The following is a 113,248-nucleotide window of genomic DNA, read 5'->3' as shown; positions in this document are numbered from 1 at the left end:
TATGACTGGCACCCCGAACCCGGCAGCGAGGAAGCGCGGCTGTACCGGGATTTCCTGCGCCCGCGCGACTGGCTGGCCGAACAGGACTGAACCGCGCTGGCCGTAGGGTTGTATCCCGGCAGCGCACCCTCAAGAATACGTTTCAATTTTCCCCATAATCCCGGACTTACAGGTAAGGCAATGAAGAAATGGCAGTGCATTGTATGTGGTTTCATCTATGACGAGGCCGAGGGCCTGCCCGATGAGGGCATCGCACCCGGCACCCGCTGGGAGGATATCCCGGAGGACTGGGTCTGCCCCGACTGCGGCGTGGGCAAATCCGACTTCGAAATGATCGAGATGGATTGACCGGCGTCGGCAGGACAAAAAAAACCCCGCAGAAAAGGTGCGGGGTATAAAAACGCTTTTCAGCGTCGGAGGAGTCGATCCGGGACTATGCTGCTGATGGTCAACTGTGGCATGGGCCCGTGGAATCGGAACCGGCCTGTTCACTTTCGGGCGGCGCGACGCTTCAGGCTTTCCGTCGTGCGGACCTGCTCACCACGTCGGCGGCCGCCCAGCGGGTTCGGTGTGTTCGGGTTCAGACCCTGACCGGACCCATGCCACAGTTGACTGTGTCCCTCAGGCAGCTTATCGGCCGGTCCGAAGCGGACTTTAAATCCGGCGTCAGCTGCCTGCAGAACAACTACTGCATTCCCCGTGCCAGGTTATGCTGGATTCCTGTTAGCCTATGAATAACGGATGGTTATGAATGCCGCATCGAAGGTGCGGCGGTTCGAACCGGGTGCCCGGGAAGAAGGTTTGACGCCATGGCGACGGATTCACGCCGCCTGGGCGGCGGGATCCGGAGCTCAGAAGCCCTGCCCCTGCGTCTGCTGCGCCTGCAGCGACTCGATCAGCTGCTCGATGCCGCCGCGGCGGATCTCGGCCGCGAAGCTGGTGCGGTAACTGGCCAGCATGCTCACCCCGTCGATGGCGATGTCGTAGGCCTTCCAGGCCCCGTCACGATTGTGCAGGCTGAAATGGATGGGAATGGCGGGCCCGGCCGGCTGTTCGATCACCGTGCGTACCGTGACCCGGTCCTCGGCATCCTGACGCACCGGCAGGAAGCGCATGGCCTGGCCGTTGTACTCGGTCAGTGCCGTGGCATAGGTGCGCACCAGCAGGCCGCGGAAGGCCGCGCTGAAACGGGCCAGCTGGTCCTCGTCGACGCGCCGCGAGTACTTGCCCAGCACCCAGCGCGCCATGCGATCCATGTCCATGTGGTCGATCAGTACCTCATCGACCAGCGCGTGCAGGCGCTCGGTCTGGGTCTGCACCGCCGGCTCGGCCTGAAGCCGCGCCAGCACCTGCTCCGAGGCCTGGCGCACCACTTCCTCGGGAGACGTCGGGATGGAGGCCAGCCCGGCGCCGGCCCACAGCAGTCCACCGAGCAGCAGGGCGCAGAGGCGGCGTAATGGAGGGACTGGGTATGAAGTGGGTCGCATGGGCAGGTCTCCCGCGTGTTTTTGTTGTTCGTGGCTGACGCAATCACCGTGGCTATCGGCGTGTCCGCCCGCCGGCTTGAGGCCGGTCGGCGCGGCGCGGGATCAGCCCAGGGTGTCAGCGGGATCGGCGCGGCCGCCCCGGGCCTGGCGGCCCTGCAACCGCCGGATCACCGCGGCCTCGGTCAGCAGCTCGTCCAGGCCGCAGGCCGGCGCCGGCCTGCTCCCCAGCGGCAATGCCTCGAGCAGGGCATGGCGCTTCAGCACCCGAAAGTAGTCCTGCGCCGGCAGCAGCGGCGCGGCCAGCGCGAAGCCGCGCTTGAGACAGGCATGTGCGCCGTCCAGCCGGCGGCTGATCAGCAGCTGTCCCGTGACCAGTTCCAGCAGTGCCTGTTCCTGCGGCGCGCTGCATTCCGCCCCCAGCGAGGCATGATGCATGGCAAGATCCTGGCCGCACCACCCGCCTGCGATCAGTTCGATGAGCCGCGCGGTGAACGCCGGCTGTCCCGCCCTGAGCGCGGTCTGCCGCCGCCGCCTGGCCTGCTCCAGCAACGCGCGGGCCGGCGCCTGCACCAGCGGTTCGGCATACCAGTCCGCCAGCCGCAGCATCGAACTCGGCGGGCACTCCTGCAGCAGGGCTTCGAGATCAGGGGTCTGCATGACTTCAGACTAGCAGGATCTGCGGCGCCGGTGCATGGCCGGGGGCGAGCAGGTACACTTGCCGATTATCGACCTTGTGATCTGCCTGGGAGTTCCGATGTCCGAATTTCACACCGCCCGCGGCCCTTTCAGCCACACCCGAATGCGCCGCATGCGCCGCGACGATTTCTCGCGCCGCCTGATGCGCGAGCATCGATTGAGCGTGGATGACCTGATCTGGCCGGTGTTCGTTATCGAGGGCGAGAACCAGCGCGAGGCCGTGTCGTCCATGCCGGGGGTGGAACGCCTGAGTATCGACCAGCTGCTGGTCGAGGCCGAAACCGCTCACCGGCTCGGCATCCCCGCCATCGCCCTGTTCCCGGTCACGCCGGCCGAACGCAAGAGCGAGGATGCCGCCGAGGCATTCAATCCCGAGGGCCTGGCCCAGCGGGCGGTGCGGGCGCTCAAGGCCGCCCTGCCGACGCTGGGCGTCATCACCGATGTGGCACTGGACCCCTTCACCACCCACGGCCAGGACGGACTGCTCGACGCCTCCGGCTATGTGCTGAACGACGAGACAGTGGAGGTGCTGGTCCGCCAGGCCCTGTCGCACGCCGAGGCCGGCGCCGACGTGGTTGCGCCCTCGGACATGATGGACGGGCGCATCGGCCGGATCCGCGCGGCGCTGGAGGCCGACGGTCACATCCATACCCGCATCCTGGCCTACTCGGCCAAGTATGCCTCCAGCTTCTACGGCCCCTTCCGCGACGCGGTCGGTTCAGCGGCCAACCTGGGCGCCGGCAACAAGTACACCTACCAGATGGATCCGGCCAACGGCGACGAGGCCATGCATGAGGTGGCACTGGATCTGGCCGAGGGCGCGGACATGGTCATGGTCAAGCCGGGCATGCCCTATCTCGACATCGTGTACCGGGTAAAACGCGACTTCGGCGTGCCCACCTATGTCTATCAGGTCAGTGGCGAGTACGCCATGCTGGAGGCGGCTGCGGGCCACGGCTGGCTGGACGGCCGCGCAGTGATTCTGGAGTCGCTGCTGGGCATGAAGCGCGCCGGCGCCGATGGCATCCTCACCTATTTCGCCTGCCGGGTTGCGCACTGGTTGCGCGAAGCCGAACAGGGCTGAATTCCGTCATGAGCATGGCAGATACCGCAGCGCCGCCCGATCGCTACGCTGTGATGGGCAACCCCATCGACCACAGCAAATCGCCGCAGATCCATACACTGTTCGCACGCCAGACCCACCAGCACCTGGTCTACGAGGCCATCCGGGTCGAGCCGGGGCATCTGGCCACCGCCATCGCCCTGTTCCGCCAGGCTGGCGGCCAGGGGCTGAACATCACCGTGCCCTTCAAGCAGGATGCCTGGCGCCTGGCCGAGGTGCTCAATCCGCGGGCCGAGCGGGCAGGAGCGGTCAATACGCTGCTGTGGGGCAACGACGGTCGGCTGATCGGCGACAACACCGACGGCATCGGCCTGGTACGCGACCTGACCGAGAATCTGGAGCAGGTGCTCACCGATCGCCGGATCCTGCTGCTGGGTGCGGGCGGGGCCGCGCGCGGGGTGATCGGACCGCTGCTGGAGACCCATCCGGCGGGGCTGCGCATCGCCAATCGCACCGCGGAGAAGGCGCGCGAGTTGGCCGGGGTGTTTCAGGACGCGGGCAACGTCGAGGGCAGCGGTCTGGACGAACTGGCCGATAACCGCTTCGATCTGATCATCAATGCCACTGCGGCCGGTTTGGACAGCGAGGTGCCGGCGATTCCGACTTCCATCATCGGGGAGCACTGCTGCTGTTATGACCTGATGTACGCCAGCCAGCCGACGGCCTTCGTGCAATGGGCGCGCAACCACGGGGCCGCGCTGGCCATAGACGGTCTGGGCATGCTGGTGGAACAGGCGGCGGAGTCGTTCTATCTGTGGCGGGGACTGCGGCCGGACACACCGCCGGTAATCGCGGCGCTGCGCAGCGGACTCTGACACGGCAGCAAACATGGCGCCGGCCCCCGGCACGGCTTCGATTTGAACAGGGCTCCCAACCGGCCGCGCCTCCCTGCGCGACACAGCATTCCTGCCGGCCCGGAGTTCTGTGGGGACCGGGTCAGGCCGGTGGTGCTGCCCGGCGCACCCGACGCCCCAGCAGCAACAGGCCGCTGGCGAACAGCCACAGCGCCGGCGGCAACGGCACGGCGCTGACCTGCAGATCGTCCATCGCGAAATAGGCCGGCGTGTTCATGCCGTAGTCGCCCACATCCGAGGAACTCAGCGTGAACTCCAGACTGCTCACCGTGCCCAGTGCCCCCAAGTCCTGCCAGGTCCAGGCATCCAGGATGTAGTCCTGGCTGTTGTCGCTGAAGCGATAATCGGCCAGATACATGTCCAGGGTGCCGGTCACCGCATCAGTGCTGTCCTTGCCGGTGATCGTCATCCTGAACCAGTCTTCGTCGTCGCCGCTGGCTCCCCCGAACTGCTTGGCGAACTGATCGCCATTGAGCATCGACAGGGCGGCGTATGTGGTGTTGGTGAAGTAGGCGCCGGTCAGTTGTGACGGCTGGGCGAAACTGACCACGCTGGCCGCGCCCGTACTGGTGAAGGCGACACCGTAATTCGACGAATTGTACCCACCGCCCGTATAGGCGCTGTACTGATTCAGGTAGCCGGGCGTGCTCGTGTCGGTGGTGTTGGAGTAGGCCCAACCCTGCCAGGAGGTGCTACCCCCCCAGTCGGTGGCCTCGTTGTAATAGGTGGCCGGGCCGCTGGTGAAGCTGGTGGTATTGGGCGTGTACAGGGCGCCGGTCACGCCGGCGTGATAGGACTCGGGCGCCAGTGCCAGGTCATCGAAGCCGCTGACGGTGGCGGCGCCGGCAGCGCCGCTGGCCAGGAGCATGATTCCGGCCGTGAGTGCTGTTTTCTGTTCCAATTGCATGTTATCGACTCCTCTTGTGTTATCTTATTCTGTCCGGGCACGTGTGCGCCGGCGTCCGATGACGCCCAGCCCGGCCATTCCGCTCAGGAACAGCCATGCCGCGGCTGGCAGCGGGACCGGCGAGGTCGCGACGCCGGCATTGATCGTGCCGATGGCATCGAGGTCGAAGCCGGCGCTCTGGACGGTGGGATAGGGGTCGTACACCGGGCGCGGGCCGCCTGCAGCGGCCGGCGTGTCGTCCATGAAGCTACCGTCTCCGACGATGTCGACCAGCCGCACATACTGGATGTTGTTCAGATCCAGCATGCTGGCCGCCACCAGATCGCCCAGATCGAACGGCGTGCCGTAGCCCTGGCGGTACTTGCCGGCATAACCGTGGATATTGGTGGGATCGACCGCGCCGAAGCCGCCGACCGGCGACGCGGTCAGGGAGTAGCCGCTGAACCGGCTGAAGTTGATTCCGTCGGAGGACACCTCCACCGTGGCCAATTCCAGGAAGGTGTCACTGAAGCTGTTCTCGAACACGGCAAAGTCGGCGCCGGGGCCGTCGACGATGGGGGCGTCGAAGGTCAGGGTGATCGATCCGCCTCGTCCCAGCGAGACGATGTCGTAGGAATCTCCCACCGCCTTGCCCAGGGCCTTCTGCGGCGTCTGCCATTGCGCATCGACATTGCTGCCCGGCAGGTAGTCCTGCCACCCGCTGGCCCAGCCGGCAAAGATCGGATCGTTCATATGTATGGCGGTGCTGCCGCTCTGACCGGCGGCGGGCGCGAAGGGACCCGCAACCGCCACACCGGGCAGGCAGGCGGATAACATAACGGGAAGCAGTTTTTTCATTTCCTTCTCCTTTTTGCTTGTCGTTCAGTTGAGGGTGACTGCCAGCCCGGCATGGAAATTCCGCTCGGGCATGGGGTAGTAGTTCTCGCTGTAACCGACTGTGCTGTAGACCTCGTCGAACAGGTTGTTCGCGCCGGCAAACAGCCGAACCGCCCGATGCTCCCAACTCAGCTTCAGATCGGCGACCTGGTAGGCATCGAGCTTTGCATACAGGTCATTGTTCAGGTCGTTGCCATCGAAACGCGAGCCGGTGTAGCTGGAACTCAGCACCACTGAGACCTCCGGCACCGGCACCCATTCCAGCCCGACATTGGCCTGCAGCTGCGGGACATGCGGGATGGCGTTGCCGCTGTCCTCGAAACGCGCATCGGTATAGGACAGATTGCCCCAGAGATAGAGATCGGGAAGCGTGCGCAATTTCAGTTCCAGTTCGGCGCCGGTGCGCAGCGTGGTGTCCTGGTAGTTGCGATTGACCCGCGCGCCGGTGGACGGCTCCTCGCCGTAATAGATCTCGTCGTCGATGGCAATGTGAAACACCGACACCGCCGCCTCCAGCCAGCGCCGGCGATAGCGCAGGCCGGCCTCCGCCTGCCAGCCGGACTGGGGCGCGAGCTCGGGGGCGGACAGGGCCAGTTCGTCGATGTTGGGATTGCGGAAGCTGCGGGCATAGTTGAGATAGGCGGCAAGGCTGTCGGTGGGCAGCCAGCTCAGGCCGATCTCGCCGGCGTTATTGTGCCAGGTGGTGGTTTCATCCAGCGTGTTCTGCCACTGCGCACCCGCCGGAATGAAAAAGGGAAAGGTGCCGGTATAGAGCTGTACCAGCCTTTCATCCAGCCGCTCGACCCGGAAGCGATCGAGGCGATAGCCGGCACTGAGCAGCCAGGCATCGGCCGGCGCGGCGTCGATAATGATGTGGGCGGCCGCCTCCTCAATGTCTCCGGCGGTGCGCTTACTCTGGTCCGGTACATCGGTGCCGTTCTCGCGCCGGACATAGTCGCTGAAAAAGCCGGTCGCGCCCCAGGCGATGTCCAGCGGCAGCCCGGCCGCTGTGACGGCGACGGTATGCTCGAGGCCGACATGCTGTGAGCGTTCGGAAATCTCGCCCTGCTGATCCTCGATGCTGAGTAGCGGGGTGTAGCCCAGCACATAGGGGTTGTCCCGGTCGCGCACATTGGCGTGCAGGGTGAGGCGCCCGTAGCGGTTCAGGTCGGCGCCCAGCCGTGCCTGATAGCGATGATCGGTGGTTTCGCTGAAGTCGTTCGGCGAGTTGGAGCCTTCGCGGCCCTCCCGTGTCTGGAACGCCGTCTGGCTCACCGGCCCGGGAAAACCGAACCGGTCGTCGTGGTAGCTCGCGCGCAGATCAAGCTCCAGCGCCGGCAGTGGATACAGATTCAGCCGCAGCGCGGCATCGCGTTCGCGGCTGGCGCTGTTGACCCGGTGGCCGTCGCTGTCGGCATGCGCCAGGCTCAGGCGTGCGCGGGCATGGCGTCCGCCCACACTGATATCCGCCGTGGTCGCGTCACTGTCAAATGAACCCCGGGTATATTCAGCATGACCCTGCACTCCGGCCTGCGGCTGGCCGGTGATGATATTGACCACACCGCCGACCGCACCGTCGCCATAGCGCACCCCGTTGGCGCCGCGCAGGATTTCGATACGCTCGATCTGCGACAGCGGAATGCTCGACAGATCCGCACCCGACAGATCGGGCGCATTCAGACGGAAGCCGTCAACCTGGAAAATGACATTGCTGACACTGGTCTCGCCCATGCCGCGGATGTCGATATTGGAATACTTGTTGCCGCCGAAAAAGCTGCGCAGATTGACATTGGCCTCGCGCGACAGCAGTTCGGCCAGATCGGTGGTGGTGGCATTGTCAAGGTCGCGCGCCGTGATGACCGAAACGCTGCGCGGCGTGGCCAGTACAGGTGTATCCGGGGAGGCCGCAGTGACCACGATATCGTCCAGTTCGAACGGCTCGTCCGCGCTGACGGACAGCACCGTCAGGCCGAGACAGAACGCACCGAGTCGGGCCAGGACCGATGCATCATGGACGCTGCATAGTAGTGGAATTATCGACCGCCCGGCATGCCGGGGTCGTCCGGGATTACACATTTGGCCCTCCGCCAGTACACGCATACACGCGCCGCGGAGGACAAATCGGGAGAAAGGCGAAACGCCAGTGCGATTGGCGGGTAGCCTGCCCCTGGCGATACCCTCCGTAGCGCCGAGTGCCGCCGCCTCCGTCATGCGGATGCAGCGTAGTAGGCAGGCCGGTCTCCGGACTTATGGGTAGAGCCGTACGGCTCGACGCTTCGCCTTCCCATGCTTGCGCACAGTGGCCTGGATGAAGCGCCTTGACCCAATTACCGTTGCGGGGGCAGTGCCGGTTTCTCACCGGCTTCCCGTTTCACTGGCAACACTGAACAGCTTGCCAGCACCTGTCTACGGTGTGCACACCTTAGTCATGAATCTGCATGAAGTCAAATCGGGATGGCGTAAAGGACGGGGCAACGCGCATGCACACGCCGCGGTTGCGGCGGCACCGATGGCTGTCCACCCCGGCGCGGCCGGGGGGCTGTCAGGCGGCCTGTCGTTCGCCTGCGGTGCAGCGACGTTCGTTGCAGCGACGCTCGGCATGCGGCCAGGTCTTGCTGCGCCAGTTCAGCGCGCGGCGTTCGTTGTTGGCAATGCGCTTGCAGAACTCGCGCAACTCCAGCGGCTGACCGTTGAGCTTGATCTTGTTGCTGCGCCCCAGCAACCGGTTGGCCGCGGCCGGGGTGCGCACCTGCAGCACAGCATAGCGCTGCACTCCGCCGTGACGGCCGGGCTTGCGGATAATGCGCAGGCGGTGAGCATCCTCATGCCCCAGGCGCAGAGCATCGGCGAGCCGCGCCGTGGTGGCCGACTGGGGCAGATTACCGATGAATAGCATCATGGCTTTCTCCTGAAACCAGGGCCTGTGTTGTTCTTCGACATCCCTGGTAGAGAAAGATTCCTGTCGGGGCTCTGCGGCAGGGCCCATGCTGCCGCCCGCGGGCCTGATGTTGGCCAGGCATCACATTGATCGCCTTCCCGGTTTGATTGTAGGGCCTTTTTCCCGTCCCCGCCAGTCAGTCGCTGCCCGCCAGGTGGCGATCCTTGAGCCGGGCATAATGCCGCGCAGAGTATTCCAGAAACAGGGTTTCCTGTTCGGTCAGCTCCCGCACCGCTTTGGCCGGTCGGCCTACCCACAGCCAGCCCCCGTCCAGCACCTTGCCGGGTGGAACCAGGCTGCCTGCCCCCAGCATGGCCCCGGTCTGGACACGCGCCCCGTCCATGATCATGGAACCCATTCCAATCAGACAGTTATCTTCGATTGTACAGCCGTGCAGCACCACCATGTGGCCCACTGTGACGGCGTGACCGATCTCCAGTGGATGCCCGCCGGGCGCGAACTCGCTGTCGTGGGTGACATGAAGAACAGAGCCATCTTGAATATTGGTGCTGGCCCCTATTTTAATGTGATGAATATCGCCGCGGGCCACCACGTTGGGCCAGAGCGAACTGTCCGCCCCGATCTCCACCTGACCGATGACCAGCGCGGTGGGATCGACGTAGGCGGAGCCATCGATGACAGGGGTGTGGGTCTCGAATGTGCGGATGGGCATGGGTGGGGCAATCCTTCGTAGGCTGTGCTGGCAGACAGTCTATGCAAGCAGGGGGAGTAATGCGACACCCGGCCATCCCGGGGTACTTCGATGCCGGTGCGGTTGCATTGGAGTAGAATGCCGCCTCCATGCTGGAACTGAAGAATCTCGCCCTGCAGCGCGGCGACCGGATGCTGCTGCAGGATGTCTCGCTGCGCGTTCATCCCGGCCAGAAGGTCGGGATCACCGGCGCCAATGGCTGCGGCAAGACCAGTCTGTTCAATCTCATCCAGGGCGTGCTGCCGCCCGACGGCGGCGAACTCACACTGCCGCCCGACTGGGTGATCGCCGGTGTGGCGCAGGAAATGCCGTCCACCGATGCCAGCGCCATCGAGCATGTCCTGCAGGGCGACGCCCGCTGGTGGGAACTTCACCAGGCCATCGCCGCTGCCGAACGCGACCCTATTCCGGACCGGCTGCCCGCCCTGCATGCCGAGTTCGAGGCCATCGACGGCTACCGCGCCCGCCATCGCGCCGCCCGCCTGCTGCACGGCCTCGGCTTTGCCGATGCCAGTCATGATCGGCCGGTCACCGAGTTTTCCGGCGGCTGGCGCATGCGCCTGAATCTGGCCCGCGCGTTGATGAGCCCCTCCGATCTGCTGCTGCTGGACGAGCCGACCAACCACCTGGATCTGGATGCGGTCATGTGGCTGGAGGACTGGCTGCGCGCCTATCCCGGTACCCTGCTGCTGATCTCGCACGACCGCGACTTTCTCGATGCCATCGTCGATACCGTGGCTCACTTCGAACGGGGTTCGATCACCCTCTACAGCGGCAACTACAGCAGCTTCGAGCGCCAGCATGCCGAACAACTGGCGCAGCAGCAGAGCGCCTTTGAACGCCAGCAGCGCGAGGTCGCCCACATCGAGCGTTTCGTCGCGCGCTTCCGTGCCAAGGCCAGCAAGGCACGCCAGGCCCAGAGCCGCCTGAAAACGCTGGAGCGCATGCAGCTGATCGCCCCGGCGCATGTGGACTCGCCCTTCCGTTTCCGTTTTCCGGCGCCACGCAAGCTGCCCAACCCGCTGCTGCAGCTGAAGGACTGCAGCATCGGCTATGACCGCCGGCCACTGCTGGAACAGGTGAAACTGTCGCTCACCCCGGAGGCACGCATCGGCCTGCTCGGCCCGAACGGTGCCGGCAAATCCACCCTGATCAAGTGCCTGGTCGGTGAACTGCCGGTGCTTGCCGGGGAGGCGCTGCCGGCCAGGGACCTGGCGGTCGGTTATTTCGCTCAGCACCAGCTGGAGCAGCTGCGGCCTGACCGTTCCCCGCTGCAGCACCTGCAGGCACTCGATCCCCGGGCGCGGGAGCAGGAGCTGCGCGACTTCCTCGGCGGCTTCGGCTTTCACGGCGACCAGGCGCTGGCTGAGGTCGCCCCCTTCTCCGGCGGGGAGAAGGCACGCCTGGCACTGGCCTTGATCGTTTATCAGCGACCCAACCTTCTGTTACTGGATGAACCCACCAATCACCTGGATCTGGAAATGCGCCTGGCACTGGAACTGGCGCTGCAGGAATACACCGGCGGCCTGGTGGTGGTCTCGCACGACCGTCACCTGCTGCGCAGCATCGCCGACGAGTTGTGGCTGATCGACAGCGGCCGGCTATCCCGCTTCGACGGCGATCTGGAAGACTACCGGCGCTGGCTGCTGCAGCGCGAGGCGGGTACTGCAGAGGAAAAACCGGCGCAGGCGGGCAGCACCAGGCCCGCGGATCGCAAGCAGCAGCGCCGCGACCAGGCCGAGCAGCGGCGCCAGCTCGCCCCGCTGCGCAAGGAGCTCAAATCCCTGGAAACCCGGCTGGAACGACTGACCGACCGGCAACAGGAACTGGAACACCGCCTGGCAGACAGCACGCTGTACCAGGAGAACGCCAAACCCGAACTGCAACAGGTCCTGCAGGACAAGGCCGAGATCGACCGGGAACTGGAGACGGTGGAGACGCGCTGGCTGGAACTGTCCGAGCAGCTCGAGGCAGAACAATTGTAGGGTGCGGCTGGGCTTTTGCGTTTCACTCGACCCGCGCAACCTCGCTTGCACCTCGTTTGATCCGACCTACACTCGGGTCATGAACGACGAAACGACAGAGCGGAAGGAAAAGCGCCGCAGCCTCAGCATGCACGATGGCATCGCGCCCTGGTGCGACTGCTGCAGCTGCGAGGCCGAGCCCTACTGGCAGGCGGTGGCCGAGGAACTGGGCATCGACCTGGGCAGTGACTACGCGGATACGGACAATCACGACACGTAGGTCGGGTAAGCGCAGCGTAACCCGACGGGGGCGCGGCCCGAGTCGGATTACGCCCTGCGGGCTAATCCGACCTACTACGCTGCGAAGATGCGGTAGACACCCACACGTAGGCCGGGATAAGCACAGCGTTCCCGGCGATGCCGCCGGTGACCGTGTCCATCGCCGGAAACGGGGCACACGGCCCTTATTCCGGCCTACGCACCACCAGCGCGGCCTTGCCCAGCAGCAGCGCCGGAAAGGCGCCGTGCATCACCAGATCGAAGATATCGATCGGCCGGCTCAACTGCCCCTGAAACAGCATTCGCAGTTTCTCGACCAGGTGCGGCTCGGGCACGAAGGGCGCCAGACCGAGGGTGAGAGTGCCGATGATCAGGACAGCCCAGGGCAGGCGCTGCAGCCACTGCATCATGTTCACATCCCGTTCTTGAATTTGTCCGTGTCGGTTGCGCCGCTGGCGCGCACCTGACGCAGCGCCAGCGCGTATTCGCGCAGGATGCCCAGGCTCCACTCGAAGCGTTCGCGGAAGTATTGATCGGCATCCGGGTTGTTGTCGTCCGGGTTGTCGTTGAGCACGCTCTCCACATTGCGCACGATCACCTGCTCAGGAATGTAGCAGATGCGGTTGTTCTTGTAGCTGCTCATGCGCAGTTCGGCCACCGGATAGGCGCCGCCGTCGGCACTGGACACGGTGACGATCAGCGCCGGCTTGTGCCCGACCTCGAAGCGGCTGCACATGAGAAAGAAATTCTTCAGCCCGGCCGGGACCTGGCCATGCCACTCGGGCGAGACCACCACGAAACCATCGCTCGCGGACAGTTCGGCGCGGATGGGATTGAGGTGCGCCTCCCAGGCCGGATCCTTGTCCCAGATGCCCTGGTCCCACAGGGGCAGCGGATTGCCCGAGAGGCTGATCAAGGCGGTCTCCTCGCACAGCTGTTTTTCCTGAAGTGTGCGTTCAACATATCCGGCCACCTTCAGGCTCTGGGCCTCTTCCCGGTGGCTGCCACTGATGATGGTGAGCTTCATGTCTTCCCCTGTCCTCTGTTGTCCGCGCCAGTGTATCAAGGCTGGATACCATTCTGTAAATCCCTGAATGGAAATGGGTATTTGTCCGCGCCCGTGATCCGGCTCAAGGCCCCGGCCACAGCGGACGACACAGTTTCACGGGCCGGTTCGTGTCCGACCACCAGACAGAGAAGGATACACAGATGCAGTTTACCGAGGTGAACGCGGAGGATTTCACCCGCATCACCCTGGAGCGCCTGCCGCACCAGGAGATCGAGACCGCGCTGATTGCCATCGGCGGCAACGGGGTCGAGGGTACGCAGTTCAAGACCCGGGTGCTGAAGGCGGCCGGCTGGAAATACGAACGCCTGACCACCTATGCCGCCCATCCCGAGACCGCGGCCGAGGCCTTCAACCGGGTGCGCGGCATCCTGCAGCAGACCCAGGAGCCGGAGCAGATTCTGCAACAGCTGGCCTAGTCCATGGAACGGGATGAGGGACGCTGAGCCTCTCTATATTGCTGATACTTTCGTCATTGCGAGGCGCGTAGCGCCGTGGCAATCTCCAACCCAAAAATACTGCCTTACGAGATTGCCACGCTGCGCTCGCAATGACGTAATCGTCCTCACCCCTGCAGCACCCGCTGCGCCAGCGGCCGGTACTGCAGGGCGTAGAACATCTCCAGATAGCGGCGGGTCTCGTCACGCTCCAGATTGGTGACGAACTTCCAGAAGCCGTAGATGCGCGACAGGGTCATCATGCGCTCGGCATACAACCGCCAGGTGTAGCAGGCCTCCACCCGGTTGATTCCGCCCTCGGAGATGCCCTCCCAGTAACCGGCATCCTTCCCGCAACGGCGGAAGAACTGCAGCAACCGCTCGGCGGCGGCGTCGCCGTGGTTGGGATCGATATGAAAGCCGGACTCGCCGTCGATGATGATCTCCAGCGGACCACCGTAGCGGGTGGCGAAGGTGGGCAGGCCCGAGCTCATGGCCTCGATCACAGTCAGACCGAAGGCCTCGAACAGCGCCGGCTGCACGAATACGCCACGCCGGTCGGCGATCACCCGGTACAACTCGCCGGCCATGGGCTTGTTCAGGTGTGACCCGAGCCAGCGCACCTGGCCGTCCAGCCCGTATTCGTCCATCAGCTGGTGCATACGCGCGATCTGGGCCTGCTCCTCGCGGTCATTGGATCTGGCCGCATCGACGTGACCGGCCACCACCAGCAGGTTGGCGGTCTCGCGCAGCGGCGCGCATTCGGCGTACCACTGCACCAGGCCGGTAATGTTCTTGATGTGATCCAGCCGCGCCATGCTGAAGATCAGAGGCTTGTCGGGATCGCTGAACTCGCCGCGGGCGTTTTCTCCAGGCCCGCCGCAGATCAACTCTTCCAACGACGCCTGCAGATCATGCTTTCGCCGCTCACTTTTGTGATAGGGAAAGTAGGTGTCGACATCGGCCCCGGGCGACACGATATTGAACTTGGGATCGAACACGTTGATGCCGTTCACCACCCGGTACAGATCGGGCATGGTGAAGTTGCCGTAGCTCTCGTATTGGCCCACGCTCTTGCCGTCGCCGGCGATCTCCTGGTAGGTGGAGGTGATGATGAAGTCGGCCGAGTTCATGGCGATCAGATCGGCGGTGAACTGAGCGGCGAAGTGATATTCGGATTCGTTGTCATGCCAGTACAGATCGGAGTACAGGTACTTGGCCTTCTCCAGCGCGTGGGCGATGTTGCACTGAGTCACGTGCAGGCGTTGGGAGAGCAGGGTGGCGACCAGGTTGCCGTCGGAGTAGTTGCCGATGATCAGATCGGGACGCGAACCCAGTTCGGCCAGCAGTTCGCGTTCGGCGTCCTGGGCGAAGGTCTCCAGATAGGGCCAGACCTCGAAGCGCGAGATCCAGTGGGCAATGACCTCGCCCTGGGGATTGCGGAAGGGCACACGCAGGATATAGGCGTTCTGAGTGCCGACAATATGTTCCTTGCGTTCGTCGCAGGTCGTACCCTGGGCCTCGGGGATCAGCCGGCTGATGACCAGGATCTGCGGCTCGATGTCCAGACCCTGTTCCTGCAGGCGCTGGCGCATCTCGTGCTCCAGCGCCCGCACCTGATCCAGGATGTAGACCACCTGGCCGCCGGTATCCGGCTTGCCCAGCACGTTGGCCTGACCGAAGAAACCGTGCGGGGACAGGATCACCAGGCTGAAGATCATGGGGATCAGGCCCAGGAAACGCTCCAGGTTCTGCGGCTCCGGCGCCTCCAGGATGTCGGAAAGCAGGTGCAGGGTGTAGCGCATGCGGGTCACGGTGCGGCCCCAGCCGATCTCCAGGCCCAGCGCCTGCAGCTGATGGCCGACCTGGTCCCAGCCGGCTTCGGGCGGCTGCCCGGACAGGTACTCCTCGGCCCGGCGCAGGGCCTGCTGCAGTTCCTCCACATCGGTGATGCGTTCATTGACCATCAACTGAACGCCGTGGCACTGATGCATGCGCAGGAATTCCAGCAGCCGCTTGTCGCCGCGGCCCAGTTCCTGGAACAGCTGGCTGGACAGGCGCCGGTTGAGGAATTCCACCCCGCGACCGATGGAACGCGATTCCTTGAGCTTGGGAAATTCGCGGTTGAAGGGGCCGAGGTCGACCTCCAGCACGAAGTCCGACAGGGCTGCGCCGTCGCGCACCTGACGTTCCTTGAAGGCCAGAAACTCCTGGCCGCTGATCGTTTCGTAATCGCCGGCCTCAAGATGGAAGCGCAGATAGCTCCAGCGGGCAATGCTCGGGCGCACTGACAGATACACCCAGGGGTGCTCCACCACCGCTTCCTGCGCAACCCCGATCAGCTCGGCGATGGCGTTGTCGCAACTGGCGCTGTTCTCGGCCCGGTCACAGAAAACCTGATACTCGTCCCACAGGTCCGACTGCAGCAGGAAGGCGCGCTCCAGCGAGGCATAGTGACGCAGCAGCATGAACAGCTTGTCCCGGTGATGCCGCAGGTGCTCCTCGAGCGCTTGCATCAGGCCTCCTCGTATTCATCGTTGGGGATGTGGATCACGCCCAGAAAGTCGTAGTAGTTGATGCCTTCGAGGATACCCCAGGCGTGCTCTCCCTCGGCGAAGTAAACTCGCGGCCATCCGCGCAGCCGTTCGATCTCGTCACTGTGATTACCCACCACCACGCCCAGGGTGTTGCCGCTGAGCACATCGGCGTCGTTGCCACAGCTGCCGGCGATCAGGATCTTCTCCGGCGGGATGTTCCAGCGCACGCTGACATGGCGCAGGGCAGTGCCCTTGGAGGCACGTATGGGCAGCAGGTCGACGAACATGTTGCGCGAGAAGAGCACATTGGCGTGCAGATCCAGCTTGCGCAGATGGCGCACCACTTCGCGCCGGCTGGGGCCTTTCCTGCTGTCGATGAAATAGCTGATCTTGTAGGGGTGCTGTTCAGTCTTAGGCTGCAGTTTCATGCCCTTGAACTGCTTCATCGCATCCCTGAGCTTGTCCGGCTCCCAGCGGAAGTCGATGTGCCGTAGCCAGGCCTGATCGTGCACCATGCGGTGGCCGTAGTGGATCTCGGAGCCGACCGAGGTGATGAGCACATCCGGCATGGGCAGGGCCGAGGCCTTGATCAGCTTCATGGCGCTGTCCAGGGTACGGCCGGTGGCCACCCCGAAGCCGATGTGTTCGCCCGATTTCTCCAGGCGTGACACCAGTTCCTGCTGCGCCTCTTCGTCGCCCATCAGGACATTGTCCAGGGCGCAGACGATCAGCCGGTCGATGGTCGGCATGCGGCTGCTCGGCCCCCACGCATGCTGCGGCCGGTACTTGCCCTTCGAGGTGCGCCTGACGGCCTTGAGATACTTCTCCACATGGCTGTCCCAGGAGTAGTGCTTGTGCACGCCCTTGAGCCCGTTCTGCGACCACTGCCCCCACTGCTCGGGGTCGATCAGCATCTGCTCCAGCCGGCGCGCCATGCGCTTGGGTTTGAGCGGGTCGATCAGATAGCCGTTCCTGCAGTGGCGGATGATGTCGCGCGGTCCGCCGTCGTGGGTGGCCAGGATGGGCACACCGCTGGCGGCGGCCTCGATCAGGGTCAGGCCGAAGGGCTCGGTCAGCGCCGGGTTGACGAACACGCCCTTCAGCCGCGCGGCGAGGCGGTACAGGTCCGGCACGTCGGTATCATCGTGATGCTTGGGATAGGCGATGTGGCCGTACAGATCATGGCGATCGATGCACATGAGCAGGTTGGTCAGCACTGTCTTCGGGCCACGCTCCATGTGGCTGATGTCATCGCGGTTGCCGGCCACGATCACCAGATTGGCCAGGTCACGCAGGGTGGGGTGCATGGCGTAGGCCTCGACCAGGGTGAGGATGTTCTTGCGCTCGTCCGGGCGCGACAGCGCCAGGATCATGGGTTTTTTCGGATGGCGCAGGAAGCGCTGCAGTTCCTCCCAGATCGGCGGCCAGCGCTCGCGCTGCTTCGGCGGCCGGAATCGGGTCAGGTCGGTGCCCGGCGGGATCACCTCCATGCGCTTGGGCTGGTAGTTGTCGTAGCGCGCGTACTGCTGCTCGACCTCCTGGCGGGTGCTGGCCACCACCAGCTGGGCGTTCTCCAGCGCCATCTCCTCGGCCTCGATGCGCTGGGACAGGTTGTAGTGCTGTTCGATCTGCTCCTCGCGCACGCCCTGTTCCAGCAGCCGCTCGCGCTTGGGCCAGCCCAGCGAATGTCCGGTGTGCACCATGGGCACGCCGAGGAGCGCGGTCAGGCGCGAGGCGACGAAGCCGGCATCGGCGTAGTGACTGTGGACGAAATCCGGCAGCCGCCCGATCCTGCGCACATGCTGCAGCGCGGCGTCGGTGAAGCCGTCCAGATAGGGCCAGAGTACCTCCTTGCGCAGGTAGCGACGCGGGCCGCAAGGCAGGCGCACGATATAGGCCTTGTCGCCCAGCGGCTCCAGCGGCTGGGCATAGTCGTCGTCGACCTTGGGATCGATGACCTGGCGGGTGAGCAGATCCACGCGCCACACATCGGGGTGGCGGGCCAGGGCGCGGGCCAGTTCCACCACGTACAGGGTCTGGCCGCCGGTGTCGGAATCACGCCCCAGCTCCAGGTGCTCGCCCCGGATCAGGCCGTGGATGCTGATGAGGATGATGTAGCGACCCTTTTCGCTGCTGCTCCCTGTCGCCTTGCCCTGCATGCTCAGAGCCCCCATCGCTCGCGGTAATGTTGATACAGTGCCGGATCGGCCGCGGTCGCGCCACGCTGCTCAGTGACGCGCGCGGCGAAGGTCAGGGCCCGTTCCAGGATCTGCTCCAGCGTCCAGCCCCGCAACAGGCCGAGAATGGTCACCGCGCTGAAGGCATCACCCGCCCCGACCGTGTCGACCAGCCGCTCCAATTCCGGTGGCCGCCCCTCGAACTGCGCATCGCGGCTGAGCAGCAGCGCGCCGGCCGCTCCGCGGGTGAGAATCAGCAGTTCCAGGCCGTTCTGTTCCAGCAGGGCGCGTGCGGCCCCGGTCTCGTTGGTCGTGGCGGCGGGCGGCTCCAGCAGCCGGAGCTCTTCGTCATTGAGTTTGAACCAGCGCGCCTGCCGCAGCAGCGCCCGCACGCCGGCCTCGTCCCACCAGGGCGCGCGCAGATTGATGTCGACGAAGGCGGGATGACCCTGTGCCTGCAGCGACTCCATCGCCCGGCACGAGACCGGGTGGCGGCGCGCCAGGCTGCCGATGTAGAGCAGTGCGACATTGATCTCCAGCAGCAGTTCGCAGGCGGTGTCGGCGTCGATGTGGTCGTAGGCCTGGTCGGGAAGGATATCGAAACTGTGGCGGCTGCCGTCCTGGACGATCTCGACCCGGCCGGTGGGATGATCGGGATCGCGCTGCACGCCGCGGGTATCCATGCCCCAGGACTGCATCTGCGCCAGCAGCGCGTCGCCGTGCGCATCCTCGCCGACACGGCTGATCAGCAGCGGCTGCTGACCGAAGCCCTGCAGGTGCCAGGCGACATTGAAGGGCGCGCCGCCGAGCACCTCCGGACCACCGGCGAAGCAGTCGTAGAGCACTTCGCCGAAGATCACCGGGCGGTCGGGGGCGGTTCCGGACTGGGCATCAGGTGTCGTGGCCATGGTGGACGGCGGTCAATGAACACTCAAATCAGCCGTCATTGCGAGGCACGACGTGCCGCGGCAATCTCCGACCGGCTTCTGCCGCATTATGAGATTGTCACGCCCTGCCCGCAATGACAGGCACCAGGTAACAGGATGCCGTCAAAACCGCTCCGCGGCAACGCCGGGCGTCAGGCGATCCGACGCACCGTCACCGGCTTGTCCTGCATGGCGTTGAACTCGTCCTCGAAGAAGAACTTGTTCTCGCCGAAGGCGGGCTCGAGCTGATCCAGCCAGGTGGCCTCGGGATCGTATTTCGCGAAGAAGGGCTGCTGCACCCAGTCGGGGTTGCGGCCCTGGATGAACCGCAGCACGAACACCTTCTCGCCCTGGATCTCGGCAACGCCCTGGATCTCCACCTTGCCGGGGGCCGCGCTCATGCTCGGACCGCGCGCGGTGCGCCCCAGGCCGGAGACCCGCTGCATCGCCTCGCGGTAGACCTCCCAGGCACGCACCAGCGGCACCTCGAAATACTGCCGGGCACCGGTGTCGCGCTCGACGAACATATAGTACGGGATCAGACCAAGGTGCACCTGGGTGCGCCACATCCGGGCCCAGACTCCGGCGTCATCGTTGATGTGACGCAGCAATGGCGCCTGGGTGCGGATCTGGGCGCCGGTGGCACGGATGCGGCGGATGGCCTCGCGCACGACCGGTGTGTCCATTTCGCGCCAGTGATTGAAGTGCGCCATCAGGGCCACATGCTTGCCCCCGGCGACCAGCTTCTCCAGCAGGCGCAGCAGATCATCCGCATCCTCGTCGGTGACAAAGCGCTGCGGCCAGAAGGTCAGCGACTTGGTGCCGATGCGCACCGTCTGCACATGTTCCAGCTCCGGACGCAGCAACGGTTCCAGGTAGGCCTTGAGATGCGCGGTCTTCATCACCATCGGGTCGCCGCCGGTCACCAGCAGATCACTGATTGCCGGATGCTGCGCCAGGTACTGATGCAGGTTGGAGGCCTCGTTGGCCGCGAAGCGCAATGACTTGTCGCCCACGAACTGCGCCCAGCGGAAACAGAAGGTGCAGTAACTGTGGCAGACCTGACCCTGGCTGGGGAAGAACAGCACCGTCTCGCGGTACTTGTGCTGTACGCCGGGCAGGGGTTCGCCATTGAGCTGCGGCACGTTCATTTCCTGCTGCCCGGCCGGGTGCGGGTTCAGTCCGGCCTGGATCTCGCGCGCCACTGCCCTGACCTCGGCGCGCTCGCCTCCCTTGCGCAGGACGGCGGCCATGCGGTTGAAATCGGCCTCATCCAGCATGCCCGGCTGCGGGAAGGTGAGCTGGAACACCGGATCCTCCGGTACCCGCTCCCAGTCGATCAGTTCGTCGATGACGTACCGGTTGACCCGGAAGGGCAGCACATTGGCAACCACGCGCATGGCGAAACGCTGCTCCTCGGGCAGGCGCTGCAGTGGACTGATGCGATCGAACTGGCGCTCGGTATAGACCTCGAAACGCGTGTTCCGGGTCAGCGTCGCGCTCGGCGCGGTTTTGCGATTCAGGTTCATGACTTGGGACATAGGAGTCTCTCCTCATATCTCAAGGCCGTTACCCCATCCGTTGCCTGATGGATGATTGAATGATGAGGCGCTGTCCGGCAGCGGATTGTGCCGGCCGACCCTGGTTGTCTTGGCTGGGCCGCCTGGCGGCGGACCCGGGGGATTTCGTTGCAGATGTGCCGAAAAGCGGCTAGCCGGCCTCTTTCAGGTGGGCCTGGATCAGCTTCTTGTTGGTCGCCGAGTGCAGATTCGCGATCTCCGGTTTCTGGCCGCCGAGATATTCGGTCAGGGTGACGGTCGGTACCTTGTCCTTGTCCACCAGCGGATACATGGTGCAGCCCTCGCAGGCACGCAGCTTGGGCTGGGCGCCGGCGGGCACCTTGCCGGTCGGCCGCTTGCGCAGCTTCTGGCAGTTGTCCGTACGCATGTAGGCCTGCTGCGGGAGGCAATAAAACATCCGGTCCTTATTCAAAACGTTTCTCCTGTCTGTCATCGGTGTCAGACATGTGCCTGAGCGCCGCCTCACTGTCCTTGATTACCATTGCCGCGACCATGGCCTGCAGGCCCTGGTCGAGTTGTGCCAGTCGCTGTTCCGGCAGACGCAGCAGGGCGTCGCTGATGGTGCCCTGGGCCGGCTGCGGCGCCTGCTTGACGATGGCGGCGCCGGCAGCGGTCAGGTAGACCTTGACCACACGCTGGTCGGGGCCGCCGCGGCGGCGCTCGATCAGGCCTTTTTTCTCCAGCTTATCCAGCATGTTGCTGGTCGTGGACTGATGCAGCGACAGGCTCCTCGAGAGCTCCGAGACCCGCATGCCGGGCCGCTTGTGCATCTCCCACAGCGCCCAGAGTTGGGCCGCGGAGACCCCGCACTGACGCTCCACCCAGCGCGAATGCTCCTGCATGGCGCGATAGACAATGCGCAGCTGCTGGATGATGCTGCGGATTTCTCTGTCTTGGCCCGCCTCCGGCGTAGAGCCGGGGGCAGCGTTGGGATCAGCCGTCATTGCACCAGAAAATATTTGCGCGAAAAACTTTTGCACAATATCATTTTTTTTCGCATCTGTCCATTCAGAATAAAATTCAATAGGTTATACTTACCCATGCCAAGGCTGAACGGACGCCCTCCCGGCGGCCGGCACTCACGGACACTGGCAATGTCCAACGGGACAGGAAACCTGGCTGACCACCCATGCGACGCGCCACCTCACAGACACGCCCCACCTCCGAGCGCATCCGGCTGCTGCAGTCCATGGCCGCCTTCGGCGGGCTCAACGACGCCACGCTGGAATACCTGCTTGGCCTCACCCATGTGGTACAGCGGCAGAAGGGGGAGTATTTCTATCATGAGGGCGAGCCGGCGCAGTCCATGTTCGTGCTGGAGTCCGGCAAGGTCGCCATGTACAAGCGCTGGGAGGGGCGCGATTACCGCATCCACAGCCTGGAGCGGGGCGAGAGCTTCGGTCAGGTGGCGCTGATCGACCTGGGGCCGCGCAACACCTCGACCCTGGCCCTGACCGGCAGTTCGGCCATCGAACTGACCAGCCGACACCTGCATGATCTGTATAGAAAATTTCCTGATCAGTACCTGGTACTGTACATAAACATGGCCCGCGACGTCTGCCGCCGGCTGCGGGCCGCCGATCAGCGCGCCTTCGAGATGCGTGTGAAGGACAGCGATGATTCCTGATCCCGGTCGGGCCTGGGTGCAAACCCGGGCTGAATCAGGGCTCAACTCCGAATGGTACTCAGTTAAGCCGAATAACACCTGTCATTGCGCGGAACCGAAGTGACATGGCAATCTCCAACCGACTGATTCTGCAGTATGAGATTGCCACGCTGGACTCGCCATGACGTAAAATAACTGCCATTCGGCTCAACACCGTTTCCGCCAGCCCAGCGTTCAGACGATATCGCCCGGGTTACACCGCCGGCGTCGGCAGCATGCTCTCCACCTCGAACAGCGCCTGCGGAAATCGGCAGGCCGCCCCGTATTCCCTGCTGTAGAAGGCGACGCCCTCCGCGCGGGTATCGCACAGCCAGGCCTGCTGCCATACCGGACCCGACCCTGCCAGCGCCCCGGGATGGAACAGGGCAAGGTTGATACCGCGCTGCGGGTCCCGGGCCGAGACGTCTTCGAAGCCGTCTATTCCCGCGGCGCAGACTGGTCCGGTCGCGGCGGCATCGGGCTGTCGGGCTGTATTGAGAGAGCTCATTGCGGATCACCCATAATAATGTAAATACATCTTAATAGTGCTGCCTTGATGTAAACCCAACAAAATATGGGCAATTACAAGAGGTCACCAAGGCTTGCTTTTAGTATGAAATAATACTAAATATAATATTAAGTATTAAATAATACCCGCCGAACCATTGATCAGAGCGGACAGGCAACAGGAGGCAACCATGCCCACCGCCGCTGAACAGCAACTCGCCCGCGACCCCGCCCGGACCGCAGGTGCCGCGCTGCGGACCTATTTCAATATTGTCCGGGACTGGAACCTGAACACCGAACAGGCCATGACGCTGCTCGGCTTCGATGAGCGCACCCGCAGCACCTTCTTCAAATGGAAACGCGAGCCGGAAAGCGCCCGGTTGAGCCGGGAAAAGCTGGAACGGCTGTCATACATCTTCGGGATCTACAAGGACCTGCAGATCCTGCTACCGAAGGCGGAATCCGCCGATCAGTGGATTCACCGACCGAACGACGCCACCCTGTTCGGCGACCGCTCCGCACTGGATCGCATGCTCTCCGGCAACGTCGCCGACCTGTATGTGGTCCGCCAGTACCTGGATGCTCAGCGCGGCTGGTCATGACCCCGGAACTGCGCCGGGTGTGCTGGTGCCCGTCCTGGCGCCTGGTCTCCAGCCGCTTTCCTCCCGTTGACCTGTTCGACCGGGTGACGCGTGACGAGGACCTGGAGATTATCCTGGAGATCGAGGGCCTGACCAACGACCGCCTGCGCGACGAGATCGGCGACATCCACCTGGTACCGGAAGCCGACCGCATCCACGGCCCCGGCACCACCCCCATCATGGCCGCCTTCACCCATATCAACCCGACAGGCAGCCGCTTCAGCGACGGCACCTATGGCGTGTACTACGCCGCCGACAGCCTTGAGACCGCGGTCGCGGAGACCGCCTTCCACCGCGCCCGCTTCCTCGCCGCCACTCGGGAGCCCCCGCTCGAGATCGACATGCGCAGTTATGCCTCAGACATCGATGCCGAACTGCACGATATCGCCGACTGCCAGGACAGGCTACCGGAACTGTACGATCCCGACCCGACCCGGTACGCCGCCGCCCAGCGCTTCGCCCGCAGCCTGCGTGACGCCGGCTCGAACGGCATCGTCTACAGCAGCGTGCGTGGCCCGGGCGGTGAGTGTGTCGCCGTGTTCAGGCCGAAGGTCCTGCAGCCGGCAGTGCAGGGGCCGCATCTGTGTTATGTCTGGGATGGGGAGCGCATCAGCAATGTCTACAGGAAAAGCGACTTCCCCTGAGGCTGAATATGACTTCACAATATGTGGCCGACGATTCGGATTGCGATGTACGGCGCAGCATACACACACATCATAACTATATAACCCAGACATATCTCAGGGCCGCCCATGAACGGTAATAAAGGATGGACACGTTGGCAATTACTGGTTGCATTCGGTCTTTATTGTCAAATGCCTTTTGGCAAGCTCCACTCGAGAAATCCTGAGATCATCAAATTCGCTGAAAGTATCGGAAGAACGCCTTCGGCATTGGCAATGAAATTGACGAACATTGCAAGCCTCGATCCTGCAATAACTTCCACAGGGCGCAAGGGACTCTCCGGCGCATCCGCTTCCGACAAGAGAATGTGGGATGAAATGCAAAGTGACTGGGAAAGCTTTGCAATAGAATCAGAATCGGCGCTGATTGTCGCCATGAATAATGATCAGCCTATCGCGAGGGAAAACGATTTAACAGGAATGGAAGACTATTCCGGGACCGAAAAGGAAATAAAATCAAAGGCAAGGATTAAGCAGAATTTCTTCAGGCGCGCTGTATTAAGTGCATATAATTACAGATGCTGTATTACAGGACTCGCCATTCCTGAACTTTTAGTTGCCAGCCACATAATCCCATGGCGAACAGATGAGAGAAACAGATTAAACCCCAGTAACGGATTAGCATTATCGATGCTGCATGACAAAGCATTCGACATTGGATTAATCACGATAAATGACGATATGACCCTGCGGGTATCGGATGTGGAACATTCTGGAGAGGACTCGTTTTACAAAATCGCGATCAAATACTATGAAAACAAGCCTATAGACTTGCCAGAAAAGTTTCCTCCTCTAAAGGAATTTCTTTATCACCACAGACAGCATGTCTTTAGAGGCTGAAGCGCATAATTCACTCGACCGTAACCGACTTCGCCAGATTCCTCGGCTGATCCACATCCGTCACCTTCAGCACCGCCACGTGATACGACAGCAGCTGCAGCGGGATGGTGAAGATGCTGGGCGCGATGCAATCGTCGGTGGGCGCGACGGGGAGCACGGCCATGTTCTCGCTCTCGACCACGCCGGCATGTTCATCGGCAAAGACGATCAGCTTGCCGCCGCGGACGCTGGCAGGTTTGGTTCGAGTTCTCCAGCGGCTGTTGGAGCGTGGAGGCGGGAAACCTGCTGGATCAGTTGCAATTCAAATAAAATTCTCTAAACTTCCTAAATATGGAAGTTTGTAGAATTTTTATGTGCAGACACTGACTGAACAACTCATTGATTCAGAACTGAAAAATCGTATTCTTAACGAGAAGCAGCTGGATCGGATTATTACGGGCAGCAGGCAAAGGCGCTATCACCTGGTCAATCGCGCCATGAAGGCCGGGGAGTTGTTGCGTCTGCGGCGGGGCAGCTATGTCCTCGATAGCCGCTTCCGCGATTATCCTGTCCACCCATTTGCGCTGGCCCAGGCCTATGTGCCGGGCAGCTATGTCTCGTTCGAGACCGCCCTGGCGCATCACGGATGGATTCCCGAGGCGGTCCGGGTCACGGCCAGCGTGACACCGGGGCGGAAATCGCTTTCCTACTCTCACTCCGAATTCGGCGAATTCACCTTCCATCCGCTGGCGATCCAGACCGGCCGGTTTCTTGAGTTGGTCGACCGGGAACAGCGGCTGCACCAGACCATGCTGGTCGCGCGCCCCATGCGCGCGATGATGGACCTGGTGTGTCTGCGCAAGGTGGAGTGGCAGGGTCTGGACTGGCTGACCCGGGGCCTGCGCATCGAGTATGAGCTTCTGCGCGGGATCACCAGCGCTGAAATCCGTACGCTGGAGGCGGTCTATAAGCAGAAACGGGTCAGGGCATTCCTCAAATCACTGGCCAGGGAATTAGGCAATGATTGATCTTATCCAGCAACGGCTCGACAGCTACCAGATCTCTAATCCGATTGAGGAGGAACAGGCGCTCAAGGAGATTCTCCAGGAAGTCGCACTGTACTCGCTATGGCGTGCCGATTTCTTTGAAGTTGCCGCCTTTCAGGGTGGCACCAGTCTGCGCATCCTGCATAAGCTGCCCAGATTCTCAGAAGACCTCGATTTCATTCTCAAGCAACCCGATGCCGATTTTGCATGGGAACCTTTTCTGGGGAAGCTCCTGAAAGGTTTGGAGGAGTTTGGACTCAGATCCGAAGTGCTGGATAAACAGCAGATGGAGAGGCCCGTCAGAACAGCACTGCTGAAGGATGATTCAGTTGCCCAACAGCTGAACCTGTCCTTCTATCAAGGTCAGCGCGATCAGAAGTTGAAAATCAAGCTGGAGATTGATGCTCATCCCCCGGCCGGATCAGAGTTTGATTATAGTTATCTGGATTTTCCGCTCGATTTCGAGGTCTGCCATCAGGATTTGAGCAGTAATTTTTCGCTTAAACTTCATGCCTTGTTATGTCGTCCTTACATTAAAGGCCGGGACTGGTACGATTTTAACTGGTATGTGAAACAGGGCATTACCCCAAACCTGCCGCATCTTGAAGCTGCTCTTGATCAGTTCGGCCCCTGGAAAGGCGAACACATTACTGTGGATATGGATTGGCTCGCCGGCACGTTATCCGACAGGATTGCCCGGATCGACTGGAATGAGGCACGCCGGGATGTCGAGCGCTTCCTCGGCCCTGCAGAGAAGGAAAGCCTGAAGCTCTGGACTGAGCGATTCTTTGCCGGAAAGGTCGTGTCCTTGGCAAAAAAAGTTCTTACTTAGAACGGACGTAACCTCTTGATTCTGTGTGGTGCCACTACCCATCTCAAAAATAAAAGTTCTTACCTGGAAGAGCGCTATGCTCGTCCAGTTCCAGATCCTATCCGAATAAAGTTCTTACCTGATTGAATTATCTTTTCAATACAATGAATTATAGCATCCGACTGGGGTTTGTGTAGGGTTACATTTGCCTTCGCGAACAGTTTGCCGAATGCCCAAAAACGGCTTGATAATTGGACTGAGGAGACCTTTCCGGCACCAACAGACTCATTTCCGGGGGAGGGCGGCATGGAGAGTCCGAGACCTCAAAAGACAGTGTTGTCTCGTAAAGAGTTGTACGAACTCGTCTGGTCTACGCCGATGACGAAGCTCGCCGGGCAGTTTGGGATCTCCGATCAGGGTCTCGTCAAAAAATGCAAACGCCACAAAGTACCAAAGCCTCCACAGGGACATTGGCAGCGCCTTGCCGCCGGGCACAAGATCAAACGCACTCCGCTGCCGCCAGTCGATGACGCCTCTCTGGAGACTATCGAGATTCAGCCATCATCTTATTCTGGGCGATCAAGCGCAGCCTCCGAAACTATTGACGCAGCTGATCCACGACTAGTAGCAGCCAGAGAATTTAAATGGCCTGAGAGAATCAGCCGATATCACCCACTCGTCCGTGATTCTCGCGCTTACCTTAAAAACCAGTTTACAGACCGATATGGGTTTCTTCACCAACGATACGGTGATCCTCCGGTTCTTGATCTCAAGATAACAGCTGGGTCTACAACAAGAGCTCATCGCTTTATGCACGGATTTCTAACCCTGGCTGAGCAAGTCGGCTGGAGATGTGGGATCGATGAGCGAAAGGAAACAATCTACATGGAGATCGATGGTGAGCGCTTATTTTTCCAGCTGAAGGAGATAGTGAAGCAGGTCGATCATGAGCCATCAAAAGAAGAGGAACTTCAGGATCGGCAGATTGGGTGGCGCGTGTCTCAGCGCTTCGACTATATACCGACTGGTAAATTGTCTTTGCGCATTGAATCCTACCTTCACGGCATGGTCAGCCGTACACGATGGTCTGATTCGAATAAGGCTCTGATCGAAGATCAACTTGAAGCCATCTTGACGGGATTCATTCATGCAGCCGACGCCGCTCGACAGTTGCGTGAAAAACGTGAGGCAGATAAACAGCGCTGGGAGGCCGCTTACCGCGAACAGTTGCGCCGTGAACGTAACGCAAAGATCGAGAAAGAGAAGCGCCAGCAGTTATTTGATAAGGCTCGTGATTGGCGTAAAGCAGAGGAGGTTACATCATTCATTGAAGCCGTCAAACATGGAATGGAAGTCGGCATGATTCCCACCAGTCCGGACCTAGAAGAGTGGCTTACGTGGGCCGATAGTGTGAAAATATCACTGAATCCTCTGAACAATTTCGAGTCTTTGCTCCATGAGTACTCAAAACTTTTGCAGGATCAATCTGACACCTGACCTCCAAAACAAGTCCGTGGGATTACAACATGCGTATATACCTGAATCTCGACGACGAACTCCTGGAGCAAGCCAAATGGCTTACAGGCATATCGGACAACGTCAGTCTGGTGCAAAAAGGACTTCAGGCACTAATTGAGCGCGAAAGCGCACGTCAGCTGTCACGTCTAGGCGGTAGCGAACCACAATAGCGAATGCTACACGGCGGGATTCGGACACCGAATGGTACTGAGATGCGTTACGCGTACCTAAACGACAATGTGCTAAACAGTTACGGATACAAAAAGCTGATCCGAGGTGACGAATTACGCTTAACTCAACCTTCCATGGATTAGGCGCAAACTCCGCAAATATGGTAGTTCATGAGGTTACTCTATGTTCCATCAGCTATGGTGATTCCATTTAGCTTATGGATATATCATTACTGCATAACACGAACGCATATGCCAAAACTCGACTCAAGACGGCGCATTACTCTACCTGAGAATCTGTGCAAACAGGCTGGTCTGGGACCAGGCGATGAACTAGCCTGCTTCCTGATAAATGACAGGATCACAGTTACAAAGGCTGCCCCACATGATTCCAGGGGACACAACCTGTCAAGTCAGGTGTTGGCTGTGTATGAACATGCCGATAGAGTATTTCATTCCCATGAGGCTGCGGCCGAATGGATGACCTCACCTCAGCGCGGTCTTGGTATGCATACCCCGTCAGATCTACTCACCAGCGATGAGGGTATACAACAGGTCGATGATTTATTAGGAAGAATTGAGCACGGAGATTACTCGTAGCAATGCCTATACCCAAACCCACAATGATGCGGTAAAAAGCTTGGAATAGCCCAAGTTTTATACAGCAATCCTCCGAAAGAGGTACGGAATCAGGCAATACCTTTCTTCTGCATCAATACACAGGCAATCGCATGGCTGACGATGATTCTAAAAATGATGTTGGAACGGGTAGCAGCATTGATACTGGTCATGCATATATGATCATAACGTATATCCTAAAAAGAAAGATTAATCGTATCGAAGAAGATATCCAGTGGCTTTCTGAAATTGGCTCTGACACAGAGACTGCTGGAAGATTGGAGTATTTACTCGATCACGCAATGTCGTATTTCAATGATATTGACAAATCGGTATCGTGGATATTCAAGCCGAATCGCGCACTCGGCGGGGAGCGCCAAATTGATCTCATTGAATCGGACGAGCAAGCAGAGAGGGCTCACAAAATAATTTCAAATCTGCAACATAGCTTAATCTGAAATGGTTTAGACTTGATCTGACAGTTGCGGATATTGCCTCATCTCATCCGACACCCTTCGGATCGGTCACCACATCAAGCCGAAACCACCTCAGTTTTCGGCTATTACACACCACCATCTTCCTCCGATGGATCCTCTCCAAAAAATGTAACTGTACGGAAATCTATCTCTTCTTGTGGCATATCTTCTTCATAAAGATATGTGACTCGCTCACCCCTGTGGATATTTTGGATTATGTGAGAGTGCCTTTCGGAATGATGCTGTTCACACAACGTCACAAGATTGCCAATCTCGTCCGCCTCAATGTTGATGTATCTGTCACGACCGATGAAATATGATTCAGGATAGCGAACATGATGTACCTGTAGGTTTATCGAGGTGCCGCACTCAGCGCAAACACCGTTGTCCCTTTTTAATGCAGCAGTTCGCAGACCCTCCCACGTCGTTGTGTCGTAATAATCTACCAGGGGCATAAAATGGTACCCATGCCCATACTTAGGGAGCAACCCTTTCTTAATGTCTCGGATGGTCTTTCGACTCAGCCCCATAAAAATTCTTCTCAATCTACAAATTTGTAGAGCTGTGTTTTTGTCGTCTATTTCAAATACTAAGTTTAATCGTCGCACTTTCTTGTGTATCGACGCCAACTTCGTACTCCGCCTCCCCATCTACTACCCAGCGATTGTTCTCAGTACTATACCTACAGATTCTCATTTGAGGTGATGTAAGCGCATCTGTAACAATCGCTAGGCGGTAACGTGTGGATCTTCTAGCAAATGCTTTGTATTCATTTGGAGTAAGTTGGGCAACTGCGGACGACCCCGACAGTCCTTTTACCTCGATTCGTAATATCAAATTGCCAAGTACCGCTTCTAGGTCCCAGCCGCGATTGTCTGTTTCGACACTTTCTACAGTATAATCGTATTCCTCGTAGTAATCGCGAACGATGTCGATCGCGGCTTTTTCGACCTTTGCATTGTGATCAGGATCGGTAATTCGAGAACGCTTCTTGCTTGGCGTTTTTGCCCCCCCATCAATTAGCTTCATAACCTTTCTAACGGTATCTCGGCTTTCCGGTGCAGAGGCGAACCACACATTTGATTGCCCCATACCGCCTTTAATCCGCCTCGGGATCGCACATGTGCGTTGATCCAAAGGGAGGAGCGTGGCGTCGGCTGCATTTGCCTTGATTCGGTAACCGCGCAAGCCGTTATCTTGATGGAGCATTGGCAATCGGTCAAAGGTCTGAAAATATCGATACACTGTTGCATTCTTATACCAGCCAATTACGACGGTCCCACCATCTCGTCGGGAGGCTGTCCACACAACCAATACGCCCTCTACAACATCTAACCCCTTCCCATCTAAGCGGTCGATATTGATTTGTCCTTGTCCTGGCTGTCCTTCTGCCCGAGGGGGCTGAACGTACCCATATACTTTTCCACCGTCTTCGGCAAAGTTACAGACCTCATGCCCCATCCCTTCTTGTTTGACGTAAGCACCTCCGCCAATGATTCTATCCGCCTCCGTGAGGCCACGGTAGAATTCCATCCAACCTATATTGCAGAACAGAACCTTCATATGAAAACGATCCACCTAAGCTGCTTTATTTGACTTTTGATTCAGGCCTGCCCGCGTTTAGTTGACCGATCTCCCCTCCCCGCGAGTCAACGATTGACCTTATCTTATGAGTCCATCACGCTCATATATTCTTCAAAGCTTTCAAAGTACGACCAACGCGCCCCCGGGTTGACATTTTTTCTTCTCATTAGATCGCGCCATTTCTTCATTATCCCGGGATTCGGATCAACTATTGTAATATTCTTAAGCTTTCGATTAGTAAAGTTCGAAAACAAGGATTGCGCTAGATTGTCTGTATCAGGCAACGAATACCCGCAGATTATGAGTTCTTCTGCTTCATGAAGATATTCGTAGGCTTTTGTCCATAGAAAGCAAAACAACTCGATTCTTGTGATCGGTTTCTGTGGAAGCGGTGGTATTATTAATGGCGAGGAATCGTCGTGTGGTGCCGGTGTACCACGTTTTGACATCCAGATTGATTCTATTCTGTATGCTTTCTCTTCGTTGGATTTGCCGGCCACTATTTGCTCAAATTCGGTAGTGGTGCACCTCCAGTTTACCGAACCATGCAGTTTGATCATTAAAGGATGGTCACATTTAATCGTCCTTCTATTTGCGGCCTCTTTTGATCGTTTAATTCGGTCGAAATACAGACTCTGCGGAGTGTGCATATGGAGCAACCAGTTATCGAGAAGCTCATCATAATTAAATGTGATAATCCTGTCGTCGATGTCATCAATATCGTTAGAAAAATATTTGTCTGCCAATGCCTTGTACAGGGAATTCTTCGGCTCCTTCGCTCTTCTCAATACATAACAGATTAGATGTGACAACGAATTCAGATAATTTGCTTTAGAGACGTTATTCTTCTTTCGGCGCGGATGGATTCCATCAATGAAGTCCATATGGCCCATTTGACGAATGATCGCTCGCTCAAGACCTAATGTCGAAAATTGAACATGATCTTTCCACTCTTTGAGAATGAAATCTCTTGAATTACTCACCCAGGTCGGCTTCTGAGTGTCCAGTTGTTCGATTCGTTGACAGAACTGAATATCGAGTGGTGTCTGCCGCTCTGGCTTCCCTCCCCGAGCTGCCGACGCGCCATATGACGCTCCGGCCCCGAAGATGAACAACCGCTTCACACGCTTTCTGTTTTCCTTGCGCTTCATTCTACTTGTTAATGCAATCGAGCAGCATGCGGTGTGTTGGCTTTATCAGAGCACCAACCATAATATCAACTAACGGTCTCATAGCTAATATTGTGTCCTGGGAACTCTTTCAACAATAAGTTAATCGCTTCTGTCGTACGCTTCCCCCACATCTTGGTTACGGCGTACGTACTTTCATTCGCTATTATAAGATCCTCATCATTGATGAAATAGCGGCTTGCATACGGTTTCTTTCCCTCAGAAAGGAGTTGTTCGGCAAGTTTCTTTTCAAATTCCTGGGCGTCAAGGACGCCTTCAATTTTTCGTAGGGCATCGCGGCGCCATGAGATGGTTTCGCGGACTGCTTCCGGATCGACACCATTTTGACAAAGAGCTTTAATGATGTGGAATATTGCCTGCCGCTTGGGAAGACGCTCCATCAACTCTCCGTTGATTTTCAGGTCAAACTTTGTGAAATCACGTGATTGCGTGCGTGACACCCGCTCCATTCGGGTTTTGTCACGGATCTTGATTTGATATTCCTCAGCCTCCGGTAACGGGATAACCTGCTGTACATCCAGTAGCAATTTGTCATTGTCTTTGTAAGGTCGCAGTCGGATACACTTGATATCCAAGCCATGGTCAATCAGCCACAGCACTGAGGTCGTAATTTCTTTGGAGAACTCGGCCGCTGCCAGGATGATGCGGACATCTTGCGCGAACTGATCATCGTCAGGCTCTTCCCATTCCAGAAATTCAAGTAGTTTCTCTCTTGCATCACCCGATTTGTCGCCAGTTGCATCGAGATGCCGCTCGTATATATCAACTGTCCCTCTGAACGTTAATGCCGAGACCATTGCAGCATACCGGACTGCCTGGAGCTCCATGTGCCCTCCGGTGTCAGTCCGCTTCAACTCGATTACAACTAAATTGGCACTCTTGTCGATTGCAAGAAGATCGATGCGGCGCCGGCTGTCTTCCCAACTGCCAAATTCTTCACTGATCACAAGAATATCGGGCTCGATAACCTCGATCTGGTCTCTCAACAGTTGCTGGAGGTGGTCGCGTTCACGCAGCCCCTCGTCAGCGAATCTCGTTACATGGATAGGTATGAGACCCTGATCTGTGATGGTATATATCGGCATTTTTAGGCTTATGTCTTATATGCTTGATTTCTTATCTTTGTATACAGTTTCAGCGGATTACATAAGGTCTTTGCCTTCCCCTGAGTTGAGTCCTTACGTCTTGCTATGTGGACATTCTGTAACAATTCGTCACTGACCTGCAAACTTGCAAATTTAGATATTCCGAATACTCAGAATTATTACCTTTTCAGAACCTACTTCACGTATATCCCGATTATTTCCAACTGTAATCAATAAGATACGTTATTATTACAAAATCATACAGCTTTCTAATTGCTACTAACTGAACAGGAAGGTAGCAGGAGTAGGGTCTACGGCCGTATAGCTGCTTAACTTCTTCTAGGGCGTAGAAATTCATGTAGGAGGGAGCATGTGCAGCCATAAGCCAAGCGACCGCGCAAATTTATATGAACACGTCTGTGCATGTGGCTTAGAGCAGAAGCTGATACGCCTGGCAGTTGCCAAAGCTGGACTCAGTCATTCGTTATGGGATGATGCAGCCCAAGAAATCCGAATCGCCTGGCTCGGTGCTGAAGCCAGCGCGGATTACAGCATGGGCGAAACAGCCTCTTATGCCCACAGGATTGCTTTCACCACGGCCCTCAAGCTACGTCGAGATCTTGGCGGCGCTGTGCGTCTACCGGGTTCAGCTTTCCGATTCAGGAGCGACGGCACTCAATATGCCAAGCCAGGTCATCTCGCTGCGCCCATAGTCTGGGACGCCCTACCTGAAGAACTCCAGATAGACGAATCCATTCTATCGAATGACGATGACGGCATGCCTTGGTATGGTGTACGTGAGGCCATTTGCTCTGAACACCTCGGCCCTATTGACCACAATGAGGCTGTCGTTGCAATCCGCACTGCACTCACCAGGCGTCAACGACGTTTGATAGAACTACTTTCGGAGGGCAGGACGTTCACTCAGATCGAGTATACCCTAGGTATCGCACACAATTCGCTTATGCGTAACTTCCGAATTATCCGCGAGAAGTTAAAATCACATCATCGTAAGGACAAAAACTGATTCTTATTATTAACCAGGCGAGGTGTCTTGTCGAAGCGCAAAGTTTCTATTCTTTCAACGCTGAACTGAGCCTTGCGACGATCGGGGCGCTCGATATTGACCTTGTAATAACCGAATTCGTCGTTATCGAACACTTGACTCGCAATACCTTCTTCATCCGCACTGCGCTCTATTGCCGACAGTTTCAGATAAGTCTGGGTAATTTGATCAATATGCTCTGGGGAGAATTCGCAGTTCTTATTGCCCAGATTTTTGCGCAGTTTACGGTAGAGTTGACTGGCGTCGATTAACTGTATTTGGCCTTTTCGCGTTGCCGCTTTGTTGTTAGACAGTAGCCAGATATACGTAGTGATACCCGTGTTGTAGAACATGTTATTGGGCAGCTGAATGATGGCCTCCAGCATATCCTGCTCGATGATATGACGACGGATATTGCTCTCACCGCTACCGGCATCGCCCGTGAACAGGCTGGAGCCATTATGGACTGAGGCGATGCGAGAGCCATGGGGACTGGCTGCAAGGTCTTTCATCTTGCTGACCATCTCCATCAGGAATAGTAATTGTCCATCACTGGAACGTGGCGTAGCATCAACTGTCGTTTCATTACCCCAGTAATCTTTAAGAGTGACAATAAAGCGATCATCGATTACTTCGCCGTCTTGCTTAATATGCTTTTGCTCGCTTGCCCATGATTTACCATAGGGCGGATTGGAAAGCATGTAATCGAAACGCAGACCTGAGAATTCGTCGGTGCTTAACGTCGAGCCTGACTTGATGTTGGCCGGGTTATTGCCCTTGATCATCATGTCAGACTTACAGATGGCATAGGTTTCGTCGTTGATCTCCTTACCATAGAGATATACGTCGGCCTTAGCTTGGATGCGTCCATCAGGATGGCTAATGAAATCCTGCGACTCTGTGAGCATGCCACCGGAACCGCACGCAGGGTCATACACGGTAATTACTGGTGGTAGCGCATCTTTAACCGGCTCAAAGACCAGATGGGTCATCAGGTCGATAACTTCACGTGGCGTGAAATGCTCCCCAGCCTCTTCGTTGTTCTCTTCGTTGAATTTGCGGATCAGCTCCTCGAAGACATAACCCATCCCGAGGTTTGTCAGGGGCGGTAGCTTGCGGCCATCGGGATCCTGCGCCTCCTGTGGTGTGAGATTGATACGTGGATCGACAAATTTCTCCAGGACCTCATGTAGCACGTCTTTCTGTGCCATGTGTTTGACCTGGGAACGGAGTTTGAACTTCTCGACGATCTCCTTGACGTTATCGCTGAACCCATCAAGATAGGCCTTGAAGTTAGCCTCCAGGATCTGGCGGTTGTTGACGGTCGTGTCGTAGAGCTTTTTCAGCGTCCAGGGCGAGGTGTTGTAGAACACGTAACCAGAGGCCTCGCGCAAGCCCTCTGGATCCAAGTCTGTTAGACCGGCTTCGTCGCGCTGGAAGCTGACTTCTTCGAGGACTTTGTCCTTGGTCGGTTCGAGTAGGACATCCAGACGGCGCAAGACCACCATTGGCAGGATGACGTCGCGATATTTTCCCCGAACGTAAACATCTCTCAAGCAGTCGTCAGCAATAGACCAGATAAAGGATACGATTTTGTTATGAACTGAGTGATCCATAGTGTCTCTTAGGAGGGCCCTGGGAGTACAGCTAAGCTGGCATGGGTACTAAGCCTATGATTTTACAGATTGTTATGCAAAGAGGGGAGCGATTGGCCAAATTCTGCTCCCCTCTCTTAGGAGAATTCTCGCCGGAAGCATTTTGGTTGGCCACCAGCTTGGAACTGACCGTGGCTTTCTGGACCATCGCAGCCTAGAAACGCAAGTGTAATCATAAAGATAGGTAGAGCGATCAGTTGAGGTAGTGGAGGTCGGTCTCATCCGTCCCGCATTAATTCTCGAATTTACAGTTGGTTACGTCAGGCCTTATCGGGAAAGAAGTTTATTCCCAGGAAAGGATTTTATTCTCCAGGAAAGGATTATTTTTTCCCACCACAGGTCGACCGCCTCAAAGCCCTGTGATTATTCAACCGTAACCGACTTCGCCAGATTCCTCGGCTGATCCACATCCGTCCCCTTCAGCACCGCCACGTGATACGACAGCAGCTGCAGCGGGATGGTGAATATGATGGGAGCAATGCAGTCATCGGTTGGCGCGACGGGCAATACGGTCATGTTCTCGCTTTCGACCACGCCGGCGTGTTCATCGGCGAAGACGATCAACTCGCCGCCCCTGGCGCTGACTTCCTGCAGGTTGGACTTGAGCTTTTCCAATAGCTCGTTGTTGGGTGCGACGGCGATGACGGGCATCTCGGCATCGACCAGGGCCAGGGGGCCGTGCTTGAGTTCGCCGGCGGGGTAGGCCTCGGCGTGGATGTAGGAGATCTCTTTCAACTTCAGCGCCCCTTCCATCGCCACCGGGTACTGGGCACCGCGGCCGAGGAACAGGGTGTGGTGCTTGTCGGCGAAGCCCTCCGCGATTTCCCGGATGCGGTCGTCGAGTTGCAGCACATGATCGATCTTGCCGGGCAGGTGCTCCAGCTGCTGGATCATCTTGGCCTCGACGAACGGGTCCAGGCCATTGCGTCGGCCCAGTGCGATGACCAGCATCAAGAGTGAGACCAGCTGGGTGGTGAAGGCCTTGGTGGAGGCCACGCCGATCTCGGGACCGGCGCGCGTCATCAGGGTGAGATCGGATTCACGCACCAGCGAGCTTTCGGGCACATTGCAGATGGCCAGCGAATGACCGAACCCGAGACGCTTGGCCTCCTGCAGACCGGCCAGGGTGTCGGCGGTCTCGCCCGACTGCGACAGGGTCACGATGAGCGAGTTGTTGCGCACCACCGGCTTGCGATAGCGGAACTCGCTGGCCACCTCCACGCTGCAGGGGATGCCGGCGATGGACTCCAGCCAGTAGCGCCCGACCATGCCGGCATGGTAGCTGGTGCCACAGGCGATGATGTGCACGCCCTGAACCTGGTCGAATATTTCAGAGGCCTCATGGCCGAAAGCGGCCTCCAGCAGCTTGTCACCGCTGATGCGGCCTTCGAGGCAGTCGGCCACGGCACGTGGCTGCTCGAAGATTTCCTTCAGCATGTAATGGCGGTACTGGCCGCGCTCGACGGCGTCAGCGGTCAGTTCCGACTGGCGCACGGGGCGCGTGACCTCATGGCCTTCGTGGTCGTAGATGGTGATGGCGTCGCGCTTGATCTCCGCGATATCACCGTCTTCCAGAAAGATGAACTGCTGGGTTACCGGCACCAGGGCAGCGACGTCGGAGGCGATGAAGTTCTCGCCCACGCCCAGGCCGATGACCAGTGGGCTGCCGCGGCGGGCAACGATGATGCGCTCCGGATCGCTGTTGGTGACCACGCCCAGGGCATAGGCACCGTCGAGATCGCCCACGGCGGCCTGTACCGCGGCGAGCAGATCGTGCGACTGCGAGTAGTGATGATGCAGCTGATGGGCGATGACCTCGGTGTCGGTCTCAGAGGTGAAGCGGTAGCCGAGTTCCTTCTGCTGTGCGCGCAGGGCATCGTGGTTCTCGATGATGCCGTTATGCACCACGGCGATGGTCTCGTTGCACACATGCGGATGGGCATTGCCTTCACTGGGCCGGCCGTGGGTGGCCCAGCGGGTGTGGGCGATGCCGGTGTGGCCGGGCAGCGGATCACTGCTCAGGGCATCACCCAGGACGGCCACCTTGCCCATGGCGCGCTTGCGGCTGAACTTGTGCTCGGGCGTGACCACCAGCATGCCGGCCGAGTCATAGCCGCGGTATTCCAGTCGCTTCAGGCCCTCGAGCAGGATGGGCGCGACATCACGCTGGGCTACGGCTCCGACGATTCCGCACATTTTTGATTACCCTCAGATCAAAGGATTCAACGCAGAGGCGCTAAGGCGCGAAGAAGCGAGAACATTTAACACCATGCAACCTACAGCTGCATCCCTAGCATCATCGTCATCCCGGCGCAGGCCGGGATCTACAGACCGCAGCGGTTTCTGGATCCCGGCCTGCGCCGGGATGACGGTATACTTTAGCATTCGCAATTATATTATTTGCGTTCTTTGCGCCTTAGCGCCTCTGCGTTGAGATTGTTCAGCCCTTTTTCTTCACCGGCCGCTTCCAGCCCTCGCGGGTCTGCTGCCTGCTACGGCTCAGGGTCAGTTCGCCGGCGGGTGCATCGCGGGTGAGCGTGGTGCCGGCGCCGATGGTCGCGCCTCTGCCCACGGTCACCGGGGCCACCAGCTGAGTATCGGAGCCGATGAAGGCCTCGTCCTCGATCACGGTGCGGTGCTTGTTGGCGCCGTCGTAGTTGCAGGTGATGGTACCGGCGCCGACATTGACCTTCGCGCCGATGTCGGTGTCGCCGATGTAGCTCAGATGGTTCACCTTGGAGCCCTGGCCGATGACGGATTTCTTCACCTCGACGAAGTTGCCGACATGCACGCCGTCGGCCAGGCGGGTCTCGGGGCGGATGCGGGCGAACGGGCCGATGCGCGCGCCGGCACCGATGACGGCATTCTCGATCACGCTGTTGGCCAGCACCTCGGTGCCGGCGCCGATGGTGACGTTCTTCAGCACGCAGTTGGGGCCGATGCTGACTTCGTCCTCGAGCTGCACATCGCCCTCGATCACTACATTGATGTCGATGGTGACATCGCGGCCGTGCCGCAAGCGGCCGCGCAGGTCGAAGCGTTGTGGATCCAGCAAGGTGACGCCGCCCAGCAGCAGGGCCTCGGCATGCCGGCGCTGCCAGGCACGCTCCAGTTCGGCCAGCTGCTTGCGGTTGTTCACGCCCAGGATCTCTTCCGGAGACTGCGGCTGCACCACGTTGATCGCCATGCCATCCTGTGCCGCCATGCCGATGACATCGGTCAGGTAATACTCGCCCTGGGCATTGTCGTTGCCCAGCCGACCGATCCAGTCCTTGAGCGGGCTGGCCGGCGCCGCCATGAAGCCGGTGTTGATTTCGCAGATCTGCAGTTCGGCCTCGCTGGCATCCTTCTGTTCGACAATGCCGATGACGCGGTGATGGTTGTCACGGACGATGCGGCCATAGCCGGTGGGGTCGGCCAGGGTGGCGGTGAGCAGGCCCAGACTGTCATCGCCTGCCGCCTCGCCCAGTGCGGTCAGCGTCTCACGGCCGATCAGAGGCACATCACCATATAGAATAAGAATCCGGGCGTCGTCGGGAACATTCGGGCTGGCCTGGGCGACGGCGTGGCCGGTGCCCAGCTGATCGGACTGCTCCACCCAGCTGATGTCATCGTGCCCGGCGAAGGCGGCGCGCACCTGCCCGCCGCCGTGGCCATAGACCACATGGATGCCGGCTGCGCCCAGGGCGGCGGCGGTCTCGATCACGTGGCCGAGCATGGGCCGGCCGGCGATCGGGTGCAGCACCTTGGGCAGGGCGGAGCGCATGCGCGTGCCCTGGCCGGCGGCGAGAATGATGACGTGCAGTTCCATGAAGGTGATTCCGGACTCCGCTGGCGGTCAATTCAGCCCCTCTCCCTCCGGGAGAGGGGTTGGGGTGAGGGGATCATGGCGGCTGACCTGACCCCTCACCCTGGCCCTCTCCCCAAAGGGGGAGGGGAATTATGTAAGTTACGCTTATCCGATACTTTTTGTCATAGCGGTCATCGGCCGTACCCGCTTTAGTGCAACTGCTCCCCGGCACCTTCGCCGGCCGCCGCGATATCTTCGGCGGTGGCGTCGCGAACGTCCTTGACCTCGACGGTGAAGGTCAGTGTCTTGCCGGCGAAGGGATGATTGCCGTCCACGGTCAGTTTGCCGTTCCCGATATTGGTGACATGGAACACCCGGCTCTCACCCTGATCGCTGCGCATCTCGACCTCGGCGCCGAGCTGGCGATACTGCTCCGGGACATTGTCGAGGTCGTCGGTGAAGGTCAGGCTGGGATCGTACTCGCCGAATGCCTCCTCAGGCGCCAGACTGACCTCGACGATCTCGCCCACCTGCCTGCCTTCCAGCGCGGCCTCGATCTTCTCGAACAGGTCGGAGCGCCCGCCGTGGATGTAGCTGATGGGCATGTCGCTGTGCTCCAGCAATTCGCCCGCCTCATCCTTGATGCTGTAGGTGATGGCGACGAGCTTGTTGGGGGCGATGCGTTGCTCGGACATTCGACCGTTCCTGGTTGCGGGTATGACTTCCCATTCTATCGTATCCGGGTGGCGCAAACGAACAGGGGGCAGCCGTTGGCTGCCCCCTGTCTGCTTTGCCGTCATTGCGAGCGAAGCGTGGCAATCTCGTGACAAGGCAGCAGCCGGTTGGAGATTGCCGCGGCGCTTCGCGCCTCGCAATGACAGTGGAATTACTTGGATTTCTTCAGCTTCTGGATGGTGCGCAGCTGGGCCACCGCCTCGGCCAGTTCGGCCTGGGCCTTGGCGTAGTCGATATCGGCCTTGTTCTCGGCCAGGGTCTTTTCCGCCTCCTGCTTGGCCTGCAGCGCGGCGGCCTCATCCAGGTCCTTCGCGCGCAGGGCGGAATCAGACAGGATGGTGACCACGTGCGGCTGCACCTCCAGCATGCCGCCGTTGACGAAGAAGGTGTGCTCCTCGCCATGCTCGTCCTGGACCCGCACCTCGCCGGGCTTGAGTCGGCTGAGCAGCGGGGTGTGGCGGGGCGCGATGCCAACCTCGCCCATCTCCGCCGGGGCGAAGACCATCGTGGCGGTGCCGGAGAAGATCGCCGCCTCGGCACTCACGATGTCCACATGAAGGGTCATAGCCATGATTCTAGTCCCACTTGGCGTGCCCGCCAGCGGACCGCGGCCGCCCGGGGTGAGGGCGGGCTGCGGCGGCCGGCGCGCGGCACGCGATTAAAGCGATTTGGCCTTCTCGACCGCCTCGTCGATGGTGCCGACCATGTAGAAGGCCTGCTCGGGCAGGTGGTCGTACTCGCCGTTGACGATCGCCTTGAAGCCGTTGATGGTGTCCTTCAGGCTGACGTACTTGCCGGGCGCGCCGGTGAAGGTCTCGGCCACGAAGAAGGGCTGCGACAGGAAGCGCTGGATCTTGCGCGCGCGGGCCACGACCAGCTTGTCCTCCTCGGACAGCTCATCCATGCCCAGGATGGCGATGATGTCACGCAGTTCCTTGTAGCGCTGCAGGGTGCCCTGCACGGCGCGCGCGGTGTCGTAGTGATCCTGGCCGATGACCAGCGGGTCCAGCAGGCGCGAGGTGGAGTCCAGCGGATCCACGGCCGGGTAGATGCCGAGCTCGGCGACCTGACGCGACAGCACCAGTGTTGCGTCCAGGTGGGCGAAGGTGGTGGCAGGGGACGGGTCGGTGAGGTCGTCCGCGGGCACGTACACGGCCTGGAAGGAGGTGATGGAGCCGGTGCGGGTGGAGGTGATGCGTTCCTGCAGCACGCCCATTTCCTCGGCCAGGGTCGGCTGGTAGCCCACCGCGGAGGGCATGCGGCCGAGCAGGGCCGAGACCTCGGTGCCGGCCAGGGTGTAGCGATAGATGTTGTCGATGAACATCAGCACGTCACGGCCCTCGTCGCGGAAGAACTCGGCCATGGTCAGGCCGGTCAGGGCCACGCGCAGGCGGTTGCCGGGCGGCTCGTTCATCTGGCCGTACACCAGGGCCACCTTGTCGAGCACGTTGGCTTCCTTCATCTCGTGATAGAAGTCGTTGCCTTCGCGGGTACGCTCACCGACACCGGCGAACACCGAGTAGCCGGAGTGCTCGATGGCGATGTTGCGGATCAGTTCCATCAGGGTCACGGTCTTGCCCACGCCGGCGCCGCCGAACAGGCCGACCTTGCCGCCCTTGGCGATGGGCATGATCAGATCGATCACCTTGACACCTGTCTCGAGGATCTCGACGCTGGCCGCCTGATCGGCATAGGCAGGTGCCGCGCGGTGGATCGGGAGCTTCTCGTCGGTCTCGACCGGGCCGGCCTCGTCGACCGGATTGCCCAGCACGTCCATGACGCGGCCAAGGGTGCCCTTGCCGACCGGCACCGAGATGGGCGCACCGGTGTTGTCCACGTCCAGTCCGCGACGCAGGCCGTCAGTACTGCCCATGCCGATGGTGCGCACCACGCCGTCACCGAGCTGCTGCTGCACTTCCAGGGTGATGTCGAGGTCCTTCACCTTGAGCGCGTCGTAGACCTTGGGCACCGAATCGCGCGGGAATTCCACGTCGACAACGGCGCCGATGATTTCAACGATGTTGCCCGAACTCATGTTGATGTCCTCTCGTAAGTCTGAATCTTTATCGTTCGAATCGCTTGATTCGGCTGAAAACATGTCCAGCTGCATGGCGCGATCCGGTCTCGGAATCCGTGTGCCTTATACCGCCGCGGCGCCGCTGACGATCTCGGACAACTCCTGGGTGATGGCGGCCTGGCGGGCCTTGTTGTAGACCAGCTGCAACTCGTCGATCAGGTTCCCGGCGTTGTCGGAGGCGGCCTTCATGGCGACCATGCGCGCGGCCATCTCGCAGGCGACGTTCTCAACCGCGCCCTGGTAGACCAGCGACTCGATGTAGCGCATCAGCAGGTTGTCCATGACCGGCTTGGAGTCCGGCTCGTAGATGTAGTCCCAGTGATGGACCAGCTCCTTTTCCTCGCTCGGCGCGACCGGCAGCAACTGCTCGATCGTCGGCGTCTGGGTCATGGTGTTGACGAATTCGTTGGCGGCGATGTACAGGCGGTCGATCCGGCCTTCGTCATAGGCATCCAGCATCACCTTCACGCTGCCGATCATGTCGCTCATGGAGGGCGCATCCCCCATGTGAGTGGCTTGGGCGACGATATTGCCGCCGATGCGCTTGAAGAACTGCAACGCCTTGTTGCCCAGCACCGCCAGTTCGATCTCGTAGCCGGCCTGATCCCATTCCTTCATGCGGCCGATGACCTGCTTGAACAGGTTGATGTTCAGGCCGCCACACAGACCGCGGTCGGTGGAGATGATGATCAGCCCCACCCGCTTGACCTCGCGTTCGATCAGATACGGATGCTTGTATTCGGGATGCGCATGCCCGACGTGCGCGACCACACTGCGGATCTTCTCGGCATAGGGACGCGAGGCGGCCATGCGCTCCTGCGCCTTGCGCATCTTGCTCGCCGCGACCATCTCCATGGCCTTGGTGATCTTGCGCGTGTTCTGGATGCTCTTGATCTGGGTGCGTATCTCTTTCGCGCCAGCCATATCTATAATTCCAGCTCGTTATGCAGGAGCGGACAAACCCGCTCCTGCCGGTGCATTTACCAGGCGCCGTTGGCCTTGAAGTCCTCGACGCACTTCTTCAGGCCGGCCGCGATCTCGTCGTTGTAGTCGGCCGACTCATTGATCTGATTCATCAGATCGGTGAAGTGCGACTTCATGTGTGCGTGCAGTGCGGCCTCGAAATCGACCACCTTGTTGTTGTCCAGGTCGTCGAGGTAGCCCTCGTTTGCCGCGTACAGCGACACGGCCATCTCGGCGATGGACAGCGGCGTGTACTGCTTCTGCTTCATCAACTCGGTGACGCGCTGACCGCGCTCGAGCTGCTTGCGGGTGGCCTCGTCCAGGTCGGAGGCGAACTGGGCGAAGGCCGCCAGTTCGCGGTACTGGGCCAGGGCCAGGCGCACACCGCCGCCGAGCTTCTTGATGATCTTGGTCTGGGCCGCGCCGCCGACACGCGATACCGACAGACCTGCGTTGATAGCGGGGCGGATACCGGCGTTGAACAGGTCGGACTCCAGGAAGATCTGGCCGTCGGTGATGGAGATGACGTTGGTCGGCACGAAGGCGGACACGTCGCCGGCCTGGGTCTCGATGATCGGCAGCGCGGTCAGCGAACCGGTCCTGCCTTTCACCTCGCCGTTGGTCTCGCGCTCGACGTATTCCTCATTGACGCGCGCGGCACGCTCCAGCAGGCGCGAGTGCAGGTAGAAGACGTCACCCGGGTAGGCCTCGCGGCCCGGCGGGCGCTTGAGCAGCAGCGAGACCTGGCGGTAGGCCCAGGCCTGCTTGGTCAGGTCGTCGTACACGATCAGGGCGTCTTCACCGCGGTCGCGGAAGTACTCGCCCATGGCGCAGCCGGCATAGGGGGCGATGTACTGCATGGCGGCGGACTCGGAGGCCGTTGCGGCCACCACGATGGTATGCTCCATGGCGCCGTGCTCCTCCAGCTTGCGCACCACGGAGGCGACCGAGGAGTTCTTCTGCCCCACGGCGACATAGATGCACTTAACGCCGGTGCCCTTCTGGTTGATGATGGCATCAACGGCGACGGCGGTCTTGCCGGTCTGGCGGTCGCCGATGATCAACTCGCGCTGACCGCGGCCGACCGGGACCATGGCATCGATCGCCTTCAGACCGGTCTGCACCGGCTGGTCCACCGACTTGCGCCAGATGACGCCGGGGGCGATCTTCTCGATCGGGGAGGTGATGCTGGTCTCGGCCGGACCCTTGCCATCGACCGGGGTGCCCAGGGCATCGACTACGCGGCCGAGCATGCCTTCGCCGACCGGCACTTCCAGGATCTTGCCGGTGCACTTGACGGTGTCGCCCTCGGTGATGTTCTTGTAGTCGCCCAGGATGACCGCGCCGACGGAGTCGCGCTCCAGGTTCAGCGCCATGCCGTAGACGTCACCGGGGAACTCCAGCATCTCGCCGGCCATGACGTCGGCCAGGCCGTGGACGCGGGCGATGCCGTCGGTGAGCGACACCACGGTGCCTTCGGTCCGGGCCTCGGCCGCGCCTTCGAACTTCTCGATGCGGCTCTTGATCAGCTCGCTGATTTCAGTGGGATTCAGTTGCATTGATAGATTCCTCTCAGTGGCTCAGGGCGGTGGCCAGACGGGCCAGTTTGCCCCGGACCGAACCATCGATAACGGTATCGCCCGCGCGGATGATCGCACCGCCGACCAGGTTCTGGTCGGTTCTGCACTCCAGTTCCACCTCGCGCCCGAAGCGCTGCTTGAGCGCCTCCAGGACAGTGGCCTTGTGCGCCTCGGTGGCGGGGTAGGCGGTGATCAGCTCGGCCTTGATCGCGCCCTCGGCCGCGCTCTTGTGCTCCTGATACAGTCGGAACATCTCGGGCAGGGCGGCCAGGCGCCGGTTCTCGGCCAGCACCCTGACCAGGTTCCTGCCTTCCGCGTTCAGCCGCTCGCCGCAGATCTCCAGAAAGAAACCGGCGAGTTGATCCTCGGTCAGGCGCGGGTTGTCGAGCAGGCGCTGCATGTCCGGATCCGACGCCACGACGGCCATCAGGCCGAGCATGTCGGACCAGGCATCCAGGTTTTGCTGCTCCCGCGCCAGACGGAACACCGCCTGGGCATAGGGTCGCGCGATAGTGGTGAGTTCGGCCATGGCGTTTCTACCTAGATCTGGGCGGCGAGCTTGCTCAGCAGCTCATCGTGCGTTTTCTCGTCGACCTCGCGTTCCAGCACCTTTTCGGCGCCGGATACGGCAATGGCGGCGACCTGGCTGCGCAGCTGCTCCTTGACCCGGTTGAGCTCCTGGTCGAGCTCATTGCGGGCGGCGGCGATCATGCGCTCGCCCTCGGTACGGGCGTCGGCCTTGGCCTCCTCGACGATTTCGGACGCACGCTTCTCGGCTCGGGAGATGATTTCCTGGGCCTGCTGCTTGGCTTCAACCAGCGCCTCCTTGGCGCGTTCCTCGGCCAGCTCCTGCTCGCGCTGCCCCCGCTCGGCGGCGGCCAGACCATCGGCGATGGTCTTCTTGCGCTCGTCCAGTGCCTTCATCATCGGTGGCCACACGTACTTCATGCAGAACCACACGAAGACGACGAATGCGATCATCTGGCCGATGAGGGTTGCATTGAAATTCATTTCGTCACCTCGTGGTTACGGGCTTGTCACGGATTCGAAGCGGTCTTGACCGGCTTCGTGATCAGCCACCCGCAACGGCGAACAGCACGTACAGCGCCAGACCGACGGCGATCATCGGCACGGCGTCGACCAGACCCATGACGATGAAGAACTGGGTGCGCAGCATCGGGATCAGCTCGGGCTGGCGGGCGGCACCTTCCAGGAAACGGCCGCCGAGGATGCCGATACCGACCGCCGCACCCAGTGCGCCCAGGCCCATCATCAGTGCGCCAGCGATGTAGAGCAGTGCAGATTCCATGATTATCTCCTGAAGTTTAGATATAGATTAAAGTCAAAACGTAATCGGTATTAATGATGTTCCTGATGCGCCATATCCAGATACACCACAGTCAGGGTCATGAAGATGAACGCCTGCAGGGTGATGATCAGGATGTGGAAGATGGCCCAGCCGAGCTGCAGCAGCCCGCCGAAACCGGCCATCACGATCCCGGCACTGTACATCAGCGCGATAAGAATGAAGATGGTCTCGCCGGCGTACATGTTGCCGAACAGTCGCAGAGCGAGAGAGACGGGCTTGGCGATCAGAGACACGCCTTCCAGGACCAGGTTGATGGGGAACATCCACTTGGGGAAGGGCTGGAAGGCCAGTTCGCCGAAGAAGCCGCCGAAGCCCTTCATCTTGATGGAGTAGTAGAGCATCAGCACGAACACGCCCAGCGCCAGGCCGAAGGTGATGTTGGGGTCGGTGGTGGGCACGACCTTGAAGTAGACATGATGCGGGTCCACGCCCAGCACGTGCTGGCCGAACAGCTGCGCCAGCCAGGGCAGCAGGTCCACGGCGATCAGATCCATGAAATTCATCAGGAAGATCCAGCCGAAGACGGTGAAGGCCAGGGGGGCGACCAGCGGGTTGCGGCCGCTGAAGGAGCCGCGCACGGTGTCGTTGATGAAATCGACGATCCATTCGCAGAAGTTCTGCAGCCCGCCGGGCACGCCGGCGTGGGCGTTCTTCGCCGCCTTGCGAAAGACATAGAACAGGATGAAGCCGAGCAGGACCGACCACAGCATGGAATCGACATGGATGGCCCAGAAGCCCATCTCCTTGGCTTCCTCGGCGGTGTGGGCGAAGCCCCAGTGGCCGTCCGGGTGCTGGCCGTAGGTGAGGTTGGTCAGGTGGTGCTTGATGTATTCACCGGAAGTCAGGGTGTCACTCGCCATGCGTTGTCAGTCCTGTCTTGAAGCTTGAAATCATGAGCACCAGCTGGCCGGCGATGAAGGCGCCGAGCAGCGGCAGCGGCGGCAACTCGAGTGCGCCCAGACCTGCCACGAACAGCATGATGACGATGACGAGGCGCTCAACGGCGGAGAAGAAGAACGCCCGCAGATCCCGATGGGCATCCGTCGCGGGGCGTTGAACCAGCCGATGCGAGCGCCAGGCCAGCAGTGCCGTATTCGACAGCGCGATCCCGGCGCCGAACAGCCAGGCGATCGCGGTCTCCGGCGGGCGCGCCAGATACAGGGCGCCGGCGGCCAGAGACAATATAATTAGCTGAAGAATCAATATGTTACGCATGCCGTCGTGCGCGAGGCCCTGTGGCCCAAGCTGCCCAGCCGACCGGCTGTACACGGCAGGCGTAACCTATCGTAACTTCGTATGGAGATTGCTCGGCACCTCGTCCGAACGGGCGCGCAGTATAGATATTCTGACCGATGGGGTCAATGGCCGGATAAAAATACGTTATGCGCCCATCGCATTTGATTTTTTTGGCTGTCATTGCGAGCAACGCGAAGCAATCTCGTACAGCAGGCTCATCCGGTTGGAGATTGCTTCGCGTTGCTCGCAATGACGGGGCGTCCGATGACGCTCCGTCACTTGATGTGATCGAGGATCCCGTCGAGTTCGTCCAGGCTGTTGAAACTGATCACCAGCTTGCCCTTGCCGCCGCGCCCGGCCTGGAGTTTCACTGCCGCGCCCAGGCGCTCGGCCAGGTCCTGTTCCAGGCGCCGCGTATTGGGATCGGCCGCCGGTGCCGCCGGGCGGCCGCCGTGTGCCGGCTCGGTCTGCTGGCGCTTGACCAGGCGCTCGGTCTCGCGCACCGACAGGCCGCGGCTGGTTACAGCCCGGGCCAGTTCGCTCTGGATCGTGCCACTGACGCCGAGCAGGGCGCGGGCATGGCCCATCTCCAGCTTGCCCGCCTCGACCAGCTGGCGCACGTCCTCGTTCAGCTCGAGCAGGCGCAGGAGGTTGGTCACCGAGGTGCGTGACCGGCCCACGGCCTCTGCGGCCTGCTGGTGCGTCAGCTCGAATTCCTGCAGCAGACGCTGCAGGGCGCGCGCCTCCTCCATCGGGTTGAGGTTCTCGCGCTGGATATTCTCGATCAGCGCCATGGCGATGGCGGCACGGTCGGGCACCTCGCGCACCACCGCCGGGATCTCCTGCAGGCCGGCCAGCTGGGCCGCGCGCCAGCGGCGCTCGCCGGCGATGATCTCGTAGCGGGTCTGATTCCCGCTGTGCTCGATCGGGCGTACCACGATGGGTTGGACCACGCCCTGGGCACGGATGGAGTCGGCCAGATCCTGCAGGCTCTCGGTATGCATGTCCTGGCGGGGCTGGTACTTGCCGCGCTGAATCAGATCCACCGGCAATTCGCGCAGGCCCTCGCGCTCAGGCGCCTGGGGCGTCCCGGCCGCTTCGTCCGGGGCCGCCGTGGGCGGCTTGCGCTTCGTCGCGGCCCCCTTGGCGCTGCTGCCCAGCAGCGCATCCAGTCCGCGTCCCAGTCCCCGTTTCTTCGTTGCCATGCCTGTTGCGATTCCTGTCAGTGCGTGGAGGCCGCCGCGGTCTGCGCGGCACCCCCGGTACGGCGTTCCTGATCCCGGCGCACCATCTCACCGGCCAGGGCGAGGTAGGCCAGCGCCCCGCGCGAGGCCTTGTCGTAGCGCAGCACCGGCATGCCATGGCTCGGCGCCTCGGCCAGGCGCACGTTGCGCGGGACGATGGTGCGGTAGACCTTGTCGCCGAAGTGCTCGATCAGCTGTTCGGCCACCTGATTGGCCAGGTTGTTGCGGGCATCGAACATGGTGCGCAGCAGCCCCTCGATCTCCAGATCCGGGTTCACCGCACCGCGCACCTGCTCGATGGTGTCCATCAGGGCCGACAGCCCCTCCAGGGCGTAGTACTCGCACTGGATGGGAATGAAGACAGCGTCCGCCGCCACCAGGGCATTAATGGTGAGCATGTTCAGCGACGGCGGACAGTCGATGAGAATGAAATCGTAGCGCTCGCGCAGCGGGCGCAGCGCCTCGCGCAGCCGCGACTGGCGGTCCTCGGCGTTGAGCAGTTCCACCTCGGCCGCGGTCAGGTCGCTGTTGCCCGGCATGACGTCGAAGCCGGCGGCCTCCGAACTCATTACTGCCTGGGCCGCATCCAGCTCGCCCAACAGCACATCGCAGCTGCTGTACTCGACCTCGTGCTTGTCCACACCGCTGCCCATGGTGGCATTGCCCTGTGGATCGAGGTCGATGAGCAGCACCCGGCGGCGGGTCAGCGCCAGCGCGGCGGCCAGATTGACGCAGGTGGTGGTCTTGCCCACGCCGCCTTTCTGGTTGGTGATGGCCAGGGTTCGTGTCATGCAAAGGCTCTAGGTTACCTAATCAATTGTTATGTGTCTGTGGCTTGCTATGGATAAGACCGTAGGTCGGGTTAGCGACAGCGTAACCCGACACCCGCGCCGGCATTGTTGGGTTACGGCGCTGCGCGCCTAACCCAACCTACTCTCACACGAAATACGCTCAGCCGGTCTGAATCTCGACGATGTGGCGTTCGGCATCCAGGCCCGGCACCTGCAGCCGGTGCACCGCCTTGACGATGCCCGGATCCGGCAGCGACTCGATCTCGGTCACCGGGTAGACCCCCTTCATGGCCAGCAGTACCCCATCCGGCTTGCAGTGCGGGGCGCCCTGGTCGTACATGTCCTGCACCGAGGAGAAGGCCCGGCTGATCACGGTATCGAATTTTTCCGCGTGCGGATAGTCCTCGATCCGCACATGCTCGACCTGGACGTTGCCCAGTTCCAGTTCGGCCACCACCTGGCGCACGAAGCGCAGCTTCTTGTTGCTGGAATCCAGCACCACCACATCCCACTCCGGCCGCGCCAGGGCCAGCACCAGGCCGGGCAGGCCGGCGCCGGTGCCGATGTCCAGGATACGCGGACCGCGCACATAGGGCAGGGCGGCCAGACTGTCGAGGATGTGGCGGGTCACCATGTCCTGCGGCTTGCGCACCGAGGTCAGGTTGTAGACCCGGTTCCATTTGGTCAGCAGGTTGACGAAATCGCGCAGGTCCTGCTGCACGGCCTCGTCCAGCGCCAGGCCCAGGGCCAGGATGCCGTCGGCCAGCTGCTGGTCGATGGCGGGCGGCGGCCGGTTGCCGTGCGACTTGTTGTGCTTGATGCGTCTCGCGAATGCCACGTGGGTTCCTCTGTCAGGCGCTGCGGCGTGCCGGCTGCCGGGCGGCCTTTTTCAGGTGCACCAGCAGCAGGGAAATGGCCGCCGGCGTCACCCCCGGGATGCGCGCGGCCTGGCCGACGGTCTGGGGCCGGTGGCTGCGCAGCTTCTCACGCACCTCGGCCGACAGACCGGCGACGGCATCATAATCCAGGGTCTCCGCCAGGGGCTGGTCCTCATGGCGACGCTGGCGTTCGATCTCGGCCTGCTGGCGTTCGATATAGCCGGCGTACTTGGCCTGGATCTCGACCTGCTCGGCAACACCGGCCTGCGGGTGGGCGGGGCCGACACCCTCCAGGGCGGTGACCTTATTATAGGTAAGGTCCGGGCGGCGCAGCAGTTCGAGGGCGCGGTATTCGCGGCTCAGGGGTGTGGCATGGTCGGTCTCGAGTTGGCGGGCCGCCGCGCTCCCGGGCCGCACCCAGGTATCCTGCAGCCGCCGGGTCTCGGCCTCGATCGCCTCGCGCCTGGCGCTGAAGGCCTGCCAGCGGGCCTCGTCGACCAGACCCAGCTCGCGCCCGACCGGGGTCAGACGCAGGTCGGCATTGTCCTCGCGCAGCAACAGCCGGTACTCGGCCCGGCTGGTGAACATGCGGTAGGGCTCGCTGGTGCCGCGGGTGATCAGATCGTCAATCAGCACGCCCAGGTAGGCCTGGTCGCGCCGCGGCCACCAGGGCGCGCGGTCCTGCACCCGCAGGGCCGCGTTCAGGCCGGCCAGCAGGCCCTGGGCGGCAGCCTCCTCGTAGCCGGTGGTACCGTTGATCTGGCCGGCGAAGTACAGCCCCTCGATCACCTTCGTCTCCAGGCTGTAGCGCAGGTCACGCGGGTCGAAGTAATCGTACTCGATGGCATAGCCGGGGCGGGTGATGTGGGCCCGCTCACAGCCGGGGATGGAACGCACCAGCGCCTGCTGCACGTCGAAGGGCAGGCTGGTGGAAATGCCGTTGGGGTAGACCTCATGGGTGTCCAGCCCCTCGGGTTCGATGAAGATCTGATGCGAATCCTTATCGGCGAAGCGCACCACCTTGTCCTCGATGGAGGGGCAGTAGCGCGGCCCCACGCCCTCGATCACGCCGCTGTACAGGGGCGAGCGGGGAAGGCCCGCGCGGATGATGTCATGGGTGTGCGCGGTGGTGCGGGTGATGAAGCAGTCCACCTGGCGCGGATGCATGTCGGAGTTGCCGAGATAGGAGAACACCGGCCGCGGCTCGTCGCCGGGCTGGGCCTGCATGACGCTGAAATCCAGGCTGCGGCCGTCCAGGCGCGGCGGGGTGCCGGTCTTGAGCCGCTCAACCCGCAGCGGCAGTTCGCGCAGCCGCGCAGCCAGGGCGTTGGCGGGCGGGTCCCCGGCGCGGCCGCCGGCGTAATTCTGCTCGCCGATGTGGATGCGCCCGCCCAGGAAGGTGCCCACGGTCAGCACCACGCAGGGGGCGGCGAATCTGAGTCCCATGCCGGTCACCACCCCGGTGACGCGCCCGCCCGCGACCATCAGGTCTTCCACCGACTGCTGGAAGAGATGGAGATTGGGCGTGTTCTCCAGCACCGAACGCACCGCCTGTTTATACAGGCTGCGGTCGGCCTGGGCGCGGGTGGCACGCACCGCCGGGCCCTTGCTGGCATTGAGGGTGCGGAACTGGATGCCGGCGCGATCGGCGGCCCGGGCCATCAGACCGCCCAGGGCGTCGATCTCGCGTACCAGGTGGCCCTTGCCGATACCGCCGATGGCCGGGTTACAGCTCATCTGGCCCAGGGTCTCGATGTTGTGGGTCAGCAGCAGGGTGCGCACGCCGGCGCGCGCCGCGGCCAGGGCGGCCTCGGTACCGGCATGGCCACCGCCGACGACGATGACATCGAACTGATCCTGAACCTGCATGGCTGACAACAAGAAAAAGGGAGACAGAGCCGGTCATTCTATGCAGCCCCGGCGGTTTTCGCCAGTTTTCCCACCCGGCGGCTCAGGCCATGCCGGCGGCTGCGAGCGTCTGGCGCAGCGCCCCGAAGCGGCGCCGGTACTGGCCCGGGGTCAGGCCCACCTGGCGCCGGAACAGGCGGCTGAAATAGCCGGCGTCCTCATAGCCCGCCTCGTTGGCGACGGCCTCGATGGGGTTATCCGTGGTCTCCAGCATCTGCTTGGCCTCTTCCAGGCGCAGGGCCTGGACGTACTCCAGCGGCGCCATGCCGGTGGCCTGGCGGAAGCGACGCTTGAAGGTGCGCTCGGCCAGTCCGGACAGCCCGACCATGGCGCTGACCGGGTTCGGCTCAACGTAATGCTCGGCGATCCAGACCTGGCAGCGTGCGATCACCGCATCCTCGACCTGACGGGTGCTGGCCAGGCGGGCGAAGGGCTGCTGGCCGACCTGGTGCCAGTCGATGAGATTGACCCGCGCCACCTGCATGGCCGCCTCCAAACCCACACTCCGTGCAATCAGGTACAGCGCCAGATCCATCCAGGAAGTTCCGCCGCCGGCCATGACCAGGCGCTGGCCGGCCCCGCTGGCCACCAGGGCGCGGCGCGGCTGGACCCGCACCCGGGGGAAACGCTCCGCCAGCGCCTCGCACCAGGCCCAGTGGGTGGTCGCCTCGCAGCCGTCCAGCAGCCCCGCCTCGGCCAGCAGCATCGCCCCCGAGCAGGCCGTGGCCAGCAGGGCGCCATCCGCGTAACGGGCGCCGAGCCAGGCGATCTCCGGGGCATAGCGCCCGGCCAGGGGGGCATCCGGCGGCAGGCTGACCTCCGGCACACACACAATGTCGGCCGGCGGACAGTCGTCAAGGCGGCACTCGGGAAACAGGCGGGCGCCGTTGCAGATCTCCAGCGCCCCGGTCTCGCGCGCCACCAGCCAGGGACGCATCAGTTCGGGACCGGGCCGGCCCTCGGTCACCACAGGCCAGTCACGGCCGGCGCTGCGGAACAGGTCGAGCATCCCGTAAACCACCGAGGCGGTGGTTTCCGGATACACCAGAATGGCAATGCTGACGGGGGATTCGCTCATGGCCGTTTTGTCCGGTTCCTTGCCCGACCGGCTTTAGTGGCCGGGGCTCGACAGGCCTATGTTAGTGGCCCGGCATAGAAGGAGTGTACACCACCCGGCGGGCCGGCAATGGCGCCGGGCCTGAAGAGGAGAGAGGACCATGAGCCTGTATCGTGAACAACTGCCCCAACTCGGCGACCGCCTGTTCCTGACCGACGGCGGTCTGGAAACCACCCTGGTCTTTCATCAGGGCCGTGACCTGCCGTGTTTCGCCGCCTTCACCCTGCTCGACACCGCCGACGGGGTTGACCTGCTGCGCGACTACTACCTGCGCTATCTGGATATCGCCCGCGCACGCGGCCTCGGCTTCATACTGGAATCGCCGACCTGGCGCGCCAATTCCGACTGGGGGGCGCAGCTGGGCTATGACGCCGCCGCCCTCGATGCAGTCAACCGCCGGGCCGTGGCCTTGCTGGCCGAACTGCGCACCCGGCATGAATCGCCCGTGGCCCCGCTGGTGATCAGTGGCAACCTGGGCCCGCGCCGCGACGGCTATCGCGCCGACATCCGCATGCGTGCTGAGACCGCGCGTGATTATCACCGGGCGCAGATCGAGAGCTTCGCCGCCACCGAGGCCGACATGGTTTCCGTGCTAACACTGAACTATGCCGAAGAAGCCATCGGCATCGTCCAGGCCGCGCGCGACTGCGCCATGCCGATAGCGGTATCCTTCACTGTGGAAACCGACGGCCGGCTGCCCTCGGGCGAGCCGCTGGGTGAGGCGATCGAACGCACCGATGCCGCCACCGACCGTCATGCCGCCTATTTCATGCTCAACTGCGCCCATCCCGATCACTTTGCTCATCTGCTGCACACCGACGCCGGCTGGCGCGCGCGCCTGCGCGGGCTGCGCGCCAACGCCTCGCGCCTGAGCCACGCCGAGCTCGACGCCTGCACCGAACTGGATGCCGGCGATCCGATTGAACTCGGCGTCCAGTACCGCGGCCTGCGCCGGCAGCTGCCGTGGCTGAACGTGCTCGGCGGCTGCTGCGGCACCGACCACCGTCACGTGGAGGCCATCTGCAGCGCCTGTGCCTGAAGCCCCGTGCCGCTGGGGACCGGGAATCCGACCGGCCGTTTGACCGGCCGGCCGGAGTTGGCGATCATCGCCTCATGCATCCCTTCATCGCGCCGGTCTTCTCGGCCCTCAACGGCATCATCCTCGGCAAGGAACAGTCGCTGCGCCTGGCGCTGGCCTGTCTGCTGGCGCGCGGCCACCTGCTGGTCGAGGATCTGCCGGGTGTGGGCAAGACCACACTGGCCCACGCCCTGGCGGCGGTGCTGGGCCTGGACTATCAGCGCATCCAGTTCACCAGCGACCTGCTGCCGGCGGACATCCTCGGGATTTCCGTCTTCGATCGTGAGAGCGGGCAGTTCCGCTTCCATCCCGGCCCGGTGTTCGCCCAGCTGGTGCTGGCCGACGAGATCAATCGCGCCACGCCCAAGACCCAGAGCGCACTGCTGGAGGCGATGGAGGAGGGCCAGGTGACCCTGGAGGGCGCGACCCGCGCCCTGCCCGAGCCCTTCTTCGTCATCGCCACCCAGAACCCGACCTATCAGATCGGCACCTTCCCGCTGCCCGAGTCCCAGCTGGACCGCTTCCTGATGCGGCTGCACCTGGGCTACCCGGATGCGGCCGCCGAGCGTGAACTGCTGGCCGGGGTCTCCCGCCGGGAACTGATACGCGATCAGGCCCCGCTGCTCAGCCCGGAACAACTGGCCGAACTGCAGGCCGCGGTCGCCCGCATCCATGCCAGTCCGGCCCTGCTGGACTACATCCAGGCCCTGCTCGCCACCAGCCGCGACAGCGGCCACTACCGCAGCGGACTGTCGCCGCGCGCCGGCCTGGCCCTGCTGCAGGGGGCCCGCGCCTGGGCCCTGATCGACGGGCGCGACCATGTCCTGCCCGACGACATCCAGGCCGTGCTGGCGGCCGTGGTCGGGCATCGCCTGCAACCGCGGGATGCCGACGGGCTGGCGCCGGAGACCCTGCTGGAGCCATTGCTGGCGGTGGAAATTCCCTGAATATCAATATTTATATTTATATAAATTATTGGAGTCTATTCTTAAATAGAACTTAATACCCTGAAAACATTCAAAATCAAATGGCTTTCTTTACCTGGCCGTCATTGCGGGGAACGAAGTGACGTGGCAATCTCCAACTGGCTGATTCCCGGGTAAGAGGCTGCCGCGGCGCCGCGCGCCTCGCCATGACGCCTGTCCACGCGCATCCCTGACCTGCCGACCCATGCCCCCGACCCAGCGCCAGTCCGTCCTTCCCACCGCCGAACGTCTGTTGCGCCGGCAGCCGCCCGTACTGGCGGGCAGCGAGACGCTGGCCCTGGATCGGCGCAACATCTTCATCCTGCCCACCGCCACCGGTCTGGGCTTCGTCCTGCTGCTGCTGCTGCTGCTGCTCGGCGCCATCAACTACAACAACAACCTGGTCTTTGCCCTGACCTTCCTGCTGGCCGGGGTCGGGGTGATGGCCATGCTGCAGACCTGGCGCAACCTGGCCGGGGTCCGGCTGGAACTGGCCACGGCCGCACCGGTCCAGTGCGGCCGGCCGGCACGCTTCACCCTCACCGCCCGGGCCGATGGGATGCGCACCGGCCTGGCCCTGGATAGCGACGGGACCGCGCCGGTCTGGTTCGACATCCCCGCCGAGGCCCCGGCCCGCGTACATCTGGACCTGCCGACCCGCCGCCGCGGCTGGCTCCGCCCCGGTCGCATCCGGCTCTTCACCCGCTACCCGCTGGGCCTGTTCCACTGCTGGACCCATGTCAGTCTCAGTGCCCGCACCTGGGTCTGGCCGGCCCCGGCCGACACCGGCGGCGCTCCGCCCCAGGCCGGCCGCCGGCCCAGCGAGGACGGCACCCAGGGCCGGGGTCAGGACGATTTCCGCGGCTTCCGGACCTACCATCCCGGGGACTCGCTGCGGCTGGTGGACTGGAAGGCCTACGCCCGCGAACAGGGCCTGCAGATCAAGGAGTTCGGGGGCGACCGTAGTGTCGACTACTGGCTCGACTTCAACGCCCTGGCCGAGCACGATACCGAAGCCCGGCTGCGTCGGCTCGTCCGCTGGGTGCTGGAGCTGGACCGGGACCAGCAGCGCTATGGCCTGCGCCTGCCCGGCATGGAGATCACGCTCGGGCGCGGACCGGACCAGCGTGAACGCTGCCTGCAGGCGCTGGCCCTGTTCGGGGTGAGCGACTGATGGCCGCGCGGCGGCCCGCTGACTGGCAGCCCCCGCGCGGTCTGCTGCTGGCCCTGGCCGCCAGCCTGATCCTGGCCGGGCTGCCGCAGCTGCTGCGCCAGCCCGGCGTGCTGACCCTGCTGTGGCTGATCCTGCTGGGCTGGCGGCTGGCGCTGGCCTGGCAGGGCCGGCCGTCGCCCTCGACCTGGCTGCGCCTGCTGCTCACCGCCGCCGGCGTCGGCCTGATCCTGATCGAATACGGTGCCTTCTTCGGCCGCGAGCCCGGCAGTGCCCTGCTGGTGTTCCTGTCCATCATGAAGTTCGTCGAACTGCGTCGACCGCGCGATGCCCAGCTGCTGATCTTTCTGGGCTATTTCATGCTCGGGGTGGCCTTTCTATTCAGTCAGTCGCTATGGCTGGGCGCCTGGCTGGTGCTCGCGGTCTGGGCCCTGACCTCCGTCTGGGTCGCGCTCAGCGATCCCCGTCAGCCGCTGCCCGCCCGCCGTCACGCCCGTCTGGCCGGGCGGCTGCTGCTGGGCGCCGTGCCGCTGCTGCTGCTGCTGTTTCTCCTGTTTCCGCGCATTCCCGGCCCGTTGTGGAGCCTGCCCGGGGATGCCCACAGCGGTGTGACCGGCCTGAGCGATGCCATGGAACCGGGTCGCATCAGCGAACTGGCCGGTTCCGAGGCGGTGGCCTTCCGGGTACAGTTCGACGGTCCGCCGCCGCCGCCCGCTCAGCGTTACTGGCGCGGTCCGGTGCTGGCGCTCACGGATGGACGCCGCTGGGAGACGCAGCCGGTCCGGGCCGGGCAGCGTCTGCCCAGCAACGTCCAGGCCGGCCGGCTACTGGAACCCCGGGGCGAGCCGGTGCGCCAGACCCTGACCCTGGAGCCGCACAATCAGGTCCATCTGCTCGCCCTGGACCGCCCGGGCAGCGTGCCGGAAGGCGCCTGGCTGACTCCCGACCTGCAACTCATCAGCGAGACCCGGGTGCGACTGCGCCAGCGCTACGAGGTGGTGTCCTACCCGCAGGTCCGGGTCGCCGCCAGCGCACCCGGCCGGCGCGACATTACCCGCGGCTACCCGGCCGATCTGGATCCCCGGGTGCTGGCCCTGGCCCGCGGCTGGCGGGCGGCGGCCGATTCGCCGCAGGCCATCATCGACCAGGCCCTGCGCCACTTCAACCAGGAGCATTTCATCTACACCCTGACCCCGCCGCGGCTGGGTGCCAACCCGGTCGGCGAGTTCCTGTTCGAGACCCGGCGCGGTTTCTGCGAGCATTATGCCGCCGCCTTCACGCTGCTGATGCGCGCGGCCGGGCTGCCGGCCCGGGTGGTGACCGGCTACCTGGGCGGGGAATACAACGCCGCGGGGGACTACCTGGTCGTGCGGCAGTCGGATGCCCATGCCTGGGCCGAGGTGTGGCTGCCGGAGGGAGGCTGGGTCCGGGTCGACCCCACCACCGCCATCGCCCCGGAGCGCATCGAAAGCCGGATCGAGGTCGGCGCCAGTCGCGACTCCGGCGCAGTGCGCTTCTGGACCGACGGCACCCGGGGCTGGCAGCGGACACTGCAGGAGATGCGCCAGAGTTGGGACGCGCTCAATCACCGCTGGAACCAGTGGGTGCTGGACTACGGACCTGAGCGCCAGCGGGATTTTCTCTCCGGCCTGGGCCTGCCCGACGTAAGCTGGCGCGGGCTCGGTCTGACCCTGCTGCTGCTGCTGATCCCGGTGCTGGCGCTGCTTGCCTGGTGGATGCTGCGTCCGCGCGAGACGGCCCGCGACCCCGCCGTGCGTCTCTACCGCGCCTTCTGCCGCCGGCTGGCGCGCCACGGTATCCGCCCCGAGCCCGGCGAGACCCCGCGTCAGCTGCTCGCTCGTATCCGCCGGACCCGGCCCGCCCTGGCCCCGGCCGCCGGGCGCGTGATCCAGCGCTACCAGGTGCTGCGTTATCGCCGCCAGCCGCCGCGCGATGCGCTCGAGGCCCTGCGCCGGGCGGTGCGCGCCTTTCGCTAGGGCGGCTGCCAGGCCCTTGCTCCGCGCCTGCGCTGCTGCCGGAAACCCGGCGCAGCCTATCGAAAGCGATGCGGATGGGCTAACATGGGGGGATTGAAACGAACTGCCCGCAGGGTAAAGGAAAGCAGCATGCCAGTCGCACAGAACAAGGTCGTCTCCATCCACTACACACTGAAGGACCCCGAGGGCCAGATCCTGGACCAGTCCAGTGACCAGCCCCTGGCCTACCTGCACGGCGCGAGCAACATCATCCCGGGTCTGGAAACCGCCCTCGAGGGCAAGGATGTGGGCGAGAAGATGACCGTGACCGTCGAACCCGAGCAGGGCTACGGCATGAGCGATGAGGCCCTGATCCAGGAAGTGCCGCGCGACGCCTTCCAGGGGGTCGAGGACATCCAGCCCGGCATGCGCTTCCAGGCCGATTCTCCCAACGGCCCGATGGTCGTCACCGTGGTCAAGGCCGACGACAGCACGGTTACCGTCGACGGCAATCACCCGCTGGCCGGCATGACCCTGACCTTCGATGTCGAGATCGCCGACGTGCGCGATGCCAGCGAGGAAGAACTCTCCCACGGCCACGTGCACGGCCCGGGCGGGCACGAGCATTAATACCGTCTGCTGATGACCGCCCCGCCCGGGGCGGTTACGGCCTTTCCTGTCTCCCCATCCGGCGCTGCGCCAATACGCCCAGCGCCATGTCATCCGGATCACCGCCGCTGACCAGCTGCAGTTGCTTCAGCGCCGCTCTCAGCCACAACTCCCGCCGTTCGGGCGACAATACCGCATCAGGGACGACCGCAGGATCCGCCGGTGCAACCAGCATCCAGGCCAGCGCGGCATGGGTGCGGGACTCGGTCCAGGGTTGCAGACCCGGGTCCAGGCGTTCGGCAAAGCCGCCGAGCGAAGCGTCGTAATATGCCGCGATGTGCGCCAGCAGCTGCGCCCCCCGTGCCTTTGCCTGCGCATCGCCGGTTGCGGCGTAATACAACCACCAGGCCGCTGCGGGCCAGACCTGGGCCGGCAGGTAATGGGCCAGCTGCGGCGCGCCGCCATCGGGGCGATAGTGGTAATAGCCGCCGTCGGGGTGACGCAGGCGGGCATCCAGCCCGGCGAGCGCCCGGCCGGCCCAGCGCAGATAGCCGGGTTCGTCCAGGGCCCGGGCGGCGCGGATCAGCGCAATGATGGCCTGGCCGCTGACATCGGCGTACTGAACCCGCTCGACCGGGGGCGGTATCAGTTCGGCCCGCACGCGCGCCGGCGCGGCATAATATTCCGGATCCGAGGCCTGACTGCCCGGAAAGCTTCCGTGTGATTCATTCCAGAGGACGGTGCGCAGATAGTTCAGCGATTCTCGCACCACGCGCGCATCGCGTTCGCGGCCCAGTTCATGATAGGACTCGGCGAACAGCCAGATGAGCTTGGCATTGAGGCCCAGCACCTTGGAGGTTTCTGTCCGATCCGCCGGCTCGGGCTGCTCGGAATCGTGAAAGAAGAAGAAGCCGCCGTCGACCGGGTCAAACAGTTCCTCGCGCAGCACATCCAGCATGCCCGGGATGCGTTCGGCCCAGGCGGGCTCGTGCAGCAACAGCAGATAGGTCAGTGGCTGCGGCCGTTTGCTCAGGGCGCCGATGATCGAGGCCCCGCTCAGGCGCTGCTGCGTCGGGTCATAGGTCTCATCCAGAAAGGCCAGAAACGCCTCCGGATCACCCTCGAGCAGGCTTTCCAGGCCGGCCGGGACGGCAGCGGCAGTGATGAGCTGTTGTGCCGTTTCCTGCAACAGCTGCTGCAGGTCCACGGCGCTCACATGTCCGGTGAAGCGGGCCAGCGGCTGGCCCGCCGCGTCCATCAGCACCGTGTAGGGAACGCCGCGGCCGCCCAGGCGGGTGAACAGGTCACGGCGCTGATCCAGATTCACCAGCACCGGCACATAGCGCGCCTCGATGGCAGCCACGGTAGCGGGATGCTCCAGCGTCTGCTCCTGATACTGCCGGCACCAGGTGCACCACTGGCCGTGGAAGTAGACAAACAGCCCCTTGTTCGTCCGCTGCGCCCGGGCACGGGCCTGCGTCCCCCAGGGTTGCCAGTCGATGGCCGAACCGCGCGGATAGTCGTGCACCGCGGCTACGGAGGACAGGGCGGAGGCACCCGTATCGTCCTGATCCGGCAGCGCGAGCAACGTCCCGCTGGCCATAGTGGCCAGCAGCAGGGTCAGGCATATGCCGCGATGAAGTCGCATGTCCCGAGTCTAGACGCCTGCCGTGCCTTTGTCGGAACCGGAACAATCACAGCATGCGTTGCAATACATCGTCCTTCCGGGCGAAATGGTGCAGCAGCGCCATGCCAATATGCCCAACGATCAGCACCAGCAGCGTCCAGGCGATCGGTGAATGCAGGCTGCCGAGGCTGGCCATCCAGGGGATTTCATCGCCCTTGGCCGCCAGCTGGATACCAAAGACCTTCCAGCCATAGCCGTTGCCCAGCATGGTCAGGATGCCGGTAACAGGCATCAGCAGCATAGCGGCATACAACAGGCCATGGCCCGCCTTGACCAGAAACGCCACGGCCGGATCCTGTGCGGGGCGATTGTGCTTCTGGTTCATCGCCCAGCCGATCCGCAGCAGCACCAGCAGCAGCAGCAGTGATCCAATGGATACATGCCAGGGTACAAGAGTCTGCCCGACCCAGTGCTCGCCATCATCGATACGATCGAAGACTTTCAACAGCTGCCATCCAATCAGAAAGGCCATGCCCCAGTGAAAAAGCCGGGTGACAGTGCCATATCGCGTCTCTGAATCCTTGTTCATCTGCTTCTCCTGCTCTCCAAAAAGGGTCCTCAAAAGGGGTCGGTGACAAATGAGAATCATTTGTCACCGACCCCTTTTGAGGATCACCGGCCTCTTTGGTTCCCTTTCGGTCACGCGGAAAACCGTTTACGATACAGAAGCAGAATAAAATCCATACCACGCTGTTATATCTAGATATTTTATTATATCAAACCCTTCCTTGGGAACAATTATGGGAACAATTTATCGTGCTAGCTTAGCCCGCTTCGGTATGTTTTGAGGGCCAAGTACCTTTGTCTTTTGGGAATTCTTACACCCAATAGAATTCACTTCTCTACGCATTACATCTCTTCTGGATTGGCTCCAACTCTCTAAATCTCGACTCACTTCTTGTAACTGCTCTTTAATCCAATCTCTCTTACTCACGATGCTATCTCCTCGCAGTGATATGTATCGCTGTCACTAATCTGTCGCTGCATATTGCTCATATCGTTTAAACAAGGGTTCAATGTACCCTTCCTCTAAATCTATATATCTGGGGTAGGTTTCCTGTATTTGCGGATTAGCTGTAGCCAATTCCCAATCCAATGGATATCCCCGTTTATCTTTCCTAGGTGGCATTTCAAACAGGGAGATGTAGCGTATTGGTGCAATACCAACGAATGGCTCAAAAACTACTGCGTCTTCATCGGCCTCATCACCATCGACTTGTATAGAACGTTTATACAAGTCCTTTGCCATACTTTTTGGATAAGGCTCTACATATACAACACGTTGCATACCTGCTGCGACTATATGACGGGCGCACATATGACATGGGAATGTCGTACAGTACAGATTTGCATCTTTTACTGAAAGCCCTCTCCGTGCAGCATCCGTGATCGCAGACATTTCAGCGTGAACAATTCTACCAAATTCTATAATACTCGCCGCTCTTGTATCTTTAAGAGGCGCATCAGTTTTAGAATATAGCGCGTCTTCGGCAAGTTTATCTGGTCTCTTCCTTCTCTTAGCTTGAGACAGCCAACCTGCGGTTTTCAGCTTTTCAAATATTTCCGTGATTATTTCACGCTTCATTACTGCACTAGCATCCTGCCCAATTTTAAAATCACGATAGTCTTGCTTAGATTCTACCTTGTCTTCCCAAACAGACCCGCCTCCGGCTTTTGGTACTTCGTTACAACCAGCAGATATCATTTCACCGTCATCGGTAGTAATAACCGCCCCAACTTGCCTGGATAAGTCAGCGGAACGTAGAGCTGCTGCTTTAGCATGGAACATCCCATATTCATCAACAGTTGGGGTTATAAATGGGTGCCCGAATATTAATTCTATAAATCGCTTTATTTGGGAATCCACATTTTTTCTTTGTGAGATGAACACATCGGCAAGTGGAAATGCATCTCTAACATTTTGGCCGTAATCTTCTCCTACTTCTTTCTCATCCTTTTCGACCAAGGACTCAGCTTCATTTTCATAGTCATCTGCCCGGAACTTCCCTTTAGATCTAGCAATTCTTTTTGCCAACGACTCAATGCGTTCACGTTTAGGCGCATAAGTAGAAACTACAAAGAATGATTCGCCATAAATGTTTCTAAGGGACTCAATTTCATCTGGGTGTTTTAATGAATTAAATATGTATGCGGTTCTACTGACTGGTTCCTTACTATCACCTTTCCTTGTCTTTCGGTGAGCTCTGACAGCAAGAATACCAAGTAAGGATACTGCATCACCTCTCTTAAGATTTCTCCTGAGATCATCTCCAGCATCCATCAATTTATCTATTCGCTCATTTTCAGGGCCATTTTTAAGTTTTTCTAAATGAGCATAATCCTTACAATCCGTAATCAGGCGACTAAGACGTATATCTACAGTCTTGTAGTTTGCCGCTTTTAGATAGGATCTTATCTGTCGATTCACTGTTTCCAGATCAGAACCAACGGCGCCTACCAATCCTATAAATAATTCTGGCGCTGGCCCAACTTCATTTTCTTTTGAGCGAGATTTCTTTTTAGCAGTTCGCTTAGGATCAGCGACACCTCTAGTAGACCCAGCCTTCTTTTTCACAGATCTTTTTTTTGTTACAGCTGCGCACACATGAATATCCCTTATATTTGGACAGCAGATAATTCAAATCCCAAATAGATTTCGCCTAATTAACTTTTTGATTTATAGTAATTTAGTAATCTCAGATGCCTATGTCAATATCCAAGAACGGTTAACTTAGGATCGTTTTTTTCTTTCAGAATTACTTCCAACAGTAATCGCGCAAATGCAATTGACACGCTGTTATTCTGGAGAAGCTGACCAGCCATATCACTATGGGTCTGAAGGCTTTCCATGACAGCATCCTCTACTGCATTCGGATAGTCGCCAAGCATAACCTGATCAGCCGTATTATTTTCCAGCTGCTGGACAACGGTGGTATTCTCCATCACCCGGTTCTTGATAGTATTCATGTAATGAATCCGGTCATTATCCGACAGGTTTTCACCTGCAAATAATTCATTGAGCCGTTTTATTATTCTGGACAATCGTTCTTTTTCGGGATCACGCACGGCACCCGATCCCAATCCATCAATGCCCTTCAGTTTATACTCACCTTCCTCCTGTTCTTGGATCTTAAGCTCTTGTTCAGCAATCTTCTTCAGACGATAATGGCTGAGCTGTAGACTCGTTATATCAATGTCTTCATCCAGACGCTCCTCGCGAAGGAGGGGCCGTAGATGCCGCGCATAGACTGAGAATTGCTCCAGCTCGCGATCGTCGTAGTCCACGATCTGGGACATAAACTCGTAGAAGCGGACGAATGAACCCAGATTCTTCTTAAATAAATCTAGGGCATCCTTCACCTCTCCAGCAGCCTTCAGGTCCTTTCTGGCATTCGTCAACTCGACGGTATCGCCCGACTTCTCAGCCTCACGCTCCGCCTTCTGAGAGGCTTTTATGGCTTGGATGGCAGTCTTGTATCGATCCTTGAACCGATCCACCGCAGGACGAGTATGGTAGCTGAACTTGTCCTGGGTCTGTTTGGGATCGAAGAAGGCGTCGGCAAAAGCACGCACCTCCTGCCATTGGTAGATGTGGGCCTCGTCCAGCTTATGCTGGAGGTCGTAGACCAGGTTGGGGTCGGAGACGCTTTCCAGCTCGGCGGTCCGATAATAGGGTCGGAAGGCTTCCAGGACATCCTCGGGCTTGTTCACGAAATCCAGCACGAAGGGCTCCTCCTTGCCGGGGTAGGTCCGGTTCAGCCGGGACAGGGTCTGGACGCAGTCTACCCCACTCAGCTTCTTATCGACGTACATGGCGCAGAGCTTGGGCTGGTCGAAGCCGGTCTGGAACTTGTTGGCGACGATCATGACCTGGTAGGTGTCGGTATCGAAAGCGTCACGCAGGTCCTGCCCTTTGGCGCTGGGGTTCATGTTGCGCTCATTGAAAGGCTCGGGGCCACTGTCCGAGTCCTCCACGTCGCCGGAGAAGGCGACCAGGGCGTGAACATCGGTGTAGCCCTGCTCGGTCACGTACTTGTCCAGGGCCAGCTTGTAGCGCACAGCGGCCTTACGGGAGTCGGTAACGACCATGGCCTTGGCCTGGCCGTTGAGCAGGTGCCCGACGTGCTTGCGGAAGTGATCCACGATCACGGCCACCTTCTGTTCGATGTTCCAGGGGTGCAGCTTGACCCAGCGGTAGATCCGGTTGGCGGCCTTGCCCTTGTCCACCTCCTCGTCGGGGCTGCCCTGGGCCTGTTCCAGCTTGAAGGCCATCTGGTAGGTGGTGTAGCGCCGGAGCACGTCCAGGATGAAGCCTTCCTCGATGGCCTGCTGCATGGTGTAGACATGGAAGGCTTCGGGCAGGTTGTCTCCTGCCACCGGGCGCGTGGGGTCAGGTGGGCGGCCGAACAGCTCCAGGGTCTTGGCCTTGGGGGTGGCGGTGAAGGCCAGGTAGCTGATATTGGTGGCCTGGCTGCGGGCGGCCAGGGTGGCGTCCAGCACGTCCTCGCCGGTGATCTCGGCGTCCTCCTCCAGCTGCTCGGCCATCAGCACCTCGCGGACCTTGCGGGCGGTGGCGCCGGTCTGGGAGGAATGGGCCTCGTCGGCGATCACGGCGAAGCGGCGCTCCTTCAGGGCGGTCTGCTGCTGGATGGCCTCCAGCACGAAGGGGAAGGTCTGGATGGTGACGATGATGATCCGGCTCTGTTCGGCCAGGGCCTCGGCCAGCTGGGCGGATTTGCTGCCCTCGCCCTCCTCGCGGCTGATCCGGCGGACCACGCCCTCGGCATGCTCGAACTGGTAGATGGTCTCCTGGAGCTGGTCATCCAGCACGGTGCGGTCGGTGATGACGATGACCGAGTCGAACACCCGCTGGTCCTGTTCGTCGTGCAGGGAGGCTAGCCGGTGGGCGGTCCAGGCGATGGAGTTGGACTTACCGGAACCGGCGCTGTGCTGGATCAGGTACTTGTGGCCCGGCCCTTCGTGGCGGGCCGTGGCGACCAGCTTGTTGACAGCATCCCACTGGTGGAAGCGAGGGAAGATTAGCGTCTCCTTGGTGTAGCGTTTGCCCTGCCAGTCCTCCTTCTCCTCGCGCTGGAGGTGGACGATGCGGCCGAGGATATCCAGCCAGGCATCGCGCTGAAAGACCTGCTTCCACAGGTAGTCGGTGGCGTAGCCCTCTGGGTTGGGGGGATTGCCCGCTCCGCCGTCATATCCCCGGTTGAAGGGCAGGAAGAAGGTATCCTCGCCCTCCAGTTTGGTGGTCATCCAGACCTCTTCCAGGCCCACAGCGAAGTGGACCAGGGCACGGCGCTTGAAGGCCAGCAGCGGCTCGACCTTGTTGGATTTGGGAGCCCTGGGCGGCCGATCCCTGCGGTACTGACGCTTGGCATTGTCCACCGACTGCTTGAACTCGGATTTCAGCTCCAGGGTGGCGACCGGGATGCCGTTGACGAACAGCACCAGATCCAGGCGGGGGTTATAGCCCTCCTTGGCATGGGGCGAGTAGGAGACCTCCTGCACCACCCGCAGGCGGTTGGCACCGTAGCGAGCCAGCGTATCGGGATTGAGGCCGTGGTCGGGCCTGAACTGGCAGTGGCGGATCTTCGCGCCCCGGTCCTTGAAGCCGTGGCGCAACACATGTAGTGAGCCGTGCTTGTCCATCTGCTCGGCGGCCCGCTTGAGGAGCATCTGATCGGTTTTGTCGTGGTAGAACTTGGTGAGTTTGGTGACGGCTTCGGGCTGGGTGTCGTGGAGCCAGGCCAGGAGATCTTCAGGGTAGAGAGCCAGTTCGCGGTCATAGGCATTGGGATTGCCTTCCAGCCACCCATCGGCAGTCAGATCATCGACGATGGCTTGCTGAAAGACGAGTTCTTTGGCCTTATCCATAAATACTCTAGTGTTTTATCCGCCATTTAACGCATACGAATAACACGGCAACAGCGTCTTAATAAAAGACTTTACATACCATTAATCAATAAGTTACGCGTTTTTGGCGTTTAAAAGGCTTTTAATGCCTTTTAAATTGGCCCAAAACTAAACGCCCGCATCATTTATCCAATGGCTGATCGGTCAGAGCCCAGAAATACTTGTTTCCTTCTCGGCGACAGCTCACCACGCGATCCTTCCTCATCTCAGTCAGCAGGTTGATAACCTTGTTCCGTTTTTGGGCGTCATCCAGCCCCTCTGGGAGCATCGGAAACAGTAAATGCTCCAACTGGTCTCGTGTAGAAGGTCCAATCTTCCTAATATGCTCGATGACAAATTCCTTAAGTTTCGCCTTCTCCAAACCCCGGTGGCGGATATAGTGCGCTTCGCTTCCAGTCGCGGCCGCGATACGAGCCGCGACATAGTAATTAGGCTTGCGCCCTTCAATGAGCCCATCTCTTCGTAACCGACTAGCCGCTTCCGCAGTTATCGGCTGGTGTTTCTGCACCTGATCGAGAAGAATCACAGTAGTCAAATCCAAATCACTTCGCTCCAGCAACAGCTTGGTGTAATTTTCATCTATGACCTGCCCATAAATCTCCAGGGACACATGGTCTTTCGTGGAGTGGTGATAGTCAGGGAGGGGGAAATAGCGTTTTCTCTGCGACAGAATCATGGAATGGATACCGTGGCCCATCGTATCTATCATATTCAGACTCACCATCGCATGCGTCAGCCAAGGGTTGCGATAGCGCCTAGGCGTCGTCTCACCAGTGAAATAATCCTCCGGCTTACCATCGAAGAATCCACCTCCATTATCGAAGATAAGCCTGTCGGTTTTCTCCGTCACAAGAATACGTTCGTTTCGCACATAATCTTGGTGCGCAATACAATTGTGCAGTGCCTCCAGGATCACCCGAGTCTCGTATTTTCTGACCTCCGTGGCTAGTAATTCATTGTCAGGAAAGATTTTGTAGGTAATGTTACGGATGCGCTGCAGCAGTTCGGTTCCTGCCAGCAGGAAAGGAGGACCGAAATGTTCGTAGGCTGTTTCCTCAGTGTCCAGCTTCCAGGTAATCTGCGCAGGATTCGGCAATAGATAATGAGATGACTCCTGCTTGCCCAGCAGAAGGAGCGCCGTGCGCGTGATCTTCCCGTTAATTGTGATCTTGGCCTTATCGAGAAAAGTAGCATCATCCCAATCATCGACACCTTCAGCAAATCTGCTTTTCTGATGTTTATCGCCGAACTTCTCTCTCGCAACGCGAATAGCGTCCTCATCCAGATCATCGAGCGTCGCATCGGGGATAACCTCTGAACTCCAGTCCACAAACGTAATGGATTCAGCAAGAATCGAATCCCGACGTTCCGGTCTAAGCGGTACTAGGTTGTCCCCCACCCGCTGCCAGGCTTGATCGTGCGCATATACAGGCAAACGGGGCTTATGTTTGGGCACATGAATGATCCAAATTATCTTATCTGAATCGGTGGTCTGAAATGCTTCCACTTTCAAACCCTCGGAATCGAGATTACTGCATTTACCCAAAAGCCTCGGCGGCAGGTTATCAGGAGTGTAGCTATGGAAATTCTGGATACCGATCAGATCTAGGCTGCCATCCTGTACCCCGAGAACAAGGTGCCCGCCTTCCATATTAGCCAACGCCGAGACATAAGAAGCCACATCATTGCCCTTATTGCCCGTAATTGCGTGCTTCAGTGACTTGAACTCCTTCCACTCGCACGACTCGTTCTCAATAGGATAGAGTCTTGACAAGTACGCTTTTAGTTCAGCTTCAGTCATAAGTCCGTTATTCCACCACAACTTCCAGTCGATGGTCGGCGCTGTGGTCATCGACGATGGCTTTTTGGAAGATGTGTTCTTTGTCCTTTTCCACTTTTCCTAGGCAGTAGCTGCTTCTGTTGTTTCTTGTTGCTCGGTATCAGGTTTCAGCCAGCCCCGCACATCAATCTTTCCGGTAACGGCGGCTGAAATCAGGGCAATGCGGTGTTCCTGCATCAATGCAATACCATCTTTTGCCTTATTTTCGAGCACCTCATACCGATTAAGAAGCGAATCTAGATATTGGATGATTTCCGTCTGCTCTTCTAGAGGTGGAAACGCCGCCACTACCGACCCAATACGATCTACATTTAGATTCGCTTGTGCGCTCTGTGTCGATGTCTGCTGTAAAGCAGGTAATGCGCCCATCAAGCTGTATCTCAAAAATTCAAGCATCACATCAGACTTTGGTTTGAATCCTACGACACTATCTGGCGCATATGCCTCAAACCCTAGTATCGCCGTGTCGCCGATATTGGCCGCGATAGCCATTACGAGTGTGCCAGCAGGAAATATCTGGCTAACAGACATTCCTTTCTCATTTAGTGTTTGCTTGTATTCCGTAATATTTTTTGTTGCTCGTGCGATATCACCTGTTTGAATAAACGGATATTTACCATCATAGAACTCAGGGTCGTTTCTGGGTCTGTGGCCAAATTTTCCGCGGAAAATTTGAGTCGCATATCGGAAGCTCTTACAAACCCAATGTGCCGGCACTTCACCCAGCCACTCCACAGCGGAGCCCTTCATCGGCACATCGGGATTGAGGCCCTTGGTGACGGCATGGGAGATCACCGCCTGGCGCTTTTCCTTGAGCAGCTCGATCAGCCGCTCCTGTTTGGCGATGAGTCGGTCGATTTTGGCGGTTTCGTGGTTGAGAAAGTCTATGATGATGTCTTGTTCATTTTTCGGTGGAAATGGAAGATCAATCTCCTTGAATTCTGCATATCGGAATTCTGTAGACCTTTCTCTTACCCCCTTTGCCAAGGCAGTTACAAATCCTGTGATTGCCATGTTTCGAAGCAGGAACCCGTAATATTTTGTATTTACTTTTGGTAGATTTACAGGTGTGCAGATCGAATACACCGGGGAACATTTTCCATCAGAGTCTGAGACACCTATTGCTCCGGCAAAACCATCCATAGCATGAACGACCAAGTCGCCTATCCTTACGCCCTGGTATCCAATTTCTTTGACTGAATTTGTAAAGCCTTCGGTTCTTCTATTTGCCCGAAGCGTTACCTCGCCGTCGCGAAACGCAGTAACAACTCCATCGCTCTCTCTGAGAGGACGTTGCATGCGTCGAAATAGAAACTTCGCCCGACGTGTATCCCAATGTGACGGAATATCGCCAATCCAGTCGATATCCGATTCTTTATAATCCGGGTAGCGTTGGTATCCAGCCATCAGGCATGCACCTCTGAAAGCAAGCCCATGATCTCCTGACTCACCTTATCCAGGTCCGCGTCGATCTCCTCCAGCGGGCGCGGCGGCACATACTTGTAGAAATGCCGATTGAAGGGGATTTCGTAGCCGACAATACCGACCTGCCCATCCCGCTCATCTTTCTTGGTCTCATCAATCCAGGCATTGGGCACATGCGGAAGCACTTCGCGTTGGAAGTAGTCCCGGATATTCTCGCTCAGCGGCACATTCTCATAATCCCGCAGCTCCGGATCGGGCTCGGCCTGGCCCTTGGCCTTGCAGAGCTCGGCTTCCTCATCGTGCTCGCCCAGATGCTTCTGCAACAGCTTGAAGGCGGGTGCAGGCAGCTTCTCGTCGTCCATGTGGACCTTGAGCCACTTCTTGAACGTGGTCCGCGAGAGGACCTTCTCCTCCTCGAATCGGGCCAATGCATCCAGGATGGCCTGTTGCAGCGACGCATCCAGTTTGGCCCAGCCCTTGTCGGCCTGTAAGGCGGCCAGCCGGATCTCGTCCTTGGGGTAGAATGCAAGCTGGAGTGGGCGCTCGACGGTGATACGGCGGTAGCCGAAATCGGTCGTCTTGAAGATCTTGCAGGTCTCGCTGGGCTTGAAGTCGCCGTATTGTTTGACGATGGCGTCGATGCTGTCCTCGGTGAGGTACTTGCGCTTGGAGCCCAGCGATTTGCGCATCTTCTCGCCCATATCCGTGGCGTTGATGAGCTGGACCTTGCCCCGGCGCTCCGGGATCTTGTTGTTGGACAGGATCCACACATAGGTGGCGATGCCGGTGTTGTAGAACATATCCGTGGGCAGGGCGACAATGGCCTCCAGCAGGTCGTGCTCCAAGATGTAGCGCCGGATCTCAGACTCGCCGGAACCGGCCCCGCCAGTGAACAGCGGCGAGCCGTTGAGGATGATGCCGATGCGGGAGCCGCCTTCCTTGGGATCGCGCATCTTGCTCATCAGATGCATCAGGAACAGTAGGGAGCCGTCGGAGACACGGGGCAGGCCCGGGCCGAAGCGCCCGGCGAAGCCCTTGTTCTTGTGCTCGGCCTGGACCTGCTTCTGCACCTTCTTCCAGTCCACGCCGAAGGGCGGATTGGAGAGCATGAAGTCGAATGGCTGCCCGGTGAGCTGGTCGTCGGACAGGGTGTTACCCAGCTTGATGTTCTGGATCTCGTGGCCCTTGACCAGCATGTCACCCTTGCAGATGGCGTAGGACTCGGGATTGAGCTCCTGTCCGAAAACAGTGACACGGGCCTGCTCGGAGATGGAGTGGATGTACTCCTCCCCCTCGGACAGGAAGCCGCCGGTCCCGGCCGTGGGGTCGTAGACGGTGACGATCTTGCCAGGGGCGATCTTCTCCTGCTGGGTGGTGAACAGCAGGGCCGTGGTCAAGCGGACGATATCCCGAGGGGTGAAGTGCTCTCCGGCGGTTTCGTTGGAGGATTCCGCGAAGCGGCGGATCAGCTCCTCGAACACCAGGCCCATGTGGTAGTTGTTGAGGGTCTTGGGGCTGAGGTCCATGGTGGCGAACTTCTGCACGACCAGGTAGAGCAGGTTGGCCTCGTCCAGCTTCTCCAGGAAGCCGAAGAAGCCGAAGTGCTCGAAGATGTCCCGCGCCTCCGAGCTGAAGCTGCGGATGTAGGTGTCCAGGTTGTCCAGGATCTGGGTCTCGCCCAGGGCGGACAGGTCCATGGGCGAGGTGTTGTAGAAGGGCAACCCGGCGGCCTTCTTCAGGAAGCCATCTATCGCCAGGCCCGACTCCTTGCGCTTGTCGTACTCCTTGAGCACCTTGGCCTTGCTCGGTGCCAGGACGCACTCCAGGCGGCGCAGCAGGGTGAACGGCAGAATGATGCGGCCGTACTGGGACTGCTTGAAGTCGCCCCGGAGCAGGTCTGCGACGGACCAGATGAAAGCGGCGGTGGAGGAGAAGTTCTCGGTCATGGCGTATTAGTAAATTAGAATTTTGTTGTTCTTTTCTAGCAGCTTAGCTAGGAAAATTATGGTGGAATAGCCCATCTGGCATCAATGAATCCGTCACGATCTGTCACATCGTCAATTTCAGTAAAAGGAACATTACTTTACCAGTCTGACATATCTGGAAGGCTATTTCCCTAGCCAGAAAGACGGCTGCACAATTTTGATTGAAATCAAGATTTAATATGCAGGATACATACGTAAAGTATTGTTTATAAAATATAAATATGATGTTTTTACTGTTTGACTTTACTTGAATAAGTCGTCCAACCCCAGCTGCCCGTACCGATCCGGGATCTGCTGAAGAATCGCCGCTATTTCATCCGCATTGAGGCAATCAATATCTTTCAGTTCACTCGCCAGGGCGCACACCATCTCCCACATTCTTGGTCGCCCAAGAAGGGCACGCGTCTCTCTCCGGAGCTTGTCCAGGTGCCGGGCCGGAAGCGGCTTGGGGAGAGTGGTATATCGGGACATCTCAATCTGTATGTCCTGCAGCCGCAGGTGGAAACTCTGGGCAGTCAGCAGGTCCGATCTTGCTCCAAGTGAGCGCAGTGGGGTATTCAGCAGTTTCGCTTCCGACAGGGGGCCTGCAAGCAGAATGCGAATCTCGCCCTCGTACTTCTTCAATGTCTCCAGCCAGGCCGCCCGGATATTGCCAGACCTTGGATCAGAGAGTTCCCGTTTCAACCTGGGTTGATACATCATCACCCCATTCCCAGGCGCCTCAAGCGAGACCGCCACCTCTGTAACCGCATAACCATGGTAGAGGGCCACGATAGCGTGGGCAGCCTCATGGTAGGCCGTGAGTTCGATATGGACGTTATCGATCATGCCGCTTCCCCGTGATCACCCCACCGGTAATACCCACATGGTAGATATCTAGAAAGGGACACGGTATTCGTGTCAAATATTTTCCCGATACTGGTCAGACTGGTACGCCATGCGTGTCAACGGACCAGCTTCTATATTGGCCTTTGACCCTGCATCCGTGTCAATTTGACACGCATTCCGTGTCAAGGACTTTTCCAGTTATTTAGAGGCGTCTGCCTCGGGGCGATGTCTAATTTTCCATCGCATTCGTCTATGCCTTCCCATGTCAGGGCATAGAGCGATGCCTTGTTCTTTCCGCCCTGCCTTGAAACTACAATGAAACCGGTATCTATCAACTCTCTGAGTGCCTTGAAGAGGGTGTCTCTGGAGAGCCAGCCACGCTTCTGCATTATTGCCCAGGCTGCACAAAGATCGCCGTTGTTTGAGCCTCGATACTGATAGCACAGATCAACCAGAAGCTTGACCGCCTTGGGTGATAGGCGAGTGAACTGTTCACTGCCGATCAAATAGTGCGGCAGCCTGGTGAACGGCGGGCTCTTGCCTCTTCCCTTGTGCTTTCGGCGGTCGTAGGCCATGCAAGCGTACTCAGTCGGATTCCCGGCTTTGCTTGACCTGCTGGGCCAGCCAGTCCTCAATCTCGCTTTCCAGCCAACCGACCGCCCTGGCTCCCAGGCTGATTGGCTTAGGGAAGGTACCCTCACTGATCCGGAGGTAGATCGTACTACGGGACAGACCGGTTCGTGCCTTGACTATTGGAAGCCTCAGTATTGCATTCGCCATGTTCAAACCTCTTGGGCTGTTGTTGAACCAACGCGAAGCAGTTTGATGGCACGTGTATTGTCCCGTAACCCAAATATATGGGCCGTCCGATGGATTGATTAATTGGGCTTTGGATTATGAATCAGAACGATATGTGCGGATTGCCTCTGCAGCCAGGGCATGGACCGCGCTTACAGGCTTGCCTGTGGCCATCTCGAGAACAATTGCCAGAACATTACTGAAAAGTCCTTCCTTTGTGGTAGTAGGCTCGATGCCTTGTGATTTCAATGCCTTAATTACAACCCTAGCTAATTCCAGTCTGGCGTAATCAGTCAATCGTCCCTTGGGAAATTCATCAGCCGCATGGCTGCCTTCTGAAAGAGCCGATATGATCTTGCCCAGGTGTCTGTGAAGGGTTGTTATTCCCCCAGAGATTTTCCGGCTCAGGATTAATCGCGAATTCGCATCCATTTCATTGAGACGGTCATTGAGGAGCAGGGCAGAATCGAGTGATTTCTTGAAGTTCTTCCTGACCTCGCTGGGTCTGCTTTCATCACGAAGACTGCTCATTGCCTTGTAGCTCATCAAGGCATGTTCGATTAATGAATGAAATTCATCTGCGTCTTTCAGCTCTTGTCCCTTGGCGCTGATTTCCAGACCGAGCCTTTCCTTGTCCTCACGGGATAGCTCTACTGCTTCATAGTCAGCGATTCCAGTTGGAAACCAGGGCGTTGGCAAGACAAATATCTCCCGATGTATTACGAAGCTCGGTATTCCTTACCGAACTGGCCGATAATGACTTTTCGGCCTTCCTCGATTTGGGCATCCACGAAATCAGTCCACCACTGCATCATCTCACGCCGTTGCTCGGAATATTCAGCCCGGTTATATATTCCCCGAACGCCTTTCTGTTCATGCGCCAGTGCCTTTTCAATCCAGTCGGTATTGAAGCCGGCTTCATGCAAGTGGGTAGAGGCTGTCCGGCGAAAATCATGGATAACAAAATCACGTATTTCCAAATCCAACGCACGGATCGCGGTGTTTAAGGTTGATTTGGATATAGGCCGTTGGAGGCTCCCCCGACTCGGCATGATATAGGGGGAAGTACTCGACAATGCCTTCAGCTCATCAAACATCGCAAGGGCCTGGCGCGACAGGTACACAATATGCGGCTTTTCCTTTTTCATACGATCAGCGGGAATGCACCACTCCGCCTTATCAAAATCAATCTCCTCCCACTTTGCCTCAGTCAGTTCAGATTTCCGGACCATGCAAAGGATCAGCAGGTGGAGTCCCAGTTTATGGGAGCGTCTCATATTGGATGTGTAAATCGCCCTCAGAAGCTTGCCCACCTCATCCGAGCTCAGTGACACATCCCGGCTTTTGGCTTGAGCGATGAAACGCGCCTCAACGGCCGCAGCCGGATTGTACGTGGCCTTCTGGCGGGCAATGGCATAGGCAAACAGCCGCTTCAGCACGTTCCGAGTGAGCAGGGCGGACTGGTCGGCTCCTCGAGCTTTGATTTTGTCTGTGATCGCGAGGACATCGGTCACAGAGACTTCCGAGAGGCGCTTGTTGCCAAGGGCCGGGATGATGTCCTTATTGACCACCCGTTTTACATTCCTGGGTTCGGACGTCGTCTTTTCCACCACGTCACGCAACCAGATCTTAGAGAAGGCCTCGATCGTATCCGGCTCCTTCTCGGCTGCTTTGGCCTCGCGATTAGCCCGCATCGGGCTTTCACCCTTGGCCACCAGGGCCCGGCACTCTTCGCGCCATTTTCTGGCGTCACCCAGGCTGAAATAGGGATATTCGCCGAGCGTCACCTTTTCTTGACGACCTTTCAAGCGATAGCGAAGTCGCCATATCCGTTTACCACTGGGCATGACCTCAATGAATAACCCACCACCATCAGAAAAGGAGTGGGGCTTTTGTTTAGGCTTCAGATTCCGGAGTTTTGTATCGGTCAAAGCCATTTCACCGCCCTCTGTCTGTTCCCTGAAGGGATTATTCAGATAATTGAAATTTAGGAATATATCCGAGCTGGACCAGATACTGTTCCCATGATTGGTACGCATTTATGGGAACAATGTGTTCCCAACTACGTCAGTTTGTTCCCATGAGTAAGCATGATAAAACCATACATGGGAACAGACCTGGGAACAATAATCGTAGGATTCAGCTGTATCTTGCTGGAACAGGTTGGACTATAAAACTATAAGAAACAGTTATATATATAGATGCGGCGGATGCTGTGGAACAACCTGGGAAGTGATGTCATTTACCGATACAGAAGCTGGTGAAGATCCGTCCCAGCAGGTCGTCGCTGGTGAACTCGCCGGTAATCTCCCCCAGAGCGGTCTGGGCCAGGCGCAGTTCCTCGGCCATCAGTTCGCCCGCCCGCTGCACCTCCAGTGCCTCGCGGCCCTGCTCCAAGTGCCGGCGGGCACGGTCGATGGCCTCCAGGTGGCGGCGTCGGGCGATGAAGCCGCCGGCCTCCTCATTGACGTAGCCCATGCAGGCCTTGAGATGTTCGCGCAGCGGCTCCAGACCGGCGCCGGTGCTGGCGGAGAGTCGGACTTCATGCCTTTGTGCATCCAACCCGGGCGCATCGTCGGTGAGATCGATCTTGTTCCAGACCAGCGTGTGCGGCAGGGCGTGTGGCAGGCGGTCGAGAATCGCCTGGTCTTCTTCCGTAAATCCTTCGCGCGAGTCGATCACCAGCAGCAGGCGGTCGGCCTGTTCGATCTCGCGCCAGGCGCGGCGCACGCCTTCCTGTTCCACCATGTCGACGGTCTCGCGCAGGCCGGCGGTGTCAATCACGTGCAGCGGCATGCCGTCGATCTGGATGTGCTCGCGCAGGACGTCGCGGGTGGTGCCGGCGATGGGGGTGACGATGGCCGACTCGCGCCCGGCCAGGGCATTGAGCAGACTGGACTTGCCGGCGTTGGGTCGGCCGGCGATGACCAGACGCATGCCCTCGCGCAGCAGCCGGCCCTGGCGGGCCCCGGCCTGCAGTTCATCGAACTGTTCAGTGAGCCGCTGCAAGCGGGTGGCGATCCCGGCGTCGGCCAGGAAATCGATCTCCTCCTCGGGAAAGTCGATGGCGGCCTCGACATACATGCGCAGCTGGGTCAGGCCTTCCACCAGTGCGTGGATCCGGTTGGAAAACTCGCCCTCCAGCGAACGCACGGCGGCGCGCGCGGCCGTGGCCGTGGCGGAATCAATCAGGTCGGCGATGGCCTCGGCCTGGGCCAGGTCCAGCTTGTCGTTGAGAAAGGCGCGCTCGGAGAACTCGCCGGGCCGGGCCAGGCGCGCACCCAGTTCCAGCGCGCGTGCAAGCAGCAGGTCCATCACCACCGGGCCGCCGTGGCCGTGCAGTTCCAGCACATGCTCGCCGGTGAAGGAGTGCGGGGCGGGGAAATAGAGGGCGATGCCCTGATCGATGGCGCTGCCATCACCGGCGCGGAAGCTGTGCAGGCCGGCACGGCGGGGTTCGGGCAATTTTCCTAGCCAGTCAGTGGCGATCCTGGGGACATCCGGTCCGGACATGCGCACGATGCCGACGCCGCCGCGCCCGGCGGGGGTGGCGATGGCGGCGATAGTGTCGTTCATGGTGGCTGGTGGCTACAGTCTCTGAAAGATAATAGCCACGGACTACACAGAAAGCACGGACAAAAGATTATTGTAACTCTTATGTTCTCATTGCCATGGCGCGCAGCGCTGGCAATGAGAGCATGAATAGTTTCCGTGCTTTCCGTGTAGTCCGTGGCGCTTTTCGCTCTTGGCTCTAGAACCCGTCACTTCCCGCCCTGCTCGATGCGGCGGGTGATGACCCACTGCTGGGCGATGGAGAGCACGTTGTTGGTCACCCAGTACAGCACCAGACCGGAGGGGAAGAAGGCGAAGAAGACGGTAAACACCACCGGCAGGATCATCATCACCTTGGCCTGGATCGGGTCCAGCGGGGCCGGGTTGAGCTTCTGCTGGATGAACATGGTCGCACCCATGATCAGCGGCAGGATGTAGTACGGATCCTTCGACGACAGGTCGTTCAGCCACAGGGCGAAGTCGGCCTGGCGCAGTTCCACGCTTTCCAGCAGCACCCAGTACAGGGCGATGAAGACCGGGATCTGGATCAGGATGGGCAGGCAGCCGCCCAGCGGGTTGATCTTCTCGGTCTTGTACAGCTCCATCATGGCCTGATTGAGCTTCTGCTTGTCGTCGCCGTAGCGTTCCTTGAGCGTCTTCAGCCGCGGGGCGAGCTTGCGCATCTGCGCCATGGACTTGTAGCTCATCTCCGAGGGCTTGTAGAACAGCAGCTTGATCAGCAGGGTCAGGATGATGATCGACCAGCCCCAGTTGCCGACCAGGTCGTGGATCTTCTCCAGCAGCCAGAAGATGGGCTTGGCCAGAATGGTGAGCATGCCGTAGTCGGCAGTCAGTTCCAGCCCGGGGGCGATCTCCTTGAGCCGGTCCTGCAGCTTCGGGCCGACGAACAGCCGGCTGCTGAAGGTGTGTTCCCCGCCCGGTGGCACGCTCACGGCCGGGGCGGCCAGCCCCAGCACGTAGCGATTGTCGGACAGCGCCTTGCTGTAATAGTGATTCGTTTCTCCCGGCGCGGGCAGCCAGGCCGCCAGGAAGTAGTGCTGGATCATGGCGGCCCAGCCGCCGCTGATATCGCGTGCCAGCGGGGTGTCGCGCATGTCCCCGAAGTCGTACTTCTCGTATTTCTCTTCCGGGCTGTAGATCACACCACCGGTGTAGGTATAGATGAAGGCCTGGCCCTGACCGCTGACTTCGCTGCGCTGCAGCTGGCGATACTGGCGTCCGCGCCAGGGTTTGCCGGTGGTGTTGCTGACCTGCTGCTCCAGTTCGACCAGGTAGTCGCCGCGGGTGAAGCGGTAACGCTTGATCACCTCAATGCCTTCCGGACTGGTCCAGGTGAGTTCGACGGTGAGCTCGTCCTGTCCCGGCTGCAGGCGCCACTCGTCGCGCGCACTGCTGAAGGTCACGTGATGCGTCGGTTCGGTGCTGTCCGGTGTGCGCAGGCCGGACTGGACCACGAAGATGTCACTGGGCCGCTCGTGCAGCAGGCGCACCGGGATGTCGGGCTTGTCGGCATCGATCGGATAATCGAGCAGGGCAGCGCCGACCAGATCGCCGCCGCGGGTGTCGATCTCGATATCCAGGACATCGGTGACCACGCGGACGCGCCTGCTCCCGGGGTCCGGGGTCGGTTCGGCCTCGGCGGTCATGCCGGTCTGCGGCAGGGCGTCGGGGACGTCCGCGGCCGGAGTGGACTCGGCGCCGGCGGCACTCTCGGCACGGGTTTCGACCGGGACCGGCTCGGGGGCATAGTCGCGCTGCCAGGCCTCCCACAACAGGAGCACCACGAAGCTCAGGGCGATGAACAGGATCAGACGCTGATTATCCATGTTTGTTTTCTACCGGGTGGGGAGGCTCGGGCACCGGGTCGATTCCGCCCGGATGCCAGGGGTGGCAGCGGCCCAGCCGCCTCAGGGTCAACCAGCTGCCGCGCAGCACGCCGTGACGTGCCACGGCCGTCTGGGCGTAACAGGAACAGGTGGGATGAAACCGGCAATGCTGACCGAGCAGCGGGCTGAGACAATAGCGATAGACCCCGATCAGACCGATCAGGATGCGTTGCCAGATTGTCTGCTGAGTCGTTTCCAATGCCGTTCCAGGATCTCGTTGAGCTGTGCCGCCGGCACCTGGCTCAGACCGTGACGACCGATGACCACGAAGTCCAGATTGCCCAACTCGGCCTGCAGATGACGGAAGCGTTCACGTATCAGACGCTTGATCCGATTGCGCTCGACCGCCCGTGGCGAGACCTTGCGCGAGATGGCCAGTCCAAGCCGGGGATGGCCCAGATCGTTCGGGGCGGCCAGCACGGTGAGATAACGATCGCTGGAGCGGCGGGGGTGGGCGAAGACCCGCCGGAACTCGCTGGGTCGGGTCAGCCGCGCCGGGCGCGGAAAGCCGTGCGGGGTCCGCGCCAATGCACTCGCGGGCGTGCTCAGACGCTCAGCCGGGCTCGACCCTTGGCGCGGCGTGCCTTGAGAACACGGCGGCCGTTCTTGGTGCTCATGCGGGCGCGGAAGCCGTGGGTGCGCTTGCGCTTCAGGTTACTGGGCTGAAAGGTTCGCTTCATGGCGTTGACTCGAGTAAAGGCTTAATGGATCCGGGCCTTAGGGGCCCCTGCAGAGAACGCGCAATACTACCGGCGCCGCTGCGATACTGTCAACTTCCATACGCCTGCAAACGGGTGTGGATAACTCGTGAAATCGGGGTTAGACTCGTGGCCTTTTCCCACAACGAAACGACCCGGTCCCGTGCGGACCAGAACTCGGAACTGTGCCTCCGAAGGAGCCCGTGTTGGATACCCATTTGTGGAAACAGTGCCTGGATCGCCTCGAGGAGGAGATCCCGGAACAGCCGTTCAACACCTGGATCCGACCGCTGCACGCCGAATCCCACCCGGAAGGCAACCTGCGGCTGCTGGCACCCAACCGCTTTGTGCTGGACTGGGTGCGCGAGCACTACCTGGGGCTGATCCAGGACACCCTGACCGGGCTGACCCCGGAACAACCGACCCGGGTCCGGCTCGAGGTCGGCACCCGCAAGGTCGCCCCTGCGGCGGACAAGCCGCGTGAAGCGGCCCGATTCACCCGTGCGGCCAATCGCGAGCAGCCGGCCCAGGCGCCCACCAACCACACGCTCAACGCCAGCTTCACCTTCGAGACCTTTGTCGAGGGCAAGTCCAATCAGCTGGCCAAGGCCGCCTCCATGCAGATCGGCGAGAACCCCGGCGGCGCCTACAATCCACTGTTCATCTATGGCGGTGTGGGGCTGGGCAAGACCCATCTGATGCATGCTGTGGGCAACCTGATCCTGCAGGGCAAGCCCAACGCCCGGGTGGTCTACCTGCACTCCGAGCGCTTCGTCGCCGACATGGTCAAGGCGTTGCAGCACAACGCCATCAACGAGTTCAAACGCTATTACCGTTCGGTGGACGCACTGCTGATCGATGACATCCAGTTCTTCGCCGGCAAGGAGCGCTCCCAGGAAGAATTCTTCCATACTTTCAATGCCTTGCTGGAAAGCCAGCAGCAGATCATCCTGACCTGCGACCGCTATCCCAAGGAGGTCGACGGACTGGAGGAGCGCCTGAAATCACGTTTCGGCTGGGGCCTCACCGTGGCCATCGAACCGCCGGAACTGGAGACCCGGGTGGCCATCCTGATGGCCAAAGCCGCCCAGGCCCAGGTGGAAATGCCCGACGAGGTCGCCTTCTTCATCGCCAAGCGCATCAAGTCCAATATCCGCGAACTGGAAGGGGCGCTGCGGCGCGTTGCGGCCAGTGCCCGCTTCACCGGGCGGGCGGTCACCCTCGATTTCGTCAAGGAGGCGCTGCGCGACCTGCTGGCCTTGCAGGACAAGCTGGTATCGATTGAAAATATTCAGAAAACCGTGGCCGAATACTATAAGATCCGGGTGGCGGATCTGCTCTCGGCGCGGCGCAGCCGCTCCATCGCCCGCCCCCGGCAGGTCGCCATGGCCCTGGCCAAGGAACTCACCAGCCACTCCCTGCCGGAGATCGGCGACTCCTTCGGCGGCCGCGACCACACCACCGTGCTGCATGCCTGCCGCAAGGTGGCGGAGTTGCGCGACACCGATATCCGGATCAAGGAGGACTATTACAACCTGTTGAGGACCCTGACCACATGATGTGGATAAGATGTGCGGCCTTTTCCGGTTCCCGGCACTCACAGACTTATCCACAATCCGCACACAGGCTCCCGAGGGGTTGTCCGCCCGGTTGTGGCTAATAACAAGATATTGAAATAAAACATTATTTCACTGTTATCCACAGCACAAGGGCGCACTAAGAGTAACAACAGGGTAAATATTTATTCAATACTATTTCTAGTCAGGACAGGTACAGATGAAATTCAGCATTCAGCGCGAGAACCTCCTCAAGCCACTGCAGCAGATCATCGGTGTGGTCGAACGCCGCCAGACACTGCCGGTCCTGGGCAATGTCCTGATCCAGTCCAGCGGCCAGGGCCTCACCCTGACCGCCACTGACCTGGAGGTCGAACTGGTCGCCACGGTCGAGCAGGCCGTTGACGCAGGTGGAGAGGTTACCCTGCCGGCGCGCAAGCTGTTCGATATCTGCCGGGCCCTGCCCGAAGGCAGCACCCTGGAGATCAGCATCGAGCAGGAACGGGCCCTGGTGAAGTCCGGCCGCAGCCGTTTCACCCTCTCGACCCTGCCTGCCGGCGACTTCCCGGTGATCGAGGAGATGAAGACGGCCCTGTCCTTCACCCTGCCGGAAAAGGCGTTGAAGGAGATTATCGAGCGCACCCATTTCGCCATGGCCCAGCAGGATGTGCGCTACTACCTCAACGGCCTGATGCTGGAGGTCGATACCGATGCCCTGCGCGCCGTCGCCACGGACGGGCACCGCCTGGCGATGTCCGAAGTGGCGGTCGAAACCGGGGTGGGGGAAAAGACCCAGATCATTGTCCCGCGCAAGGGGGTACAGGAACTGCTCCGCTCGCTGGAAAGTTCCGATGCCGAAGTCACCGTGGCGCTCGGTGCCAACCATATCCGCATCAACACGCCTGAGTTGCAGGTCACCTCCAAGCTGATCGATGGCCGCTTTCCGGACTACGAGCGGGTTATGCCCAAGGGCGGTGACAAGGTCATCACTGCCGCGACTACCGGTCTGCGCCAGGCGCTCACCCGGACTTCCATCCTGTCCAACGAGAAATACCGCGGTATCCGGCTCAGCCTGGACAACAACAGCCTGCGTATTCAGGCGCACAACCCGGAACAGGAGGAGGCCGAGGAGGAACTGGAGATCAACTACAGCGCCGATCCGCTGGAAATCGGTTTCAATGTGACCTACCTGTTGGATGCCCTGTCAGCGTTGCCGGGCGAGGAGGTCCGTATCCTGCTCAGCGACGCCAACAGCAGTTGCCTGATCGACGATCCCCAGGGCGGGCCGAACCGCTACGTGGTCATGCCGATGCGGCTGTAGCCGCAACGGTGCCTGTCTGTGCTCCCGATTCATGCCGCTGACCCGGTTAAGCCTCAGTCATTTCCGGAATATCACCGCTGCTGAACTGGAGTTGTCGCCGCGCTTCAACCTGATTGTCGGTGCCAATGGCTCCGGCAAGACCAGTCTGCTGGAGGCGATTTTCTATCTCGGCCGGGTCCGTTCCTTCCGTACCCGCAAGCTCGATCAACTGATTCAGGGCGGTGAAACTCACTTTCGGTTGATTGCCCGGCTGGCTGATCCGGATACAGGCGAACGCACGCTGGGTATTGAACGCGGCCCGGATGGCCAGACCCTGCGTCTGGGGGGGCAGCCGGTCCGCCAGCTGGCCGAGTTGGCCCGGGCGTTGCCGATTCAGCTGCTCAATCCCGACAGCCACCTGATTCTCGAGGGCGGGCCCCGTTATCGCCGCCGATTCCTGGACTGGGGCGTGTTCCACGTGGAACCGGGTTTCTATTCCGCCTGGCAGCGTTATGCTAAGGCCCTCAAGCAGCGCAACGCTGCACTGCGCACAGGCCGCAGCCGACGTGACATCGCGGCCTGGACACCGGCGCTGGTGCAGGCTGCCGAGGTTCTGCACAGCCTGCGCAATGAATACATCAGCGAACTCCTGCCCTATGTTCGTAGCAACCTGGCATCCCTGGTCGATCTGCCCGGGCTCGATTTCCGCTATCAGCCAGGCTGGCCGGAAGAGGCGGGTCTGGCGGCAACGCTGGATGCCCGGCTGGATTCCGATTTGCGGCGCGGCTTCACCCAGGCCGGACCGCACCGGGCCGATCTGTTGCCATTGCTGGACGGAGTACCCGCCATCGAGCGGATCTCGCGCGGTCAGCAGAAGCAGCTGGTTTCCGCCCTGCTCCTGGCCCAGGCCGAGTTGATGATGGAAAAAAACCGCCAACCCTGCCTGTTTCTGATCGATGATCTGCCGGCCGAACTGGATATGGGACACCGCCAGCGGGTGCTGGAGCGGCTGCTGGCGTTGCAGTCCCAGTTGTATATCACCACCACAGACGCGGACGCCATTCCCTCGAGCCCGGGGATGGATGCCAGAATGTTCCACGTGGAACAGGGGCGGCTCGCTGAGATCCGCTGAGGTTCCACGTGGAACACAGCGGCGCCCAGGAAATGGTATACTGGGCCATTGCGATAGAAGGATGGGGTCATGACGGATAAAACCACCTACGATTCCTCGAACATCAAGGTGCTGCGCGGCCTGGACGCCGTGCGCAAGCGCCCGGGTATGTACATCGGCGACACCGACGATGGCACCGGCCTGCACCACATGGTGTTCGAGGTGGTGGATAACTCCATCGACGAGGCGCTGGCCGGGCATGCTCGCGAGGTTCAGGTCACTATCCATAGCGATGAATCGGTCACCATTTCCGATGATGGCCGCGGTATCCCGGTGGATCTGCATCCGGAGGAGGGCCGCTCCGCCGCCGAAGTGATCATGACCGTGCTGCATGCCGGCGGCAAGTTCGACGACAACTCCTATAAAGTGTCGGGCGGGCTGCATGGCGTGGGTGTTTCGGTCGTCAATGCCCTGTCCGAATACCTCAAACTCACCATCCACCGTGACGGCAAGGTATGGCACCAGGAATTCCGCCTGGGGGAGCCGGTCGCACCGCTGGCCGAGATCGGCGACACTGACAAAACCGGCACCGAGATCCGCTTCAAGCCCAGCCGCGAGATCTTCACGGACACTGAATACCATTACGACATCCTGTCCAAGCGTCTGAGAGAGTTGTCGTTTCTCAATTCCGGGGTGCGCATCAGCCTGCGCGACGAACGCACCGAGAAATCCGATGTTTTCGAGTACCAGGGGGGCATTCGCGCCTTTGTCGAGCACCTGAACCGCAACAAGACCCCGCTGCACCCGACCGTGTGCTACTTCAATACCGAGCGTGACGGCATCTGGGTCGAGGCCGCCTTCCAGTGGAATGACTCCTACCAGGAGAACATCTTCTGCTTCACCAACAACATTCCCCAGCGCGATGGCGGCACCCACCTGGCCGGCTTTCGCGCCGCGCTGACCCGCACACTGAACCACTACCTCGAAGCTGAAGCCATCACCCGAAAGGCCAAGGTCACGCCGACCGGAGACGATGCCCGCGAGGGCCTGACCGCGGTGCTTTCAGTGAAGGTGCCGGATCCGAAATTCTCCTCCCAGACCAAGGACAAGCTGGTGTCCAGCGAGGTCAAGGGGGTGGTCGAATCCGCCATGGCGGAGCAGTTGAACAATTACCTGCTGGAACATCCCAACGAGGCCAAGGCCATCACCGCCAAGATCGTCGAGGCAGCCCGGGCCCGCGAGGCCGCGCGCAAGGCGCGTGACATGACCCGCCGCAAGGGTGCACTGGATGTCGCCGGACTGCCGGGCAAGCTGGCCGACTGCCAGGAGCGCGACCCGGCCCTGTCCGAGCTCTACCTGGTGGAGGGCGATTCCGCCGGCGGCTCGGCCAAGCAGGGCCGTGACCGTCGCAACCAGGCCATCCTGCCGCTCAAGGGCAAGATCCTGAACGTGGAGAAGGCGCGCTTCGACAAGATGCTGTCCTCGGCCGAAGTCGGCACCCTGATCACTGCACTCGGTTGCGGCATCGGCCGGGAGGAATTCAACCCGGACAAGCTGCGTTATCACAGCATCATCATCATGACCGACGCCGATGTCGACGGCTCCCATATCCGCACCCTGCTGCTGACCTTCTTCTACCGCCAGATGCCGGAGCTGATCGAGCGCGGCCATGTCTACATCGCTCAGCCACCCCTGTACAAGATCAAAAAAGGCAAGCAAGAACAATACGTTAAAGATGATCCAGCGCTCAATCAGTACCTGCTGCAGTCGGCCCTGGACGGCACCCAGCTGCATGTGAGCACCGAGGCACCGCCGATCACCGGCGAGGCGCTGGAGGTGCTGGCCTCCGGTTACCTGGGGGTGATGAACGCCATCAAGCGCCTGTCGCGTCACTATGACAGCCTGCTGCTGGAACGCATCATCTATATGCCGCCGATCGACGAGGTGAAGCTGCACGACATCCCGGCCATGCGCGACTGGTTCCGCGAGCTGCAGGACCGCACCAATGCCGTCATGCCGGCCGGCCAGCGCTTCGAGATCACCCTGGATGACACGGTCGAGCAGGGCGCCTTCGTCGCCACCATGGTCAAGCTCACCCACGGCATTGTCGCCAGCGAGCAGCGCCTGGCCTCGGATTTCTTCGCCACGGCCGAGTACGAGCGCATGCGCGCCCTGGGTCAGCAACTCGATGGCCTGCTCAGCGACACGGCCTATATCCGCCGTGGCGAGCGCCAGCAGCCGGTGACCAGTTTCAAGGAGGCGGTGACCTGGATGATGGAGCAGGCCAAGCGCGGCCAGCAGATCCAGCGCTACAAGGGACTGGGCGAGATGAATCCGGAGCAGCTGTGGGAGACCACCATGAATCCGGATACCCGGCGTATGCTACAGGTACAGATCGAGGATGCGGTGGCCGCCGATCAGATCTTCACCACCCTGATGGGCGACCAGGTGGAGCCGCGGCGCGACTTCATCGAGTCGAACGCGCTGGCGGCAAACAACCTGGATGTGTGATCGTCGAATTTAGGAATAGTTAACGAAAGATTGAGGAAGATCGCGAATTTTGCGATCAATCATTAGTACCGCTGAGCGTGCTGATCCGATCCACGGTCGACTCGATCCAGGCCTCGGCCTCGGCCAGGATCTCGGCCGCTGCCCTGCCGTCTGTGGCAATGGGTGGTCCCACCACCATCCGGATTTCTCCCGGGTACTTGATGAAGCTGTGCCGCGGCCAGAACTCACCGGCATTGTGCGCCACCGGTACCACCGTTGCACCGCTGCGCTCGGCCAGCACTGCGCCACCGATACGGTACTTACCCTTCTTACCCGGTGCTGTGCGCGTGCCTTCCGGGAACACGATCACCCAGCGGCCGTCAGCCAGGCGCCGGGTGCCCTGTTCGACCAGCTGTTCCACGGCCCGGCGGCCGGCACCGCGATCGATGGCGATGGGTTCGATCAGGGCCAACGCCCAGCCGAACAGCGGGATGCGCAGCAACTCGCGCTTGAGCACCCAGACCTGGGGCGGGAACACCCGCTGCAGGGCGAGCGTCTCCCAGGTCGACTGGTGCTTGGAGAAGACGATCGATGCCTGCGCGGGGATGTGCTCACGGCCTTCCACCCGGTAGTGCAGGCCGCAGCTGATGCGGAGCCACCACAGATTCAGCCGCGCCCATTGAGTGGCGACGGTATAGCGGAGCCTGAAGGGAAAGGGGAAGGTCAGCAGGGTGAGCGGAGCCAGCACCAGGGTGGAGGTGAACATTACCAGCCAGAAGATCAGGGAACGCAGGTAGAGCAGGGGTGAGGGTAAGCGTGGCGGCATCTCAGTCGGCGTTGTCGGTTTCGTCTAACAAGTATTGGACGGCAGAATCGAGGCTGCTGAAACAGGGCTCCGCGGCGTCGGTGTTTCCGGTCCCCAGTAGCAGACAGCGCAGACCTGCGGTGCGTCCGGCTTCCAGCGCTGGCCCCTGGTCAAGAGTGATGTAAGGCACGAGTTCCAGGCGCAGTTGCTGGCGCAGTGCGATGTCGAGCAGCAGCCCCGGCCGGGGTGGACGGCAGGGGCAGTTCGTATCCGGTCCGTGAGGACAGAACAGAATCGCATCAATCTGGCCACCGGCGTTGCTTGCGGCCTGGGACAGGCGGTTGTGCAGCCGGGTCAGCCGATCCAGCGCCGTGGCGGGGTCGCCGTCCCTGACGGGTGTCCCTGTGACCAGTACCCGCCGGTCGGCGCGGCTGAGGCGGGCAATGGCCTCCAGGCTGCCGGGGCGCGGATTCCACTGATCGGGCGCGGCGTCACGGCTGGTGTCACGAATGACGTCAAGGTCGACGATGACGGGCTGCATGCGGCTGCTCAGGTGTCACGGAACTCGGAGACGCGGATGCGGCCGTTCACCATGCGGGCATCGCGCTGCATGATTTTGTCCATCTTGTCCCAGAAGGCCTGTTTGAGATCGAAGTCCTCGGCAATCGCCGTGCCCATGATCAGGATCAGCAGGTCGGCGCACTCCTCGGCGAGCTTGCCTGTGTCCTTGCCCTTGGTCACGCAGGCGGCGATCTCGCCCAGTTCCTCGGCCATCAGGGCGATGCGGTAGGTCATGTCCTCGCCGCCGGTGTTCTTGAAGTCGTGCTTGTCATGAAAGGCCTGCACCGCGGCCAGCATGTCAGCGTAGGAATCCGGGTTGCTCATGGGACCTCCCGTGTAGGATGTGTGGAGCAAAGCGCAACCCATCGTTGAGCAGTTCATTCGATGGGTTACAGCGCATGGCGCTTCCACCCATCCTACACCACTGCACGAGCAGCAAAATATTCTGGTTTCTTAGCGCCTTTGCGCCTCTGCGTTGAGGTTTTGTTCTCAGTCTAGCCTACTGCAGCCGAGACAGGTCCGCCGCGCCCAGGAACAGTGCCTGCAGCCCCTGCAGCAGGGCCAGGCGGTTGTCGCGCAGGGCCGGGTCTTCGGCCATCACCATGACCTGATCGAAGAAGCTGTCGACCGGCTCGCGCAGGGCGGCCAGCAGGCACAGGGCCTCGGTGTATTGGCCGCCCTCGAACAGTGGCTCAACCTTCGGGCGCAGCTGCTCGACGGCCGAGTGCAGTGCCTGCTCGGCCGGTTCTTTCAGCAGCCCGGCATCGACCTGATCCGGCACCGTGGACTCAGCCTTGCGCAGGATGTTGCCGATACGCTTGTTGGCCGCGGCCAGGCTCTCGGCCTCGGGCAGCCGGGCGAATTCGCGCACCGCCTCGATGCGGCGATGGAAATCGAGCGGCCGGGTCGGGGTCTGTGCCCGCACCGCTTCGAAGATATGGATATCCAGGCCTGTTTCACTGTAGTAGGCGCGCAGCCGGTCGAGCATGAACTCGAATACCTCGGCGGTCACATGGCCGGCCTTGATCTCCGGTGCGAAACCGCCGGCACTTTCATCCAGCAGTGAGTGCAGGTCCAGGTCAAGTTCGCATTCGATCAGGATGCGCACGATGCCGAGTGCGGCCCGGCGCAGGGCGAAGGGATCCTTGTCGCCGGTGGGCGCCTGGCCGATGGCGAAAATGCCGACCAGGGTGTCCAGCCGGTCGGCGATGGCCAGTGCCTGGCCGATGGCGCTCTGCGGCAGCCGGTCGCCGGCAAAGCGCGGCATGTATTGCTCGTCCAGGGCCTGCGCGACTTCAGCGGACTCACCATCGTGCAGCGCATAGTAGCGGCCCATCACGCCCTGCAGTTCCGGAAACTCGAAGACCATCTGGGTGAGCAGGTCGCACTTGGCCAGCAGCGCGGCGCGTTCGGCCTGATCCGGATCGGCCTCGATGGCGGCGGCGATGGTGCGGCCCAGCCGTGCCACCCGCTGCGATTTGTCCAGCAGGGTACCGAGCTTATTCTGGAACACCATGCTGGCCAGTCGTTCCTGGCGGCTTGCCAGCGGCTGTCTGCGGTCCTGCGTCCAGAAGAAGGCGGCGTCGGTCAGGCGCGGGCGGATCACGCGTTCGTTGCCGGCGCGGACCTGATCCGGGTCGCGGCTCTCCAGGTTGGCGACGGTGACGAAATGCGGCAGCAGGCTGCCGTTGCCATCCACCACGGGAAAGTACTTCTGGTGATCCTGCATGGAGGAGATCAGCGCCTCGGCCGGGACCTCCAGGAACTCGGGATCGAAACCGCCGCTGATGGCCACCGGCCATTCCACCAGGGCAGTGACCTCGTCCAGCAGCTCGTCGTCGATCAGGGCCTCGCCCTGGAGCCGGCGCGCGGCCTCGATCACCTGGCCGCGGATGGCCTCGCGGCGGACGTCCATGTCGGCCAGCACATGGCCCTCGGTCTCGAGCAGCGGCATATAGGCGGCCGGCTCGGCGAGATACAGCGGTTCCGGGTGATGAAAGCGGTGGCCGTAGGTCTCGCGTCCGGTGGGCGTACCCAGAATCGTTGCATCGACCACCTCGTCGCCGAACAGCAGCACCACCCAGTGTACAGGCCGGACGAATTCATCGTCGCCATCGCCCCAGCGCATGCGTTTGGGGATGGGGAGCTGGCTCAGTGCCTGGGCGACGATATCGGGGATCAGATCGGCGGCGGGTCTGCCGGGCTCGAACTGCCGGTAGGCCAGCCAGGCGCCCTTGTCGGTCTCGAGGGTTTCGAGCTGCTCGACCGTCACGCCGCAGGAGCGGGCAAAGCCCTCGGCCGCCTTGGTGGGGCAGCCCTCGTCGTCGAAGGCCGCGGTGACGGCCGGGCCGCGCTTGAGCTGTTCACGGTCCTGCTGAGCGGTCTGCAGACCCTTCACCCAGACCGCCAGCCGGCGCGGGGCGGCATAGGCCACAGTGGCGGCATACTGCAGTTCGGCCTTGTCCAGCCCGGTCGTGATGCCCTGTTCGAAGGCATCACGCAGCCGGCGCAGGGCCTTCGGCGGGAGTTCCTCGGAGCCGATCTCGATCAGCAGGTCGCGGGTCTGGCTCATCCCTGGACCTCCTGCTTGAGCATCGGGAAGCCCAGTGCCTCGCGGCTGGCATAGTAGGCCTCGGCCACGGCCCGGGCCAGGGCGCGCACGCGCAGGATATAGCGCTGGCGCTCGGTGACCGAGATCGCGCTGCGGGCATCCAGCAGATTGAAGGTGTGCGAGGCCTTCAGTGCCTGCTCGTAGGCCGGCAGCGGCAGCCCGGCCTCGATCAGCTTCCGGCTCTCGCGCTCGCAGCTGTCGAACCAGGCGAACAGGGATTCAGTGTCGGCGTGCTCGAAGTTGTAGGTCGATTGCTCGACCTCGTTCTGGTGAAACACGTCGCGGTAGGTCACGGTGCCGGCCGGGGTGCGGGTCCAGACCAGGTCGAACACGCTCTCCACCCCCTGCAGGTACATGGCGATGCGCTCCAGGCCGTAGGTGATCTCGCCGGTGACCGGCTTGCAGTCCAGGCCGCCGACCTGCTGGAAATAGGTGAACTGGGTGACCTCCATGCCGTTGAGCCAGACCTCCCAGCCCAGGCCCCAGGCGCCCAGGGTGGGCGATTCCCAGTTGTCCTCGACGAAGCGGATGTCGTGCACCAGCGGATCCAGCCCCAGGTGCCTGAGCGATCCCAGGTACAGGTCCTGGATTTCCAGCGGCGAAGGCTTGAGCACCACCTGGAACTGATAATAGTGCTGCAGCCGGTTGGGGTTGTCGCCGTAGCGCCCGTCGGTGGGGCGGCGCGAGGGCTGCACATAGGCCGCGTGCCAGGGCTCGGGGCCGATGGAGCGCAGGAAGGTGGCCGGGTGGAAGGTGCCGGCGCCGACCTCCATGTCCAGCGGTTGCAGGATCACGCAGCCCTGCTCCGCCCAGTAGCTTTGCAGGGCCAGGATCAGGCCCTGGAAGGTGCCGACATCGAAACCGGACTGGGACGCAGTGGAGCTGGCCATCGCAAACATCTTGAAATTGCTGAAGGTAAAGGCCGGCAAGTATAGCCCGCCCGGGGCCGGGGGTGAAAGAGAAAATCCGGCACGGATCCGCGCCGACGGGGAGTTTCTGCCGGAATCGGGAATTGGGTATATTGAGTGTCAGGTGCCGCCGGGCAGGCCGTTCAGACCGAACCTGGCCCGGAATCTGCTAGTCAATAAACTGTAAAGGCCCCTGCGGCCCGGACCGATATATTGATTGGGAGGTGCCCATGAAGCTGGTCCTTCACCCCACGTCCACGGCGCAGTGGCAGGCGCTGGTCAACGAGGCCGAACAGGCCTGCGCGACCCACCTCGACCAGGAGTTGCAGAGCTACCTGGTGTTCCTGCTGATGCGGTTCACCTCGCGGCCGGAGCTGGCCGCCCGGGTGATCGCGCTCGATTTTCTCCACGGCATGTCATCCCGCGGCCGGCTGCAGGAGGAACAGCTGCGCGACGTGGGGGATCAGTGCCTGCTGTATTCCGGTTTCTATCCCGAACAGGCCCGCCGCCGGCTGGTGAACCATACCTATTTCGTCGACCTGGGCCGCAGCGCCTACGGCACCCTGGCCGAGCGCCTGCGCCATGCCACGGCCGAGGTCTATGCCCAGCTGGCCGAGGCCTTCGTGCACCTGCGCGATGTGCTGCAGACCATGCGCGAACTCGACCGCGAAGCTGTACTCGACCCCCTGCACAATGCCGAACTGTGGCAGCAGACCGGCAGCCGGCGGGCCTTCGCGCAGTATCGGCGCCAGACCGGCGTCATCCCGATCCCGCTGGACGAGGACACGGAAAAACCCCACTGAGCTGATGGCGGTAGCGTCAGGTATGACAGCTCGTCTCCGGCCCGGGCGGCGATAACGCAGAGCACGCAAAGGCACAGAGACGCAGGGTTTTCTTATTTTTTCATTCCTCTGAGCCTCTGCGCCTTTGCGTCCTCTGCATTGTTATCACCCAGGATTGGCCATTAACCCGCAGCTGCGGGTAAAATAGCCGGTCCGGCAAATTACCGATCCGCAATCGAAATCCCATGTCACAACGCAAGGCCGTCGCACTCATCTCCGGAGGGCTGGATTCACTCCTTGCCGCCCGCGTCATCATGGAGCAGGGCGTTCATGTGGAGGGGATCAATTTCTTCACCGGCTTCTGCGTGGAGGGGCACACCCACGCCATCCGCAATCAGGACCAGGCCAAACCGAAACGCAACAATGCGCTGTGGGTGGCCGAGCAGCTCGGCATCAAGCTGCACATCGTCGACATCATCGAGGAGTACAAGGATGTCGTCATCAATCCGAAACACGGCTACGGCGCCAATCTCAACCCCTGCCTGGACTGCAAGGTGTTCATGGTCGGCAAGGCGCGCGAGTGGATCGAGGCGCACGGGTTCGATTTCATCATCACCGGCGAAGTGATCGGCCAGCGGCCCAAGTCGCAGCGCGCCGATACCATGCCGGTGGTGGCGCATGAGTCAGGCGCCGAGGATCTGCTGCTGCGTCCGCTGTGCGCGAAGAACCTCCCCGAGACCCTGCCGGAGCGCGAGGGCTGGGTCGAGCGCGAGCGCTTGTATGATTTCAGCGGCCGCTCACGCAAGCCGCAGATGGCGCTGGCACAGCAGTTCGGCTTCGAGGACTATGCGCAGCCGGCCGGCGGCTGCTGCTTTCTCACCGACAGGCAGTATTCGACCAAGCTGGCCGATCTGTGGCAGGCGCGCGGCGAGCGTCGCTATGAACTCGATGACATCATGCTGCTCAAGGTCGGCCGGCATATCCGTCCGCGGTCCAATTTCAAGCTGATCATCGGTCGCGACGAGGGCGAGAACAACTTTCTCGAGGGTTACCGCAAGCAGTTCACCCATCTGCGCAGCACCAGTCACAAGGGCCCGCTGGTGCTGCTCGACGGCGAAGTCGACGATGCCGACCTGGAACTGGCCGCGCGCCTGCTGGGCCGCTTCAGTCAGGGGCGTGACGCGGCCGAGGTCGAGGTCGAGATCAACCGCAATGGCGAGAGCAGCACCCGCCGGGTCAGACCGCTGCCGCCGGACGAGATCCGTCAGGACTGGTACCTGTGAGCGAACATACGCTCGACGCCCGCAACATTCTCTGCCCACTGCCGGTGATCCGCACCCAGGATGCGATCGCCGAGCTCGACCCCGGCGATGTGCTGCACGTCAGCTGCACCGACCCCGGCGCGATCAACGACATCCCCACCTGGTGCCGCATCAACGGCCACGAGGTGGTCGGCATCGAGCAGGACGGCCGCGACATACGCATCAGCGTGAGGGTGGGTTCGACTGAGTGACTGGGCGGCTGCAACGCAGAAGTCGCAAAGACGCAGAGGCGCAAAGCGATTTATATGTAAATGACATTGCTTCCCTCGCCATGACGCGGCTGAAGAGTGCCCTTCCTTAATACATGTTCCTTTGCGTCTCTGCGTCTCTGCGTCCTTTGCGTTATCATCGCCGCACATAAGGTCAACCGGACACGGGCGCAATAAACGAGAGCACAACCCCATGCACGCCCATAGCCACAGCCATGTCCCCGCCACAGCGGGGAATACCGAGCGCTACCGCGAGATCCGCAAGGTCACGCTGATCGGTTCGGTGGTGGACTTCGCCCTGGGCGTGGCCAAGATCGTCGTCGGGCTGATCGCGCACTCACAGGCGCTGATCGCCGACGGCATCCATTCGCTGTCGGATCTGCTCACCGATTTCCTGGTCATCTTCGCCGCCAAGCATGCCCATCGCGAGGCCGATGCCTCTCACCCCTACGGCCACGGCCGCATCGAGACCCTGATGACGGTGGCGCTGGGCGTGACGCTGATCCTGGTGGCCGGCGGTATCGTCTGGGATGCCGGGCGGAGGCTGTTCCACCCCGACCTGCTGCTGCAGCCCGGCATGGGGGCCATGATCGTCGCCCTGCTCTCGGTGCTGTCCAAGGAGGCGATCTATCATTACACCATGCGGCTGGCGCGGCGGATCAAGTCCAATATGCTGCGCGCCAACGCCTGGCACAGCCGTTCGGATGCCATTTCCTCCATCGTGGTGATGGTGGGCATCGGCGGCACCATGGCCGGCCTGCCCTATCTCGATGCCATCGCTGCCGTGCTGGTGGGCCTGATGGTGGCGAAGATCGGCTGGGACCTGAGTTGGAGCAGCATGCGCGAGTTGATCGACACCGCCCTGGAGGAAGACGAGGTGCAGCAGATCCGTGACACCATCCGCGACGTCGGCGGTGTGCGCGAGTTGCACATGCTGCGCACCCGGCGCAGCGGCAGCGATGCCCTGGTCGATGTGCATGTCCAGGTCGATCCCAGGCTCAGCGTCTCCGAGGGCCACCAGATCGGCGAGCGGGTGCGCCAGACCCTGCTCAGGGACGTCGACGTGGTGGCGGATGTGACGGTGCACGTGGATCCGGAGGACGATTCCCGCGCCTCGCCCTGTGATCACCTGCCGCTGCGCAGCGAACTCCTCGGCCAGTTGCACAGAAACTGGGCCGGGCTCCCGGAAATGGAGCAGGTGCAGGAGATCAACCTGCACTACCTCAATGGCGAGGTGCACATCGACGTGGTACTGCCGCTGGAACTGGATCAGGGCCGCGATGCCGCCCGGGCCCTGGCCGAGCAGCTCAAACAACGTGCGACAACCGTGACCGATATCGGCCGGGTGCGGGTCCTGTTCGCCTGAGATGCACTATACTGGTGCGGGAGTGGCTTTTTGCGCATTGATATGGTGCAGATTGGCAGGTTTGCATCCGAAGGGATGTTGCAGGCTATTGTAATTCAAGGATTATTATCCGTGGCATGCTTCATGCACCAAAGTGAGCACCTGATTCCAGGCGTTTGCGCCCCGGTCCCGGAAACCGGGCGCAGGGGCGGACGCCGCAGATAAACTCGTACCGTGGAGACAAGCGTTATGACAGCAGCGAAGGTTCAGAAACTGATCAAGGACAACGAGGTCCGCTGGGTGGACATGCGGTTTACCGACACCCGGGGCAAGGAGCAGCACGTCACCATCCCGTCCAGCGAGGTCGATGCCGGCTTCTTCAAGGAAGGCAAGATGTTCGACGGCTCCAGTATCTCCGGCTGGAAGGGCATCAACGAATCCGACATGATCCTGATGCCGGATGCTACCACCGCGCTGCTGGATCCCTTCAGCGACGAGCCCCAGGTCAACATCCGCTGCGACATCCTCGAGCCCACCACCATGCAGGGCTACGAGCGCGATCCGCGCTCCATCGCCCGACGCGCCGAGGAATACCTGAAATCCACCGGCATCGCCGACAGCGCCCTGTTCGGCCCCGAACCCGAATTCTTCGTGCTGGACGACGTGCGTTGGGGCGCCAACATCGGCGGCGCCTTCTACAAGGTCGACTCCGAGGAAGGCAGCTGGAACACCGAGCGCGTGTTCGAGGACGGCAACATGGGGCACCGCCCGAGCGTGAAGGGCGGCTACTTCCCGGTGCCGCCGGTCGACTCCCTGCATGACCTGCGCGGCGCCATGTGCCAGGCCATGGAGGAGATGGGTCTGGAAGTCGAGGTGCATCACCATGAAGTGGCGACCGCCGGCCAGTGCGAGATCGGCGTCGGCGCCAACACCCTGGTGAAAAAGGCCGACGAGGTGCAGATCCTCAAGTACTGCGTGCACAACGTCGCCCACGCCTATGGCAAGACCGCCACCTTCATGCCCAAGCCGCTGGTCGGCGACAACGGCAGCGGCATGCATGTGCACATGTCCCTGGCCAAGGCCGGCAAGAACATCTTCTCCGGCAAGAAGTACGGCGGCCTGTCGGACCAGGCGCTGTACTACATCGGCGGTGTCATCAAGCATGCGCGCGCGCTCAACGCCTTCACCAACGCCTCCACCAACTCCTACAAGCGTCTGGTGCCGGGCTTCGAGGCACCGGTGATGCTGGCCTATTCGGCCCGCAACCGCTCGGCCTCGATCCGCATCCCGTTCGTCTCCAACCCCAAGGGCCGTCGCATCGAGGTGCGCTTCCCCGACGCCACCGCCAACCCCTATCTGGCCTTCACCGCCCTGATGATGGCCGGCCTGGACGGCATCCAGAACAAGATCCATCCCGGTGATGCCATGGACAAGGATCTGTACGATCTCCCGCCGGAGGAGGAAAAGCAGATCCCGCAGGTCTGCCACGCCTTTGACCAGGCACTGGAGGCCCTGGACCAGGACCGCAAGTTCCTCAAGGCCGGCGGCGTGTTCACCGACGACGTGATCGATGCCTACATCAAACTGAAGATGGAGGAGGTCACGCGCCTGCGCATGACCACCCATCCGGTCGAGTTCGACATGTACTACAGCGTCTGAGCGGTTTCCGCCCCCGGCTGTACAGACGCCCCCGCAAGGGGGCGTTTTTGTTTGGGTAGGATGGGTGGAGCGAAGCGCAACCCATCGCAGATGGGCCAGTGATGGGTTTCGGCGCGTAGCGCCTTCACCCATCCTACCCGTATCGGCGAAAGACTTGCCGTGCCGGACGGGCTGGATTATGTTGGCAGCATGAAGCACTGGATCCTGATACTTGCGCTGCTGGGCACAGCCGCCCAGGCCGGAACCGTCTACCGTTGGGTGGACGAGGACGGCAGGGTGCATTACAGCGACAGCCCCCGGCCCGGGGCCGAGGCGGTCGAGCTGCGCCAGCCCAATGTCTACGAGGCGCCGAAGAACCTGCCGAAGATCCAGTCCGGTTCCCGGACTCCCGAGGCCGGACCGGCCGGGTATGACAGCCTGGCGATCACCTATCCGGAACCGGACACCGCCTTCTGGGATAACCAGGGCAACTTCAGTCTGCGGCTCAGCCTGGAGCCGGAACTGAACACGAGCGCCGGACACCGCATCCGGATCAGCCTCGACGGCAAGGTCCAGGGCACCACCCGGAACCTGCAATGGCAGTTCACCGGGGTGGACCGCGGTACCCACAGCGTCGTGGCCGAGGTGGTCGACGGGGATGGAAATACCCTCATCAGCAGCGACCCCGTCAGCTTCCACCTGCACCAGCAATCCATCAATCTCCCTGCCCGCAAGGCCAATCCCTGATCCGGTGCCGGGCGCCCTGCCACAATATGCACTATAATGGTGCATTGAGGCCCGTTACCGGGGCGCGCTGACCACACGGCCTGTTGCAAGGGGTTTTCGTCCCGCAACGAAGTGAATCCCTACCCTCTGTTTTTAAAGGTGTTTCATGCGCGCGCCCCGAAATCGGGCAGGGTCGCCGGCGTGTCGACAGCATGGCCGGATTCTTGCACAGGCCTTGTTACATGAATGTGCAGCTAACGCCGATGACGCGCGAAAAGTCGATCCTGGACAACATCACCACGGCAATCCTGATGGTCGATGCCGGGATGCGGGTCGAATACATGAATCCGGCCGCCGAGATGCTGCTGGCCCAGAGCGCCAGCCATGCCACCGGCCAGCGCCTGCCGGAATTGCTGCCCGCGGCCGACGCCCTGCTCGACCGGGTCCGCAGCGCCCTGGACGAGAACCGCACCTACACCGAACGCGAGGTGGCGCTGAGGCTGCACCAGGGTGGGGAGGTAACGGTGGACTGCACCCTGTCGCCGCGCCAGGACAGCGGCCCGCCGTCCCATGTGCTGATCGAACTGATCCAGGTCGACCGCCATCTGCGCATCAGCCGCGAGGAAAATCTGCTGGAACAGAGCCAGGCCATGCGTCAGCTGGTCCGCGGCCTGGCCCATGAGATCAAGAATCCGCTGGGCGGTCTGCGCGGGGCGGCCCAGCTGCTCGAGCGCGAACTGGATTCCGACGAACTGAAGGAATACACCCGCATCATCATCGGCGAGGCCGACCGGCTGCGCACCCTGGTCAACCGCATGCTGGGGCCGAACAATGTGCCGCAGAAGCGCATGAGCAACATCCATCAGGTGCTGGAGCATGTGCGCAGCCTGGTGGTTGCCGAGAGCCATCGCGAAGTCGAGGTCGAACGCGACTACGATCCAAGCATTCCGGATTTCGAGTTCGATCCGGAAATGCTCATCCAGGCAATTCTCAACATCATGCGCAACGCCGCGCGTGCCATGGGCGGACAGGGGACGATCCTGCTGCGGACGCGGACCCTGCGCCAGTTCACCATCGGCCATAAACGCCACCGCCTGGTGCTGCGGTTGGACGTGGAGGACAACGGGCCCGGCATTCCGTCGGAACTGATGGAGACCGTCTTCTACCCCCTGGTGACCGGTCAGGCCGAGGGTACCGGGCTGGGGCTGTCGATCTCGCAGTCCCTGATCAACCTGCACGGCGGCCTGATCGAATGTGAGAGCGTGCCGGGCAGAACAGTCTTTACCCTATTACTACCGCTGGAGCCTGTGGAATGACTGAACAGGAAAGCATCTGGGTGATCGACGACGATCGCTCCATCCGCTGGGTGCTGGAGAAGGCACTCAAGCAGGCCGGAATGGATGTATCGAGTTTTGCCAGCGCCACCGGCGTACTGGATGCGTTGGAACAGGGGCACCCGGATGCGCTGGTCAGCGATATCCGCATGCCCGGCATCGATGGCCTGGACCTGTTGAACCAGGTACGCGCGCGGTATCCCGATCTGCCGGTCATCATCATGACCGCCCACTCCGATCTGGACAGCGCCGTATCCGCCTACGAGGGCGGTGCCTTCGAATACCTGCCCAAACCCTTCGATGTGGACGAGGCCGTGGCCCTGGTACGGCGTGCCGTCGAGCACCGCTGCAAACAGCTGCGTGAGGAAGCGCCGCGCACGGAAAGCCTGGAGACCCCGGAGATCGTCGGTGAGGCGCCGGCCATGCAGGAGGTCTTCCGCGCCATCGGCCGCTTGTCCCGTTCCAACATTACTGTTCTGATCAACGGCGAGTCCGGAACCGGCAAGGAACTGGTGGCGCATGCCCTGCACCGGCACAGCCCGCGCAGCGAGGCGCCATTCATCGCGCTCAACATGGCGGCGATCCCGCGTGACCTGCTGGAATCCGAACTGTTCGGGCACGAGCGCGGCGCCTTCACCGGCGCCCAGAACCGCCGCACCGGGCGGTTCGAGCAGGCCGACGGCGGCACCCTGTTCCTGGACGAGATCGGCGACATGCCGGCGGAACTGCAGACCCGCCTGCTGCGGGTGCTGGCCGATGGCGAGTTCTACCGCGTAGGCGGCCACACCCCCATCCAGGTGGACGTGCGCATCATTGCCGCGACCCACCAGAACCTGGAGCAGCTGGTGCGCGAAGGGCGCTTCCGCGAAGACCTGTTCCACCGCCTCAACGTGATCCGTATCCATATCCCCCCGGTGCGCGAGCGACGCGAGGACATACCGCTGCTGCTGCGTTTCTTCCTCGACCGCGCCGCCCGGGAGCTGAACGTCGAGCCCAAGCAGGTCCGGACCGAAGTGGTGGAATTCCTGCAGCGCCAGGAATGGCCGGGGAACGTGCGCCAGATCGAGAACCTGTGCCGCTGGCTGACGGTGATGGCCTCAAGCCAGGAAGTACACATGGACGATCTGCCGCCGGAACTGCTGGCCGAGGCCCCCGGCATGGTTGACGAAGGCACGGACTGGGAACGCGCCCTGCAGCAATGGGCCGAGCGTGAGCTCGGGCGCGGCGAAAGCAGCCTGCTCGACCGTGCCACGCCTGCCTTCGAGCGCATCATGATCGAGGCCGCACTGCGCCAGACCCAAGGCCGGCGTCAGGACGCTGCCCGCCTGCTCGGCTGGGGGCGCAATACGCTGACGCGCAAGATCAAGGAACTGGAACTGGATGAGATGAAGGGGCAGACGGTGGGGCATTGACCATGGCGTGTCATCGCCACGGGTGAACACGCTTAATGCGTGAGGCAGTGATGAGTGCTGTAGGTCGGGTTAGCCTGAAAGGCGTAACCCGACATCGTCCGCCGTTGCGTCGGGTTACGCTGCGCTAACCCGACCTACGTATTCAGGGATTCACAACGCCTTGCCCTCCTCCCGCAGCGCCGCACCGACCGCCAGAAGCCCGTGCGCCCAGATCCCGGTATCGATCTCGGCACCGGAGAAGATCAGTTCGGGCGCGAGCAGCCGGCCCTCCAGCCCGACCTGTCCATGCAACTCGCTGACCAGCCCGGGCAGGGCCTCGGCCGTTGGCGCGATGTAGAGATGATTGATCGGCGCCTGCTGGAAATAGCGATCGTAGTAATCCATGGAGCGCTGGATCTCGAGTGCCAGGCTGGACACGGCCATGGCCCGGCGATCGGGGTCCGGGTCGGCCAGCGCCGCGTGTCCCAACTCGATGGTTCGGGCCAGGTACAGGGTGTTGTCGCGGCACAGCGCGATGAGGCCGCGTCCGGCCTCCAGGTACATCAGCGCCACACCCTGCTCCTGCTCCGGCAGGCGCGCGGCGAGATTGCGCAGAGCCAGTTCGGGGATGTCGATCACCGCCAGTGACAGGCCGGCCTGCTGCACGGCTCCGGCGATATGCTGGACCTGGCTGGCGCGGGTGACCACCACGTAGACCTGTTCCTGTGCGCCGCCGGCGCCGCTGGGCGGGGCGTCGAACACGTCCACCACCGCATCGTCGATGTGAAAGTCGATCAGGTCCTTGATCTGCCAGCGTACCGCCGCCTTGATCTCGTTGGGTGGCACCTTGGGCATATCCACCAGCAGCAGCTGGTAGCTGCCCAGCGGCAGGACGCAGTGCACCGCGGCGCGGCCGGGTCGGTGCTCGCGCATGAGTTGTTCCAGGGTGGCGGCATCCGCGGCACCCGTCTGATAGCCCAGGTCCAGAAGCCTGGGCGTATCGACGGTGCCGTTGATCCGTGCCAGGCTGACACCCGACTCGCCCAGCAGCACCCCGGCCTTCTCGCCGTTGCCGCTTTTGTTGAGGAAAGAGAATATGGCCATGGTGAACGCCCCTAATTAATGATTTCCCACCAGCGCGTGAGCAATACGGCACTGCTGCCGCCGCCCCCAGACGCTGATATATGTACCCCACTCAGATGCGTACCAGTGGGTGATGACATGGTCGACCAGTTGCCGTCGTATTGCAGGATCTCGCCATTACGGCCGACTGCAATGCAGTTGTCGTTGGTGTCGGGCTCGCAGGAAATTCCGTGCAGATGACGATTGGTCGGCGAGCCACCATCGATCCAGTTACCGGCGGCGTCGCCATGGAGAATAGTGCCGTTATGGCCGATGGCGATACAGAAATCATCCATCGGACATTCCACATCATACAGATGGCGATTGGTGCCGGATGAATTGCTGGTCCACCACCCGATGCCTAAGAAATCGACGCGCTCGTGAATGGTGCCATTGGCGCCGACCGCGAAACAGCGGCTGTCATCATTTGGACGGCAAGCGACACCGCTAAGGTCGCGATTGTGTAAATTGAGTTCAGGGGTGGCAGGCGAAGCGGAAATGACAGGGCCGTCGCCGACGAAATAACAACGCAAGGTATCGCAGTACACGTCGTTGTAATTGCCACCAGCGACCGGATTCCAGCTGCTGCCGTTCCAGGAGAGGATGCCGCCGGCCCCGACGGCGAAACAGGAGGTTGGATCGTCCGGCGCGCAGGCCACGCCTTCGAGGTTGCTGCCGCCCGGCGAGATGTCGCTCCAGGCGCTACCGTCCCAGTACAGGATGGTGCCGCCGTCCCCGACGGCAAAGCAGTCATCCCTTGCGCAGGTGATGTCAGTAAGACTGTTGCCGGTGATGGCGGGTTCCAGCGTCCAGGTACTGCCGTTGTAGCTGAGCAGGGTGCCGTTGGCGCCGACCGCCCAGGTGCCCCCACCGGACTGCGGACTGAGTATGCCTTCGACTGTGCGCTGGGCCCGCAGACTGCCGCCGCCGAACAGCACCCGGCCCGTGACCTGTACGCGGCAGTCGCCGCTGACATCCGTGGCCTGGGTGACCTGGAAATCGCCGCGGCCGAAACTCACCGCCGAGCCCATGACCAGGTTGATGCAGGTGACACCGTTGGCCAGGCGCTGGGCGGCGTGCTCCATGCCGGACTCGGCCAGAAACAGGGCATCGACCGCATCGGCCTGGAGGGACGAGTCGGTCACGTTGGTGGCGGACAAACGCAGGGTGACGTCACCCAGTACCACCATGACCGCGACCAGAAACACCGCCGCCACCACCAGCGCCGCGCCGCGCTGGCGGGCAGGGGGTGCAGTGAATTCCCGCTGTCGTCGGCGCACTGCCATCATTGCTGGTTCCTCAGGGCCACCCGGGTGCGCTGGGGATAGCTGTTGCCGTTGGCATCCTGCAGCACCAGTTCGAATTCGACGAAGGCAATATCGGCAGTGGAGGTGGCGGCAGTGACGCCGTCGGCCTGGTAGTAGGCCAGGCTGAAGCTGCTCACCTGGTCGGTCAGCGTCTGGGCGCCCGAAGGCGTGTCGTATTCCAGGGTGAGCGGATTGGCGCTGCCGTCGATGCTGACCCTGGTCACGGTCACACCGTCGGCCTCCAGTCGATCGAAGGACAGGCCGGTCGCAGTGGGGAAGCCATTGAAGTCATACTGTCCGGTCGCGGCCGGATCGCGGCGTACGCTGCGGATTTCGCGCGCCAGGCGTTCACTGGCCAGGCGCAGCTTGCTCAGGGTGGCGACGACGGTGCGGCTGTCGATGTAGGCCCGCGCCCCGTGGCTGATGGTATAGGCCGTGACCCCGCCGATGATGGACAGCACCAGAATGGTGATGACCATCTCGATCAGGGTGAAGCCGCACTGGCCGGCGATGTGTGGGTTCGGGCGGCGCATCAGTAGTTGGCCACCATGAGCGTGGTCTCGGCGCGGACCTGGGCGTCGGCGTCGGTCACGGTGATCACCACCTGGCGGCAGTCGGCTACCGGGCAGGCCGCGCCGGCGTAGGCCGAGACCACGGTGGTGCGGGTATAGCCGGTGTAGTTGCCGGCCAGGGTTTCGCTGGTGGTGCCGGCCGGCACCGCGCTGTAGTTGTTGAGCCGGCGGTCGGCCAGCAGTTGCTCGGCGCGGGCCTGGGCCAGCTGGCTGGCGGTCTGGATGCGCTCGTCCAGCATCCAGCTCTGCGCGCTCTGCATGAACTGAGTGCCGATGGCCAGCGAGGCCAGCGCCAGGATGACGATCACCATGACCAGCTCGATCAGACTGAAGCCGGTTTGCCTTTCAGAAATGGCCACGGAAAACACGGAATGTTCAAATCTGCCATGAGATCCACCATTACCGTCATCCCGGCGCAGGCCGGGATCCAGGCATCCACCGAAGCCTGTATGGAAAGACTCTGACGACCCTGTCAACCCGGCGCAGACCGGGTTGAACCGGCCGCAGCGGTTACTGGATCCCGGCCTGCGCCGGGATGACGGGGAGCTTGATCGCTCCTTGTGGCTATTCACGTCCGTGCTTTCCGTGTTTTCCGTGGCCATTATCAAGGCCCGCTCACGAAGCCGGTGACCGGCGCCACAGTGACTGCGGCGGTATCGCTGCTGCCGCTGAGACTGAAACCGACGGCCGCGCTGGCGAGACTGCCGCTGCTCAGCGGGCGGCCCAGGGAGTCGAACTCGATCGAACCGCCACCGAGGCTGACACCGTTGTCGAGCGTCTGGATGAAATTCTGCTGGGTGGCGGGATCGGTGATGACGCTGGCGCCGTCGGTGACCCGGTAGCCGCTGCCGGTGGCTTCCAGCCGCAGGGTCCGGCCCTGCTGCATGGCCAGCATCTGGGTATGGCGCAGATCGCGCGCCAGCTGTTCGGCCTGGACGCTGACCGTGGCGTCACCGAAGGACCAGCGGGTGCCGACATAGGCTGCCAGCACGGCCATGACCAGCATGACCACGATCAATTCGACCAGTGTGAATCCCTGTTGTCGCATGACGCCGTTTCCTTCCGGTGCCCGGGACGCAAAAGGGTGGGCACGATGGCCCACCCTCTTGCGCGTGCTTACAACCAGTGGGCCGTCAGGCCGTATCAGATATTCCCGACACAGCGTATAGTGTCACCGACCGCGCTGCTGGCCGTGGAGCAGTTGGTATCGGTGTAGGTCGGCACGGTGGAGATGGTGCCGCCGATATCCACTTCGATGCCGGTGCCGGAAGCATTGATGTTCTCGCCCTGGACATAGGTGGACAGTTCGGTGACGGTCGGGAAGCGCTTCAGATCGGCGATGGCCACGGCGTGGGCGGCCTTGACGGCACCGCTCATCCCGCGCTCGGCGGCAGTCTGCGCCTCGGATTCCAGATCAACGAAGATCGGCGTGGCAATGGCCCCCAGAATACCGAGGATGACGATCACCATCACCAGCTCGATCAGAGTAAAACCGGATTGACGTTGCATGTTCGTGCTCCTTTGGTCGTAAAATCATCCACATGGGGTCACTGCCCTGTGTATGGGGTTAGCGTCCCGGTATTTGAAAACCTTTAGGGGTCGGGCGCTAACTTTTTGTGGGTGAAAATTCCGCTCCATTACCCCTGCCCCTCTCCCCGAGGTGGAGAGGGGGTCAGGCCCCCGGTGTCGGCTTGCCCAGGATGGCGCCGGCCATGCCCCACATGGGCAGGAAGATGCCCAGTGCCAGCACCAGCACCATGATGCCGATGACCACGGTCAGGATGGGCTCGATGCTGCCGGCCAGGCGCTCGATGCTGTATTCCACCTCCTGGTCGTAGTAGCGGGCGACCTCGCCCAGCAGCTCGTCCAGGGTGCCGGACTGTTCGCCCACCGCCATCATCTGCAGCACCAGCGGATCGAACAGGCCGGAGGCCACTGCGGTGTTGGTGATGGAATCGCCGCGCTCGATGCCGGTGCGCATGGCCAGCACCCGTTCCTCGAAATAGTGGTTGTCCACCGCCTTCGAGATCACGGTGAGCGTGGTCATCAGCGGCACCCCGGCCTTGTGCGCCAGGCTGAACAGGCGCGCATAGCGCGACAGGGTAGCCTTCTCCAGTACCGTGCCGACCAGCGGCAGGCGCAGCTTGAAGCGGTCCCAGCGGTAGCGTCCGGACTCGCTGTTGAGATATATCCGCAGGCCGAAGAAGCTCCCGATGAGCAGGGCCAGCAACACCGGCCACTGATTGACGAAGAAGTCCGACATAGCGATCAGGAAACGGGTCATCACCGGCAGTTCGGCATCGTAGCGGGCGAACACATCGCTGAAGGCCGGGATGACGAACACATTGATGATGGCCAGCGCGATGGCGATGGCGCTGATCACGAAGATCGGGTAACGCAGGGCCGACTTGATCTGATCGCGGGTCTTCTTCTCGCGTTCCAGGTAGTAGGCCAGCTGCAGAAAGATCTCCTCCAGCTGGCCGGTGGTCTCGCCCACCCGCACCAGGCTTATATAAAAGGAACTGAAGATGGCCTCGTGCCGGGCCAGGGCGCTGGCCAGGTCGTGACCAGCCTCGAGCATGTCGCTGATCTCGGCCAGGGCTTTCGCCAGGGTGCGGTTGCGGGTGGTGCCGGTCAGGCCGTTCAGGGCCGACAGGATGGGCACGCCGGCGCGCAGCAGGCTGTGCATCTGGCGGCTGAACTGGATCAGGTCGGCGAGTTTGACCTTCTCCGGAAAGATGTCGTTGAGGTCACGGTTCCAGTGGCTTTTCACCTGCGCCGGCTGGATGTCGATGGGCACCAGCCCGCCCTCGATCAGGCGCCCGGCCACGGCATCGATGGTGTTGGCCTCCACCGTGCCCTCGATGGCATCCCCGCGCGGCCCGCGGGCCTTGTACTCAAACAGCGGCATGGAGGTGCTCCGGGGTGGGTGGTATTAACGCAGAGGGCGCGGAGGCACGGAGGCGCAGAGATAAATTAATATTGCGCAGCATGCTCGCCTGATGAGGCATGAGTGCGGCAACACGGCTGAACGGCACATCCGTGGTTCTGACATTTTTAAAACACTCCGCGCCTCCGCGCCTCCGCGCCTTCTGCGTTCCCATCACCAACCTCACTCGATCCAACCCGTCAGGCGCATGGCCTCTTCCAGCGAGGTCTGGCCCGCCCCGGCCAGGTCGAGGGCGTGGTGGACCAGCGGCCGGTAGCGTGATTCGGCAGAACTGATGCGCTCGAAGGCGCTCTGGTCGTTCTGGCGCAGGGCGTCGATCAGATCGGGGGTGAGTTCCAGGATTTCGTACACACCGGTGCGGCCGCGATAGCCGGTGTGGTTGCACTTGTTGCAGCCCGCGCCTTCATAGAAGACGGCGGGCGTCGTGTCCCTGCCCTCCAGGGCCTGCAGCCAGGCATGCTCGGCCGCCGTGGGCGTGTGCTCGTTGCGACAACTCTCACACAGGGTGCGCACCAGTCGCTGGGCGACGATGGCGCTGACCGAGGAGGCCACCAGGTAGGGTTCCAGACCCATGTCGATAAGGCGGATGGCACTGCTGACCGCGTCGTTGGTGTGCAGGGTGGACATCACCAGGTGGCCGGTCAGCGAGGCCCGCAGGGCGATCTCGCCGGTCTCCTGATCGCGGATCTCGCCGACCAGGATGATGTCGGGGTCAAGGCGCAGGGTGGTACGCAGGACCTCGGCAAAGCCGAGGCCGATCTTGGGATTGACCTGGACCTGGTTGACCCGAGACATCTGGATCTCGACCGGGTCCTCGACGGTGATGATCTTCTTCTGCGGCCGGTTCAACTCGCCCAGCGCGGCGTAGAGCGTGGTGGTCTTGCCGCTGCCGGTCGGGCCGGTGACCAGCACCAGGCCGTGCGGCTTGTGGATCTGGCGGCGGAAGCTGGTCAGCACCGCCGCCGGCATGCCCAGGTCGTCCAGGTTGAAGCGTCCGGCGTCCTGGTCCAGCAGGCGCAGCACCGCGGCCTCGCCGTTCTGGGTCGGCACGGTGGCCATGCGCACGTCGATCTGGGTGTCCTTCACCTTCAGGGTGAAGCGCCCGTCCTGCGGCTTGCGCCGCTCGGAGATGTCGCCGCCGGCCATGAGCTTGAGCCGTGAGACCAGGGCGGCGGCGATGCGCTTCTCGTCCATCACCTGTTCGTGCAGCACGCCGTCGACGCGGCGGCGGATGCGCAGCACGTCCTCGTCGGGCTCGATGTGGATATCCGAGGCCTTGGCGCGGACTGCATCCTCGAAAATCGTCTGCAGCAGCTTGACCACCGGGGCATCGGACTGGCTGGATTCGGCGGTCAGGTTGCCCAGGTCGAAGGCGTTCTCGGACAGATCCTGGCCGATCTCGGAGGCCAGGTTGCGGATCTGGGCGCCGTGCTCGTACATCTGATCGATGGCGTGCAGCAGGTCGGACTCCTTGACCACGGCCAGGGTGAGCGGGCGCTTGAGCACCCGGGCCAGTTCGTCGAAGGCGAAGATGTCGGTGGGATCGCCCATGCCGACCAGCAGACCGGTCGGGGTCTCCTTCAGTACCAGGGCGCGGTAGCGGCGGGCGAAGGTCTCGGGAAGCCGCTGCACCACGGACGGATTGAGCTCGAAGGTGCCCAGGTCGATGTAGGGCATGTCCAGCTGTTCGGACAGCAGTTTGAGCAGTGCATCCTCCTGTACATAACCGTGATCGATCAGCACCCGGCCGAGCTTGCGGCCGCTTTTCTTCTGCTCGGCCAGTGCGGCCGAAAGCTGGGACTCGGAAATGATCCGGTGCTCGACCAGCAGGTCGCCGATGCGGACTTTCTTGGGCGCGGTCATGGCCATATCCGTTTCCTTACTGGCGTCCGAGAAGATGATTGAGTCGCTGCAGCCGCTGTTCGGCGTAGCGGCGGGCATCCGGGTTCAGGCCCGGGTTCTCGATGGCGCTGCGGTAGGCGCCGGCGGCACGCGGCAGCTCGCCGCTACCCTCCAGTGCCAGCCCAAGACCCAGCCACCAGGCCGCACGTTGCGGCGCCAGTGACAGGGCGCTGCGGTAGCTGGCGTCGGCGTCGGCGTAGCGCTGGTTGCGCTGGTAGACGCCGGCCAGCAGGGCCAGGTAATCGGCGTCATTCACGGCGTTGACCAGGGCGGTCTCCAGTACCTCGATGGCGGCATCGTCACGGCCCTGATCCAGGATCAGGCGGGCATAGGGCTGCGCCAGGGAAGGGGCCAACGGGCGGCGTTCCAGGCCGGCGGCGAGTACCTGCTCGGCCTCGCGCTGGCGGCCCTGGTAGAGCAGTACCCCGGACAGGGACTCGCGCGCCTGCAGGTGGTCAGGGTCGACCTGGAGCGCGGCCTGCAGGCCGCGCTCGGCCAGTCGCCACTGGCCCTGTTCGAGGGCCGCGACGCCTTCGGCGAAATGTTGTTCCGCCACCTCGGCCGCGCTGAGGGGACGCGCTGTCTTGCGCATGTTCGGGATGGCCGCCGTCGCGGCTGTTGCCGCTGTAGGCGCCGTGGCGTCATGCCGGGCGGGTTCAGCGGCGGTCGTACCGGATGGCGTTGTCGGGACGGCCGGTTCGGCCCTCGACGGGCTGACGCCGGTCGAGGCAGGGTGAGCGTTATCCACCACGGCGCCGGCGTGGACGGCTGTGGCCGGCGCCGGTGAGGACAGGGCCGAGATGTCAGCGGCCGGCCGCAGCGGCAATGCCGGCTGCGCAACCGGCGCCTCGACCGCTGCCGGACGGGGGCGTTCGCTGGTCACGGTGGATTGCTGCGGTGGCTGCAGGTAGACCCAGGCCAGGGTGCCGACCAGGCCGAGCAGGACCAGCGTCCCGAGGGCGATGCCGGCCTTGTGGGCCGAGCGCGTGGCCGGCGGCGCCGAACGCAGGCCTTCCAGGGCCGCATCCAGCGGTTGTGCCTCGCGGCGTGCGTCGAGATCGCGCAGGACCTGGTTGACCAGGCTCATGCCAGCGTCCCCAGCAGCAGGAAGGCGCCGGCTCCGGCGCCGGCGACACCGGCCGCGCCCAGGGTCAGGTGCCAACCGGAGAACAGGCCGGTCGGGGCGGTGTCTTCGGTGTCCCGGATGGCACGGCGCGCGTCACGGTCCGTGACCCGGTGGGCGCCGGTGCCGAAGGCCGACATCAGGGCCTTGTGGCCGAGGATGTTGATCAGGCGCGGGATGCCGCGCCCGGCCCGGTGCAGCCGGCGCAGGGCACGCGGGGTGAACAGCCCGGTCTCGGGCCGGCCGGCCGCGGCCAGCCGGTGCTGCACATAGGCGCGGGTCTCGGCCGCGGTCAGGGGCCGCAGTCGATAACTGAAGATGATGCGCTGCCTGAGCTGACGGATGCGCGGCTGCTCCAGTCGGGCGTCCAGTTCGGGCTGGCCGAACAGGACCACCAGCAGCAGCTTCTGTTTTTCGGTTTCCAGATTGGTCAGCAGCCGTATCGCCTCCAGCGTCTCGTCCGGCAGGGCCTGGGCCTCGTCGATGAGCAGCACCACCTGTTTGCCGGCGGCGGCCAGTTCCAGCAGGCGGTCGGTGATCAGTTTCAGCAGTCGGTGCTGGCCCAGGTTGCGCGGAAATTCCAGCCCCAGTTCCTCGGCGAAGGCCATGCGCAGGGCGGTGGCATTGACGAAGGGATTGGGCAGCCAGGCGGTGACGATGCTTTCATCCAGACTGTTGAGCAGCTTGCGGCACAGCAGCGTCTTGCCGGTGCCGACCTCGCCGGTGACCTTGATGAAGCCGGTGCCGCTGCGCAGCGCGACCAGCAGCGTGTTCAGCGCCTCCTGGTGACTGGGCGACTCATAGTAGAAACCGGTGTCCGGCGTGATATTGAAGGGCGCCTCACGCAGACCGAAGTGTTCGAGGTACATTCCCTTGCCTTCCCTGTGCGTTCAGCGCAGCCCGGCAGGCCCCGGCGCCTGCATGCGTCCGATGCGTTCGGCCGACTGACGGACCTGGTCGTTCCAGACCTGACCGCCGCTGCCGGAGGTGACGATGGGCCGCAGCAGTATGACCAGCTCGCTCTTGGTCTTGCGTTCGCGCTGGTGCTGGAACAGCTTGCCGAACATGGGCACGTCGCCCAGCCCCGGGGTCTTGGCCACCTCGTTGGTCTGCTGGTCCTTCATCAGGCCGCCGATGACCACGATCTGGCCGCTGCGGGCGCGGATGATGGTGTCGGACTCGCGGATGCTGGACAGGGCCAGCGGGATCTCCAGGCTGGTTTCGGTGGAGACATTGATGCTCTTGGTGCGCTCGCTGACCTCGCTGACCGTGGGATGGATGTGCAGCGTGACCTCGTCATCGGCGCTGATCTGCGGGATCACGTCCAGCGCCACCCCGGAGAAGAAGGGGGTGAGCTCGACATTGACCGACTGGTTGGTGGTGTTGAGCGTGGTGTTGGTATCGGTCTCCACGTCGGTGACGAAGAACTCATCCGTGCCCACCTTGATCACGGCCTTCTGGTTGTTGACCGTGGACACCCGCGGGCTGGACAGCACCTGCACCTTGCCCTGGCTCTTGAGCAGTTCGAGAAAGGCGGTGAAGTCGTTCATGTTGATGGACAGGAAGTTCATACCGCCGAAGCTGGAGGTCTCGGCCGCGATGATGCCTGCGCCCGGGCTCAGGGTGACCGGGGAGCCGGCGAATTCGGATACACCGTCGGTGATGATGCTGCCGCCGCCGGCCTGGCCGCCGAACACGGTCTGACCCGTCTTCGGCTCGCCCAGTGCGCTCCAGTTGATGCCGGTGCGGAAACCCTCGTTGAGTTCCACCTCGACGATCTTGGCCTCCAGGATGACCTGGCGCTGGACCACGTCCTGCAGCGTGGCCAGGTATTCCTCCACGTCGCGCAACTCGCCCGGCAGGGCGCGCACCACCAGGATGCCGGCCTGGGCGTTGATCACCACCCGGCGGCCCTCCTCCTCGCCGATGAGCATGGTCAGGGCATCCCTGAGTTCGCTCCAGAAATCGGATTCGGAACGGGTGTTGACCTCGCTGCCGGACACCGAGGCGCGGTTGCTGCCGCTGTCGGAACGGCTGCTGCTGGAGCCGCTCTCGCTATCATCATCACCGCCGCCGCCGGCGGCCTCGCTGACCTGACCCGAACTGACCCGGGTGCGCGAACTGCCGGTGCGCTGGATATTGAGGTAGTCCACCTTGAACACCCGCGAGCGCATGCGCGCCGGCATCACCTGGTAGACGTTGCCGTTGCGGCGGTACTCGTAGCCATAGACGTCACGCACCGTCTGCATGACCTCCTCGACGCTGACGTTCTTGAGGTCCAGGGTCAGGCTGCCGGCCACGTCGGGATGCACCACCATGTTGTAGCTGCTGTCCTCGACCAGACCGATGAAGAACTGCCGGGCCGGGATCGCGTTGACCGCGATGTCAAAGCGCGGCTCGACCCTGCGGGCCGATGCCGGCAATTCCACCGAAACCGGGGGCAGCAGCGTGTCCTGCACCTGCGGGGGCAGCGCGGGCCCGGCCTCGCGGGGGGCGGTTTCGGCTGCGGCCATGGCGGTGTCGATACTCTCCAGGTTCGGGGCAACGCTGCGGGCATCCTGTTCGGGCAGGTGCTGGCAGCCGGCCGCGCCAAGCGCGGCGACGAGGATCAGGGAGAGTGCGGGGGTCGGAGATTTCATGGTCACGGTCCTTCGCCTGCCCGTTCAGGGGCGCTGTTTTATCCTGTTGGGTTGCAATCGCAGGGTGCTGCGACCGCTGGCCGTTTCGATCATGACGGCGCCGTGGCGAATGCGCAGGATGCGCACCCCGCCCAGGCGGTCGCCTTCCGTCACCCGGATGCCGTTGATGACGGCCTCGCGGCGGTTTTCCGTCACCCGGGTCCAGGTCAGCCCTGCATCCGCCCCGCCCTGCGCCCCGCCCTGTCCGCGCGGGTTGGGCGCGGTCGGGTCGGTCAGGGTGGAGGCTGCGGCCGGTCCGGCCGCAGCGCCGCCCAGCAGCAGCAGGGCGGCCAGTACCGCAGGCTTGGCAGGGGCTGTCCTCATGAGTGTCCGAGTGTGTATAAATTCAGTTTTATCATGGCATTAGGGTGATCCTTCACCTCATACTCCAGGCTGTCCCAGAACAGGGTCCAGGGCAGCTGCTCGACCTGCTGCAGGAAGCGGCGGGTGGCGTCATAGCCGCCTTCCATCTCCAGGGTCAGGTTGTAGCGGCCGACCGCCGGGCCGTCCGTTGCAGCGGTCGGGCCCTTGTTGAACAGCGGGGCGCCGGCATGGCTGTGCAGCTGGCGCAGCTGCAGTCCCCGCGACTGCGCCAGGATGCTTTGCAATAATTGCGCCGCCTGCTGCGGGGCTAGTACCCCGCCCAGCCGCGCCTGCAGCCGGGACTCGCGCTCGGCGAGCTGCGCCTGCAGCGCGGCGATGCGGTCATGGCGTTCCTGTTCCGGGGTGGCGCGGCCGCTGGCCAGATCGCGGGAACGGATCTCCAGCGCAGTCAGGCGTGTCTGCAGGCTTTCCAGTTCGGCCTGGCCCTGGTGCAGGGCCTGCCAGGTGGGCTGAATCAGCAGCAGGTAGAGGAGATAGCCCAGGATCAGGCCGGTGGTCAGCAACAGGAAGGCGCGCTCACGCAGTGACAGCGCATCGATGCGGGCCTGCCAGTTCCTGAAGGTGTCCATGTTCATGAAGTCGGTTCCCTCCCGTCCGCCCGGCGGCTGAGCCGCGCGCTGTCGGTGTGGCGGTTGCTGAGACTGAAGCGCACGCCCCCGGTCTCGGGGCCGTTGTCGATGCGGACCTGGCTCAGCCCGAGTTCGCCGAGGTGATCGCTGGCGCCGAGCTGTTCCAGGTAGGCGGGGACACGCTGGGCGTCCCAGGCCCGGCCTTCCAGGGTCGCGCCGCCGTCGGCCAGCAGTTCGATGCGGGTCAGCCACAGGTCGGTTGTCTGCACCCGGGCCAGGCCGGTCAGCAGGGCGGAGAAGCGCCGTTCCGGCGCCTGGAAACTGTCCAGTTCCTCCAGCACCTGATCCAGCAGGCCGCGGCGCTGTTC

At 61.6% G+C, this 113,248-nt stretch carries 107 protein-coding genes, 2 pseudogenes and 1 riboswitch (2 of these 110 cut by a window edge); of the genes and pseudogenes, 35 read left to right on the top strand and 74 right to left on the bottom strand.

The window, feature by feature from the left end:
- Positions 1 to 90, top strand: partial view of an oxygen-dependent coproporphyrinogen oxidase gene (gene hemF, locus CFK21_RS01325; protein ID WP_096363981.1) — the final stretch only. 825 nt of this gene lie to the left of the window's left edge; the window shows 90 of its 915 coding nt (coding positions 826-915); its start codon lies off the left edge, out of view; the stop codon is at positions 88 to 90.
- A gap of 90 nt (positions 91 to 180) precedes the next feature.
- Positions 181 to 348, top strand: coding sequence for a rubredoxin (rd, locus tag CFK21_RS01320; protein ID WP_096363979.1), 168 nt, complete (start codon positions 181 to 183; stop codon positions 346 to 348).
- Positions 349 to 851: 503 nt separating this feature from the next.
- Here rd and CFK21_RS01315 read toward each other — a convergent pair.
- Positions 852 to 1,487: an MlaC/ttg2D family ABC transporter substrate-binding protein gene (locus tag CFK21_RS01315; RefSeq protein WP_096363977.1), complete on the bottom strand. Its 636-nt coding sequence runs from the start codon at positions 1,485 to 1,487 to the stop codon at positions 852 to 854.
- A 102-nt stretch (positions 1,488 to 1,589) separates the two neighbouring features.
- Complete coding sequence (locus CFK21_RS01310; protein WP_096363975.1) at positions 1,590 to 2,144, bottom strand: hypothetical protein; 555 nt, start codon at positions 2,142 to 2,144, stop codon at positions 1,590 to 1,592.
- 97 nt (positions 2,145 to 2,241) lie between these two features.
- On the opposite strand from CFK21_RS01310, the gene hemB reads away from it, so the two are divergent.
- Positions 2,242 to 3,267: a porphobilinogen synthase gene (hemB, locus tag CFK21_RS01305; RefSeq protein ID WP_096367435.1), complete on the top strand. Its 1,026-nt coding sequence runs from the start codon at positions 2,242 to 2,244 to the stop codon at positions 3,265 to 3,267.
- A gap of 8 nt (positions 3,268 to 3,275) precedes the next feature.
- Complete coding sequence (gene aroE, locus CFK21_RS01300; protein WP_231971543.1) at positions 3,276 to 4,121, top strand: shikimate dehydrogenase; 846 nt, start codon at positions 3,276 to 3,278, stop codon at positions 4,119 to 4,121.
- A 121-nt stretch (positions 4,122 to 4,242) separates the two neighbouring features.
- On the opposite strand, the gene CFK21_RS01295 is transcribed toward aroE, so the two are convergent.
- The 5 genes from CFK21_RS01295 to CFK21_RS01275 form a co-directional block, all read right to left on the bottom strand.
- On the bottom strand, positions 4,243 to 5,067 hold the full coding sequence (locus CFK21_RS01295; protein WP_096363973.1) for a DUF4465 domain-containing protein: 825 nt from the start codon (positions 5,065 to 5,067) through the stop codon (positions 4,243 to 4,245).
- A 24-nt stretch (positions 5,068 to 5,091) separates the two neighbouring features.
- A complete protein-coding gene (locus CFK21_RS01290; protein ID WP_096363971.1) occupies positions 5,092 to 5,904 on the bottom strand; it encodes a VPLPA-CTERM sorting domain-containing protein in 813 nt (270 codons plus the stop codon).
- Positions 5,905 to 5,928: 24 nt separating this feature from the next.
- Complete coding sequence (locus CFK21_RS01285; protein WP_172844227.1) at positions 5,929 to 7,905, bottom strand: TonB-dependent receptor; 1,977 nt, start codon at positions 7,903 to 7,905, stop codon at positions 5,929 to 5,931.
- A 253-nt stretch (positions 7,906 to 8,158) separates the two neighbouring features.
- Positions 8,159 to 8,364, bottom strand: a riboswitch (cobalamin riboswitch).
- Between the two features lie 121 nt (positions 8,365 to 8,485).
- A complete protein-coding gene (locus CFK21_RS01280) occupies positions 8,486 to 8,842 on the bottom strand; it encodes an RNA recognition motif domain-containing protein (RefSeq protein WP_096363967.1) in 357 nt (118 codons plus the stop codon).
- A gap of 175 nt (positions 8,843 to 9,017) precedes the next feature.
- On the bottom strand, positions 9,018 to 9,554 hold the full coding sequence (locus CFK21_RS01275) for a gamma carbonic anhydrase family protein (RefSeq protein ID WP_096363965.1): 537 nt from the start codon (positions 9,552 to 9,554) through the stop codon (positions 9,018 to 9,020).
- Positions 9,555 to 9,682: 128 nt separating this feature from the next.
- On the opposite strand from CFK21_RS01275, the gene CFK21_RS01270 reads away from it, so the two are divergent.
- Both CFK21_RS01270 and CFK21_RS15445 read left to right on the top strand, forming a co-directional pair.
- Entirely contained in the window at positions 9,683 to 11,578 is a 1,896-nt protein-coding gene (locus tag CFK21_RS01270) for an ATP-binding cassette domain-containing protein (protein WP_096363963.1), read from the top strand.
- Between the two features lie 79 nt (positions 11,579 to 11,657).
- Positions 11,658 to 11,837 carry a hypothetical protein gene (locus tag CFK21_RS15445; protein ID WP_096363961.1) on the top strand — a complete coding sequence of 60 codons (180 nt, stop codon included), beginning with the start codon at positions 11,658 to 11,660 and terminating at the stop codon, positions 11,835 to 11,837.
- A gap of 184 nt (positions 11,838 to 12,021) precedes the next feature.
- Here the strand turns inward: CFK21_RS15445 and CFK21_RS01260 are convergent, their stop codons facing one another.
- Together CFK21_RS01260 and CFK21_RS01255 are read right to left on the bottom strand one after the other, a co-directional pair.
- Positions 12,022 to 12,246 (bottom strand): RND transporter, encoded by a 225-nt coding sequence (locus tag CFK21_RS01260; RefSeq protein ID WP_096363959.1) that lies wholly within the window; start codon positions 12,244 to 12,246, stop codon positions 12,022 to 12,024.
- A gap of 2 nt (positions 12,247 to 12,248) precedes the next feature.
- On the bottom strand, positions 12,249 to 12,863 hold the full coding sequence (locus CFK21_RS01255; protein WP_096363957.1) for an NADPH-dependent FMN reductase: 615 nt from the start codon (positions 12,861 to 12,863) through the stop codon (positions 12,249 to 12,251).
- A gap of 182 nt (positions 12,864 to 13,045) precedes the next feature.
- On the opposite strand from CFK21_RS01255, the gene CFK21_RS01250 reads away from it, so the two are divergent.
- Positions 13,046 to 13,321 (top strand): hypothetical protein, encoded by a 276-nt coding sequence (locus CFK21_RS01250; protein ID WP_096363955.1) that lies wholly within the window; start codon positions 13,046 to 13,048, stop codon positions 13,319 to 13,321.
- Between the two features lie 146 nt (positions 13,322 to 13,467).
- Here CFK21_RS01250 and CFK21_RS01245 read toward each other — a convergent pair whose 3' ends face one another.
- From CFK21_RS01245 to CFK21_RS01220, 6 genes are all read right to left on the bottom strand, one after another.
- Complete coding sequence (locus CFK21_RS01245) at positions 13,468 to 15,855, bottom strand: sucrose synthase (protein WP_096363953.1); 2,388 nt, start codon at positions 15,853 to 15,855, stop codon at positions 13,468 to 13,470.
- Positions 15,855 to 18,035 carry an HAD-IIB family hydrolase gene (locus tag CFK21_RS01240; RefSeq protein ID WP_096363951.1) on the bottom strand — a complete coding sequence of 727 codons (2,181 nt, stop codon included), beginning with the start codon at positions 18,033 to 18,035 and terminating at the stop codon, positions 15,855 to 15,857. The genes CFK21_RS01245 and CFK21_RS01240 overlap by 1 nt, the downstream gene beginning before the upstream one ends.
- Before the next feature lie 2 nt (positions 18,036 to 18,037).
- Positions 18,038 to 18,961 carry a carbohydrate kinase family protein gene (locus tag CFK21_RS01235; RefSeq protein ID WP_096363949.1) on the bottom strand — a complete coding sequence of 308 codons (924 nt, stop codon included), beginning with the start codon at positions 18,959 to 18,961 and terminating at the stop codon, positions 18,038 to 18,040.
- A 170-nt stretch (positions 18,962 to 19,131) separates the two neighbouring features.
- A complete protein-coding gene (locus CFK21_RS01230; RefSeq protein ID WP_096363947.1) occupies positions 19,132 to 20,508 on the bottom strand; it encodes a KamA family radical SAM protein in 1,377 nt (458 codons plus the stop codon).
- Positions 20,509 to 20,689: 181 nt separating this feature from the next.
- Positions 20,690 to 20,926 (bottom strand): hypothetical protein, encoded by a 237-nt coding sequence (locus CFK21_RS01225; protein ID WP_157745226.1) that lies wholly within the window; start codon positions 20,924 to 20,926, stop codon positions 20,690 to 20,692.
- A gap of 37 nt (positions 20,927 to 20,963) precedes the next feature.
- Entirely contained in the window at positions 20,964 to 21,503 is a 540-nt protein-coding gene (locus tag CFK21_RS01220; RefSeq protein WP_096363943.1) for a MarR family winged helix-turn-helix transcriptional regulator, read from the bottom strand.
- 185 nt (positions 21,504 to 21,688) lie between these two features.
- Between CFK21_RS01220 and CFK21_RS01215 the strand changes: the two genes are divergently transcribed.
- Complete coding sequence (locus tag CFK21_RS01215) at positions 21,689 to 22,186, top strand: Crp/Fnr family transcriptional regulator (RefSeq protein WP_096363941.1); 498 nt, start codon at positions 21,689 to 21,691, stop codon at positions 22,184 to 22,186.
- A gap of 232 nt (positions 22,187 to 22,418) precedes the next feature.
- Here CFK21_RS01215 and CFK21_RS01210 read toward each other — a convergent pair whose 3' ends face one another.
- On the bottom strand, positions 22,419 to 22,712 hold the full coding sequence (locus tag CFK21_RS01210; protein ID WP_096363939.1) for a hypothetical protein: 294 nt from the start codon (positions 22,710 to 22,712) through the stop codon (positions 22,419 to 22,421).
- Positions 22,713 to 22,902: 190 nt separating this feature from the next.
- Here CFK21_RS01210 and CFK21_RS01205 point away from each other — a divergent pair, with 190 nt between their 5' ends.
- From CFK21_RS01205 to CFK21_RS01195, 3 genes are all read left to right on the top strand, one after another.
- Positions 22,903 to 23,313 (top strand): MbcA/ParS/Xre antitoxin family protein, encoded by a 411-nt coding sequence (locus tag CFK21_RS01205; protein ID WP_096363937.1) that lies wholly within the window; start codon positions 22,903 to 22,905, stop codon positions 23,311 to 23,313.
- Positions 23,310 to 23,996, top strand: coding sequence for an RES family NAD+ phosphorylase (locus CFK21_RS01200; RefSeq protein ID WP_096363935.1), 687 nt, complete (start codon positions 23,310 to 23,312; stop codon positions 23,994 to 23,996). The genes CFK21_RS01205 and CFK21_RS01200 overlap by 4 nt, the downstream gene beginning before the upstream one ends.
- A gap of 108 nt (positions 23,997 to 24,104) precedes the next feature.
- Positions 24,105 to 24,875 carry an HNH endonuclease gene (locus CFK21_RS01195; RefSeq protein WP_096363933.1) on the top strand — a complete coding sequence of 257 codons (771 nt, stop codon included), beginning with the start codon at positions 24,105 to 24,107 and terminating at the stop codon, positions 24,873 to 24,875.
- A 10-nt stretch (positions 24,876 to 24,885) separates the two neighbouring features.
- Here the strand turns inward: CFK21_RS01195 and CFK21_RS15055 are convergent.
- A pseudogene (locus CFK21_RS15055) lies at positions 24,886 to 25,125 on the bottom strand (glutamine--fructose-6-phosphate transaminase (isomerizing)); the annotation flags it as partial.
- A 103-nt stretch (positions 25,126 to 25,228) separates the two neighbouring features.
- On the opposite strand from CFK21_RS15055, the gene CFK21_RS01190 reads away from it, so the two are divergent.
- From CFK21_RS01190 to CFK21_RS01165, 6 genes are all read left to right on the top strand, one after another.
- Positions 25,229 to 25,882 (top strand): type IV toxin-antitoxin system AbiEi family antitoxin domain-containing protein, encoded by a 654-nt coding sequence (locus CFK21_RS01190; RefSeq protein ID WP_096363931.1) that lies wholly within the window; start codon positions 25,229 to 25,231, stop codon positions 25,880 to 25,882.
- Positions 25,875 to 26,732, top strand: a complete 858-nt coding sequence (locus CFK21_RS01185; RefSeq protein WP_096363929.1) for a nucleotidyl transferase AbiEii/AbiGii toxin family protein — start codon at positions 25,875 to 25,877, stop codon at positions 26,730 to 26,732. The genes CFK21_RS01190 and CFK21_RS01185 overlap by 8 nt, the downstream gene beginning before the upstream one ends.
- A 285-nt stretch (positions 26,733 to 27,017) precedes the next feature.
- Positions 27,018 to 28,208, top strand: a complete 1,191-nt coding sequence (locus CFK21_RS15050; RefSeq protein WP_157745224.1) for a hypothetical protein — start codon at positions 27,018 to 27,020, stop codon at positions 28,206 to 28,208.
- A gap of 29 nt (positions 28,209 to 28,237) precedes the next feature.
- Positions 28,238 to 28,399, top strand: coding sequence for a type II toxin-antitoxin system VapB family antitoxin (locus CFK21_RS01175; RefSeq protein ID WP_096363925.1), 162 nt, complete (start codon positions 28,238 to 28,240; stop codon positions 28,397 to 28,399).
- A 171-nt stretch (positions 28,400 to 28,570) separates the two neighbouring features.
- The gene (locus tag CFK21_RS15620) at positions 28,571 to 28,999 is read left to right on the top strand and encodes an antitoxin Xre/MbcA/ParS toxin-binding domain-containing protein (protein ID WP_096363923.1); all 429 of its coding nucleotides are present in this window, start codon (positions 28,571 to 28,573) and stop codon (positions 28,997 to 28,999) included.
- A 131-nt stretch (positions 29,000 to 29,130) separates the two neighbouring features.
- On the top strand, positions 29,131 to 29,475 hold the full coding sequence (locus CFK21_RS01165; RefSeq protein WP_096363921.1) for an MbcA/ParS/Xre antitoxin family protein: 345 nt from the start codon (positions 29,131 to 29,133) through the stop codon (positions 29,473 to 29,475).
- A gap of 600 nt (positions 29,476 to 30,075) precedes the next feature.
- Here the strand turns inward: CFK21_RS01165 and CFK21_RS01160 are convergent.
- From CFK21_RS01160 to CFK21_RS01155, 3 genes are all read right to left on the bottom strand, one after another.
- Entirely contained in the window at positions 30,076 to 31,056 is a 981-nt protein-coding gene (locus CFK21_RS01160; RefSeq protein ID WP_096363919.1) for a DUF3883 domain-containing protein, read from the bottom strand.
- 104 nt (positions 31,057 to 31,160) lie between these two features.
- The gene (locus CFK21_RS15045; protein WP_157745220.1) at positions 31,161 to 32,228 is read right to left on the bottom strand and encodes an SIR2 family protein; all 1,068 of its coding nucleotides are present in this window, start codon (positions 32,226 to 32,228) and stop codon (positions 31,161 to 31,163) included.
- A gap of 65 nt (positions 32,229 to 32,293) precedes the next feature.
- On the bottom strand, positions 32,294 to 33,352 hold the full coding sequence (locus CFK21_RS01155) for a hypothetical protein (protein ID WP_096363917.1): 1,059 nt from the start codon (positions 33,350 to 33,352) through the stop codon (positions 32,294 to 32,296).
- 370 nt (positions 33,353 to 33,722) lie between these two features.
- Between CFK21_RS01155 and CFK21_RS15040 the strand changes: the two genes are divergently transcribed.
- Positions 33,723 to 34,379 (top strand): hypothetical protein, encoded by a 657-nt coding sequence (locus CFK21_RS15040; RefSeq protein WP_157745218.1) that lies wholly within the window; start codon positions 33,723 to 33,725, stop codon positions 34,377 to 34,379.
- A 17-nt stretch (positions 34,380 to 34,396) separates the two neighbouring features.
- Here the strand turns inward: CFK21_RS15040 and CFK21_RS01150 are convergent.
- The 18 genes and pseudogenes from CFK21_RS01150 to CFK21_RS01065 all read right to left on the bottom strand — a co-directional run.
- Positions 34,397 to 36,013 (bottom strand): annotated as a pseudogene (locus CFK21_RS01150) (type I restriction-modification system subunit M); the annotation flags it as partial.
- 402 nt (positions 36,014 to 36,415) lie between these two features.
- Positions 36,416 to 38,248 carry a glutamine--fructose-6-phosphate transaminase (isomerizing) gene (glmS, locus tag CFK21_RS01145; protein WP_096363913.1) on the bottom strand — a complete coding sequence of 611 codons (1,833 nt, stop codon included), beginning with the start codon at positions 38,246 to 38,248 and terminating at the stop codon, positions 36,416 to 36,418.
- Between the two features lie 244 nt (positions 38,249 to 38,492).
- Positions 38,493 to 39,863, bottom strand: coding sequence for a bifunctional UDP-N-acetylglucosamine diphosphorylase/glucosamine-1-phosphate N-acetyltransferase GlmU (glmU, locus tag CFK21_RS01140; protein WP_096363911.1), 1,371 nt, complete (start codon positions 39,861 to 39,863; stop codon positions 38,493 to 38,495).
- A 188-nt stretch (positions 39,864 to 40,051) separates the two neighbouring features.
- A complete protein-coding gene (locus CFK21_RS01135; protein ID WP_096363909.1) occupies positions 40,052 to 40,537 on the bottom strand; it encodes an FKBP-type peptidyl-prolyl cis-trans isomerase in 486 nt (161 codons plus the stop codon).
- A gap of 191 nt (positions 40,538 to 40,728) precedes the next feature.
- On the bottom strand, positions 40,729 to 41,148 hold the full coding sequence (locus CFK21_RS01130) for a F0F1 ATP synthase subunit epsilon (protein WP_096363907.1): 420 nt from the start codon (positions 41,146 to 41,148) through the stop codon (positions 40,729 to 40,731).
- Between the two features lie 87 nt (positions 41,149 to 41,235).
- Entirely contained in the window at positions 41,236 to 42,612 is a 1,377-nt protein-coding gene (atpD, locus tag CFK21_RS01125; RefSeq protein WP_096367433.1) for a F0F1 ATP synthase subunit beta, read from the bottom strand.
- 105 nt (positions 42,613 to 42,717) lie between these two features.
- Entirely contained in the window at positions 42,718 to 43,578 is an 861-nt protein-coding gene (gene atpG, locus CFK21_RS01120) for a F0F1 ATP synthase subunit gamma (protein ID WP_096363905.1), read from the bottom strand.
- 56 nt (positions 43,579 to 43,634) lie between these two features.
- On the bottom strand, positions 43,635 to 45,176 hold the full coding sequence (gene atpA, locus CFK21_RS01115) for a F0F1 ATP synthase subunit alpha (RefSeq protein ID WP_096363903.1): 1,542 nt from the start codon (positions 45,174 to 45,176) through the stop codon (positions 43,635 to 43,637).
- A gap of 13 nt (positions 45,177 to 45,189) precedes the next feature.
- Positions 45,190 to 45,726 carry a F0F1 ATP synthase subunit delta gene (locus CFK21_RS01110; RefSeq protein WP_096363901.1) on the bottom strand — a complete coding sequence of 179 codons (537 nt, stop codon included), beginning with the start codon at positions 45,724 to 45,726 and terminating at the stop codon, positions 45,190 to 45,192.
- Positions 45,727 to 45,737: 11 nt separating this feature from the next.
- Positions 45,738 to 46,208 carry a F0F1 ATP synthase subunit B gene (locus CFK21_RS01105; RefSeq protein WP_096363899.1) on the bottom strand — a complete coding sequence of 157 codons (471 nt, stop codon included), beginning with the start codon at positions 46,206 to 46,208 and terminating at the stop codon, positions 45,738 to 45,740.
- A gap of 61 nt (positions 46,209 to 46,269) precedes the next feature.
- On the bottom strand, positions 46,270 to 46,506 hold the full coding sequence (gene atpE / locus CFK21_RS01100) for a F0F1 ATP synthase subunit C (protein WP_096363897.1): 237 nt from the start codon (positions 46,504 to 46,506) through the stop codon (positions 46,270 to 46,272).
- A gap of 50 nt (positions 46,507 to 46,556) precedes the next feature.
- Positions 46,557 to 47,426: a F0F1 ATP synthase subunit A gene (atpB, locus tag CFK21_RS01095; protein ID WP_096363895.1), complete on the bottom strand. Its 870-nt coding sequence runs from the start codon at positions 47,424 to 47,426 to the stop codon at positions 46,557 to 46,559.
- The gene (locus CFK21_RS01090; protein ID WP_157745216.1) at positions 47,416 to 47,748 is read right to left on the bottom strand and encodes an ATP synthase subunit I; all 333 of its coding nucleotides are present in this window, start codon (positions 47,746 to 47,748) and stop codon (positions 47,416 to 47,418) included. The genes atpB and CFK21_RS01090 overlap by 11 nt, the downstream gene beginning before the upstream one ends.
- Positions 47,749 to 48,077: 329 nt before the next feature.
- Entirely contained in the window at positions 48,078 to 49,007 is a 930-nt protein-coding gene (locus CFK21_RS01085; protein WP_096363891.1) for a ParB/RepB/Spo0J family partition protein, read from the bottom strand.
- 17 nt (positions 49,008 to 49,024) lie between these two features.
- Entirely contained in the window at positions 49,025 to 49,837 is an 813-nt protein-coding gene (locus CFK21_RS01080) for a ParA family protein (protein ID WP_096363889.1), read from the bottom strand.
- A gap of 160 nt (positions 49,838 to 49,997) precedes the next feature.
- Positions 49,998 to 50,675 carry a 16S rRNA (guanine(527)-N(7))-methyltransferase RsmG gene (gene rsmG / locus CFK21_RS01075; RefSeq protein WP_231971542.1) on the bottom strand — a complete coding sequence of 226 codons (678 nt, stop codon included), beginning with the start codon at positions 50,673 to 50,675 and terminating at the stop codon, positions 49,998 to 50,000.
- A 13-nt stretch (positions 50,676 to 50,688) separates the two neighbouring features.
- Entirely contained in the window at positions 50,689 to 52,584 is a 1,896-nt protein-coding gene (mnmG, locus tag CFK21_RS01070) for a tRNA uridine-5-carboxymethylaminomethyl(34) synthesis enzyme MnmG (protein WP_096363887.1), read from the bottom strand.
- A gap of 82 nt (positions 52,585 to 52,666) precedes the next feature.
- Complete coding sequence (locus CFK21_RS01065) at positions 52,667 to 53,701, bottom strand: GlxA family transcriptional regulator (RefSeq protein WP_096363885.1); 1,035 nt, start codon at positions 53,699 to 53,701, stop codon at positions 52,667 to 52,669.
- A 139-nt stretch (positions 53,702 to 53,840) separates the two neighbouring features.
- On the opposite strand from CFK21_RS01065, the gene CFK21_RS01060 reads away from it, so the two are divergent.
- The 5 genes from CFK21_RS01060 (at position 53,841) to CFK21_RS01040 (ending at position 59,560) form a co-directional block, all read left to right on the top strand.
- Complete coding sequence (locus tag CFK21_RS01060; protein ID WP_096363883.1) at positions 53,841 to 54,779, top strand: homocysteine S-methyltransferase family protein; 939 nt, start codon at positions 53,841 to 53,843, stop codon at positions 54,777 to 54,779.
- Positions 54,780 to 54,853: 74 nt separating this feature from the next.
- Positions 54,854 to 55,765, top strand: coding sequence for an AAA family ATPase (locus CFK21_RS01055; RefSeq protein ID WP_096363881.1), 912 nt, complete (start codon positions 54,854 to 54,856; stop codon positions 55,763 to 55,765).
- 223 nt (positions 55,766 to 55,988) lie between these two features.
- Entirely contained in the window at positions 55,989 to 56,957 is a 969-nt protein-coding gene (locus tag CFK21_RS01050; RefSeq protein ID WP_096363879.1) for a DUF58 domain-containing protein, read from the top strand.
- On the top strand, positions 56,957 to 58,951 hold the full coding sequence (locus tag CFK21_RS01045) for a transglutaminase TgpA family protein (RefSeq protein ID WP_096363877.1): 1,995 nt from the start codon (positions 56,957 to 56,959) through the stop codon (positions 58,949 to 58,951). Before CFK21_RS01050 ends, CFK21_RS01045 begins: the two co-directional genes overlap by 1 nt.
- 129 nt (positions 58,952 to 59,080) lie before the next feature.
- Positions 59,081 to 59,560, top strand: coding sequence for an FKBP-type peptidyl-prolyl cis-trans isomerase (locus CFK21_RS01040; protein WP_096363875.1), 480 nt, complete (start codon positions 59,081 to 59,083; stop codon positions 59,558 to 59,560).
- Between the two features lie 34 nt (positions 59,561 to 59,594).
- On the opposite strand, the gene CFK21_RS01035 is transcribed toward CFK21_RS01040, so the two are convergent.
- The 17 genes from CFK21_RS01035 to rpmH form a co-directional block, all read right to left on the bottom strand.
- Positions 59,595 to 61,187, bottom strand: a complete 1,593-nt coding sequence (locus CFK21_RS01035) for a thioredoxin family protein (protein WP_096363873.1) — start codon at positions 61,185 to 61,187, stop codon at positions 59,595 to 59,597.
- Positions 61,188 to 61,233: 46 nt separating this feature from the next.
- Positions 61,234 to 61,755: a cytochrome b gene (locus CFK21_RS01030; RefSeq protein ID WP_096363871.1), complete on the bottom strand. Its 522-nt coding sequence runs from the start codon at positions 61,753 to 61,755 to the stop codon at positions 61,234 to 61,236.
- Between the two features lie 441 nt (positions 61,756 to 62,196).
- Positions 62,197 to 63,801: an anti-phage dCTP deaminase gene (locus CFK21_RS01025; RefSeq protein WP_157745214.1), complete on the bottom strand. Its 1,605-nt coding sequence runs from the start codon at positions 63,799 to 63,801 to the stop codon at positions 62,197 to 62,199.
- Between the two features lie 134 nt (positions 63,802 to 63,935).
- Positions 63,936 to 67,112, bottom strand: a complete 3,177-nt coding sequence (locus tag CFK21_RS01020; RefSeq protein ID WP_096363867.1) for a type I restriction endonuclease subunit R — start codon at positions 67,110 to 67,112, stop codon at positions 63,936 to 63,938.
- Between the two features lie 160 nt (positions 67,113 to 67,272).
- The gene (locus CFK21_RS01015; RefSeq protein ID WP_096367431.1) at positions 67,273 to 68,952 is read right to left on the bottom strand and encodes an RNA-binding domain-containing protein; all 1,680 of its coding nucleotides are present in this window, start codon (positions 68,950 to 68,952) and stop codon (positions 67,273 to 67,275) included.
- A 99-nt stretch (positions 68,953 to 69,051) separates the two neighbouring features.
- A complete protein-coding gene (locus CFK21_RS01010) occupies positions 69,052 to 70,398 on the bottom strand; it encodes a restriction endonuclease subunit S (protein ID WP_096363865.1) in 1,347 nt (448 codons plus the stop codon).
- Complete coding sequence (locus CFK21_RS01005) at positions 70,398 to 72,362, bottom strand: type I restriction-modification system subunit M (RefSeq protein WP_096363863.1); 1,965 nt, start codon at positions 72,360 to 72,362, stop codon at positions 70,398 to 70,400. The genes CFK21_RS01010 and CFK21_RS01005 overlap by 1 nt, the downstream gene beginning before the upstream one ends.
- Before the next feature lie 282 nt (positions 72,363 to 72,644).
- Entirely contained in the window at positions 72,645 to 73,229 is a 585-nt protein-coding gene (locus CFK21_RS01000; RefSeq protein ID WP_096363861.1) for a hypothetical protein, read from the bottom strand.
- Between the two features lie 182 nt (positions 73,230 to 73,411).
- Positions 73,412 to 73,804, bottom strand: a complete 393-nt coding sequence (locus CFK21_RS00995; RefSeq protein WP_096363859.1) for a hypothetical protein — start codon at positions 73,802 to 73,804, stop codon at positions 73,412 to 73,414.
- A gap of 10 nt (positions 73,805 to 73,814) precedes the next feature.
- Positions 73,815 to 74,009 (bottom strand): helix-turn-helix transcriptional regulator, encoded by a 195-nt coding sequence (locus CFK21_RS00990; protein WP_096363857.1) that lies wholly within the window; start codon positions 74,007 to 74,009, stop codon positions 73,815 to 73,817.
- A gap of 114 nt (positions 74,010 to 74,123) precedes the next feature.
- Positions 74,124 to 74,726, bottom strand: coding sequence for a hypothetical protein (locus CFK21_RS15035; protein WP_157745212.1), 603 nt, complete (start codon positions 74,724 to 74,726; stop codon positions 74,124 to 74,126).
- Positions 74,727 to 74,746: 20 nt separating this feature from the next.
- Complete coding sequence (locus tag CFK21_RS00985) at positions 74,747 to 75,964, bottom strand: tyrosine-type recombinase/integrase (protein ID WP_096363855.1); 1,218 nt, start codon at positions 75,962 to 75,964, stop codon at positions 74,747 to 74,749.
- A gap of 301 nt (positions 75,965 to 76,265) precedes the next feature.
- On the bottom strand, positions 76,266 to 77,603 hold the full coding sequence (mnmE, locus tag CFK21_RS00980) for a tRNA uridine-5-carboxymethylaminomethyl(34) synthesis GTPase MnmE (protein ID WP_096363853.1): 1,338 nt from the start codon (positions 77,601 to 77,603) through the stop codon (positions 76,266 to 76,268).
- Between the two features lie 185 nt (positions 77,604 to 77,788).
- Positions 77,789 to 79,426 carry a membrane protein insertase YidC gene (yidC, locus tag CFK21_RS00975; protein WP_096363851.1) on the bottom strand — a complete coding sequence of 546 codons (1,638 nt, stop codon included), beginning with the start codon at positions 79,424 to 79,426 and terminating at the stop codon, positions 77,789 to 77,791.
- Positions 79,419 to 79,664 (bottom strand): membrane protein insertion efficiency factor YidD, encoded by a 246-nt coding sequence (gene yidD / locus CFK21_RS00970; protein WP_369801275.1) that lies wholly within the window; start codon positions 79,662 to 79,664, stop codon positions 79,419 to 79,421. Before yidD ends, yidC begins: the two co-directional genes overlap by 8 nt.
- A complete protein-coding gene (gene rnpA, locus CFK21_RS00965) occupies positions 79,646 to 80,014 on the bottom strand; it encodes a ribonuclease P protein component (RefSeq protein WP_096363847.1) in 369 nt (122 codons plus the stop codon). The genes yidD and rnpA overlap by 19 nt, the downstream gene beginning before the upstream one ends.
- A gap of 17 nt (positions 80,015 to 80,031) precedes the next feature.
- Positions 80,032 to 80,166, bottom strand: coding sequence for a 50S ribosomal protein L34 (gene rpmH / locus CFK21_RS00960; RefSeq protein ID WP_096363845.1), 135 nt, complete (start codon positions 80,164 to 80,166; stop codon positions 80,032 to 80,034).
- 221 nt (positions 80,167 to 80,387) lie between these two features.
- On the opposite strand from rpmH, the gene dnaA reads away from it, so the two are divergent.
- The 4 genes from dnaA (at position 80,388) to gyrB (ending at position 86,662) form a co-directional block, all read left to right on the top strand.
- Positions 80,388 to 81,743, top strand: coding sequence for a chromosomal replication initiator protein DnaA (gene dnaA / locus CFK21_RS00955; RefSeq protein ID WP_369801225.1), 1,356 nt, complete (start codon positions 80,388 to 80,390; stop codon positions 81,741 to 81,743).
- A gap of 217 nt (positions 81,744 to 81,960) precedes the next feature.
- On the top strand, positions 81,961 to 83,061 hold the full coding sequence (dnaN, locus tag CFK21_RS00950) for a DNA polymerase III subunit beta (protein ID WP_096363841.1): 1,101 nt from the start codon (positions 81,961 to 81,963) through the stop codon (positions 83,059 to 83,061).
- Between the two features lie 31 nt (positions 83,062 to 83,092).
- Positions 83,093 to 84,172 (top strand): DNA replication/repair protein RecF, encoded by a 1,080-nt coding sequence (gene recF / locus CFK21_RS00945; protein ID WP_096363839.1) that lies wholly within the window; start codon positions 83,093 to 83,095, stop codon positions 84,170 to 84,172.
- Positions 84,173 to 84,241: 69 nt separating this feature from the next.
- Complete coding sequence (gene gyrB / locus CFK21_RS00940) at positions 84,242 to 86,662, top strand: DNA topoisomerase (ATP-hydrolyzing) subunit B (protein WP_096363837.1); 2,421 nt, start codon at positions 84,242 to 84,244, stop codon at positions 86,660 to 86,662.
- Between the two features lie 55 nt (positions 86,663 to 86,717).
- Here the strand turns inward: gyrB and CFK21_RS00935 are convergent, their stop codons facing one another.
- The 5 genes from CFK21_RS00935 to glyQ all read right to left on the bottom strand — a co-directional run bounded on the left by CFK21_RS00935 (position 86,718) and on the right by glyQ (position 91,508).
- Entirely contained in the window at positions 86,718 to 87,467 is a 750-nt protein-coding gene (locus CFK21_RS00935) for a lysophospholipid acyltransferase family protein (protein WP_096363835.1), read from the bottom strand.
- Position 87,468: 1 nt separating this feature from the next.
- Entirely contained in the window at positions 87,469 to 87,987 is a 519-nt protein-coding gene (locus tag CFK21_RS00930) for a D-glycero-alpha-D-manno-heptose-1,7-bisphosphate 7-phosphatase (RefSeq protein ID WP_096363833.1), read from the bottom strand.
- Positions 87,988 to 87,995: 8 nt separating this feature from the next.
- Positions 87,996 to 88,331 (bottom strand): MazG nucleotide pyrophosphohydrolase domain-containing protein, encoded by a 336-nt coding sequence (locus CFK21_RS00925; RefSeq protein ID WP_096363831.1) that lies wholly within the window; start codon positions 88,329 to 88,331, stop codon positions 87,996 to 87,998.
- A gap of 175 nt (positions 88,332 to 88,506) precedes the next feature.
- On the bottom strand, positions 88,507 to 90,579 hold the full coding sequence (gene glyS, locus CFK21_RS00920; protein ID WP_096363829.1) for a glycine--tRNA ligase subunit beta: 2,073 nt from the start codon (positions 90,577 to 90,579) through the stop codon (positions 88,507 to 88,509).
- Complete coding sequence (gene glyQ / locus CFK21_RS00915; protein ID WP_096367430.1) at positions 90,576 to 91,508, bottom strand: glycine--tRNA ligase subunit alpha; 933 nt, start codon at positions 91,506 to 91,508, stop codon at positions 90,576 to 90,578. The genes glyS and glyQ overlap by 4 nt, the downstream gene beginning before the upstream one ends.
- Positions 91,509 to 91,756: 248 nt before the next feature.
- Here glyQ and CFK21_RS00910 point away from each other — a divergent pair, with 248 nt between their 5' ends.
- From CFK21_RS00910 to ntrC, 8 genes are all read left to right on the top strand, one after another.
- Positions 91,757 to 92,329 (top strand): hypothetical protein, encoded by a 573-nt coding sequence (locus CFK21_RS00910; protein ID WP_096363827.1) that lies wholly within the window; start codon positions 91,757 to 91,759, stop codon positions 92,327 to 92,329.
- 224 nt (positions 92,330 to 92,553) lie between these two features.
- Entirely contained in the window at positions 92,554 to 93,591 is a 1,038-nt protein-coding gene (locus CFK21_RS00905; protein ID WP_096363825.1) for a tRNA (5-methylaminomethyl-2-thiouridylate)-methyltransferase, read from the top strand.
- Positions 93,588 to 93,821: a sulfurtransferase TusA family protein gene (locus CFK21_RS00900; protein WP_096363823.1), complete on the top strand. Its 234-nt coding sequence runs from the start codon at positions 93,588 to 93,590 to the stop codon at positions 93,819 to 93,821. The genes CFK21_RS00905 and CFK21_RS00900 overlap by 4 nt, the downstream gene beginning before the upstream one ends.
- A 211-nt stretch (positions 93,822 to 94,032) precedes the next feature.
- Positions 94,033 to 95,205: a cation diffusion facilitator family transporter gene (locus tag CFK21_RS00895; RefSeq protein WP_096363821.1), complete on the top strand. Its 1,173-nt coding sequence runs from the start codon at positions 94,033 to 94,035 to the stop codon at positions 95,203 to 95,205.
- Between the two features lie 228 nt (positions 95,206 to 95,433).
- A complete protein-coding gene (gene glnA, locus CFK21_RS00890) occupies positions 95,434 to 96,843 on the top strand; it encodes a glutamate--ammonia ligase (protein WP_096363819.1) in 1,410 nt (469 codons plus the stop codon).
- Between the two features lie 189 nt (positions 96,844 to 97,032).
- Positions 97,033 to 97,569: a DUF4124 domain-containing protein gene (locus CFK21_RS00885; protein WP_096363817.1), complete on the top strand. Its 537-nt coding sequence runs from the start codon at positions 97,033 to 97,035 to the stop codon at positions 97,567 to 97,569.
- Positions 97,570 to 97,790: 221 nt separating this feature from the next.
- The gene (gene glnL, locus CFK21_RS00880) at positions 97,791 to 98,864 is read left to right on the top strand and encodes a nitrogen regulation protein NR(II) (RefSeq protein ID WP_096363815.1); all 1,074 of its coding nucleotides are present in this window, start codon (positions 97,791 to 97,793) and stop codon (positions 98,862 to 98,864) included.
- Positions 98,861 to 100,294 (top strand): nitrogen regulation protein NR(I), encoded by a 1,434-nt coding sequence (ntrC, locus tag CFK21_RS00875; protein ID WP_096363813.1) that lies wholly within the window; start codon positions 98,861 to 98,863, stop codon positions 100,292 to 100,294. The genes glnL and ntrC overlap by 4 nt, the downstream gene beginning before the upstream one ends.
- Positions 100,295 to 100,444: 150 nt before the next feature.
- Here ntrC and pilM read toward each other — a convergent pair whose 3' ends face one another.
- The 14 genes from pilM to CFK21_RS00805 all read right to left on the bottom strand — a co-directional run.
- Complete coding sequence (pilM, locus tag CFK21_RS00870) at positions 100,445 to 101,377, bottom strand: type IV pilus biogenesis protein PilM (RefSeq protein ID WP_096363811.1); 933 nt, start codon at positions 101,375 to 101,377, stop codon at positions 100,445 to 100,447.
- 11 nt (positions 101,378 to 101,388) lie between these two features.
- Complete coding sequence (locus CFK21_RS00865; RefSeq protein WP_096363809.1) at positions 101,389 to 102,684, bottom strand: WD40/YVTN/BNR-like repeat-containing protein; 1,296 nt, start codon at positions 102,682 to 102,684, stop codon at positions 101,389 to 101,391.
- A complete protein-coding gene (locus CFK21_RS00860; RefSeq protein WP_096363807.1) occupies positions 102,681 to 103,235 on the bottom strand; it encodes a PulJ/GspJ family protein in 555 nt (184 codons plus the stop codon). The genes CFK21_RS00865 and CFK21_RS00860 overlap by 4 nt, the downstream gene beginning before the upstream one ends.
- Positions 103,235 to 103,633, bottom strand: a complete 399-nt coding sequence (locus CFK21_RS15345; RefSeq protein ID WP_172844226.1) for a type II secretion system protein — start codon at positions 103,631 to 103,633, stop codon at positions 103,235 to 103,237. The genes CFK21_RS00860 and CFK21_RS15345 overlap by 1 nt, the downstream gene beginning before the upstream one ends.
- A gap of 245 nt (positions 103,634 to 103,878) precedes the next feature.
- A complete protein-coding gene (locus tag CFK21_RS00850; protein WP_096363803.1) occupies positions 103,879 to 104,322 on the bottom strand; it encodes a GspH/FimT family pseudopilin in 444 nt (147 codons plus the stop codon).
- Positions 104,323 to 104,417: 95 nt separating this feature from the next.
- Positions 104,418 to 104,783, bottom strand: coding sequence for a type II secretion system protein (locus CFK21_RS00845; protein ID WP_096363801.1), 366 nt, complete (start codon positions 104,781 to 104,783; stop codon positions 104,418 to 104,420).
- 163 nt (positions 104,784 to 104,946) lie between these two features.
- Positions 104,947 to 106,185: a type II secretion system F family protein gene (locus CFK21_RS00840; RefSeq protein ID WP_096363799.1), complete on the bottom strand. Its 1,239-nt coding sequence runs from the start codon at positions 106,183 to 106,185 to the stop codon at positions 104,947 to 104,949.
- Positions 106,186 to 106,386: 201 nt separating this feature from the next.
- The gene (locus tag CFK21_RS00835; RefSeq protein WP_096363797.1) at positions 106,387 to 108,093 is read right to left on the bottom strand and encodes a GspE/PulE family protein; all 1,707 of its coding nucleotides are present in this window, start codon (positions 108,091 to 108,093) and stop codon (positions 106,387 to 106,389) included.
- 10 nt (positions 108,094 to 108,103) lie between these two features.
- The gene (locus CFK21_RS00830; protein WP_096363795.1) at positions 108,104 to 109,213 is read right to left on the bottom strand and encodes a tetratricopeptide repeat protein; all 1,110 of its coding nucleotides are present in this window, start codon (positions 109,211 to 109,213) and stop codon (positions 108,104 to 108,106) included.
- Entirely contained in the window at positions 109,210 to 110,118 is a 909-nt protein-coding gene (locus tag CFK21_RS00825) for an ExeA family protein (protein WP_096363793.1), read from the bottom strand. Before CFK21_RS00825 ends, CFK21_RS00830 begins: the two co-directional genes overlap by 4 nt.
- Positions 110,119 to 110,139: 21 nt before the next feature.
- Positions 110,140 to 111,888, bottom strand: a complete 1,749-nt coding sequence (mshL, locus tag CFK21_RS00820; protein WP_096363791.1) for a pilus (MSHA type) biogenesis protein MshL — start codon at positions 111,886 to 111,888, stop codon at positions 110,140 to 110,142.
- A gap of 24 nt (positions 111,889 to 111,912) precedes the next feature.
- A complete protein-coding gene (locus tag CFK21_RS00815; RefSeq protein WP_096363789.1) occupies positions 111,913 to 112,251 on the bottom strand; it encodes a hypothetical protein in 339 nt (112 codons plus the stop codon).
- On the bottom strand, positions 112,248 to 112,886 hold the full coding sequence (gene gspM / locus CFK21_RS00810; protein WP_096363787.1) for a type II secretion system protein GspM: 639 nt from the start codon (positions 112,884 to 112,886) through the stop codon (positions 112,248 to 112,250). The genes CFK21_RS00815 and gspM overlap by 4 nt, the downstream gene beginning before the upstream one ends.
- Positions 112,883 to 113,248, bottom strand: partial view of a PilN domain-containing protein gene (locus CFK21_RS00805; protein ID WP_096363785.1) — the 3' portion only. Its footprint extends 267 nt past the window's final position; 366 of the gene's 633 nt are visible here — the last part of the coding sequence; the start codon falls outside the window, past its right edge; the stop codon is at positions 112,883 to 112,885. The genes gspM and CFK21_RS00805 overlap by 4 nt, the downstream gene beginning before the upstream one ends.

Source organism: Thiohalobacter thiocyanaticus, from assembly GCF_002356355.1.
GTDB lineage: Bacteria > Pseudomonadota > Gammaproteobacteria > Thiohalobacterales > Thiohalobacteraceae > Thiohalobacter > Thiohalobacter thiocyanaticus_A.
This window is presented reverse-complemented; position numbering and strand designations above follow the sequence as displayed.

What these genes read in the sequence shown, in the direction of transcription:
- CFK21_RS01255 (WP_096363957.1), bottom strand. Translation starts at nt 12,863, where the DNA reads ATGAAGCTCACCATCATCAGTGGCAGCCACCGGGAAGAGGCCCAGAGC.
- CFK21_RS15445 (WP_096363961.1), top strand. Translation starts at nt 11,658, where the DNA reads ATGAACGACGAAACGACAGAGCGGAAGGAAAAGCGCCGCAGCCTCAGC.
- CFK21_RS15040 (WP_157745218.1), top strand. Translation starts at nt 33,723, where the DNA reads ATGTGCAGCCATAAGCCAAGCGACCGCGCAAATTTATATGAACACGTC.
- glmS (WP_096363913.1), bottom strand. Translation starts at nt 38,248, where the DNA reads ATGTGCGGAATCGTCGGAGCCGTAGCCCAGCGTGATGTCGCGCCCATC.
- pilM (WP_096363811.1), bottom strand. Translation starts at nt 101,377, where the DNA reads ATGGCCATATTCTCTTTCCTCAACAAAAGCGGCAACGGCGAGAAGGCC.
- glnA (WP_096363819.1), top strand. Translation starts at nt 95,434, where the DNA reads ATGACAGCAGCGAAGGTTCAGAAACTGATCAAGGACAACGAGGTCCGC.
- glyS (WP_096363829.1), bottom strand. Translation starts at nt 90,579, where the DNA reads ATGAGCCAGACCCGCGACCTGCTGATCGAGATCGGCTCCGAGGAACTC.
- CFK21_RS01215 (WP_096363941.1), top strand. Translation starts at nt 21,689, where the DNA reads ATGCGACGCGCCACCTCACAGACACGCCCCACCTCCGAGCGCATCCGG.
- CFK21_RS01225 (WP_157745226.1), bottom strand. Translation starts at nt 20,926, where the DNA reads ATGCGTACGGACAACTGCCAGAAGCTGCGCAAGCGGCCGACCGGCAAG.
- CFK21_RS01220 (WP_096363943.1), bottom strand. Translation starts at nt 21,503, where the DNA reads ATGACGGCTGATCCCAACGCTGCCCCCGGCTCTACGCCGGAGGCGGGC.
- CFK21_RS01055 (WP_096363881.1), top strand. Translation starts at nt 54,854, where the DNA reads ATGCATCCCTTCATCGCGCCGGTCTTCTCGGCCCTCAACGGCATCATC.
- CFK21_RS00845 (WP_096363801.1), bottom strand. Translation starts at nt 104,783, where the DNA reads ATGCAACGTCAATCCGGTTTTACTCTGATCGAGCTGGTGATGGTGATC.
- atpB (WP_096363895.1), bottom strand. Translation starts at nt 47,426, where the DNA reads ATGGCGAGTGACACCCTGACTTCCGGTGAATACATCAAGCACCACCTG.
- CFK21_RS01060 (WP_096363883.1), top strand. Translation starts at nt 53,841, where the DNA reads ATGAGCCTGTATCGTGAACAACTGCCCCAACTCGGCGACCGCCTGTTC.
- CFK21_RS00850 (WP_096363803.1), bottom strand. Translation starts at nt 104,322, where the DNA reads ATGCGACAACAGGGATTCACACTGGTCGAATTGATCGTGGTCATGCTG.
- CFK21_RS01260 (WP_096363959.1), bottom strand. Translation starts at nt 12,246, where the DNA reads ATGATGCAGTGGCTGCAGCGCCTGCCCTGGGCTGTCCTGATCATCGGC.
- CFK21_RS01275 (WP_096363965.1), bottom strand. Translation starts at nt 9,554, where the DNA reads ATGCCCATCCGCACATTCGAGACCCACACCCCTGTCATCGATGGCTCC.
- CFK21_RS01130 (WP_096363907.1), bottom strand. Translation starts at nt 41,148, where the DNA reads ATGGCTATGACCCTTCATGTGGACATCGTGAGTGCCGAGGCGGCGATC.
- CFK21_RS01205 (WP_096363937.1), top strand. Translation starts at nt 22,903, where the DNA reads ATGCCCACCGCCGCTGAACAGCAACTCGCCCGCGACCCCGCCCGGACC.
- CFK21_RS01045 (WP_096363877.1), top strand. Translation starts at nt 56,957, where the DNA reads ATGGCCGCGCGGCGGCCCGCTGACTGGCAGCCCCCGCGCGGTCTGCTG.
- CFK21_RS15620 (WP_096363923.1), top strand. Translation starts at nt 28,571, where the DNA reads ATGAGGTTACTCTATGTTCCATCAGCTATGGTGATTCCATTTAGCTTA.
- CFK21_RS01035 (WP_096363873.1), bottom strand. Translation starts at nt 61,187, where the DNA reads ATGCGACTTCATCGCGGCATATGCCTGACCCTGCTGCTGGCCACTATG.
- mnmG (WP_096363887.1), bottom strand. Translation starts at nt 52,584, where the DNA reads ATGCAGGTTCAGGATCAGTTCGATGTCATCGTCGTCGGCGGTGGCCAT.
- CFK21_RS01230 (WP_096363947.1), bottom strand. Translation starts at nt 20,508, where the DNA reads ATGAACCTGAATCGCAAAACCGCGCCGAGCGCGACGCTGACCCGGAAC.
- CFK21_RS00865 (WP_096363809.1), bottom strand. Translation starts at nt 102,684, where the DNA reads ATGATGGCAGTGCGCCGACGACAGCGGGAATTCACTGCACCCCCTGCC.
- CFK21_RS15050 (WP_157745224.1), top strand. Translation starts at nt 27,018, where the DNA reads ATGGAGAGTCCGAGACCTCAAAAGACAGTGTTGTCTCGTAAAGAGTTG.
- CFK21_RS01185 (WP_096363929.1), top strand. Translation starts at nt 25,875, where the DNA reads ATGATTGATCTTATCCAGCAACGGCTCGACAGCTACCAGATCTCTAAT.
- CFK21_RS01040 (WP_096363875.1), top strand. Translation starts at nt 59,081, where the DNA reads ATGCCAGTCGCACAGAACAAGGTCGTCTCCATCCACTACACACTGAAG.
- atpD (WP_096367433.1), bottom strand. Translation starts at nt 42,612, where the DNA reads ATGAGTTCGGGCAACATCGTTGAAATCATCGGCGCCGTTGTCGACGTG.
- CFK21_RS01110 (WP_096363901.1), bottom strand. Translation starts at nt 45,726, where the DNA reads ATGGCCGAACTCACCACTATCGCGCGACCCTATGCCCAGGCGGTGTTC.
- CFK21_RS01010 (WP_096363865.1), bottom strand. Translation starts at nt 70,398, where the DNA reads ATGGCTGGATACCAACGCTACCCGGATTATAAAGAATCGGATATCGAC.
- CFK21_RS01295 (WP_096363973.1), bottom strand. Translation starts at nt 5,067, where the DNA reads ATGCAATTGGAACAGAAAACAGCACTCACGGCCGGAATCATGCTCCTG.
- glyQ (WP_096367430.1), bottom strand. Translation starts at nt 91,508, where the DNA reads ATGGCCAGCTCCACTGCGTCCCAGTCCGGTTTCGATGTCGGCACCTTC.
- aroE (WP_231971543.1), top strand. Translation starts at nt 3,276, where the DNA reads ATGAGCATGGCAGATACCGCAGCGCCGCCCGATCGCTACGCTGTGATG.
- CFK21_RS01310 (WP_096363975.1), bottom strand. Translation starts at nt 2,144, where the DNA reads ATGCAGACCCCTGATCTCGAAGCCCTGCTGCAGGAGTGCCCGCCGAGT.
- CFK21_RS01000 (WP_096363861.1), bottom strand. Translation starts at nt 73,229, where the DNA reads ATGATCGATAACGTCCATATCGAACTCACGGCCTACCATGAGGCTGCC.
- CFK21_RS00995 (WP_096363859.1), bottom strand. Translation starts at nt 73,804, where the DNA reads ATGGCCTACGACCGCCGAAAGCACAAGGGAAGAGGCAAGAGCCCGCCG.
- CFK21_RS01050 (WP_096363879.1), top strand. Translation starts at nt 55,989, where the DNA reads ATGCCCCCGACCCAGCGCCAGTCCGTCCTTCCCACCGCCGAACGTCTG.
- CFK21_RS01065 (WP_096363885.1), bottom strand. Translation starts at nt 53,701, where the DNA reads ATGAGCGAATCCCCCGTCAGCATTGCCATTCTGGTGTATCCGGAAACC.
- dnaN (WP_096363841.1), top strand. Translation starts at nt 81,961, where the DNA reads ATGAAATTCAGCATTCAGCGCGAGAACCTCCTCAAGCCACTGCAGCAG.
- CFK21_RS01005 (WP_096363863.1), bottom strand. Translation starts at nt 72,362, where the DNA reads ATGACCGAGAACTTCTCCTCCACCGCCGCTTTCATCTGGTCCGTCGCA.
- CFK21_RS01080 (WP_096363889.1), bottom strand. Translation starts at nt 49,837, where the DNA reads ATGACACGAACCCTGGCCATCACCAACCAGAAAGGCGGCGTGGGCAAG.
- CFK21_RS00930 (WP_096363833.1), bottom strand. Translation starts at nt 87,987, where the DNA reads ATGCAGCCCGTCATCGTCGACCTTGACGTCATTCGTGACACCAGCCGT.
- CFK21_RS00885 (WP_096363817.1), top strand. Translation starts at nt 97,033, where the DNA reads ATGAAGCACTGGATCCTGATACTTGCGCTGCTGGGCACAGCCGCCCAG.
- atpA (WP_096363903.1), bottom strand. Translation starts at nt 45,176, where the DNA reads ATGCAACTGAATCCCACTGAAATCAGCGAGCTGATCAAGAGCCGCATC.
- CFK21_RS01015 (WP_096367431.1), bottom strand. Translation starts at nt 68,952, where the DNA reads ATGACTGAAGCTGAACTAAAAGCGTACTTGTCAAGACTCTATCCTATT.
- hemB (WP_096367435.1), top strand. Translation starts at nt 2,242, where the DNA reads ATGTCCGAATTTCACACCGCCCGCGGCCCTTTCAGCCACACCCGAATG.
- glnL (WP_096363815.1), top strand. Translation starts at nt 97,791, where the DNA reads ATGAATGTGCAGCTAACGCCGATGACGCGCGAAAAGTCGATCCTGGAC.
- mshL (WP_096363791.1), bottom strand. Translation starts at nt 111,888, where the DNA reads ATGAAATCTCCGACCCCCGCACTCTCCCTGATCCTCGTCGCCGCGCTT.
- glmU (WP_096363911.1), bottom strand. Translation starts at nt 39,863, where the DNA reads ATGGAACTGCACGTCATCATTCTCGCCGCCGGCCAGGGCACGCGCATG.
- CFK21_RS00860 (WP_096363807.1), bottom strand. Translation starts at nt 103,235, where the DNA reads ATGCGCCGCCCGAACCCACACATCGCCGGCCAGTGCGGCTTCACCCTG.
- atpE (WP_096363897.1), bottom strand. Translation starts at nt 46,506, where the DNA reads ATGGAATCTGCACTGCTCTACATCGCTGGCGCACTGATGATGGGCCTG.
- gyrB (WP_096363837.1), top strand. Translation starts at nt 84,242, where the DNA reads ATGACGGATAAAACCACCTACGATTCCTCGAACATCAAGGTGCTGCGC.
- CFK21_RS01165 (WP_096363921.1), top strand. Translation starts at nt 29,131, where the DNA reads ATGGCTGACGATGATTCTAAAAATGATGTTGGAACGGGTAGCAGCATT.
- CFK21_RS00835 (WP_096363797.1), bottom strand. Translation starts at nt 108,093, where the DNA reads ATGGCCATGACCGCGCCCAAGAAAGTCCGCATCGGCGACCTGCTGGTC.
- CFK21_RS00935 (WP_096363835.1), bottom strand. Translation starts at nt 87,467, where the DNA reads ATGCCGCCACGCTTACCCTCACCCCTGCTCTACCTGCGTTCCCTGATC.
- CFK21_RS01195 (WP_096363933.1), top strand. Translation starts at nt 24,105, where the DNA reads ATGAACGGTAATAAAGGATGGACACGTTGGCAATTACTGGTTGCATTC.
- CFK21_RS01280 (WP_096363967.1), bottom strand. Translation starts at nt 8,842, where the DNA reads ATGATGCTATTCATCGGTAATCTGCCCCAGTCGGCCACCACGGCGCGG.
- CFK21_RS01235 (WP_096363949.1), bottom strand. Translation starts at nt 18,961, where the DNA reads ATGGCCACGACACCTGATGCCCAGTCCGGAACCGCCCCCGACCGCCCG.
- CFK21_RS01135 (WP_096363909.1), bottom strand. Translation starts at nt 40,537, where the DNA reads ATGTCCGAGCAACGCATCGCCCCCAACAAGCTCGTCGCCATCACCTAC.
- CFK21_RS01160 (WP_096363919.1), bottom strand. Translation starts at nt 31,056, where the DNA reads ATGAAGGTTCTGTTCTGCAATATAGGTTGGATGGAATTCTACCGTGGC.
- CFK21_RS01240 (WP_096363951.1), bottom strand. Translation starts at nt 18,035, where the DNA reads ATGCAGGGCAAGGCGACAGGGAGCAGCAGCGAAAAGGGTCGCTACATC.
- CFK21_RS15045 (WP_157745220.1), bottom strand. Translation starts at nt 32,228, where the DNA reads ATGAAGCGCAAGGAAAACAGAAAGCGTGTGAAGCGGTTGTTCATCTTC.
- CFK21_RS01105 (WP_096363899.1), bottom strand. Translation starts at nt 46,208, where the DNA reads ATGAATTTCAATGCAACCCTCATCGGCCAGATGATCGCATTCGTCGTC.
- yidC (WP_096363851.1), bottom strand. Translation starts at nt 79,426, where the DNA reads ATGGATAATCAGCGTCTGATCCTGTTCATCGCCCTGAGCTTCGTGGTG.
- mnmE (WP_096363853.1), bottom strand. Translation starts at nt 77,603, where the DNA reads ATGAACGACACTATCGCCGCCATCGCCACCCCCGCCGGGCGCGGCGGC.
- CFK21_RS00815 (WP_096363789.1), bottom strand. Translation starts at nt 112,251, where the DNA reads ATGAGGACAGCCCCTGCCAAGCCTGCGGTACTGGCCGCCCTGCTGCTG.
- atpG (WP_096363905.1), bottom strand. Translation starts at nt 43,578, where the DNA reads ATGGCTGGCGCGAAAGAGATACGCACCCAGATCAAGAGCATCCAGAAC.
- CFK21_RS00825 (WP_096363793.1), bottom strand. Translation starts at nt 110,118, where the DNA reads ATGTACCTCGAACACTTCGGTCTGCGTGAGGCGCCCTTCAATATCACG.
- CFK21_RS01315 (WP_096363977.1), bottom strand. Translation starts at nt 1,487, where the DNA reads ATGCGACCCACTTCATACCCAGTCCCTCCATTACGCCGCCTCTGCGCC.
- CFK21_RS01290 (WP_096363971.1), bottom strand. Translation starts at nt 5,904, where the DNA reads ATGAAAAAACTGCTTCCCGTTATGTTATCCGCCTGCCTGCCCGGTGTG.
- CFK21_RS01030 (WP_096363871.1), bottom strand. Translation starts at nt 61,755, where the DNA reads ATGAACAAGGATTCAGAGACGCGATATGGCACTGTCACCCGGCTTTTT.
- ntrC (WP_096363813.1), top strand. Translation starts at nt 98,861, where the DNA reads ATGACTGAACAGGAAAGCATCTGGGTGATCGACGACGATCGCTCCATC.
- CFK21_RS01250 (WP_096363955.1), top strand. Translation starts at nt 13,046, where the DNA reads ATGCAGTTTACCGAGGTGAACGCGGAGGATTTCACCCGCATCACCCTG.
- CFK21_RS01020 (WP_096363867.1), bottom strand. Translation starts at nt 67,112, where the DNA reads ATGGATAAGGCCAAAGAACTCGTCTTTCAGCAAGCCATCGTCGATGAT.
- CFK21_RS00830 (WP_096363795.1), bottom strand. Translation starts at nt 109,213, where the DNA reads ATGAGCCTGGTCAACCAGGTCCTGCGCGATCTCGACGCACGCCGCGAG.
- rpmH (WP_096363845.1), bottom strand. Translation starts at nt 80,166, where the DNA reads ATGAAGCGAACCTTTCAGCCCAGTAACCTGAAGCGCAAGCGCACCCAC.
- CFK21_RS00910 (WP_096363827.1), top strand. Translation starts at nt 91,757, where the DNA reads ATGAAGCTGGTCCTTCACCCCACGTCCACGGCGCAGTGGCAGGCGCTG.
- CFK21_RS00925 (WP_096363831.1), bottom strand. Translation starts at nt 88,331, where the DNA reads ATGAGCAACCCGGATTCCTACGCTGACATGCTGGCCGCGGTGCAGGCC.
- CFK21_RS00840 (WP_096363799.1), bottom strand. Translation starts at nt 106,185, where the DNA reads ATGCCGCTGTTTGAGTACAAGGCCCGCGGGCCGCGCGGGGATGCCATC.
- CFK21_RS01175 (WP_096363925.1), top strand. Translation starts at nt 28,238, where the DNA reads ATGCGTATATACCTGAATCTCGACGACGAACTCCTGGAGCAAGCCAAA.
- CFK21_RS01085 (WP_096363891.1), bottom strand. Translation starts at nt 49,007, where the DNA reads ATGGCAACGAAGAAACGGGGACTGGGACGCGGACTGGATGCGCTGCTG.
- CFK21_RS00990 (WP_096363857.1), bottom strand. Translation starts at nt 74,009, where the DNA reads ATGGCGAATGCAATACTGAGGCTTCCAATAGTCAAGGCACGAACCGGT.
- CFK21_RS00905 (WP_096363825.1), top strand. Translation starts at nt 92,554, where the DNA reads ATGTCACAACGCAAGGCCGTCGCACTCATCTCCGGAGGGCTGGATTCA.
- rd (WP_096363979.1), top strand. Translation starts at nt 181, where the DNA reads ATGAAGAAATGGCAGTGCATTGTATGTGGTTTCATCTATGACGAGGCC.
- CFK21_RS00985 (WP_096363855.1), bottom strand. Translation starts at nt 75,964, where the DNA reads ATGGCTTTGACCGATACAAAACTCCGGAATCTGAAGCCTAAACAAAAG.
- CFK21_RS01270 (WP_096363963.1), top strand. Translation starts at nt 9,683, where the DNA reads ATGCTGGAACTGAAGAATCTCGCCCTGCAGCGCGGCGACCGGATGCTG.
- CFK21_RS01200 (WP_096363935.1), top strand. Translation starts at nt 23,310, where the DNA reads ATGACCCCGGAACTGCGCCGGGTGTGCTGGTGCCCGTCCTGGCGCCTG.
- CFK21_RS01245 (WP_096363953.1), bottom strand. Translation starts at nt 15,855, where the DNA reads ATGCAAGCGCTCGAGGAGCACCTGCGGCATCACCGGGACAAGCTGTTC.
- recF (WP_096363839.1), top strand. Translation starts at nt 83,093, where the DNA reads ATGCCGCTGACCCGGTTAAGCCTCAGTCATTTCCGGAATATCACCGCT.
- CFK21_RS00895 (WP_096363821.1), top strand. Translation starts at nt 94,033, where the DNA reads ATGCACGCCCATAGCCACAGCCATGTCCCCGCCACAGCGGGGAATACC.
- CFK21_RS01210 (WP_096363939.1), bottom strand. Translation starts at nt 22,712, where the DNA reads ATGAGCTCTCTCAATACAGCCCGACAGCCCGATGCCGCCGCGACCGGA.
- gspM (WP_096363787.1), bottom strand. Translation starts at nt 112,886, where the DNA reads ATGAACATGGACACCTTCAGGAACTGGCAGGCCCGCATCGATGCGCTG.
- CFK21_RS01155 (WP_096363917.1), bottom strand. Translation starts at nt 33,352, where the DNA reads ATGCCGATATATACCATCACAGATCAGGGTCTCATACCTATCCATGTA.